Origin of the sequence: Candidatus Liberibacter solanacearum CLso-ZC1 (assembly GCF_000183665.1) — a bacterium.
Taxonomy (GTDB): Bacteria; Pseudomonadota; Alphaproteobacteria; order Rhizobiales; family Rhizobiaceae; genus Liberibacter; species Liberibacter solanacearum.
The window spans coordinates 864174-979516 of record NC_014774.1 but is presented as its reverse complement, the minus strand read 5'-3'; the positions used below and the strand labels follow the sequence as shown (position 1 = coordinate 979516).

The window sequence follows — 115343 nt, the reverse complement described above, 5'->3', positions numbered from 1 at the left end:
AGATGCGCTACCAAGCTGCGCTACACTCCGAAACCATATAAGCACATAGTTTACATGTATATTTCATATATATTATTACTAATCAAGATATAATCCTTAATTATATAAAAAAATATTTTAATTAGTTTATTATAACAAAAAATCCTTACAGACATGTAACTTATCACAATTGAACTACTAAATTATTTGGCTTAAGAAAGCTTTTGTTCTTTCATGTTGAGGATTGTTGAAAAATTCTTCCGGATTGTTTTGTTCAACAATTTGTCCCTGATCCATAAATACAATCCTATTAGCAACTTGACGAGCAAAACCCATTTCATGAGTAACACAAATCATGGTCATTCCTTCTTCCGCAAGTTCAATCATTGTATCTAAGACTTCTTTTACCATCTCAGGATCTAATGCAGAAGTAGGTTCATCAAACAACATAACTTTTGGCTTCATACATAAAGAACGTGCAATGGCAGCACGCTGGTTTTCTCCTCCAGATAATAAAAGAGATGATCTCTGTGCTTTGTCAGCAATTTTGACCTTTTCTAGGTAGTGCATTGCAAGCTCTTCTGCTTCTTTTTTAGGCATTTTTCGAACCCAAATAGGACCAAGGGTACAATTATCCAAGATACTAAGATTAGGAAAAAGGTTGAAATGTTGGAAAACCATACCAATATCACGACGAACTTCATCAATATTTCTGACATCACTGTTAAGAGGGATTCCATCAATAATTATTTCTCCTTCCTGATGTTTTTCAATATGATTAATGCAGCGAATCAGAGTTGATTTTCCTGATCCTGAAGGTCCTGCAATAATAACGCGTTCGCCACGTACTACATTGAGATTAATATCACGTAATGCATGAAAATGGCCGTACCATTTATTTAATAATTTTATTTGTATAATAATATTGTTTTTTTTTGAATCTTTTGAATTTACTGAAGAATTTTTCATTTGTACAACAATCCTTATTTTTTGCTTCCTTTATGAAGAGTTCTTTCTATAAACACCGAATATAATGAGATACTAAAGCAAAATATCCAAAATACAAATCCTACAAAGATTAATCCAGTGGTAGGAGTGACAGAAGACACCCACGATGAATCGCTGAAGTTCGCTCTTACCACTCCTAAAATATCAAACATATTGATGATAGATATCAAGGTGCTATCTTTGAATAATCCTATAAAAGTGTTCACAATCCCTGGTATAACGCGTTTAATTGTTTGTGGAATGATAATGAAACGCATTGTTTGAAAATAGTTCAATCCCAAAGAATTAGCTGCTTCAAATTGTCCTTTTGAGATGGATTGTAATCCTCCTCGAAAAACTTCTGCAATATAAGCGGATGCAAAAGCTGCTACTCCCAAAAGCGCACGTAGTAGTTTATCTACATCCCATGCATCAGGGAGAAAAAGAGGTAACATAACACTAGTCATAAAAAGCACAGTAACTAAGGGTACTCCACGAAATAATTCAACAAATGTAATACAAACAACTCGTAAAACCAAAATATTAGAGCTTCTCCCTAATGCTAACAAAATTCCTAATGGCATTGAAACAATGATTCCAAATAAGGAAATCACTAGAGTAACCAGTAATCCTCCCCATAGTGATGTCTCGACAATTGTGAGTCCAAAACCGCCGTATAAAACGAAAAAAGAAAAGATAGGAAATAAGAAGAATAACAACACGCCATTAAGAAACTTTCGGGGCAAAGAAGGCATGAGCATAGGAATTAAGAGGATGGATCCCAGCACAAAAACGAGTATAGGCCTCCATCTTTCTTCCGCAGGATAATTCCCAAATATAAACTGTGGATAGCGATCATATACAAAAGCCCAACAAGCAGCATTCCAACCATCAGGCTGTATTCCACCCTGAGATATAGTCGTACATACTCTTCTATCCGTTCCCGTCCAAACAGCATCTATAAAAAACCAGTGAGCGATATCGGGTATTAAAGATAACAATGAGGCTATTATTAACAAGGTTAGGATAGAATCTTTAATAGTATAAAAGAAACTAGTATGGATCCACGCAATAATTCCACGTTGATGTACTGGAGGTAAACAAGGTGGTAACAATTGTTTGCGTACATAAGGAAATTCTTTGAGGGGATGAATCATCTTCTCTCCTTTAAAGCAACTTTAGTGTTTAACCAGTTCATAAACAAAGAAATCATTATTGATAGGCTTAAATATATAAACATCCAAATCAAAATAATTTCAATGGCTTGACCTGTTTGATTAATAATACTCCCTCCAACAGATACTAGATCTGCGAATCCCACTGCCACAGCAAGAGAAGAGTTCTTCAAGAGGTTCAAATACTGACTGGTGAGAGGGGGGATGATGATGCGCATTGCTTGTGGTAAAATAACCAAACGCGTAGCTTTTCCAGGAGTTAATCCGAGTGCTATTGCTGCTTCCATTTGCCCACGGGAAACTGAAATAAGTCCTAATCGTATAATTTCCGCTATAAAAGAAGCTGTATAACAGGATAGGGCTATATAGAGAGACATGAACTCGGGGCCAATTGTACATCCTCCTGTAAAGTTAAATTTACCGAGAACAGGCTTGTCAAAATATAATTGAAAATTAAGAGCAAGCAATACTAGCATCGGCAAACCTAGTATTAGAAGCACAGCAACATAAAACAAAGGGAGGGTTTGGCCAGTCTTCATATGAAACTGACGGGATAATTTGGCTGAAAAGATGCTCAGTGCAATTCCTAACACAAACGAAAACAAAACAATTTTTGCGTTTATATCCATAATTAACGTAGGAAAAGAGAATCCACGATTATTCAAAAAAATCCCCAATGGTAATGAAATTGAATGCTCGGGAATTGGCAAGATAGATAGTACAGATCGATACCAGAAGAATATCACCACCAATGGCGGAATGTTGCGGAATACTTCTACGTAAACCCTACAAATCCATGAGACCAGCTTATTTGAGGATAAACGGCCTGTTCCAACTAAAACTCCTATGATAGTGGCAGGAATTATTCCTGCAAATGCTACCATGAATGTATTGGAAAATCCAACAACGATAGCCATAGCGTAAGAAGAATCGCTCGTATAAGGGATAATTCCTTGATCGATTTCAAAACCAGCGCGTTCTTTAAGAAATCCTATACCTAATGATAAATTTGATTTCACCATGTTGTGATGTACATTATTGACAAGCCACAATATTACCATCGTAACTATAGATAAAATCACAGCTTGAATTAGTATACTGCGAATACGCACGTCATACAAAAATTTCATCTCGCAGAAATTATGATTAAACATACTTTTGATATTTTTCATCATACCTACCTACTTCCTTTACGTAATAAAACAGGGCGTATTTCAAGATATTTTTTGCCAATTTTATTGTTTCTGATAAATTTATGTTTTACATAATTTGACAAAAATTCTTAATAGGCCAAGTTTAACGAATAGGTGGAGCATACATTATCCCACCTTTGGACCATAGGGCATTATATTCACGTGGAATCTTCAGCGCAGATTGAGATCCAAGATTACGATCAAATATTTCGCCATAATTTCCCATATGTTTGATGATTTGATAAGCCCAATCTTTTGAGAGTCCAAGACTTTCTCCAATATTAGCGCTTTTATCAATTCCGAGGAAACGTTTCATGTCTGGATCATTTGTAGTAAGGCGTTTTTGATCGACATTGCTTTGGGTAATACCTAATTCTTCCGCGTTGACTAATGCGTAATGAGTCCATGAAACAATATTAGACCACTCACTATCGCCTTGAAGAATAGCGGGGCCGAGAGGTGATTTGGATATTATATCTTTTAAAATAACATGTTCATTTGGGTTGTCGGTGCTTAGTCTTAAAGCGTATAAAGCTGATTTATCTCCCGTATAAACATCGCAACGATGAGAACGATAAGCCGCATCAATTTCTTCAACGCGCTCAAAGACTATTGGATGATATTTCATATTATGCGCTTTAAAATAATCTGCAAGGGTCTTTTCTGTTGTTGTGCCTGCCTGAACGCATATAGAAGCATCAGATAGTTGTAATGCTGAAGAAACTCCTGACTTTTTATACATCATAAGCCCTTGGCCATCAAAGTATGTGATCGGACGAAAAGCAAGGCCAAGCTTAGTCTCACGGAGTAATGTCCAATCTGTATTGCGGCTGAGTATATCTATTTGTTTTGATTGCAAGGAGATAAAACGTTCTTTTGCATTCAAGGGAAGATATTGAACTTTAGAGGAATCATCGAAAATTGCAGCGGACAAAGCCTTGCAAAAATCAACATCAAACCCTTTCCAATCTCCATTAGCTTGAATTTCTGAAAAGCCTGTGAGTCCAGTATTGATTCCACACTTCAAAAAACCTCTTTTTTTAATATTTTGTAGAATACTTGCATAAGTGGGAAAATTTGTAAAAGTTAGACCAATCAAGCAAAGAATACTGATAAAAAAATTTCTGTACATTAATGTATCCTTTCTTGGAAAAGTAGCCATTATATTTTGTAGTATAAATTTGAACTTGGTTCATAGGATATAATTCATTTAGAAACTTACAATTTTAAATCATTTGCGAAATTTTAGATCAAAAAAAATCTTATCGCGCATTTATTGTATTCATCAGACTAAGCAATCGGCGCATAATAGCAAGATATTTTAAATAAAAAACCGTCCATATTTGGAGAATAAAATAACATTTTTCGCCAATCACATAAAAATATCTTTATAATTTGTTTATATTTTGTTTTTTAAATTTTGATGTACAGGGGTACAGCTAATTAATATTTAATTATTTTAAAGCCATTAAAATGCATTTAAATCGAGTGTAATTTTTGGAAGTTGCATTTTTTGTAGAAAAGGTAAGTTGGAATTAAAAACATCTTCTCGTTTTTTATGAATGAAAATGCAGTATGAGCGATATCATTCAGCACTTTGATTCGGTTCGACATGCTACGGCTTTAGAAAAATAGATTGGAGATTATGTAAAATAGATTATCTGTTCTAGTGCGATTTAGATGCTTATAATATTTTTTATTCTTCAGCTCATAATATATATATTTTTTTGTAAAGTAATGATGGCATTAGAACAATTTAGGGGGTATAAGAGATATATCTCGTACTTTCACGAAAATAGGACGATTAATCGTAATTTTTGTATTATCTGATTTCATAATAGCTGTGTCACGTGCTTGACAATACTCCACTTCAAAGAGGAACAATTATATTGTTTCAGGTACTTCATATTTATATATCCAGTCTAAATTTTTGTATAAAAGTTTGGAATGTCCTAATCGAAGGCCGATATCTCTACATATGCTCGCTACATTACGCATATGGAACAATTTTTGATTTAATTTCGTACGCGCACGTATCATGTTAATTCGTGTGGTGCGTATGTATTGATAAGTGGAAATGGCTTCAGAAATTTTCTTTTCACTGAGGAGCTTTGATAAAATATAAGCGTCTTCAATGGCAAGATTGGCTCCTTGAGCTGCAAAAGGTAGCAAGGTATGCGCTGCGTCACCAATTAAAACGGTATCTTGATGATTATGCCAACGAGTACACTTGCATTCAAATAAGGGATAAATATAAGTTTTATTTGTTCGCTCAATGAGTTCTCTTATTTCTCGGTGCCAACCAGCTAAATGTTTTAAAAACCATTTTTTATGCGAGTTATGATAACTACTGTGACCTTTTTGTAAGAAAGGGATGTTTTTCAAAAGGTGTTTGTCACTGGTTATGACTATATTGATTGTATTATCTTCTCGTAGAGGATAGGCGACTAAATGGGAATTAGGGCCAAAGAATAGATTTACTGATTGAGGGTCAATAAATTCAGGTACATCATTTTGAGGGATAATACATCGTAAGACGATATTTCCTGAAAATGTTGCTGGTTGTTTGTCTACATATTGACGTATACTCGAATGAAGCCCATCAGCGCCTACTAATAGATCGGGTTTTTGACTGGTCGTCTGGGAAATTGTAGCAAAATCAGGCTGAGTAATGTGAGTTGAGAGATGTAATTTTGCTAAAGGTTGTTCCTGTAGATTAGACAAAAGTATTTTTTGCAACGTGTCTCGTTTTAAAACTCCATATGCCCCTCCCCAATTATTACGTGCATGATATCCACACGGAATGCGTCGTAATTCTGTGAGGGTAGATCCAGAATGAAAAACAAAGTCTTTTGGCTCAATCCAAAGATCTTCCAGTTGATTGAGAACGCCAATTTTTTTAAGTATGCGTGAGGCATTAGGTGAGATTTGTATCCCAAATCCTTGCCCAGATAATTGATCTTTTTTTTCAAGGATATGAGATTGTATCCCGTGATTACAGAGAGAAAGAGCAAGGGTTAATCCAGATATTCCTGCTCCGACTATTGCCACAGATGGAAGGGTGTTCAAGGCAGTGATGTCCTTTTGGGCAGGTAACATGTTTGTTTTAGAGAGGTAGAAAACATCCAGAGGGTAGTGTTTCTTCTGAATCAAGTGAAGCGTCAAAATGATAAAGAGTTGAACAATAAGGACAGTATTTTTTATTATCGCTTCCCATATTGATAAAAACATGGGGGTGATCTAAAGGGGGAGAGGCTCCCGCACACATAAATTCTTTAACGCCGATTTTAATGCTACTATGTCCTTTATCGTTTTGAAAATGAAGAATACGATGGTTAGCCATATATTTCTCCTTACTTTTTACATGATTTGGAAGCAAGATATTGTGAATATTAAGCTGAATAGGATACTACATTCTAACATTGGCGACTTTAAAGATAAAGTATGATAGTGAAGATATGTGCAAGAAAAATTTTTGAGAGATTATTGTGATGAATAAGGTTAAATTCTTCCGTTCTTGGAGGGGCTTTCAATTGGCGTTTTATGATGTGGGGGATAAAAGTGCTCCTGCTATCTTGTTGATTCATGGATTTACTTCTTCATATCAAATTAATTGGTTGTCTTCAGGTTGGGTGCAATTCTTATGTGATCAGGGATTTCGAGTGATTGCTCTTGATAATCTTGGTCATGGGAAAAGTGACAAACCATATAGTTGTGTTGATTATCGTCTTATTTTTATGGCAGCTGATGCAGTATCTCTTTTGGATCATCTCGGTATTAGTAAGGCACATATTATTGGGTATTCTATGGGTGCGCGCATAGCGTGCTCTACAGCATTGTTTTATCCAACATATGCGCGGTCTGTTGTTTTAGGTGGGGTAGGGAGTGGTTTGTATGATTTAGAGGTTATTGATTGGAATCCTATTATTGATTCCTTTTTGGTTCCCTCCATTAATGATGTACAATGTCCCTTAGGGAAAAAATTCAGAAAATTTGCTGAAATTGTTCCGGGAAATGATCTAAAAGCGCTTTCTTCGTGTCTTTCTATGACGAGAAAACTTTTTCATCGGGATGATTTAAGTCGCATTGATGTTCCAGTGTTGATTGCGGTTGGTTCTCAAGATGATATAGCCGGTTCTCCGCAAGAATTGATGTCATGTATAGTTGGAAGTCAATATTTAAATATTCGCAATAGAGATCATATGCTTGCGGTTGGGGATATGCAGTTTAAGCAGGGGGTTATGGAATTTTACACAAGGATGAAACATCGATAAATTTAAGAATACTGTGTTGTTTTTTCAAAGGTTTTTTCTTTAAATGTTATAAAATAAAACGTGCTTTTTTAAATTTCTGAATATATTGTTATTTGGTAGATATTTTTTTAGATTTTATATTTTGTAAAATTAGAACTAATGATATAATTTTAGATAAAATATTTTCTGGCATTATGGCAATCGTTCATTTTTTAAATACCTCGCTTAATTGAACTCAGTGCTATATGTATTATTTTGATATTTTTAAAGAAAACAATTGAGATGGAGGTGAAGATGAGTCCTGATGAAATCAAAAAAATAAGTGCATATCTTAAGAAGATGTTTGGTTCTGGTATTTCTGTGCAATTACGGGCAAACCAATCTGATTCAGTAGAGGTTTTGATGAATTCAGAGTTTATTGGACTCATTTATCGTAATAATGACGAAGGAGAGATATCATATCATTTTGCTATGTCTATTTTAGAAGAGGATCTTTAAATCTTATCAATAGGATAACCAAAAATATTATTTTAAAATTTTGAAAGCTTTGTTTTTTAATTGGATTTAAATAATAAAAATATTTTTTGTGAATGGTGGAAGGTTTATATATCTTTTTGATGAGGATTACGTATATCGTCGGGTAAGAGAAGGATGAGATTCGTGGTAGCAATATCGTTTGTTTTTATGGCTAAAAACCATATGAATGAAAAAGGAGTGGCTAGGACTGATAGTTGTATAAATACTAAAGAAGAGATTTCTTCTAAGGTTCGAGCGCCAAGATTATACCGAGTCTTGCTCGTTAATGATGATTATACCCCTATGGAATTTGTTATTCATGTTTTGCAGAAATTTTTTCATAAAGATCATGAAAGTTCAAAGTCCATTATGTTAAAGATTCATCATCAGGGAATAGGTGAGTGTGGTGTTTATGCATATGAAATTGCCGAGATGAAAGTGAATCAAGTAATGAACTATTCTCGACAAAACCAGCATCCCCTCCAGTGTATTATGGAACATAAGTAAGGATTAATTTTTGTCTTTTTTTTCAGAAAACCTTGAAAAAGTTTTACACCAGGCATTGGTTTTAGCCACCGAGAAAAATAACGAATATGCGACGTTAGAACATTTGTTATTGGCTCTCATTGATGATTCAGATGCAGCAGCGGTTATGCTTTCTTGTAACGTTAATCTTGCGGTGCTAAAAGACAACCTGCTGAATTACATAGACAATGACTCTTCTAATAAATTAAAAGATGATCTTCATGTAGAGTGCAGGCCTACCTCTAGTTTTCAAAGGGTTGTTCAGAGGGCTGTTATCCATGTCCAATCGACTGGAAAAAGTGTGGTAACAGGGGCCAATATTCTCGTTGCTTTTTTTGCTGAACCTGATAGTCATGCTACTTATTTTTTACAAGAACAAGATATGACACTGTATGATGCGGTTAATTTTATTTCACACGGTATAGAGAAAAAAAGAGAATTTGCGAATTTTCAAGATTCACTCAATATGGGTGGGGCAACCTCAGGAAGTGAAGGTTTTGGCACTGATTACAAATTCCAAGCCAATCCAAACCCTTTTCCTGCTTTAAATGCTTATTGTATTGATCTTACGGAAAAAGCCAAAAAAGGTAACATCGATGTTCTTATTGGTCGGCGTGAGGAAATTAATCGTACCATACAGATATTGTGTCGACGTTCAAAAAACAATCCATTATATGTTGGGGATCCTGGGGTTGGTAAAACAGCAATAGCTGAAGGATTTGCTAAGCAAATTGTAGATGGTATGGTTCCAGATTCCTTGCTAGGTACGAGAGTTTTTTCATTAGATATAGGTAATCTTATTGCTGGTACGCGTTATCGTGGTGATTTTGAAGAGCGTATCAAGAAAATGGTCAAAGAGATTGAAGCTTGTCCAGGTGCAATTCTTTATATTGATGAGATACATACGCTAGTTGGGACAGGATCTTCTTCTGGAATATCTGTGGATGCTTCGAATCTTTTAAAACCTGCTTTATCTTCTGGTGTTGTGCGTTGTATAGGTTCAACAACGTATAGTGAGTATAGACAATTTTTTGAAAAAGATAAGGCGTTAGTGCGTCGTTTCCAAAAAATTGATATTGATGAACCGTCGCCTGAAGATACAATTGAGATTATTAAAGGAATTAAGCCTTATTTTGAAGAACATCATCAGTTGAGGTATTCAAAAGAAGCGATTAAGGCGGCGGTAGATTTATCGATTCGACATTTTACTTCGCGTAAACTGCCTGATAAAGCTATTGATGTGATTGATGAAGCAGGAGCTTCTCAGATATTACAACCTGCTTCGAAAAGAAGAAAATTTCTTACTGAAAAGGATATTAAAAGAACTGTTGCATCAATGAATCGTAGTATTCACTCAACGAATATTTCGAATGATGATGATTCTATTCTGAGTAATTTAGAAGAAAATTTAGAACGAGTTGTTTATGGACAATCAGAAGCGATTAAGAAGCTTGTATGTTCTATCAAATTAGCTCGGGCAGGGCTTTCTAATCCACAAAAACCGATTGGTTGTTATGTTTTTTCTGGTCCTACGGGTGTTGGAAAAACGGAAATAAGCAAACAATTGGCAGTTTGTTTGGGAATACGGCTTTTGCGTTTTGATATGTCAGAGTATATAGAACGTCATGCTGTTGCACGTTTAATTGGGGCTCCTCCTGGATATGTAGGTTTCGATCAAGGGGGGCTTTTATCCGATTCTGTTGATCAAAATCCATATAGTCTTGTTTTATTAGATGAAATTGAAAAAGCACATCCTGATGTTGTGAATATTTTACTGCAGATTATGGATTATGGTATGTTAACTGACCAAAATGGGAGAAAGGTTAGTTTTCGAAATGTTATTTTGATTATGACTACTAATGCAGGTGCTTTAGAAGCTTCTAGGGCAAAAATAGGCTTTGGTTCGTCACGGAATGAGGATGCGGATAAGGAAGCATTAAGAAATTTTTTCTCTCCAGAATTTTTGAATCGTCTAGATTCTATTGTTCCTTTTTCTCCATTATCGCCTGAGGTTATGCGCCAAGTAGTGCGTAAGTTTATAATGCAGTTAGATGCGCAGTTGCAGGAAAAGGGAATTTCCTTTCATTTTTCGGAAGAAGTTATTAGTTGGCTCGTTAAGCATGGTTATGATGTAAAAATGGGTGCTCGACCTTTAGAGCGAATAATCAAAGAATATATTAAGATACCATTAGCTGATGAAATTCTTTTTGGAAAACTTAAAAAAGGGGGAGGGATTGTAAAGGTTTTTTTGAATCCTGATAAGAACCCCCTAGTCCCTATTTGTTTTGAAATTGAAAACTCTTCTTCAAATATTGCATTTGAAGCAGAAGAAAAAGAAGCAGAAGATATTAAAAACCAAACAGATCCTCTGACGGTTATTTAATATAATCTTATGAATAAAGATTTACCCATATTTTTTATGACATCAATCTTTTCTTAAGGATGATGTATAGCATCTTCATGTTGATGAAGATGTTTTGGTGATCGCAATTTTTGCATGCCGATAAGGTGACTGCGTAATAGTTTTGATAGATGTCAATGGGATTAGAGTTTTGTTAAGATGATAGCTATCGTCTTGTTCTGTGGAGTGTTACAAGTTTATATAACTTATTTATGAGATTCGATTTTTTAAAAAAAAAGACGGGAGAAGCGGATAACATGGCCGCTCAAGATCATCTTTTTTCCTTGCATAATTTGCGAGATATGGATCGTGATCGTTATCTTGCCTGTTTGTTATCTCCATCCCATTTGCGTATTCCATTGGCTATTCTTTATAGTTTCAATGCCGAGTTAGCACGTGTACGAGATCTGGCAAGCAATCCATTGGCGGGAGAAATTCGTTTACAGTGGTGGAAAGATATTTTTGAATCATCTAGAGATAATATTTTATCAGAAAGCAAATCTCCTTTGTCGATAAAATTAGTGTCGATTATTAATCAATATGCTCTTCCATATCAGTTCTTTTTTGATATGATTGAAGCTCGTTTTTTTGATCCTTATAATGACTCTATTTTTGATTGCAAACAATTAGAAATTTATGCTTTTAAAATTGCATCTAGTCTTATTCATCTTGCAACGATGATTTTGAGTGATAAAAAAAATTTTGATATTATTGATGTCATCAAACATGCAGGAATAGCACAATTTATTGGTGAATTAATTTTACTCTTATCCAAACATTGCAATAGAGGACAACTATACTTGCCTCTTGATATCCTTGGTGCAGTTGGTCTTGATCGTGAATCTTTTTTTTCTGGTGAAAATAATGAGAGAATATCTCTTGTCATCAAAATTTTTGCTGAATTAGGATTAGAACATCTTGTCAAAGCAAGAAAAGAGATGAATCATATTTCCCCGGATATTTTTCCTGCGTTTATCCCTGTTAGCATTACTGAGAATATTTTAAAAAAATGCTCAAAATAATGGGATAAAAATTTTAAATCATCCTCATAAAATTCATCAATTGATACGGCAGTGGTATATGCTTTCTGCTACCATTAAAAAGCGTTTTTAGATTTAATATTTGATGGGATGTTTTAGGTATTGTTTTATTTTTATTGAGAGTGGGTGATTAGGCATTATCTATACTCGGATAGAAATTGAATTTTTAAGAATAAGCACATGTTTATTTTTATTGCAAAAAAATATATGCACAGTTAAAGATCATTTTGCCTCAAATTTACGGTTTATAGGCTATATTGATTGTTTTTATAATTATAAAAATGCTATTTTGATTGCTGATTTTTTTTGGTTACAAGTTAAATTTCCCTCTATAATTGTAATATTATTTTAAATGTGATTTTATGTATAATAAAAGTTGTGTTCTTAAGATTGATTTTCTATTCTTTTAAATCGTTCTTATAAAAGGATATGGTTTGTTGTTTTCCTGTTTTATTACAAGGATTGTATGATTGATGGGTGCGGAAAATATTCCTTTAAAATCTGATGTACTTATAGTTAATAGTGAAAAAGATATTAGCAATATGATTGCTAGCATGTTGCAAGAAAGAGGATATGGCGTTCACATTTCGTGTAATTTGGATTCTGCTTTTGCAGAAATGGCGTACTATATGCCAAGATTTATTTTGTTGGATATTCAAATGGTAGGATATCTTGGAAACAGTTTAGCATTTTTAGACAAGATGAAGGAAATTTATCCGGATATTCTGGTATTGATGATATCTGATCAAGAGAATAGTGATATGTCTATTTCATCTATAAAGCGTGGAGCTTTTGATTTTATAGATAAACCTATCAAAATAAATCAATTTAATCGCATGATTGATAAAGTAATGGACAATATGCGTGTGCATAAGCCCTGTGATTTTGAAGAAATAGAAGAAGATTTAATTGGTACATCTGTGCCTATGTCACAGTTACGTCAAAGAATAGAGCGCGTATCTCCAACCAATAGTCGGGTCATGATTTTTGGTTTATCAGGTTCTGGAAAAAAGCTTGTAGCGCGTCTTATTCATAAGAAGTCGAGCAGATCTAAAGGTTCTTTTGTTTTTTTTGATGCTGCTCATATGTCTTCTGAAGTTATAGAAACTGTTTTATTTGGAATGGAAGATTCTGCGGGAAAAGTGCACAGAATTGGTTGTTTGGAAAAAGCTTATCAAGGAACAATTTATATTAATGAAGTTGTGAATATTCCTCATGACATACAAGACAAGATTCTGAGTGCAATTATTCAACAGAAGTTTAAGCGTGTTAATGGGGAAAAAAGTATTGCATTAGATGTGCGTATTATATCATCTACTTCTGTAAATCCGTATAATTATATTGTGAAGAAGTTGTTGAGAGAAGATCTTTACTATCGTTTGGCGGTAGTCCCAATTCTAGTGCCGTCGCTTGTAGAAAGAAAAGAAGATATTCCTTTGCTAGTAGAACATTTAATATATCAAATTTGTCGACGCATAGAGGTATATCCACGTCGTATTAGTGATGATGCTATGGCAATTTTGCAAAGTTACGATTGGCCAGGGAATGTTCGTGAATTAAAAAGTTATTTGGAAAAAGTTATTTTTTTTATGCGTGATAAAGATCCTAAATTAGATATCACGATTGATATGTTGGCTGGCGATATTAGCCAATTTTTACCGATAGTTCCTATAGTGCATAATCAGCAAATTATGAATTTGTCTTTGCGTGAGGCAAGAGAAGTTTTTGAAAAAAACTATTTAACAACCCAGATGAATAGATTTGGTGGCAATATTTCTCGTACTGCAGAGTTTGTGGGGATGGAGCGTTCGGCATTGCATCGTAAACTTAAATCTTTGGGATTATAAGTTATAGATATGTTATCCATTACTTGCATTGTCTTTTGCATTAGAAAACATTGGGATCATTTTTTTAAGTATGGTCTTTTGGACTTAGCACTTGTGTAAGAAATTACCACAAATGCTAAGTTAAAGAATGTTTTTTGAAATTTGTATCGGTGTATTTTAAATATTCAATATTTTTCCATCTAATTAATAATTCTATTCAATGTAGCGAAGCCTTAAGTAATCATCATTATTTTCAAGAAAGAATAGCAAGATGTTAAGAAGATGGTGTGGATTTTTCTTCAGGTGAATCAGGTGAAGAAGAAGAGGTTTCTGATTTGGATTGATCTTCAGAAGGGGTTGGATTGGTATTGCCAGGTGATAGAGGTTGGTTAGAAGAGGAAGATTGCTCAGCTTGTTTAAAATTGTAAGCAAAAGGAATTTTCTTAAAAAGGGGTAATTTATTGTCATCATTATCATTTTTATCAGATGAGGAACCGCAAGAAGTGAGTGCTATGCCGATAAGAGATAAAAGAGCGTTTTTATATTTTGAAATTTTCATACGTATAGTCCTTATAATATATATTTTATAAATTTTTTGAGAAAAAATTTTTACTATAATTGAAACATGAAAGGATATTATTTGCGAGAACCTTCATAATATCAGTTTTTTGATGGTTACTTCTGTGGTCTGTGTCTGTGTTATTGATTTATCTATCGGCCCACGAGTTTGCTTATCGCTATCGCATCATCAATTACTTTTTGAGCAGCTTCTTTAGCAGATTCTATTGCCTTGGCGGCAGCCTCTAACGCACTAATACGATGGTTAGTAGGTGGTGGTGGTAAGGGTGCTACATCAGTTGTTGAACCGCAAGAAGCCAATGTTAAGCTTATGAGTGATAATAAGATAATTTTATATTTTGAAATTTTCATAACTATGTTTCTTTCTGGCCATCTTACGATGGCCGTTGGGGGATAAACTGGGGTCATTTAACTATTTTTTTAGCAGCTGCTATTGCCTTGGCGGCAGCCTCTGCCACACTAATATGATGGTTAGTAGGTGCTAAGGGTTCATCAGTTGTTGAACCGCAAGAAGCCAATGTTAAGCTTATTAGTGATAATAAGATAATTTTATATTTTAAAATTTTCATAACTATGTTTCTTTCTGGCCATCTTACGATGGCCGTTGGGGCTAAACTGGGGTTATTTCTTCTGTATCTTCTTCTCCTGATACAATCTCTGCGAGTGTTTCGACTGTTTTATCGGCTGCTATATGGAGAAAATCTTTTGCTACATCCTTTATATCCTTTGTTTTGTCGGGAGATTTTGCAACAACAGCAGGAACAGCAGGAACAGGATTTATGTTGTTCTTCTTTGCTGTGTCAGAGGCGGATTCGCAAGAATATAATGACATGCTCATCGTGAATATTGAGGCTACTTTTGGAAATGATAATTTCACTGTATATAATTCCTTAATTTTTATTTTGGTCTTCTAATTGTAAATATTTTAGCGTTGCAATTAATGAAACTTCCCACTAATTGATGAGAGGGTTGATGAGACGGTACGTTTTATTTTTGATGTAAAACCGGTTTTTTCGGCTTTGATAGAAGTGTCTTCTGTTGAAGAGGAAGATCCTGGTGAAGAGGAATTTTCTGTGATAGAAGTGTCTTCTGTTGAAGAGGAAGATTCTGGTGAAGATAATAGTTGTAATTTTTTCGTTGCATTGTTTATTTTGTCTGCCGCGTCTTGGATTTTTTTTATCCGCTTGGTGTTTCACAGCCTCCGCGAAGTGGTTTATTAGTGACTGTGGTGGTGGTGCTGGTTCTGCTGTTGAGTTGCAAGAAGATAATGCAATGCTTAAGAGAGAAAATAGAGGAATGTAATATTTTACTGTTTTCATGGGTGCAATCCTTTTTATTTTAATACTTATAATATTTGTGTTATTAATACTTGTAATATTTGTATTGTTGCTATTTATTTTATTTTAAAATTAGTATTTATATCTAAAAAAACATAATTACTTGTTATTTCTGGATGGTAATACAGTTTATTTAATAAACAAAAAAAACAAAAAGTAAATTTCAATGTATTAAAAAGTAAAGTATATTAAATTATAATATAAATATTTTTTTAATTTATCAAATTATGAAATATTATTTATTTATTTGGTTTTTATATTACTTTTTATAAAATAAATAATAATATATACATATTTATTATTATTTATTCGGCAAAACATATGAATATATGTTGAAATATCTTGTAATGCACAATGGTATTGTATGATATTTATACAATGATTGGTTGACGATCAAAGCGTTCTTTATATTGTAAAGTTTTGATGGGTATTAAGAATATCTGTTTTTTCTTTTGCGATTGAACATAATTTTTTTAATACTGGTATTTTTTATGGCCTAATTTTTTATTTTTATAGATTTTAATTTGTAAAAATGAGAATATTGTTCAAAGGGGAGATGACTCTTCTTTGCAAATAATTCCAATATGGAGTGTTTTATGAATCGATATCATCTCTCGCCTATGACTGTTGATCATCGAGGAATTATGTTGATTATTTCTTCCCCTTCTGGGGTTGGAAAATCTACTATAGCGCGTCATATTCTCAAATCTGATCATAATTTTGAGATGTCAATAAGTGTAACAACGCGTAGTCGTCGTCCAGATGAAGTTGATGGGGAGGATTACCACTTTTTAACGCTTAATAAGTTTGAAGAATTGCAAAAGGCTCATGCCTTTATAGAATGGGCAGAAGTACATGGCAATTTTTATGGTACTTTACGTGATCCTATAGAGAGGGCTATATCTCAAGGAAGGGATATGCTTTTTGATATTGATTGGCAAGGAGCGCATCATCTTCGGAAACATATGAAATCAGATATTGTTTCGTTCTTTATCTTGCCGCCGACAATGCATGAATTGCGTTCTCGTTTGATTATGCGTGCCACAAAGAATCAGGAAGAAAAGGAAATGGTTCAATTGCGATTGAAGAATGCTTATTTGGAAATCAAACAATGGAATTATTATGATTATGTCATTGTCAATGATGATTTAGAAGATTCTTTAGGGATGGTAAAATCTGTTATTGGCGTTGAAAGAATGCGACGTAATCGTTTGATAAATAGTATCAGTGGTTTTGTCGGAAGATTATTAGAAGAAGAAGTTATGTATTGATTCTACTGAGAAAGATGTGATTTTAAATTGATTAAAAAATGGTTTTTATCATTCAGCATAGTCGTTAGATTGGGTAGGGAAGACGACAGTTTTTCTTTCGTTGATAAAGACTCGATGTTGGATATGTGCATTTACAGCATTGGATAATACTTTTGTCTCTATATTCCTTCCTATTGAAATATAATTTTTGACATTTTGTGCGTGTGTAATGTGTACGACGTCCTGTTCGATAATAGGGCCTTCATCTAGTGCGGGAGTAACGTAATGAGCTGTTGCTCCAATTATTTTGACTCCATATTCATATGCTTGTTTATAGGGATTACCTCCTTTGAAAGATGGTAAAAATGAGTGATGTATATTAATAATGCGTCCCGACATTTTTTGGCATATTTTTTCAGAAAGAATCTGCATATATCGTGCTAAAATCAATAATTTTACATTGTTTTTTTCTATTATATTGATGAGTTCTTCCTCACATTTTATTTTATTTTGTTTCGTGATAGGAATATAATAGAATGGAATTTGATAATCTGTAGCTAGTTTCTGGTGGATAGGATGATTAGATACTATGCCGGCGATATCCATAGCAAGGGTTCTGGCATTCCATTGATATAATAGATCATGGAGACAATGATCAAAGCGTGATACCAATATGAGGGTTTTCATACGTTCTTTTGCATTTCGAATAGAAATTTTCAATGAGAATTGTTGGATGATTGGTTGAAAATCTATAAGAAAATTTTTCATGCAAGTATGTTTTTTAAGGGTAAAACTTGCCCTCATAAAAAATTTTCTGGTATTTGAATCATTAAATTGAGCTAAATCTAGTATATCGCATTTCCCTGATAAATAACCAGAAAGAACAGATATGATTTCTTTATGAGAAGGAGATGTGACGGTTAAAATATGAATGGACATTAGATAAATTCAATCTTTTTAGTTTGATACAAAACGCGTTATTGAGTTATTACTCCCCAGTAAGGTTATGATTCTGATTTATAGAACAAAAAAGTAGATCTATTTTTTTTGTAATTATTGGAGTAGCGAGTATGAGCATGTGCAATCCTAACACCTAGTTTGTCAGTATAATTTATCAAATCTGGATAATAATTATTATAATGTATTATAATAATTATAGAATATTTTATATATAGAAATATTTTGATTTTAAAATATTAAATGCAATGAAATATCATTGTTGATTAGAAGATGGCTAACAGTTTTTTGATGAATATTTTTGGTTTTTTACAAATAGGAATGCGATTAATCAGTAACACTACTAATATATCTCTTAATCACTAGGATGAGTATGAAAAATTTAAAAACAATTGAGCGCATGATTAGGAACGTGCAATTATTTATAATTTCAAAATAATTTATTTTTACGTTATTCGTTGCGAAGACACCAATTAATCTCTATGACATATGATGTACTCATGAAGATACTGTTATTATTATATGTATGGATTAAAAATAATGATAGTATAAGAGAAATTGTTTCAGTGGATTCCGTCCTTTGTGTTGTCTTAAAGGATAAAAATAAATGAGAATTAATGGTATAAAATGAATTTTTATTACAGTATGATAATCCATAATGTACGTAGTGTAATAAATTTATATTTTATCTTTTATATGATAAGTTGTTTCCGAAGATATGGTTGTTGTAATAGAGTAGAAAATTTTTTTGATTCTGGGGAATTTTTTTTGTGTTAGACAAAATATTATCTGTTTCCGATAGACAAACACTATCGCGCCTTATAAAGGAGAATGTCCGTAAGCATGCAAAATGGTATTCTTTCTCTATTTTGGCGATGGTAACGGTTTCTTTTATGACATCATGTAGTGCATGGATTATGCGTGATGTTATGGATGCAATGGTTTCTAAAAATGATTTCTTTCGTATCGTTACTGTCTCTAGTACGGTGGCAGCAATATTTCTTATTAAGGGTATCGCATCTTTTGTGCAAAATTACTATTTAAGTTGTGCGGGAAACTCTATTATTGCGGAACAACAGAAAAAAATTTATCATCGCCTCCTCCAATATGGCATGGATTTTTACGACAATAATCAATCGTCGGAATTACAAGTACGGTTTATCCATGCCACGCAGGCTATAAGAAGTGTTCTCGATATCCTGATCACGTCTTTTGTTCGTGATTTATTATCACTGTTTGGATTGGTAATCGTGATGTTTATGCAAGAGTCGACGTTATCTTTATTTACATTGATTATTGGCCCTCTTTGTATTTTCGGAATTCGTATTCTTGTTAAAAAAGTGCGCCGTATTATGGAACAGGGAATGGCTGCTATTGGAAATATTATTCAGGTTCTTCAAGAGACTATTATAGGTATCCGTGTTGTAAAATCTTTTGCAATGGAAGAATCTATGAGTAAACGTATGTGTCATATGATCAAGGAAGTTGAAAATCGTTTGAATAGTGTTTCTAGAATAGAATCTGCGACGAGTCCTATCATGGAAACTATTTCGGGATTATCTATAGCAGGGATAATCCTTTTTTCTGGTTTTCTCATGTCCCATCAAGGCAGTAGCAATTCTGGTACAATTATGTCTTTTATCACAGCTTTGCTAATGGCATACGAGCCAGCGAAGCGTATTGCGCGTACTCGTATTGTTTTAGAGGGGGGGATGGTTGGAGTACGCTGTATGTTTTCTATTCTTGATCATCCTATTACCATTAAGGAAAGTCCTAACGCGATAGATTTGCCTGTGGGAGAGGGGAAGATTGTATTTCGGGATGTTTCTTTTTCATATAAGCCGGAGCATCCTGTCCTCTCGGGAATAAATCTATGTTTTCATCCAGGGAAAATGACTGCTTTGGTTGGTCCTTCAGGAAGTGGAAAATCAACGATCATTAATTTATTAATGCGTATGTATGATCCATCATCTGGATCAATTGAAATTGATGGTCATAATGTGCGTGACATAACTTTTTCTTCTTTACGAGAACGAATTTCATATGTTGGTCAAGATGTTTTCTTGTTCTCCAATACAGTGCGATATAATATTATGGTTGGGCGTTCAACGGCAACGGAAGAAGAGATGATTGAAATTTCTAAATTTGCTAACGCTCATGACTTTATCATGAATTTGCCTCAAGGATATGATACACAGGTTGGTGAAAATGGTAGCGCTCTTTCTGGTGGGCAGAAACAGCGTATAGCGATTGCACGTGCTATGTTACGGAATGGTCATATTCTTTTATTAGATGAGGCTACTAGTGCTTTGGATACGCATGCTGAAAATCTTATTCGTCAAGCTCTTGCGCGTTTAATGAAAGGGCGTACTACAATTGTTATTGCTCATAGGGTATCAACAATTACTGATGCTGATCAGATTGTTTTTATAGAGAATGGAAGAGTTTCCGAAACAGGAGATCAGAAAAATTTATTGCAGCAAAAAAGCGACGGTTTATACAAAAAGATGTATGTTTCACAAGTTATTGATAATCTCTCATAATAGAATTGTAAAAGCATTGTTCAATGAACAATAAAAGATGTTATATTTCTTCTCTACTTTTTGTAAAATTTAGGGAGAATAGGGTATAATCTTTTTATATAAAACATGCTTAGACTTGAATTATAAAAAAGATCTTTTTATGCCATTTTTTTATATATGGGCGTTTTTTTTAAAGAAAATTCTTCTTTTCTTTGTTTTAATATCATATTTCCGTATACGTCATTCATCGTTATATAGATCGGCATAAAACATCCAAATATTTCGAGTCACTACACAGCGGTGGATGGGTATCAGTGCATTAAAGCAGTTTTGTCTTCATTTCTCTCAGTGTTGTTTGTTCTAAAAGATTAAACGCATTGATAGTCGACAAGAGGTTTATAAGGTGGAAAAACTAAATCTTTACAGTCAATTTAAAGGTTAAATTGCTCTGCTATCAAATATTGTACTGGCTCAACTAAGAATTTTTTATTTTTTAAATATTGGTTTCAAATCAGAAAACCACTTTTAACTCCAATAAATACCATAAATTTTTATTCGTTATTGGATATTTCCATCATTGTAAAAATAAGTTTCTTTTCTATCTATTTTTCATAGATTTACATTACTAAGTACAACAGGTATTTTTTGGCGTTAAATTCATTGATACCTCATCTGTCAATAATTTTTTACTTACAAGTATGCAAGAGCCCGTGACGCTGCTTACTGAGAATGCATAACGTGCATTGTAAAATTCTAATTAGAGAAATTTTTTCGATGTTATTTTTATTCTTATGTCCTGTAACGTCGTTTTATTCCTATAAGGATGTCATCGTTTTTTGCGGAGTTATAAGTAAAGTTTTTTTAATTCTATTTTTTTATTTTTTGTTTTATTTTTCTGAGGATTATAAAAATGTTTAAGACGAGGTGGATATGCTAAGTTATGATTTCCTTCAGATAATATGTTGAGGTTGGGATTATAACAAGGATCATTTTTTATAATTTTTTCCCAACGTTTTGTCATATATTGGCATACTTGTTTAAATTCTATATTTAGAGCACCATACTTTCTTGTGGCCGATTTATATTGATATAAGTCTGCAAAAGGTGTAAAAATATTTCGATAACCAGCTTCTATAGCTCTTAAACAGAAATCCACATCACTAAACGCAACTGGTGTGTTTTTATCGTCAAATCCGTTGATCTCTACAAAGCATTTTTTACTTACAAGCATGCAAGCGCTCGTGACGGCGCTTACTGAATGTATAAGGTGCATTGCAAAAAACTGACAATTAGGAATAGTGTGGCATCCGGTATGATTTTTATTCTTGTTTGATGCGATTCCATCTACACCCATAATGATACCACCGTGTTGTAGGCGTTTTTTAGGTTTTTTAAAAAAAATCCTAGGAGTAAGATACCATAGACGTGCGCCAACGGCTCCAACTTTTGGTTGGGCTGCTATTTTTAGCATTTCCAATAGCCAGTGATCGTTAATGACTTGTGTGCTGTCATTAAGAAAACACAAATATTGGCCTTTGGCATGTGGTACAGCATTATTCATTATTTGTGAAAAATTAAAAGGTTGGGTTTTATCAACTATGACAGATAACCTTTGATAATCTTTCTGTATTTTTTGCAAAAAAGACAATGTATGGGAATCGGTTGAGTTATTATCAACGACAATTACTTCAAAATTGCGATAAGAGGTTTTTTGGTAAAGATTTTCCAGACATTTTTTTAGGGGAGCATACTGATTGTGAACGGGGATAATAATACTGATCAAAGGCTTAGGATTAGGAAGTTGATAGTTAGTATAGAATCCATAAATAGTAGATTTTGCTTTTGCTTTTATACCATGGCGTTTAAAATAATCATTTAAAGCACGTTTTGACGTTTCTGTTGCATAACTTTTATTATTTATTGTTTTAGCTGTACTAGAATCATGGATACGCCAGTGATAAAGAACACGTGGTATGTGTATAATTTGTGAAAGATCAATGTGTTGTAAAAATCTTAATACTAGATCATAATCTTGCGATCCTTCGAATCCTTTTCTAAATCCCCCTATTTTTCTAAAAGTTGTAGTTTTATAAACCCCTAGATGGCTAATCATATTGTGCGCATAGAAAAGATCAATATTAAAATCATATTTGAAATAAGGATCAGATCTTATTGTATTGTTTTCATTTATCTTATCTTCATCGGAATAAAGGAGCTCAGCATTTGGATTGGCATTAATGCTTTCTGCAACGTAATATAGTGCTGTTGGATGTAATATATCATCATGATCTAAAAGAGCAATCCAATCACTTGTTACTAATTGAGAAGCACTATTGGAACTAGCGGTAATATGCCCAGTTGTTGTTCGAAAAACCACTTTAATACGTGGATCCATATTCGCATATTTTTTGAGCAGCAATACATTGTCGACATTTCCAGCACAGTCCTCTGCAATGCATAATTCCCAATGAGGATAAATCTGGTTTCGAACAGATTCTATCGCCGTTTTTAACCATTCTTGTTTGACTTTATATACGGGCATAACGATAGATATAATAGGTTTTTTTTTCCATAACAGGAGGTCTGCAAGGATATTTTTTTTTGATTCGGGTGATAAATCATGAAAAGTTGCCGACCAACTGTTGTATTGTTGTTCAAAATTTTCAAAAGTGATACGTTCAGGTTTGGAGTAGCGAAAAACTTGTGATTTTATTTTGTTAAAGAGTAATTTTATATTTTTTTTATTTGGTACATTTCCACTTTTCCAGTGCTAAAATTTATATTCATCTCAATTTTTTTTTGTAATTTTTTGGTTTTATCTTCCTAATATCTTCTGAGGAAAAGTTTATAGAATGCAAATTTTATGGTTCAAAAAGTATACGGTACTAATAAAATAATGATAAAAAATTCAAGTAAATACTTTCTTTAAATGTCCGATTAATTGCATTTTTTTTATTTTATGGACAATATTATGATTGTGTTTAAATTTTTTGTTTATTCATATTATTTTTCAATTATTAACTTTTCTTATGTACCAGTCTGAGGGTATAATTTAATACATTAATATAAAAAATGGATATTTGAATTGTAATGAAAATTATTAATCCTGTACGTATTTTAAAAACGAAAATATTGGAAGATGATCGAGGTTGGTTTTCGGAAACCTATAATGATAATTGTTTTAAAAAAAATGGGTTTAAAGATGTCTTTGTGCAAGATAATCACTCATTTTCTTTGAATACTGGCACAATAAGAGGATTGCATTTTCAAAAACCTCCTCATGCTCAAGCAAAAATTGTTCGGTGTGTTTCTGGTCGAATTTTTGATGTCGCTGTGGATGTACGGAAAGATTCTCCCACTTATGGTAATTGGATTTCTTTGGAAATTTCCGCAAGTAGTGGTTTGCAAATATATATCCCTATTGGATTCGCGCATGGGTTTATGACGTTAGAGCCGAATACAGAAGTGATTTACAAAGTAACAGATTTTTATTCTTCGTCCCATGATTCTGGTGTTTTGTGGCAAGATAAAAGTATAGGTATTAGATGGCCGTTGTTGGAAAAAGTATCGCCTTCTTTATCAGATAAAGACATGAATCTTCCGTTTTTAAATCAATTAGATAGTCCATTTACTTATGATGGATTTCCTCTTCTTCCATTGGATATGGATAGGGATATGTCATGCGTATAATTGTCACTGGAGGCGCAGGTTTTATTGGATCAGCATTGTGTCGATATTTAATAAATGATCTAAAGATACAAGTTTTGGTCATAGACAAATTGACTTATGCGGGAAATTTAGATTCTCTAAAGCAAATTTCTCAAAGCGACTTGTTTTCATTTTTACAAGCAGATATTTGTGATCGGGAGAGTATTCGTTTAGCTTTAAAAGAATTCCAGCCAGATGCCATTATGAATCTTGCAGCAGAAAGTCATGTTGATCGTTCTATTATGGGATCCGATGAATTTATTGCCACTAATATTATGGGTACTTTTGTGTTGTTAGAGGAAACAAGATTATGGTGGTCATGTTTGCCTGGATATAAAAAAGATCATTTTCGTTTTTTGCAGGTCTCAACAGATGAAGTTTATGGATCTTTGGATGAAGGATTGTTTTCTGAAGACAATCCGTATTGTCCGTCTTCTCCTTATTCTGCGACCAAAGCTTCTTCCGATTATTTAGCTCTTGCATGGCAATGTACGTATGGCATTCCAATTTTATTATCTAATTGCTCTAATAATTATGGGCCATATCAGTTCCCTGAAAAATTAATACCTTTAGCTATTACGAGAATGATAAAGGGGTCGCATGTTTTTCTTTATGGAGATGGGAAAAATGTGCGTGATTGGTTGTATGTTGAAGATCATGTACGGGCATTATATTTAGTTCTTACCAAGGGAAGGATTGGGGAAAGATATAATATTGGTGGCAATAATGAAAGGGAAAACATTGATATCGTCTTTCAGATTTGTCATTTATTAGATGTATTGCATCCAAAGCCTTATCCTCATTCTGATTTGGTTCTTTTTACAAAAGATCGTCTTGGACATGATCGTCGTTATGCTATTGATTTTTCTAAGATAAAAAAAGAATTAGGATGGTATCCTCAAGAAAACAAGGATAGTGGATTAGATAAAACCGTACATTGGTATTTGGACAATAGTTGGTGGTGGCATCCTTTATACAAAGAATTAAACCTTAGTAATTTTTCTAACTTGAAAGATTAAAATGAAGTTTCTTGTAATCGGTAATAATGGGCAGGTCGCAACATCGTTATTTAATCTATCTGGAAAAAATACTGAGGTGATTAGGCTTGGGCGTCCAGATATTGATCTTTTAAAGCCAAAGGATTTTGTAAAAATTTTTTTGAGTTTTGCTCCTGATGTCATTATCAATCCTGCTGCGTATACAGCGGTTGATAAGGCGGAAGACGAACCTCATAATGCCTTTGCTATTAATACAGAAGGCGCTGGAGCTGTTGCAGCAGCAGCGGAATCAATTGGAGTTCCTTGTATTCATATATCTACAGATTATGTTTTTGACGGCTCATCCCAGACTCCTCTTTGTGAAACATCTCCAACTAATCCTCTTGGTATATATGGAAAGAGCAAATTAGCTGGAGAGGAAAAGGTAATGTCCTGTACGGACAACTATGTTATTTTACGTACAGCATGGGTTTATTCTCTTTTTGGGACAAATTTTTTTCTTTCTATGTTACGCTTATCCAAGGAATATCGTGAAATAAGTGTTGTATGTGATCAATTTGGAACGCCGACTTCAGCTTCGCAAATTGCCATTGCAGTTATTCAAATTGCACGTAACTTAGTGAATAATTCTGATAATTCGTTGAGAGGAATATTCCATATGACGGCAAATGGGGGGCCTGTTAGTTGGGCAGATTTTGCTGAATATATTTTTTTAGTGTCGACAGAACTAGGGGGAAACTCTTGTAAGGTTCGTCGAATTTCTACAAATCAATACCCAACAAAAGCACGTCGTCCAGCATATTCCTTTCTTGATTGTAGCAAATTAGAAAAGATCCATAACGTACGAATTTCTTCGTGGAAAGAAGGGGTTCGTAATATTTTTATTAAATGAAAAAATCACTATTATAACAGGTTTTCATTGGAGGAAGTATGAGGGGTATAATTCTTGCTGGCGGTTCTGGTACACGTCTTAAGCCGATGACGGATTTAATTTCTAAACAGGCGTTACCAGTTTATAATAAGCCAATGATTTATTATCCATTGAGTGTTTTAATGAATTCGGGTATCCGTGAAATCTTGATTATTTCTGCACCAAGAGATCTTCTTTTTTTTAAGAAACTTCTTGGATCGGGAGAGAAATGGGGAATGAGTTTTTCATATATAGAACAGCCTTTTCCAGGTGGTTTAGCACAGGCTTATATTTTGGGGGCAGAATTTGTTGGAGATTCTCCTTCAGTCCTTATTTTAGGTGATAATATCTTTTATGGTGCAGAGATACCTACTTTTTTTCAGAAAGCGCGTGAGCAGAAGAAGGGTGCTACGATAGTAGCTTGTCATACACAAGATCCTAATCGTTATGGTATTGTTGAAGTGGATTCTTGTAATCGAGCTATTTCGATAGAGGAAAAGCCTATAACACCGAAATCTTCCTTTGCGGTTACAGGACTTTATTTTTATGACAAAGAGGTTGTTAATATAGCCCGTAGCCTTCAACCTTCTGCTCGTGGAGAGCTGGAAATTACGGATGTTAATTGCCATTATCTTAAGGAAGGTTTGCTTTCGGTAGACTTTCTAAGTGAAAATAGCGCTTGGTTTGATGCAGGTACACCGGAATCGTTATTTGATACTTCTTTGTTTGTTAGAAATATTGAAAATCGTCTGGGATTTGGTTTTGCTTATCCCGAAGAGATTGCTTATCGCCGTAATTTTATTTCTTTAGATCAGTTTGTGCGGCTTATTGATAATTTTGGAAATTCTTCCTATGGACTTTATCTCAAAAATGTTATTGAGCACAAAAAGTATAATTAAATACTTTTTTATAAGGATTATTAATTTTATGATATTTTTCCCCATTGTATATCGTTTGATTCCGAAATCTGAATTTCGGGATTGTTCTCTATGTAATTTTCAGATGGTCTCATCGAAAAATAGAAAATTATCAATCTTTTTGCCGGTGAGTGGGTGTAGAAAAGGTTATCTTTTATTTGTTTCCCGTCGTGAGAATTGGAATTTTGATAGTAATCATCTTGTTATTCGTAAGGTTTCTTTTTTTTTAGGATTTTTTTTCTGGATACGGTCTTTATTTCTTTTTAAGCGTTATCAGACATTACGTTATGATGAGAATCGTATTATTGCATATGGTTCCAGAATAGGAAAAAAATTCTTTGCTTGTTCTAACAAGGATATGCTAGCACGAGGTGTTCCTTTCGACGGGGAAAAAATACATCGTTTTCCAAGGTTGTTGCATGGATGGGATTCTCCTTCTTCAGAAAAGATTGCGTCGGTTAAAATACAATCAAGAGTAGCGATCGTTGTTCATATTTATTATGCTGATCTTTGGGCGGAAATAGCTAACCTTTTATCAGGTCTGAATTTTTCTTTTGATTTACATATCACACTTGTTACAGAGATCGCATCCATAAAATCGGAAATTTTAAAACGTTTTCCTAATGCTCATATTTATGTAATGGAGAATTATGGTCGTGATATTCGTTCTTTCTTAAAATTGCTTGAAGGGGGAAAGTTAGATTCTTACGACTACGTATGTAAAATTCATGGAAAGAAATCAAAGAGGAACGGGCATGTTTGGTGGGATGGAGATTTGTGGAGAAGGTGGCTTTTCTTTGATCTTCTTGGAGCACCTGGTATTGCTTTAGAAATTATTAAAACTTTTGAAAAATATCCTAAAATAGGTATGATTGGTTCTCGCACATATCGTTATGATCAAAAAATTTCTTTAGGAAATAATCGAGAATTTGTTTGTGCCATTGCCAATAAAATGGGTGTTTCTTTTGAAGATACAAAGATTGATTTTTTTGGGGGGACAATGTTTTGGGTTCGTCCTCAAGCCCTAGATCCTATAAAAAATTTAGCTCTTACGCAATATTTTAAATCAAAGGTCGATATGGTAGGTTTGGATGGGTGTCTGGAGCATGCCATTGAAAGGTGTTTCTCTATCTCTGTTGAAAAGGCAAATTTTGATCTTGCTTACGTTGATTGTTTGTCAGAAGAATCAGATAATAAATCGTCACGAATCTCTAGTACAATTGCTTAACAATACGATTAATATTTTTTAAATTGTATATTTTTTATCACTTGAATTTTTGTATAACTTTTAAAGTATATACTTATAAATTACATAAAATATACTATCAATAAAAATATCTTAGTAATAATAGTAAAATTATGTGAAAATATTTTGTTTAAGTTTTTGCATTTGTTATTCTAGAACAATCTTTAGTACACGATTTATTAGGAATTTTCAATCATAAAGTAGTTGAGTAGTTTTCTATGTACACGTCTGCGAGTTTCTAATGTTTGGTCTCTTGGTATGTAAGTACAGTAGATGATGAGAAAAAAAGAATAATATTTCAAATTTAAAGATCAAATATTTTTTAGGATAGTTGCAGGATTAATTTTTTTTTATTCTTAATTGTTAATTTTTCTCCTATTCATAGAATATTTTGTTATTTTTTGTTTAAGAAGATGATTAATTCATCTTACGGGGCTTTTTTATGTCGCACGATACACCTTTTATGACGACTATTATAGGAGGATTTGTACTGGCCTTTATTTTTGGAGCCATTGCAAATCGATGCCGTTTACCGACATTAATAGGTTATCTGGTTGCTGGTATTCTTGTGGGGCCTCGTACTCCAGGCTTTGTTGCAAGTCAATCTTTAGTCCCTGCACTTGCAGAGATAGGAATCATTCTATTGATGTTTGGAGTAGGACTACATTTTTCTGTCAAAGATCTTCTTTCAGTGCGTGGTATTGCTTTTCCTGGTGCTATTATCCAGATTGTTTTAAGTACAGTGCTTGGTGCTTTAATGGGAATCGTAGTAGGATGGTCTTTGGGGGGTAGTATTGTATTTGGTCTTGCTCTTTCCATTGCGTCTACGGTTGTTCTTTTAAAAGCTCTGCAGGAAAATCGCATACTTGAGACAGATCGTGGAAAGATCGCTGTTGGATGGTTAATAGTTGAAGACCTTGTAATAGTTCTTGCGCTTGTTTTTATACCTGCCGCGGCAAGTAGTTATTCATTGGGATCTTCTGCTGCTAATCCTTTGTCTTCTTTTGTCAGCCAATGTGTAGGTTTTGATATAGGAATTCCAGGGCTAATTATTATTACTTTGTTAAAAGTTGTTGCTTTTATTGGGGTGATGTTAGTCTTTGGAAGACGGGTCATTCCTTGGATATTGCACATGATATTCTATACAGGATCTCGAGAGCTTTTTCGTCTTGGTGTGTTAGCTATAGCGCTCGGATTTGCGTATGGATCCTCGCAACTTTTCGGAGTTTCTCTATCGCTTGGCGCTTTTTTTGCAGGAATGATTTTGGCGGAGAGTGAGCTCAGCCAAAGTGCTGCACAAGAGAGCCTGCCTTTGCGTGATGCTTTTTCGGTTCTTTTCTTTATTTCAGTAGGGATGATGTTTAATCCTGATGTTTTGATCAGTAATCCTATTCTGTTAATAATGTCAGTAATCGTTGTTGTCTTTGGAAAATCTTTAATAGCATTTATGGTAGTAATTGCTTTTGGGAGATCTGTTGCAACAGCTTTGACAATTGCTGCAAGTTTGTCGCAAATTGGGGAGTTTTCTTTTATCTTAGCTGCTCTGGGAGTAGAATTAGGAATATTACCGGATCGGGCTCGAGACCTTATCGTTGCCTCTTCTATTATATCTATTATTTTAAATCCACTTATATTCATTTTAGCCGAATCTTTACAATCTATAATTATTTTTCGTTGTTCAAAACTTTTAAGAAAAACAAGTGGTTGTATGGAATCTGATGCTCATACGTGTATAGAACAAGATGTACAAGAAGAAGTTCTTATGGAATCTGTTTTAGAGCAGAAAGAGGTTGATTTACAAAAGACAGATCTTTGTGATCATGTTGTTTTGGTTGGCTATGGTCATATTGGTAAAATAATAGTGCAAAATTTGAAAGCAGCGGGTATCTCGATTCTTGTTATAGAAGATTCTGAAAAGAGAATTGAAGAATTGCGTTCATTGGAAATTGATGTGATATACGGCAATGCAACTCTTACAGAAGTTCTTTCAATGGCAAATATTGAAAAAGCTCGTTCTCTTGTTGTATCTATTTCCACTGCTTTTGAAGCGGCATATATCACGCAAGAAGCACGGAATGCTAATCCATCTGTATTGATTATTGCTCTTGCTGGTTCTGAATCTGAAATAGAACATCTGACTCGATATGGAGCAGATACTGTCGTTATGAGTGCACGGGAGATTGCTTTTGGTATGTTGGATAGATTAAATCAAGTGCATCATGAAACAGTTACTTATAATAAAGGCAGTAGCAAAGATAACATTGATTTAAAAGACCAATCTATAACAGAGGCTATTTAATCTGTAAAACATTGTGTTTTGTTATAACAACGATCTTTATTGAGTAAGGGACGTTGTTTTCTTTTTGATTGAATGAGTTGTGCATTATATTTTTTTTATTCAATAATTAAAAATTATGTGAATTGTTATTAAATATAGAAATTGCTATATCTTATGGTGATGGAAAGGTTTTTCTAAAAAAGAATAACAAACTTAATATTTTTCATAATGGGAATGTCAATGCGCAATAATCCTTGGCTTGTAAGCTTATATGCAGTGATTTGTTGTATAGGAATGCTTGTTGCATTGCCTAATTTTCTTTCACAATCTGCTTTAGATGCATTTCCTTCTTTTGTACCCAAAAATCGTATTGCTTTAGGGCTGGATTTACGAGGAGGTTCTCATTTAGTTCTTGAGGCAGATGAAGAAGATTTTATTGGTGGATTATTGCAAATGCATTTGCATGATTTACAATCTTTTTTAAAGAAAGAGGGCGTAAATATTCTTTCATTGCGTCAGATGAAAAATAAAATTTCTATTTCTTTTTCCGATTCTATATCCAAAGGAAATATCGTCGATAAAGTTAGATTTTTTTTTCGAGGGATTGCTTTTAAATTAAATTTAGATCAAAAAAATAATTTTTTGATTACGCAAAATAGCGACCAAGACATATCAATTGTATTGATTCCATATAAAATTGATCAGGCAATTGCTCGTGCAATTGAACAAAGTATGGAAATTGTGCGTCAACGGATTGACCAAATGGGTATCAGTGAGCCAACGATACAGCGTTTGGGATCGAATCGAATACTTATTCAACTTCCAGGAGAGCAAAATCCATCACGCTTGCGTCAATTATTAGGCACAACGGCTAAAATGAGTTTTCATAACGTTTTGTCAAATAATCGTAATAAAGGGTTTTCGCTTGGTGCGAGTTTTTTAAGGGATAATAATGGAAATCAATATCTTGTGGAAGATAAGATTCAAATTTCTGGAACACATTTGAATGGTGCTGTTGCTAGGTTTGACCCCAAAACAAATCAATCTGTAGTTGATATTAGTTTTGATGATATAGGGGCTCGTCTTTTTTTTGAAGTTACACGTAATAATATAGGAAGATCTTTAGCCGTAGTGCTTGATGGAAAAGTTTTAACTGCTCCGGTTATTAATCAAGCCATTCCAAATGGTAAAGCACAAATATCTGGTAATTTTACGATCGAAACAGCTGGAGTTTTAGCAGTAATGTTGCGTGCTGGTGCTTTACCTGTAAAATTAAATATTGTGGAAGAGCGAAGTGTTGGAGCAGATCTTGGCGGTGATTCTATTTATAAAGGGACATATGCTATTTTAGCGGGATTAGTTCTTATTATTCTTTTTATGATTGTTCTATATGGACGATGGGGTCTTCTTGCTAATTTTTCTATCCTTTTAAATATTATTCTTACTCTTGCTCTTTTGAGCCTTTTAGGTGCTACTTTAACTCTTCCAGGAATTGCTGGAATTGTTCTGGGTATAGGGTTGGCAGTTGATTCTAATATATTAGTAAATGAACGTATACGGGAGGAAAGTCGCAAAAATAAGAGCGTTTTTTATAGTTTAGATATGGGTTTTTCTCGTGCTTACTCTACTATAGTAGATTCTAATCTTACGGCACTGATATCGACTGTTATTTTGTTTTTTTGTGGAAGTGGACCAGTTCGTGGTTTTGCAGTGACGATGGGCTTGTCAATCGTAGTTTCAATGTTTACAGCAATTTCTATTGTTCGGGCTATGATGATTTTTATTGTAAGATACAAAAAAATTAAATCTATAAATATTAGATCGTTATTGGGATTTTCTTTGATTCCTGACCATACTACTATACGGTTTATGAAAGCCCGTTTTGTGGGTATAGGTACTTCTATCATTCTTTCCATTGCTTCTATTTCTTTATTGTTTACGCATGGATTAAATTATGGAATTGATTTTGATGGGGGAATCCAAATAGGTGTTTATGCCGATAAGCCCGTAGATTTATCTATTGTGCGTTCTAATTTGGAATCATTGCAAATAGGCGATATATCCTTTCAAAGTTTTGATGGAGATAAGAATTTTCTTGTGCGGTTAAAGTATCAGCCTGGCGGTAGTCCTGCTCAGGCTCGTGTTTTAGAGGAGGTTAAGAAAAAAATAACGGAAATAATTCCTTTTGCTAAGATACCACATACAGAGATAGTCGGTCCGAAAATTTCAAGAGAATTAATAAGAAAAGGAGTCTTGGGAGTTGTTTTATCTGCACTTGCAATGTTTATTTATATTTGGATTCGTTTTGAATGGCACTTTGCTGTAGGTGCAATTACAACTCTTGTATTAGATATAACTAAAACATTGGGATTGTTTTCATTGTTTGATCTTGAATTTAATCTAACAGCTGTTGCGGCGATTTTGACACTAATTGGTTATTCGGTTAATGATAAGATTGTAGTATACGATTGTATGCGTAAAAATATGCGGCTTTCTTCAGCTCTCTCTTTCCGAAATTTAATAGATAAGTCTATCAATGAAACTTTAGGTCGTAGTGTTTATACTTCTATGTCCGCTTTTCTTTCTGTATTACCTATGGCTATTTGGGGTGGTAGTGTTGTATCAAGCTTTGCAATTCCGATGGCATTCGGTATTTTTATAGCAGCTTCTTCATCTGTTTTTATTGCTGCACCAATATTGCTCTTTATTGGTGACTGGCGTTTCAAAAATACTACTAGATAATAAGAATATTGTGTTGAATGTTTAATATGTTCTTACGAATAAAGGAATACATTCTTCAAGAGATTGGCATTTCTTTATTTTAATTGTGATATATTTCCATCTAGGATTGTTATTTTATCTTTTAAAAACGGGAGAAAAAATTATGGTGCTGCAAGAGAGAATCGGACTCTCGACCTCTCCCTTACCAAGGGAGTGCTCTACCACTGAGCTACTGCAGCAATTCTAATATGTGCTAATATCTGAATTTATATCAGTTATAATGCTATTACTATAGTTTATTATAGGTTAAAATGAAAAAATTCTTTTGGATAAAATGTTTAATAATTTTTGTATAAAGTTCTGTTGTTTTTTTGAAAGGTATTTTTAAATGAGCAATAATAATAATAATCAAGATGGTAATGATAATGATTCTGCTAAAAGAAAAAAAGTTGATGTTCAAGAAGAGCGCAAAATACGATTAGCATATATGTTACGAAAGAATCTTCGTCGTCGTAAAGATCAGGCGCGTCTTAAAGATTAAGAAGTCTAAAAAATGATAAGATGGGATGTATTTATATCTTGTCTATGCTATAAAATTGTTTTTGAATAAGGTACCGTTTTCTTTTGAAAGGGTAGCTAAAATTTTAGAGAAAGGTTTGGGTTTTAATAACCGTGGAGCAAATGGATCGTATAAAGATTATTGGGGGAAATGAACTTAAGGGTATTATTCCAATTTCAGGCGCAAAAAACGCGTCTTTACCAGTAATGATAGCGTCGTTGTTAACAAGTGAAAAGTTAACATTGGAAAATATTCCTAATTTGGCGGATGTAAAGCTTCTTATGCGCATTTTAAGATCGCATGGAGTTGAGATATCAGTTGATGGTCAGGATCAGGATCAGGATTATTCTTCAACAATGCATTTTAGATGTCGTAATATAGTTGATCTTACCGGATCTTATGACCTTATTTCTAAAATGCGAGCAAGTTTTTGGATCATTGGACCTTTGCTAGCACGAGAAGGATATGCGCGCATATCCTTGCCAGGTGGTTGTGCAATTGGGATACGTCCCGTTGATTTGTTCGTAGATTCGTTAAAAGCTTTAGGGGTAACAATAGAGCTTGATGGTGGTTATGTAGATGCTCGTGTTTCTAATAAGGGATTGATAGGAACAGACTATACGTTTCCTAAAGTTTCTGTGGGTGCAACTCAGGTAATGATGATGGTAGCCAGTTTGTCGCATGGAGATACATCTATCAATAATGCAGCACGTGAACCAGAAGTCGTTGACCTTGCTCATTGTCTTAATTCGATGGGAGCAAAAATTTCTGGGATGGGATCTTCTACCATTACCATAGAAGGTGTGACTAGTTTATCGGGAGCGCGTCATAGGATTCTTCCCGATCGAATTGAAGCAGGTACTTATGCAATGGCTGTGGCAATGACAGGAGGGGATGTCATATTAAAAATGACAGATTCTTTTCTTTTAGAGACAGTCTTTAAGGTAATGCGTCAGACTGGTGTGGATATCAGTATTGTCGATGAGGGTATTTGTGTACGTTGGGATGGAGAAAAGTTGAGGCCTGTTGATATTACAACAGCTCCGTTTCCTGGTTTCCCGACTGATTTACAGGCGCAATTTATGGCTATGATGTGTTGTGCAGGGGGAGTTTCTCATATTACTGAAACTATTTTTGAAAATCGTTTTATGCATGTACAAGAATTAGCCCGACTTGGTGCTAAGATTTTTCTTTCTGGACAGACAGCAAGAGTTGAGGGGGTTGATGTATTGCGAGGAGCTCCTGTCATGGCAACAGATTTACGCGCTTCGGTTTCGTTAGTGATAGCAGCATTGGCTTCTCAAGGAGAAACAGAAATTTCTCGTGTTTACCATCTTGATCGAGGATTTGAATCTCTAGAAAAAAAATTGAGAAGGTGTGGAGCTTTGATAGAGCGTGTTAGTGGATAGATTGTGAACAATATTTGAAATATAAAAGATCCTTGAAAAAGAACGAGTACGGCTCGAAAGAGATATTGATTAAAAGTATAATTTAAACCCTTTAGTTTTTTTGTTATCAACATTTATTTAGATTGTTGTTCGGTCCTTTAGTAGTTTTATGGCATATGCCAGAGGCAATTCTTCATATCGATTTCTTAATAGCCTTAAATCCTTTAATCCGAGAAATTATCTCTTCCATCTTGGGATTCTGGGATAATGGATAAAATGATGCAGAAGAGAAGGAAGATAAATTTTAGAACATAACAGGCAATGAAGTCACATTTGTGATCAATTATGTATGTTTTTATTTAATTTGATTGATTGATATAGATAAAATATCAGTGAATCATTTTTCTTTTGATTTAAGATTCGGAAATTATAATGATTGATTATACGATTTTTTATATTACTCCATCTTTTTTACACTTCTTCCATGTTTTCTTGTAACATTTTTTTAACGGTAGCTACTAGTTCAGAAATAGGAATCATAGTCTGTCCTACGCGTGCTTCACGCCAAGTTTCGTTGTTTTTTATTTCATGGGAAAGTTTTTTTCCTTTGAATAAATCTTTGATTTGTAGCATTCCTTTTGATCGTTCTCCTTCTCCTTGAATGATAGCAAGAGGACAATTGCGTCGATCGGCATATTTTAATTGATTTCCAAAATTTTTAGAAGATCCTTGAAACATTTCCGTGCGTATACCCTCTGCACGTAACATTTGGGTATACATTTGATACCTGTTAAGACTATCTATGTCATGATCCATGACGGTTACGAGTACGGGACCTTTTTCTATATTTTTTGCCGAATCTTCAAGGCTTTTTAAAGCTACGATCAGGCGTGATATTCCGATAGAAAAACCAGTTGCGGGTATGTTTTGTCCTTTGAAACGTGATACAAGTCCATCGTAGCGACCTCCACCTCCAACAGATCCAAAGATTACGGTTTGTTTCTTTTTGTTTTTTACGGGAAAACGTAAAATAGCTTCGTAGACACATCCTGTATAATATTCAAGACCTCTAACAATAGTAGAAGATATCTTAATACGATTCGAATCGTAGCCGGATTTTGAAACAAGTTCACTAATTGCAATGAGTTCACGAAAGCCTGTTTCGCCAGAAGTAGAGCCTTTAACGAGTTCGTACAATTCATTCATTGATTTTTCACAATCAATGGAAAGAAAAGACATTACCGTATCGATTTTTTCAGGCGTAAGATTGGCTCCTTTTGTAAAGTCTCCTGAATCATCTGTTCGTCCTTCTCCAAGTAATAATTTGACTCCCTCCATTCCAAATTTATCGAGTTTATCGATTGCGCGTAGGACAATTAATCTTTCGTTGAGTTTATCATCGCCATTTAGCCCAATTTTTTCCAATATTCCATCAAGTATTTTACGATTATTGATTCCCACTTGATAGTCATTGCGTTTTATCCCTGCATATTCTAGGGTATCTGCCATCATCATACACATTTCAGCATCGGCTGTTTCTTTTGAAGAGCCGACATTATCTACATCACATTGTATGAATTGTCTAAATCTTCCAGGCCCGTGTTTTTCATTACGGAAAACTGGACCAATGCGATATGTACGATATGGGAAAACTATTGTATCGCAATGTTCTGCGACATGACGTGCTAAGGGGGCAGTAAGATCATAGCGCAAGCTAATCCATTGAGAATCATCATCTTGAAGAGAAAAAACACCTTGATTGGGCCTGTCTTCATCGGGAAGAAATTTTCCTAGGGCATCAGAATATTCTAATAAAGGTGTTTCTATCGGATCAAAGCCATAGCGTTCATATATATCACGAATGGCATCAAGAATTTTATTGCGTATACGAATTTCTTCTGTTGGACAATCAGCGAATCCACGAGGTAATTCTGCCCTTATTTTTGTTTTTTTCCCCATTTTTCCCTCGTATTTATTTAAAAATATATTTCTTTGTTTTATGGTATTGGAAGTGGAACTTGAACAACAATAATACTCGAAATAGTATGACAAGAACTATTTTTTCATTACAGGCTAATCATCCTAAAATATTTTTTTGACAATACACTAAAAATAACGTACTGAGCATGTGTATTTTAAAACAACTTTAAAAAGGAGATATTGTCTATAAATCTATATCTAGACAGTATAGTATATTGTACGTTATTTAATCTTTTATGTATATATTTGATATTTAAAAAGTAGATATTTTTAAAGTGGTATTGTATTTTCATTAAATAAAAATATAAAATATTTTTGGAAACAATTGATTTTCTTTTGTTCATTTAATGAGTCAACTACGGATTATAACCGCTTCCAATTGCGACATAAAGATCTACATAGCTTTTTGCCAATTGTCGTTTGGCTATAGATAGATCAACCTCTGCTTTAGCAGTTGTTTTTTCTATATCCAATAAATCAATTAAAGAATATTTTCCTTGACGGTAACTGATCGTTGATAGTGACATCGCTTGTTTATATAATTCCACTGTATTTTGTAGTGCTGTAACAACTTTTTTATCTTGATTAATAGATATTAGTGCGTCTTCCACTTCTTTAACGGCATTTAAAACTGTTTCTTGCCATGCTATATATTGTTCATGAGCAAAGGATTCTGCTCTACGGATATTAGATCTTATTTTTTGTCCATCAAAAATTGGTACGTATAGTTTTGGACCAAAAGACCAACCACTATGGTATCCAGGTGAGATATTATCGTGTGTAAGAGAGATGAAGCCATTTAGTGAAATTGCAGGATAGAGATCGGCTTTTGCTATGCCTATTTTAGCGATAGAATCAGCAATATTTTTTTCTCTATAACGAATATCTGGTCTATTTCGAATCAGGTCTGCTGGAATTCCAATATTGATTTTCATATATAAATTTGGTTGAAAAGGTTTTTTTTGCTTTTGTATATAAGCTAAAAAGTCAGTAGCTGAATGACCAAGTAACGTTGAAATATTATGGACATTAACACGAAATCCTTTTTCAAGATTCGGTATTTCGGATTCGATTGATTTGAGTTCTGCTTCTAGTTTTATAAGGGGTAATTTTGATATAGCTCCTTCAAATAGTTTGAGACGAGTTAATTTTAAATTGCGTTTGTATAAATCTAATATTTTATGGGCGATAGATATTCTTTCTTGAAAGTGACGTGCATCTATGTATGTAGATATTAACTTGGCAATAATGGTAAGTTTTGCTATTTCCGATTGGGCGTACACGCTGTCAAAATTTGCTAGAGCACTTTCCATACGACGTTTTTGTCCGAATAAGTCAATTTTCCAATCCGAATGTACCCTTCCTGTGGAATTAGTATCCGATTTAGGCATAATTTGATAGGATACTGAAGTTTGCAAAGAGGGGAAAAGATCGGCTTTAACAGCCAAGATATTTTCTTTGGCTGAATTGATGCGTTCTGTTGCTTTGAGTATCGTGAGATTTTGTTGTAAGGCAATGTTCACAAGCTTATTGAGACAAGTGTCATTGAAGGATTCCCACCATTTGAGCGTATCTACATTGATAGGGCTATTTGATTTTCCTATAGAAAATTGTGTGGGTAATCGTGGCATTTGAGGTTTGGTATATTCAGGACCAACAGCGCATCCTGCTAAAAGAACGACGAGGATAGAGAAATTTATTTTCAGAATATTCATAAATAAAAGGATCTTTTGGGACAAAAAAATATGAAGAGAGATATTGTCGTAATGTGATTAAATATACGCTATAATAAATAATATTTAGTTTCGTAGATTTGTTATATCGCAATCCAAAATAATATTTTTATGTTAGCCAACAAATAATATGTTTTCATCTTTTTTATGTTACGCATACTACCAAAGAAAATATTAAATTGGAAGACGTAGACAAGGTATGTTACGCTACTTTTCGATCAGTTTTTAATGAATGATAAATAAAAAATAATTTTTAATCATATACTTATGATTAATTACTGTTGGTTTATTAGTAGGCTATATTTGCATTTATAAACAGTAAAGCCGATCTTTGAGGGTATATGAACGTTTTTTTCTAATGGAGGCCTCGCCCAGAATCGAACTGGGGTTGAAGGATTTGCAGTCCTCTGCGTAACCATTCCGCCACGAGGCCTAAGATATAAAACAGCAATAAAAAAGTGATAGTCTACAATTGATCTTTTTGGGTATGGGTATCCTTCTGTTCACAGTAACAGTAAATATTTTCTCTCGCAAGAAAAAAACTTATTTAACGTACAATATTAAGAATCCAAAAAGCAAATTTGATTATAATGAAAGTTATAGAGTGATAATGTAGAAGAGGATAACGTAAGCATTCGGTAATAACTTCCAATCAGTAAGATACTATCAAGTAGCCTTGCATCATTATTAAATTTTTTCAATAGCGTCACCATATACAAAAAAATGTGAAGTGTTAATTTTTTATTAATAAAATTGAATATTTGTGTTTATTTTTAAAAATGTTTTTTATATAAGTAAGTTGTTAGTTGGGGTGGTTTTTTGATTCTCAATGTTTCCAGAGCGGGTAAATATTGCATAATATTGTGATATTTGCGCACAAATGAGTTGGCGGATGAAAATGAATTATTTTTTTTAAGGTTAATGTAGCTGGTAGTTAAGTTCCAAAGATAATCTGGACATTAGTCATTATAGCACTATCTGAGATTCCCCAAAAAGGATTTTGGTGCCCAAGAATTTAATTAACTGGTTTCTATAAATATTTTTAAAAGGGGAGGGGTAAAATGGCCCAATCTAATACTGTATCTGAACCTTCTATGGAAGAAATTGTGAATTCTATTCGGAGGATACTTGAAAACAATGATCAAGAATTTGGTGTTTCTAATAATGTAGAAACTCAAGTTCAAACATGTCAAGAAAATCCCCCTGAAGATAATTTTCAACGGGAAGAAAGAACATCTAATCATATTTTTTCAGAACAAAATCGTTTGAGAGAGTATAACGCTGCTTACCCGCAGAAAAAAACTATGTCGCTTTCTGATGTTGCGGCGCGTGTTCGTGCTGAGGCACGTGCTGATTCTTCTCGTGTTATTACCGATAGTGCTCCTCTTGAAAAAGATTCGATTTCGAGTCTTTCTAATAATGCGGTTGAAGAAAAATTTGTAGACGACTTCTCTTCTTCTGATTCAAATCTTAATATACAAATGAAAGAATCAATGCATTCTTCTGTTGCTGTTGATCAGCGTGAGGACAAAGATTCTGGATTGATTTCCTCTGATATTGGAAATCAAGTTTCTTCTTCATTTGATCAGCTAGCGAAGGCGTTGCAAGAATCTGACAATCGTTCTATTGATCAAATTTCTATTGAGGTATTGCGTCCTATGTTGCGTGAATGGTTGGATGATAATTTGCCAGGAATAGTAGAAAGACTTGTGCGGGAAGAAATAGAAAGAATTGCAAGAGGTCCTTCTCGTAGTTAATCTATTTTTGGTTTTTAAATTTTTATATGTATCATGTTCTCTGTTTAGAAAAATAGTGAGGGAATTCTTTTCTTTGGTCGGCTTTAGTAGATGATTGATAAAACGTATAATTTCGCTTCTGTAGAACAAAAAAGTGCGGAAAAGTGGGATTCCATTGATGCATTCCGTATGGGCGCCAATGCGAAATCAGATTCAGAATCATTTTGTATTGTTATGCCTCCGCCTAATGTAACGGGTTCATTACATATGGGGCATGCTTTTAATAGCGTTATACAAGATATCATGATTCGTTTTGAGCGTATGAGAGGAAAGAATGTCCTTTGGCAACCAGGAATGGATCATGCTGGTATTGCTACGCAGATAATGGTTGAGCGTCAGCTATCTGCCGAATCTTCTCTCACGCGAAAGGATATTGGGCGTAAAGCTTTTATTGAAAAAGTTTGGGATTGGAAAAAAAAATCAGGGAGTTCTATTCTCAGCCAGTTAAAAAAAATAGGTGCATCGTGTGATTGGTCTCGTGAAAGATTCACGATGGATCAGGGAATGTCTAAGTCAGTTATTGAGGCTTTTGTCAGTCTTTATAAAGAAGGACTAATATACAAAGATAAGAGGATTAGTAATTGGGATCCATATCTTGGAACTTCTGTTTCTGATCTTGAGGTTGTCCAGAATGAAGTTGATGGTAGTCTGTGGTATATACGTTATCCATTAATGGACGGTATTTCTTACCGTCATCCGATTGAATTTGACGATGATGCAAAGCCAGTAGAGTGGGAAGTTCGTGATTATATTGTTGTCGCTACGACTCGTCCAGAAACAATATTTGGAGATGTTGCGATCGTTGTTCATCCAGAAGATTGTCGTTACAAAGAGATTGTTGGGAAATATACTGCGTTACCTATAGTAGGTCGTCGTATCCCTATTATTTTTGATTCTTATCCTAATCCTAATTTTGGAGCTGGGGCTGTAAAGGTTACTCCTGCACATGATTTTAATGATTTTGAAATCGCAAAGCGTTATGGATTAGGTTTTATTAATATTTTAACTTCTCAAGCAAAGCTTTGTCTTTTAGAAAATGAATTTTTTTTAAAAGATCTTGTTATTTCCGACGAAACAAAAAATATTTTTAGTGAATTTGAAGGTTTAGATTGTCTTACGGCTCGTTCAAAAATAGTTGCATTGTTAGAACAAACAGGTCTTCTTGATAAAATAACACCTTATAAGCATGTGGTACCCTGTTGTGAACGTAGTGGTATTACTATTGAGCCTCGTATAACAGAACAGTGGTATCTTAATGCTGCGGTTTTAGCAAAGCCTGCTATTCGTTCAGTAAAAAATTCTCTTACATCATTTGTTCCGCAATCTTGGGATAAAAGTTATTATGAATGGTTAGAAAATATTCAACCTTGGTGTATTTCTCGACAGATTTGGTGGGGACATCAAATTCCTGTTTGGTATGGACCTGAAGGAAAATTGTTTGTTGAACACACTGAAAGCGCTGCTTTAAATTCTGCTATTGATTATTATCTTTCGCAAAATAATGATATGACTCTCATTGTTCAAAAGATGATTAAAGAAGGGAATATAGCTGATCTTTTGAAGCGTGATGAAGATGTCCTAGACACTTGGTTTTCTTCTGCCCTTTGGCCATTTGCATCGCTTGGATGGCCAGAAAAAACTATTGAATTAAAAACTTATTATCCTACGAATGTTGTGGTTACTGGGTTTGATATTTTGTTTTTCTGGATTGCACGAATGATGATGATGGGCCTGCATTTTATGAAGGATTCTGAAAATAAAGGCATTGAGCCTTTTCGGATCGTTTATATGCACGCGTTGGTTAGAGATAAATACGGACAAAAAATGTCTAAATCTAAAGGCAATGTTGTAGACCCGATTGATTTAATAAATCAATATGGTGCAGATGCTTTACGGTTTTATTTTTCTATCATGGCGGTGCAAGGACGTGATATTAAGTTAGATTTGGCACGTGTGGTTGGTTATCGCAACTTTATAACCAAATTTTGGAATGCAGTGCGCTTTGCAGAGATTAAAAATGCTAAACATAGTGTTTCTTTTGTTCCACAAAATGTAAAGTGTGTTATTAACAAATGGATCGTTGTGCGCCTTTCTACCGTTATTAATGAGGTAACGACAGGAATAGAAAATCATCGTTTTAATGATATTTCTGCTATTTTGTATCGTTTTGTGTGGCATGAATTATGTGATTGGTACGTAGAATTCATTAAATCAATTCTTAATCAAGACGATAGTGATTTGATTTCGGAAACTTTATCCTGTTTTTCGTATGTATTGTATAATGTTTGCAAGTTATTGCATCCTATTATACCTTTTGTGACAGAAGAGCTTTATGCTTATATCTCTCCCGATGGTATAGATAAAAAAGAATTTTTATGTCATGCACAGTGGCCTTCACTTGTTTTTGAGGAATCTTCTGCTGTGGAAGAGGTTGATTGGATTATTCGTTTGATTTCTGAAATACGTTCTGTACGTATAGAAATGAATGTCCCCTTAAAGGCAGTGGTACCATTAGTTTTTGTAAATGTAGATTTATCTATGCGAGAACGATTGATATCTCATCAATATATTATTAATCGCTTGTCTTCGGGAAACATTGTTTTTTCGGATTCATCTCCAGAGCGTTCAATTCAAATTGTTCTTGATGGGATGATATTCTTTTTGAAAATTGGTGATTTCGTTGATTTTTCTAAGGAAAAATCTCGACTTGAAAAATCTCTCACAAAAGTTCTAGATGAATTATCTATTGTCAAAAAGAGATTGGCTCATTCTAATTTTATAGAAAAAGCTCATCCTGATATTTTGCAGTTGGAAAAAGAAAAACTTTCTAAGATTGAAAAGAAAAAACAATCTTTGGATATTTCTCTCGCACGTATAAAAACGTTTTAGATATCATGTCTATGATAGCAGAACGTGTTCTTACTATAAAATATTCGTAGGGTAGGGCTATAGAGAATATTAACTTATATAAGTTGTACAGATGATATGTTCTCTATTAATATTTTCACATTGGGAGTTTTATCGCGAATACTGGTTATTATCCTAATAATGTTTTTATAGGCTTTTTTTTCTTTCTTGAAAAAAAATGTATAATTGTATGGTTAGGGTAAATACTAATGTGGTACCTATAATAGATTTGCATATATGATAAAACCATATAGAAACGTCTTCAATTGACTCATATTTATCGGTATAAACAATCATATAACTTGATGTATATAATGATTCTACTACGATAGGAATGAAATATATCGATAGTAATAAAGAAATTATATTTAATGATTCTTTTACTGTCATATCATAGTTTTCAGTGGCTTTTATGATTTTGCATTTCGTAAGAATGATGCACGCACAATAATAGCTTAGAATAGCTACAGGGAGAATTATAGTGAAACCACTAGAGATCAGCATATACGGATTAGCATATTCCATTAATTTTTGACTCCCCATTAATGGCATTATCCACATTACACAACTAATAATAGAGCAGAGTATGATAGTAATAAAATTATTGTTTTTCATATGATTCTTTTTCCCAATCATTACTTTTTGCGTAATTATATAATAATTAATCTAAAAAACCAAGGATTGAAGTTTCTATTCATTTGAATAGGGGAAGGAAGAGAGTTTCATTCATCACCATTTTTTCTGTTGAATTAAGCTGGATTAAAGGAGATGATGAGCAAATATTGACAATATTTTTGAGTGCTTATAACCGATAAGAATCTTATTTTTAATAAATCTCAATAGTCTTTTATCTCATTTATTGGAGAATTATAACCTCTAAAATATTTCTTGCTAGCTCTTGTATTCCTGTTCTGCAAGACGGAGTTTTACGACGAATTTTTGATAATTTTAAAATCATTGTTATTATGTGATAATTATATGATAATTATATGATAATACTGTTATTTTTTCACTTTCCTCCTCACTTTTTTGTAGTGGTCAGGAGAGATCCCTTGCACGCTAAAAGAGGATGCAACAGTCTAGAAGATTTAATACCCAGTCGCATGTATATATCTCTGTTTGAGATACAGTCTTCCACCCGTATCCCGCCATGAACGCATGAGTTGTAGTTCTATCTAAAGATAAGGGAGAGAGTTCTCTCATTTTGATTTATTATGATAGTTTTACGGAAGAGATGCTTTCATTGTAAACTATGGAAATGCTCATTATTTTTTTACTTTTATTTTAAAGACTTTACAGCATTCAAAACACTTTTTGCATGATTTTTAAGCTTTACAGGCCTCCATATTTTGGAAATTATTCCTTGTTCGTCAATGAGAAAGGTTGTTCTTACTACTCCCATATATTTTTTTCCAAACATATTTTTTTCTTTCCAAACATCATAGGCCTGCAAAATTTTTTTAGATTCATCAGAAAGAAGAGTAATAGAGAGATTATATTTTTGAAGAAATTTTGTATGACTAACGATAGAATCGGGTGATATGCCTATAACAACGGTAGATTCCTTTTCAAAATCAGATTTTAAATTACTAAAATCTATAGCTTCGGCAGTACATCCAGTGGTATCGTCTTTGGGATAAAAATAAATAACTAATTTTGATCCTTTGAGTGCGGATAAGCTTATTTCTTTTTCAGCAGTGCTAGGAAGTATGAAATCAGGAGCTTTGTCTCCCGAAGATAAAAGTATAGATGTCATTAATTTCATTCCTTCATATTATGTGTATACAGATTATAAATAGTGTTTTTGCATAGTGAAAATGTACATTTTATTTTTCATATATTTTTTGATTTTGATATGTTTTTTTCGATTAATACGCAGTGTATTCTGCGACTATAAAAGATTAATGCTCAATGCTAGCAGATCTTTTTAACTCATTCATACAACTAAAACAAGTATTGGACTTTTTTTATAGTGATTTTGATAAATTGATAGATCGTGGAGCGTTTTTAAACAAAATTTGCAAGATATAGTAGCATCAGATCTGCATACTGTTCTATATAAAACGAGATGAAAATAATGAGAATAGATATCGTTCGTTTAGGGATACAAACGATCAATAAGAAGGTTTTTACAATCAAAATCTATAAAAGTATTGTGATTATATCAACGGGCATGTGTATAAGGAGAGATTTGTCATTACTTTTTTTAAAAGAAAAGCAATACATAGGATTGTTTGTGCAATAAAGCTCGCCTGAGAAAAGATAGGTAATCATATATTTAAAAAAATAATATATTGTTTTCTTTGTTGAGTAAGGAGATAGAGCAATGTGTATTTGGGGTTTGATGTTTCGAATCATTCTCTTTTTTTGGAATCAAATAGGGAGTTTGTTACTTTTTTCTATGGGCTTAAGCTTAAGGCTTCGTTATATGATGAATAAAATATTTAAGAATAGAAGAAGATAGTACCGTAAAATCAATTACTTAAGATTATTCCGATCAAACCCTAGGGTATTGATTCTACTGATTTTTTTTATGCACTTTCACACCTTTTAGATGTTTTTTGCAAGCAAATTAACGGTAGCGGAAGCTAGTTTTTTCCTATCCGCATCTTTTCAGCCATAGTTGATTTTGACCAGCCATACATAGCCATAAGTTCGTACGAACTAGCCCCAGAATTTGCTAGTATCGTCGCTCCTGCTTTTCTTAATCCGTGTGCTTGTACACTGGTTAGGCAAATCTGCTTTTTTGCATTGGGTCTTAAACCAAAGCCCGAAAGCAAGGGCGTGAGAAAAAACTGTGCCGTGTGATGTTGTTAAAAACACTTCTCCACAACAGGGTGTAGCATTGATGCATTCTCTTAAAGCAGGGGGGCAATAGGGATATGGACATATACCCCAGTCTTTTGAGTTTCGATAGACATAACCTCGTCTTTAATATGTTGGATACCCACTCTCATAACATCGGATCTTCGCAATCCTAAAAACAACATCATTTCAAGAGCGAGGCTCGCTTTTTTTCCTATAGGATGATATTTCCTGAATTGTTCAATCTGTTCTATTGTCCATGTATGAAACCCTTTTGTTTTCCACGGTTGGCGGGAAACTCCACTAGTAGGATTTGATTTTACTAATCCTCTTGACACCGCCCATTTGAACACTACCGCCATAGTATTGAGAAAAGCATTAGCTACAACGGGTTTATCAACGAAGAATTTGTTTAATAAGAAAAGTATTACGATAGCAAATAATGGCTCAATTGGTAGTTCGTTTTACCAAAGTCGAGATTTTTATGCAACAGCCGATGTTTCCGTTATAAGAAATAAACATCTGAACCTATCAGCTTTTATCCCGTTCCAAATATTATAAAGGCTGGTAGGTTTTTTCACAAAAAGGGAAATATTCATAATATATTATTGCATACACAGTACTTATTGATTTTTTTTATAAAATATTCTATAGTTAACATCGTACTAAAAGTGGCTGGTTAGTAGCTTTTTCGTATCTTAGGATAGGAAGAGGACTGTCTTATACAGCCACGTATGGCAATCCTCTTCCTATTCTAGGGAATTAGGATTTTTTTTGTTTTGAATGCCACGTTTCAGCCAAATATTGAATATGATACGGCCCTTTTGCAGAACGTTTTGTCGCCTGCAATTGCAGGCAATCCTTTAGCATTTACTAAATACATGTATCGTTGGGGCGAAGAGGGTACACCTCTTGCGAATTGCAAAGGTCCTCGTGCATGGCAGACTGAAGTATTTCTTGAACTTGCCGAATTCATTGAGAAAAACAAAGAAGCAAAAAGACTTGGAAAACCTTTACAGGTCTTCAAGTTAGCGATTGCTTCTGCCCGTGGTATTGGAAAAACAGCTCTGGTAGCGTGGATAACGTATTGGTTTTTGTCAACAAGGATTGGCTGTACTGTAGTGATATCAGCAAACAGCGATGATCAATGTAAGACAACATCATTTGCTGAAATACGCCGTTGGCACTCCTTAGCAAAGAATGCTCATTTCTTTGAAGCCAATATAGCAGAAGCACTTCTAGCAGGTGGATGTTCTCCATGGCAAGCGGAACCGGTAGCTAAAACTCTGGTTGATATCAACACCAAAGCAGAAGAAGCCAAAAATAACCAATCTGAGAAAGACTTTTCAAGATTAAGGGCTGAATTGGGCAGAAATCTTGAGCCTACGTTTCAGAACATTGCGGCGTTGGCAAAACATTTTGATCTCGGTGATGCTCAGCTTCATGCCTTCCTTTATTCGGGCGATGATGTCGTTAAGTCCGTTAAAAAGGTTGCCAATATGGCATCGGCTTTAATGGAAGGAGCATCTTTTGCTGTCAGTAAAAAAGAGGATGTAGGAAGCCTGGGCAAGATTAGAAGCAGAATGTCTAAAATTTCTAAGAAATTAGCAGAGGGGGATGAGAAAGCAAGAGCTGAATTCAAGTCTTTGTGTGAGCAAGAAGCTCAACTCATAGCCAAATACTAAAATTAATATCCATTCTTAACCAAACCAAAAAGGAAAAAATAAAATGAAAAATGAATTAGAAATCCTATACCAAACTCAATGGACAAATTTAATTGAATCATTGTCCCCGTACAACAAAGCGACGTGTTCAGAGGCTGTTAAAATCAAAGAAGGGCTTGTTGAGGATGGCGTAGTATGCGTCAAACAGTGGTGCGGGAAAATGGAAGCCAGAGAGGGCATAGCAACAGAACACAATCCGTCTAAAAAAACTCGTCGGTATGTTCAAGGTTTTCCGAAAGTCACTTCATCTTTGGTTGACAAATCATATGATCAGACAACTATATCCGTTAACATTCTTGAGGGTTACGCCAGGTCTGCTATCAAGGGAATGAACCGGGCACAAGATCATATGATCATCAAGGGTATTTTCGATCCTAACATCGTAGACGATGGCACTGAGAGAAAAGAAAAAGAGTTCGATCCTAATATGGTTGTTGCTCTAAACCATGGAGTAGAAACTGCACCTGCTAATAGCGGGACTGTTCTTTTTCAGGACAAATTTAATCCAAAGGGGCTAACATGGGAAAAGCTCCTTAGAGCTAAAACTTTGATTGGAGAATCTGGAGGATCGGATAATATCAACGCTATCATTTCTCATATGGACTATGAGAATCTCTTGCTTGATCCTCGTATAAAAACTGTGGATTACATGAAGTCGGGTCGTGTAGAACGTGGGAATATCACGCGCATAGCGAAAATCAACATCAACATCTATGTTAGTGAAGCTATACCAGGTGGTCTCATGGCAGAGTATGAGTCTGATAAAGAGTTAAAAAAAGATCGTAAGGATAGGAAACCATATTGGACTGCAGCTAAGATGGGAGCGGGTGTCTCTCGCATGATACCTGTGTTTTCCAAAGATGCAGTAACTCTAGGAATATGGAAAGAAATTAAAAAAATTGTGAGTGTTCGTACAGACTTGCACAACATCTTACAACTTTTCTACTCTATGAAGATGGGTGCAACGCGTACCAATGAGAACCACGTAGCGAAGATACTTGTATCGGACAGCTAAAGATTGGTTGATTTGCATGTTGTATCTTTGTAATCGTTCACTGCAAACACTAGGGCTTCCCTCCATTACGGATTTGGAAGGGAAGTCCACGTCTGCCCAGGAGTTTAAGTAGGCATTCAGTGGAGTCTATCCCGCTTTGCTTCGGAAAGCCCGTTGGCATTTTGCAATTAAGAGAAAGCTACTCCAGGAACTTGATGAACCTTTAGTAGAAGATCGATACCATACGTATATCAGTCCTCATGATTGTATTTGCATCATCGATCATCCACCATCTTGGATTTTCGAAGGAAAGAAAATCTTAGCTGCGGAAACCCCGCCGTTGAAAATTAGATACATAGCAAGGCTACAGGATCTTGAGGATTGTGATTCTCTTTTTCTCGAAATCTTGGCTACTAATATGGCTTTGGAGTTGTGTGAAACTCTCTTAGGGTCTGAGAGTAGAAAACAAACTCTGCGAAAAGAGTTTGAAATGCTCATGGACAAAGCAAAAACTACGGGTGCGATTGAGATGCCTCCGCCTAAATTTATCTCTGAGCATCTTATGCAGAAGAGGTTTATTGAATATGATAAGACGAAGCTTGAGCAAACCAGGATTCAAAGTACTACTCAGCTAGATCTTGCAGATATTAAATTGGGGATTGAAGAACTTAAAGTTGATCAGCCAATCAGATTAGCAAGAATAAAAGCTCAAAAGGTCAAGAGTAGCAGTGGTGTCAAATGGATTGATGGCTTTAACTCCCTTATCCGTCCTCTCACAACCTTTTTTTTGGATTATTATTTATCCGCTACTCGTCTGGTGGAGTGTGAAAGAGGGCATCTTTGACAGAAGCCCTCTTTCGATCCTAAGCCCATTTGAACAAGATATTATCGCTTGTATCCTTCTGGTACACAGATAAAATTGTGCAGGAGAAACGGGGTTAGTTAGAAGTCACTGAGTTACCAGTTGATGTAGCTCCTTTATCTGGTGTAGATCCTCCAGCTGTTCCAGCATCTTTAGATCCTCCAGCTGTGTTATCTGCTGGTTTAGGTGTGTTAGGTGTTCCAGCTGTGTTAGCTGCTGGTTTATGTGTCAGTTGCTGGTTTAGGTGTATCAGCTGCTTTAGCTGCGGTAGCTACTTTTTTAGCTACTTCAGCTGCTTTAGCTGCCGATTCTGCTGCTTTAGGTTTCGTATTATTACAACCACCTAAGGAAACAGCTGTTGATAGCATTGCAACTGTAGAAATTAAACCTAGCTTTTTTATATTCATGTTGTTCTCCATATATACGTATCTTAATATCCATTATAATGCAAATTAATATAATATAAAAACTATATATTTAATGCAAAATTAATATAAGCTAACAACTATATATTCCGTGAGTCAATACCTTGTCGCAGCTTTTAATTTATTTAAATGCGGGAGTATTGATACGATAGAAACTGCAAAAAATTAATATATTTACTGGTAGATTGTGATAAAAAAAATCGTAAAATCAATAAGTTAAATCGTATAAAATATTTAAGAATAAAGTAATAGTAAATTTTAATTCTGCAGTATTGGGCTTTAAATCATTTATTGTCCGTTTTTTTTCAATATGTCGTAAGTAATTGTTGACGACCAATGGATACTAAAAACATCTTTTTCAGGATGAAAAGGTTCGATGATCGTTTATAATGATCATAGCTATTGTATATCTCAGAAATTTTATTTTTTGAGAGGTGTATCTTTTTGATAAAATATGAAAAATCCATCGGATAAATTTATTTTTTAAATTTTATCCTAGGATTTTTTGTATGGTGCTTTGATTAATTCCATTGTCTTACTGATGCGCAGAATCCTTAATCATCTTGATGATGTTGGCTGCTTGGTTGGTTGTTTCTTTTTGTTCTTCATGCTTAAAATGCTTAATAAAAGTCTCGGGTTCATCCCCCATCAAATTATCGGTCATGACTATGGCATTTTTTCCATCGATGATTTCCTCTTTTTGGGTAGAAATAACATCATTAAGTTGATTTTGAATGTTCGATTTTGATTGTTTTGGCAATTCGCAACTTAGACATTTGACATATATAGAAAAATCCTGTGTCCTAATAGGATGGTGTATTTCATAAACTGACTGTGCTTTTCCTACTTGAGCGCTGAACGCAAATAATATTACTGCTAACATTAAAAAATTCATATAAAAACCCTAACTATATTAAGTAACTTTTTTAAAATATATTAATATATAAACAATTTATTAAAAGTATTTTGTAATTTAAATTATAATAAAAGTATTTATTATTTTTAATACTTATCTATTCTACGTTTTTATTTTTTTTTGTAAATAGATATATTTATGATATAAATATATATTTTTTATATTGGAATATAATTTCTTAATATTGGTTATATTATTCTATTTTACGATTTTATTTCTTTTGTAAGCCTATATCTTTACGCCAGAATCCATGTTCCCAATCGATATCTTCCACCATGTTATAGGCCCGCTCGCGAGATTCGGATATTGTTTTGCCTAACGCGGTAGCGTTTAATACTCTCCCGCCATTAGCTACAAGACTGCCATCTATTATGGATGTACCTGCATGAAATAATTTTGTTTTATCTGTATCTAGAGGGATTTTTCGGATTACGGTTCCTTTAGGATAAGTCTCGGGATAACCGTTTGTTGCAACAACAACTGTTAGTGCATATTCTGCTTTCCAATCTATAGTAGTATTGTGTAAATTTCCCTGAGCGCAAGAATTTAAAATTTCTAATATATCGCTTTCCAAACGCATCATCATTGCTTGACATTCAGGATCACCAAAACGCACATTATATTCAATTAAGTAAGGCTTTTGTTTGGTAATCATAAGTCCAGCGAATAACACACCTTGAAAAGGGATTTTTTCTTGTTTCATTCCTTCGACTGTCGGTTGAATAATAGTTTTTATAATAGTGGAATACAATTCTTTTGACAATCCTAATGCTGGAGAACAAGCACCCATCCCACCGGTATTAGGTCCAATATCACCGTCGCCAACACGCTTATGATCTCTTGCTGTTGTAAAAGGAACTGCGATTTTTCCATCACAAATGGCAAAAAAACTAACCTCAAATCCTTCAAGGTATTCTTCTATCACCACAGTTGAATTTATTTGTTGAAAGCATCGATCAATGGCGACAATAGCTGCATCTAAAGTGGTGGCAACGACTACTCCTTTCCCAGCAAAAATTCCATCGGCTTTAATGACAATAGGCATTTTTTGTGTTTTTACGTATTTTTTTGCCACTATCGGATCAGCAAAATGTTGGTATTGAGCGGTAGGAATACTATATTTTGTACAAAATTTCTTTGTAAAAAATTTAGATGATTCAAGTTGAGAAGCTCTTTTAGAAGGACCAAATACTTTAAAGCCAGCAGAGTTTAATGCATCGGAGATGCCATTCACTAACGGTAATTCTGGTCCGATAATTACGAGGTCAATTTTCTTTTTTTGGCAGAACTGAATGATAGCAAGATGGTCTTCTACATCAAGAGGAATACATTTAGCATGTTGTGCGATGCCCGGATTCCCTGAAGTAGACCATAATTCTGATAGTAATGGTGATTGTGCTATCTTCCAAGCAAGGGCATGTTCTCTTCCGCCAGAACCAATGAGCAATACTTTCAAATTCTACGATTCCCTTAAAAAATATGATTGGAGAGATCAGATTATTCATTTTTTCTCTCAATTATCAAGTATTAATACTATTTATACAGTAAAACCAAAAAGGTCTATGTCATAAGTATACTGTGAATCATTGCTGAACTATATAAATAAAATTGACTATGAAACATAGGGCGGCCGAGATCTTTTGATTGGCAGTTGTTATAAATTTTATCTTGATATAAAATATGTTTTAAGCAAACGACGAAACTATGCAAATACTAAGGGATTTTTTTATGCCTGGATTATTCCTACATTATTCCTACATTATTGGTACAATCGCATCATGAATTCGGTTTTTTCTCCTTATGCGCATTTAGCACGTTTGCACATGTTAACGGGTTGGCGTCTCATGTTATTGCCTTCTCTTTGGTCTATTATTTTTGCTGCATATCCTTTAAGAAGAGCTGGATTGTTATCTTGGTCTACGATTTTTTGGTATTTGTGTTTCTATCTTATTGGCTCTATAATTGTGCGTAGTGCTGGATGTACATGGAATGATCTCGTTGATCATAACATTGATTCGCAGGTTTCTCGTACACGGTCACGACCTTTGCCAGCAGGACAATGTAGCCGTTCTCGAGCATATATTTTTGCAATTTTTCAGTTTGTAATTAGCCTTATATTGCTCATGCAATTGAATTATTTTGTTATTTGTATTGGTTTTGCTGTATTTGTTATTCTCCTTATTTATCCTTTTTCAAAGCGTTTTATTCCTTGTCCTCAAGTTGTTTTAGGCATCTGTTGTGGAGGAGGAGTTTTTATCGGATGGGGATCTCTACATGAAAGCTTTTCATGGACTGCTTTTTGGCTTTTCATAGGAACGATTTTTTGGGTTATTCATTTTGATACTGTATATGCGCATCAAGATAAGAAAGACGATGAACAGATAGGTATAAATTCGACAGCAAGATTGTTTGCTGATCACACTAAAATATGGATTTCAATTCTCTATGGTCTCTTTACCCTTTGTTTTATGATCGCCCTTTACCTTGTACAAGCGAATTTTTTTGCTTGGATTGGATTGTTAATAGCATTATTTTTTACGATCAAGCGTATTATTATTCTTGACATTTCTAGTTCAGATCAATGCTTTTTATTTTTTAAAACTGCCGATATGACGGGGATGTTTATTTTTGCTAGTTTACTTTTCTCATTGTTTTTAGATCAATTTTGATGTTTCATTTTTTCTCATAAATTGAAATATTTCTTTTTAGATATCTTTGCAATGCATGAAGGAAAAAATAAATACGATACAGAACATTAATAAAGTCATTTGATAAGGTGACTTTACCGTTGATGATTATAAATATTGATTGGGTTTATTGTAGAATATGAATGCAATTTTAAGACTAGTATCAGGGCTTTCCCTTTATCGTTTATTTTTTTCTTAAGATGTATATTCTTAAATATATCTGTAGTTTGATATTAGTAATCGTTTATATTATTCTGGAATATGTTAATGGAGCAGCATAAATAAATAAAATTTTTAAATATTAAGGCAATAGATTGAGTATTAATGCAACAAAAGAAAAGAGTGTTGTTACATCAAATACAGTGGAAACAGTAGCCTATTTAATATCATAAAGGATAAGTAAAGTAATATTGATTTTACTATATATTTAGAGATAGGATATGGGACAATGAAATTGTATTCTGTTAAAGAAATTTTCCTAACTCTTCAAGGGGAGGGGGCTCAAGTAGGGCGTGTCGCTGTTTTTTGTCGTTTTTCTGGTTGTAATTTGTGGTCAGGGCGAGAAAAAGACCGCTTGTTTGCTCAATGTCGTTTTTGTGACACAGATTTTGTAGGAACAAAAGGCACTATGGGTGGTCGTTATAGTGCTGAGCAACTAGCGGATCTCATTGCATCAGCATGGATTCCCGAAGAGAAAGAAGAGCGTTATTGTGTTTTGACAGGTGGCGAGCCTTTGTTACAAGTAGATTCTGCCTTGATTAAGGCTTTAAATAAGCGAAATTTTACAATTTCTGTTGAAACTAATGGTACAATTAAACCTCCGGAAGGTATTGATTGGATATGTGTAAGTCCTAAGGCGGGTTGTGATCTTAAAGTTAAAAATGGTCAAGAATTAAAATTAGTATTTCCGCAAGTAGATGCTCCTCCAGAAAATTATATTGATTTTGATTTCGACATATTTTCTTTACAGCCTATGGATGGTTCTTTTTTAAAAGAGAATACAAATTTAGCAATTTCTTATTGTTTTAAAAATCCGAAATGGCGTGTTAGTTTGCAGACCCATAAATTTATTGGAATCCGTTGATTTGTTCAGTAAAGATATACAACATGAGGAATATTTACTGAGATGTCATTTTTAACAAGACAAAAGATATTTCGATTAAAAATAAAATCCGAAACGCTTGAAAAGCTTGTTTTTCGTCTTGATGTAGAAAATAAAGGTAGTGTAAACACACTATACATACCAGCCAATATCTCTGGATATTATATGTTGTGGTCTTTGTCTAAAGAACAAAAAATTACAAGTGAAGATGTGTTTTTTGAAGAGGTAACAACGTTTAAAGCATGTCTTTTTTGGCTGAGGTCTTTTTTGACTTTTTCAAAGTATAGTCAATTGTCTTTTCCGAGTTGTCGCATATTTTTTTATGGTTCTAGAAAAGATAAAAAAGCTTTTTTTAGACTCAATCGTTTTATGTCTAATAGTCGCATGCCTTTCGACGGAAAAAAATTCTTATACATTAAGGAATTATTTGAGGGATGGAAAAATCTTTCATCTTTAGACAATAAAGGCAAGATCAAAATAAATTCAAAAATAGCGATAGTTGTGCATTGCTATTATCAAGATACATGGGATGAAATTTCTCATCTTTTATTAAGACTCAATTTCGATTTTGATTTATTCATTACTACAGTAAAAAAGAACAAGGATTTTGAACAAGATGTTTTAAAGAATTTTCCTTCGGCAAGATTATATGTCATGGAAAATAAAGGTAGAGATGTCCTTCCTTTCTTATGTTTATTAGAGCTTGGGGTTTTTTATGATTATGACTATCTTTGTAAGATTCACGGGAAGAAATCTGCAAGAAGAAACTATCATCCTTTTGAAGGTATTCTATGGAGACGGTGGATTTTCTTTGATCTCTTAGGATTTTCCGATATAGCTCTTCGTATTATTAATAAATTTGAACAGAATCCTAGCATTGGTATGATTGGTTCGGGGAGATTTAGACGCTATAAAAAATATTCTTTTTTCAAGAAAAGAAGCAAAGTGTATAAGCGTGTTGTCGATCTTGCTCGGAGGATAGATTTTCCTGTTGAAGAACTTGATTTAGATTTTTTTAATGGAACTATGTTTTGGGTGAGGCCAAAATGTTTAGAACCCCTCAGGAACATCCATCTTACAGGGGAGTTTGAGGAAGAATGTAACCTTGAAGATGGTGCACTTGAACACGCGGTTGAACGATTTTTCCCTTTGTCTGTGCAGCGTGCAGGATTTTCACTAGAATCAGTTGATTGTGTTGCGGAATATGATCAACTATCTCAGTAGTTTTTTTGTGAAAAACTAATTTTCCCCAGTAATTTTTATGATTATCAGATCCAACCCATTAACTCACGGCGTGTTATTTTTTCCAATAGATCTATTCCTAAATTGCTACTATTGAGGCAGGGGATATGTGTAAATTCTTGTCCACCATGCTGGATAAACATTTCTTTTACTTCATGTGCAATTTCATAATTTGTTTCAAGACAATCCGAAGAAAAACCAGGGGTAATAATAGCAATTCTTTTAATGCCACTATGTGCTAGTTGTTGAATTGTTTTATCTGTATAAGGTTGAAGCCATTCAGATACTCCAAAGCGTGATTGGAAGGTTATTTTAAAATTAGCATCTGTCCGAGATAGGGATTCTTTAAGAAGACGTGCAGTTTTATGACAGTGGCACCTATATGGATCTCCTTTTAAACAATAAGAAAGAGGCATTCCGTGGAATGAAGCTAGTAGTATTTCTGGTTCCCATTGAAGAGATTCAAGGTGTGTATTTACCGAATGAGTCAATGCGCTAATATAATCTGGATTGTCATAATAAGGAGGGACAACTCTTAAACTTGGTGTCCAGCGCATTTTCATTAGTTTTTGGAATACTTTATCTTGTGCAGTTGCAATTGTGGCCGCTGAATATTGTGGATATAAAGGAAATAAGATAATTCGGCTACATCCTTTTTTCGTGAGACTATCGATGGTTTCGTCGACAGATGGTTTGCCATATCTCATGGACCAATCAACTATTACGGAAGGTATGTTTTCTAAGCCTTTGGCTAAATTGATAGCTTGGTTGCGTGTATGAGTTCGTAATATACTTTCATTTTGTGAGGTATTCCATATTTGAGCATAGGCGTGTTTTATTTTTTGAGGGCGAATATTAAGGATTATTCCAAAGAGAATTGGCCACCATTGCCACGATGGTAATTCAATGACACGTTTATCAAGAAGGAATTCCTTTAAATAACGGCGGAGAGAGAAAAAATCATAGCCATCTGGCGTTCCAAGATTAAGTATTAAAACGCCAATTTTACCAAATTTGACTTCAGGATGATCGTGTGGGGCAGAAGAAGATATATTCATGAGTATCAATCTAAGAATCATTTTGTTTTTTTAAACGAATGCAAAGATCTTTTTAACTCTGCTTATTTCATGCAAAGCAAGATCGTAGAAAAAGTTATTGGATTTCTATAATGCATATTAAATTATATGTTTCTTGTCTATATTTCATGGAAAATTCTTGCAAAGAATTCCGTGAGAGTTCGTACTAAAACATAAAACGTTATCCGTGATATAATTTATTTGTTTTACTTATAATATATCATTGATGGAGAAGGATTGGGATTGTTGGGATCTTCGGCGGATGTCACAACAACATTATCGTTCTGTGGCTTAGTTACGGGCACTTCAGTGAGATGCGTGCGTCTCAGATAGAATTGTTTTTTGTTTTGTGTAATGCAAGTGAGTTTAGAGTATTCTACAAACTTACATTGGATTTTTTCTGAAGTACTTCGAATTAAAGAGGTAAGTTTAATGTCTATTCCTTGATTGGCTTTTTCACTATAAAAACCTGTTGCTAGAATACTACTAGATCCATCTGTAGAGATGGTTTTAAATGTACCATCTTTTTGAAATTGAGAGAGAATGCCGTTATCGTCTTCCCAATATCCTACTATAGAAGGTAACAATATCTGATTATCAACCATTGGTATGACACCGCAAGAACCAATGAAGGTGAGGGAAAAAAATGATAGTAGAAATAAAAGTCCAGAATTTTTCATTTTGGGAAGGAAACCTTTTAAGGTTAGTTACGATATTTGGTAAAAAAATCGCTATAAATGAAATAAAATACTTTTTCATATTACCAAGCTTTATCTGGGTGAGCTAACACAAATAAGAGACATATAAAAAAATACGGTTATAACTTAATAGTATATAATTTTCTGGTAAAAAGTTATTTAAGAAATATTATGAAAAATGGCGGGAAATAAAAAAAAATTTATTTGTCCGCTAATATAAGCAATATGCACTACCATAACACTAATGAGTAGAGAAGGAACAAGTACTCTGATCCACCATGAAAATTGTTTATTCATAAAAAAACAGGTTATTATTGTGGATATTATGACAAGCACATCCACAGCTATCCAAAAATTCTTAATCATTCTATTAAATGGCCCTCCTAGGAACGATCGTAGTACTAAGATAGTTAAATCTTTCTTCATAATAATGCAATAATTTTATTAAAATATCACGTCAAAAAAGTACTTAATTTCCAATAAACAACGTTTTGGATTGTGAAAAAAGTTTTAAATAGCAATTGTGAACAAAGTTTTAAATAGCAAATGACAAGATTTTTTTTTTATCAAAAAAATATTTTATTTTAGATTGATTCAGAGTATTTCGTAGTTGTTATAACAATCAATTAAAACAATGTTTACACGTTCTATTATTCTGGACTATTTATGATAGTAATTGCTTGTTATGATCAGGTATGCGTATTTTCCTAAACACTGCTATATGCTATGAGGCAATGAAGAGTCGAGTGGAAAATTTCAAAATATTGTATTGTAGAAATAGTGGAGATATGGTGAAATAGATCCATCTATAGTTTTTTGTATAAAGGAATGATGATGAGATCAGGCATTCGTCCAATTGTAGTCGGGAACTGGAAAATGCATGGGTTACGTGCATCTCTTGACAAAATTGAGAAAATTGTTGAAAGCGTAGAGAAAAATCATTGTCGTATTGATGTTGCTATATGTCCTCCAGCAACCCTTACGTATTTAGCATCGCGTCTTTGTGAAAAATCTTCAGTAATGATTGGTGCACAAGATTGCCATATAGATGAATATGGCTCTTATACTGGCGATATTTCGGCAAATATGTTGGCTGATTGTGGGGCTCGTTTTGTAATTTTAGGGCATTCTGAACGACGTATCGGACATCAAGAAAGCAGTCAAGTTGTTCAATGTAAAGTGAAATATGCTTATAATGCAGGGATCTCTCCAATAATATGTATCGGAGAAACGGATGAGGAGTATCGTTCTGGAAGAACTCTTGAAGTTTTGCAAAAGCAATTAGATTTTAGCTTGCCTCATGAGTGTGGAGATTCGATTCCTATTGTTGCTTATGAACCCATATGGGCCATTGGTACAGGAGATGTTCCTTCTGTTATAGAGCTTGAAAAAATTCATTCTTTTATGCATCATGTTTTAGTGGATCGTTTCCCTGCAAAGGGAGAAAAAATACGTATTCTATATGGAGGATCAGTAAGTGCTTCTAATGTAAAAGATTTTCTGTGTATTGAAAATATAGATGGATTATTAGTCGGAGGCGCTAGTCTTCAATATGAATCATTCTTGACAATTATTGAAACTTTTGAGCAATCATACGTTGATTCTTTTCTTTAAAAATACATTGTTATCAATGACAATGTAAATGTTTTGTTTCTTATCCTTATGAATGGAACCATTTTAATGCAGATATTTCTTATGACTGCCCATCTTATAATTGTCATTGGATTGGTATGTACGATCTTAATTCAATCTTCTGATAGCAGTGCTTTTGGTACTTCTTCTAGTTTTACGTCGGTTCGCAGTATCGCATATTCTTTAGCGCGCTTTACTTCGATTCTTGCTTTTCTTTTTTTTAGTACTTCTATCGCGTTGGGGATTACGTCTCGATATCATTCTATAAAAACAAAGGAGGATTTACGTCAATCTTTGGCTAGTGCTACTAACAATAAAATAAATTATAATTCTGGTAATAGTAATCCTAATATCGATTCTTCTGTTCCCGAAAAGAAAAAGTATCCTTCTAAAAAGAATTCTCTCCCCCTTTCTTCTCATGTAAGATAGATTAACTGACATAATTTAATAATTTTACGATTTAATTATGTGTTTTCTTTATCGTAACAGGATGAAATGATGAATATTTTAAGGAGTATCTGTGGTTAGGTATATTTTTATCACTGGTGGAGTAGTTTCTTCTCTAGGGAAAGGGGTGGCAGCAGCATCTTTAGGAGCATTGTTGCAGGCGCGTCAATATAAGGTACGGGTACGTAAGCTTGATCCTTATCTTAATACTGATCCTGGGACAATGAGTCCAATGCAACATGGTGAGGTTTTTGTAACTGATGATGGCGCTGAAGCAGATTTGGATTTGGGTCATTATGAACGCTTTATGAACATTTCTTCTGCCAAAACAGATAATATTACTACTGGGCGTATTTATAATAGTGTTATCGATAAAGAGCGTCGAGGAGATTATCTCGGTGCAACTGTACAAGTCATTCCACATGTTACCAATGAGATAAAAGAATTTATCACCAAAGGAAATGAAGACGTTGATTTTGTTATTTGTGAGATTGGTGGGACTGTTGGTGATATTGAAGCAATGCCTTTCGTGGAGGCTATTCGTCAACTTGGTAACGAATTATTATACCATGGTAGTCGACCTTTATATATGCATTTAACTCTTATGCCCTATATAAAATCATCTGGAGAGCTAAAAACAAAGCCTACACAGCGTTCAGTTAAGGAATTGCAGGCTCTTGGTGTGCATCCGGATATTTTATTGATACGTGTTGATCGTGAAATTCCTGAAATGGAGCGTCGCAAGCTTTCATTATTTTGTAATGTCCCTATGTCAGCGGTTATTCAGGCGCTTGATGTTGATGATATTTACAAAATCCCTATTACATATCATCACGAGGGCATGGATAGTGTCATTTTAGATACTTTTGGTATTAAGGACGCCCAAGCTCCTCAACTACAGAATTGGCATGTTTTTTGTGATCATATTCTATCACTGAAAAATGAGGTAAAAATTGCTATCGTTGGAAAATATACCCATCTTAAGGATGCATATAGATCTTTGATAGAAGCCCTTCGTCATGGTGGTATTAATAATCATACCAAAGTGCAGTTATTATGGATTGATGCGGGAGCTTTAGAAAAAGAAGATCCGGCCATTCATCTTCGCGAGGTTCATGGTATTCTTGTTCCTGGGGGATTTGATAAACGTGGTTCTGAAGGAAAAATTGTTGCTATAAAATTTGCGCGTGAAAATAAAATACCATTTTTGGGTATTTGTTTTGGAATGCAGATGGCAGTTGTAGAAGCTGCGCGTAATCTTGTAGGTATACATGATGCGTGTTCTACTGAATTCTCAGAACCAGGAGAGCCAGTTATTGCCCTTATGAGTGAATGGATGAAAGAGGGGCAGAAAGAAAAGCGTTTAGTATCAGATGATTTGGGAGCAACTATGAGATTAGGGGCTTATGATATTTCTTTGAAAGAAAAAAGTCTCATTTCTAAAATATATAATCTTGATTTAATTTCAGAACGCCATCGGCATCGTTATGAAGTCAATTTGAATTACAAGGAAAAATTAGAAGAGTGCGGGTTAAAATTCTCGGGTTTTTCGATAGACAATGCTTTGCCTGAAGTTGTCGAATATATCAATCATCCTTGGTTTATAGGTGTTCAGTATCATCCTGAATTGAAAAGCCGTCCTTTAAATCCTCATCCTCTTTTTATAAGCTTTGTTCAGGCTACTTTGTCATATAGCCAGCTACACAAATGTTAATTTGTTTTATTGGATTGGATAAATGTCAATTACATTGTATTACTATTTTTGGATACAATGTCATTGATCATTAGGATTAGATAGCGCTAAAGATTACTGCAAATTATCTTGTAGGTTATGGCTTATTTTTTCAATAAAACCGCTAGTAGACAACCAATCTTGTTCGGGTCCTATAAGTAAAGCTAAATCTTTGGTCATGAAACCATCTTCGACTGTTTTGATACATACATGCTCTAGTTTCTCAGCAAATTTTTTCAATTCGGCATTTTCATCTAATTTAGCTCGATGAAGCAAGCCACGTGTCCAAGAAAAAATTGAAGCAATTGAATTTGTGGAGGTTTCTTCTCCTTTTTGATGTTGGCGATAATGTCTTGTTACTGTTCCATGAGCAGCTTCAGATTCTATGGTTTTTCCATCGGCAGTAATGAGAACTGAAGTCATTAATCCAAGAGATCCAAATCCTTGGGCTACTATATCTGATTGCACATCGCCATCATAATTTTTACAAGCCCATACATAACCACCAGATAATTTTATAGATGAAGCTACCATATCATCAATGAGACGATGTGTATATGTAAGACCAAGTTCATCAAATTGATGCTTAAATTCATTGTTATATATTTCTTCAAAAATATTTTTAAATTGTCCGTCATAAGTTTTTAGAATGGTATTTTTTGTGGAAAGGTATAAGGGTAGTTGGCGCGTTAATGCGTATTGCATTGCAGCACGTGCAAAGTCTCGTATAGAATTGTCTAGATTGTACATTGCCATAGCAACACCACTGCTAGGAGAGTTAAAAACCTCTTTTTCAATAGTTTCACCATTTTCACCAACAAATTTTAAAATCAATTTTCCTTTGCCAGGAAATGTAAAATCTGTTGCTCGATACTGATCTCCAAAAGCATGGCGTCCAATGATAATTGGTTTCTTCCATCCAGGGACAAGTCGAGGAACATTTTTGCAAATAATTGGCTCTCGAAAAATAGTACCGCCAAGAATATTGCGAATGGTTCCGTTAGGGGATTTCCACATTTCTTTTAAATTGAATTCTTTGACCCGTTCTTTATCAGCAGTGATCGTTGCACATTTAACACCAACGCCACATTTTTTAATTGCACGTGCAGCATCAACTGTAACTTGATCATTTGTTAAATCTCTATTTTGGATAGAGAGGTCAAAATATTCTATTTTCAGATCAAGATAAGGATGTATGAGCTTTTCTTGAATTAGTTGCCAAATAATCCTTGTCATTTCATCGCCATCTAAACTTACAACAGGATTGATAACTTTTATTTTTTTCACGAAATTTTTCCTATAAGATAGATATCAACTATTTTCATAGTTATTGCCTGTAGGATAGCATTTAATACAGACAAAGAAAAGAAATTCATAATTTCCCAGGCGACAAAAAATTTTTTGTTCAAAAAAAAACAGCACTTAATACATATAATAGTAATAATAAGTTTTGCTATTTTGGCATGCCAATTTTGATAACAGTTCCTTCTCCTTCTTGAGAAAGAATCTCTAATTTCCCTCCATGGAGATTAGTTAAGGCGTCGGATATAGCGAGTCCAAGTCCGGATCCCCCTGTGTTTTGATCATATTGATTGTGAAGCTGTTCAAAAGGTTTTCCAACTTTTTTCAAAGCTGATTTCGGGATTCCAATGCCTGTATCAGCAACAGTTATGATCACGGAATCATTTACTCTAGAGGTTTGCACTATCATTTTTCCACCATTATTGGTGAATTTGATTGAGTTAGAGAAAATAGGGGTCAAAATTTTTTTTATAATCCGTTCATCAGCATTGCAGAATAGTTCTGGAGAAATATTTTTCTCAATCATGATATTTTTTTTTTGGGCTGAGGAAGCAATCGATTGAAGACTTTCGTTAATTATGGGTATTAAATTAGTATTTTTTTTATTGATGGCGATATGCTCTGATTCTATTTTAGACATTTCAAGAATATTATTGATAAGATTCAAAAGGTGTTTTCCACTGTCATGGATATCTTTGACATATTCGTAGTATTTAACAGATCCTAATTTCCCAAATGTTTCTCCTTTGATAATTTCAGAAAAGCCGAGGATAGCATTAAGAGGTGTCCGTAATTCATGAGACATTTTGGCAAGAAATTCAGATTTAGCCCTATTCGCCATTTCAGCACGTTCTTTCTCAGTTTGGTATTTAGCATTAGCAATCGAAAGTTCGGTTTTTTGGCGTTCAAGTATTTGCCGTGAAGTTGAAAGATCATTAATGGTGGCTTTGAGACGGCGTTCAGATTCTCTAAGTTTCTTTTGATTGCGTTTAAGCTGCGTGATGTCTGTTCCCACAGAAATGGTTCCAGCATCGGGAGTGTGCCATTCATTAATTTGAAGCCATCTTGAATCAACAAGTTTGATTTCTTTACTTATATTCTGCAAACGTTTTGGATCAGAAGTATAGTATTCAACAACAGGATTAATTTGAGCTTCGTTAATAATTGAACGTTTTGTTCCTGGTATAAGAACATGATCAGGCAATCCATAAACTTGTTGATATTTGGCATTACACATGACTAGTCGATCATTTTTATCCCATAGAACAAAGGATTCAGAAGTGCATTCTATTGCTTTTGATAATCTTTGATCTACTTCAGCATAGCGTTTTTCTAAATAATATTGTTCGGTAACATCCATGGCTATACCAATGACATTCATGCCTCCTGATAGTGTATTCATCACTTGAGCGCGTACTTTTATCCAGACATCTCTTCCTGTGGAATAGTGCACGCGAAATATTTTATCTAACTGCGTAGAGTGTCCCTTGGTTATTGATCGAGCTATGTCATATATTTCTTTGCCGTCAAAGTGGACAAGACGTGCTATTGTGCGAAATGATAGCGTTTTATGCGTAGCAGGAATACCAAGAATTTCACACATAGATTGCGATAAATGAAATTTCTTACTGGCGAGATTAAAATCCCAAATACCACATCTTCCACGAGATAAAGCTGTTTCAATACACGTGTTTGCTTCTAATAAATTGGTATCATTCTCTTCAGTACTTTTTATCTGTTTGTAATAACTACACAGGAGGAACAAAAGAATAGCAGAAATGCTTGCAAAAAATATAACTTCCAATGTTACTTCTGTGCGCCAAAAATGTAAGAGTGGTAACTTAGAATTGGCGACTAAAACCAATCCATCATTGTTTGGAAGGAGGATTGATGACACATGATATGGCTCTTGGGAAAGAAAAACTTCTGAAGTTTGAGCGGTTTTACTCATACTTGTCAAAGGATGTAATTCCGGAATAATTTCACTAATTTTTTCCCCTATATAAGGGGAATTATCTGTAGACGATGCAAATACCAGCCCATTGGATTGGGCGAGGAGGATGAAAGCTTTAGAAAATGGCTGTATTTTGAGAAGGAACTCGTTGAGTATCGACTCTGCTTTTTTTTTGGATTCTGGTTTAAATTGTACACTACTGTTTTTAAAAAGAGACTCAATAGATTCTGTGAGTAGGAGCGTTGTTTGATGTATCATTTGTTCTTGTTGTGCGTATTTTGTATTAACCTTGATGATACTAGACGCAGCAACCAATACAAGGAACACTATGCTGACCATTGGCATTATGTGCTTGATTGAAAAAAAAGAAAATGACAGACGAGATAGTATGAACGTATGTATTTTCTGTACCACTTGTTTCCAATACACAGTAAATTTCTGTCGGCTTTTTGAACAGTACAAGCCACAATTTTGTGAGAGGTTTCCCACGTTTTCCATTAGAACTTCCTCGTAAGTTAGTATGTAAATATTAAGATTGGAGGATTTTTCTATTTCCGAATCATAGTTAATGAATCAAAGCCGATTCTTCTTGTCTAGGGGGAAAAGATATTTTTTTTAAAAAATTTAAGATATTTTATATATTTTTATGAATTTGGTTGTTGTAGTTTTATGTTTTGCATGGAAAATAGATAAGAAAATGGATGGTATTGAGGAATTGTACCGACTTTTTACGAGAGAAAGCATTTTTATGGCAGTACATATGCAAAAATTACAAAATTCTACAAAAAGTCCGATTATTGTTCTTGTGGATCCACAATTAGGCGAAAACATCGGTATGGTGGCGCGTGCAATGTTGAATTTTAATATTACGCAATTACGCCTTGTGAATCCTAGAGATGGATGGCCTAATGACAAGGCGCGATCTTCTTCTGCTAATGCAGATCATGTGATAGATTCGGTACGTGTTTTTTCTAGCTTGAAAGAAGCGATTTCTGATCTTAATTTTGTTTATGCTACTACAGCTAGAAGTCGTGATAATTTTAAGTCTGTTTTTGCTCCGAAAGAAGCTGCTGTCGTCTTGAACGAAAGAATTCATTCTGGTCAAAATGTTGGTTTAATTTTTGGTTGTGAGCGTTCGGGATTAACAAATGAGGAAATTGCTTTGTCTAATGCAATTATAAGTTTTCCAGTTAATCCGAATTTTTCTTCGTTGAATATTGCACAAGCAGTGTTGGTGATGGCATGGGAATGGATGGAAAATAGTGTTGTAGTGCCAAAAAAAAATGTAAAAGAAAGTGATATTCCTGCTACAAGAGGTGAATTACTGAGTTTTTTAGATTATACCGAAAATTCTTTGGCAGAACGAGGATATTTCCGTCCTGAGGAGAGAAAAAAAAAGATGTTAGATGATTTGCGTTCAGTATTTATTCGTCTTGAATTGATGCGACAAGAGATTTTTTTGTTGCGAGGAGTTATTTCTACATTAGATCGATTTTCTAGAGAATCTCCACGTGGAAGTCTCGTTGTCCCGCAAAAAAAACAAAATAATCATAATTGAAAAATATAGTTATATTTGTGAAAAAAAATCCTAAAAATTGTATTATGATATTTGATAGTGGTATTGGTGGACTTAGCGTCTTGCAGAAAGTACGTTTTTTGATGCCCGAATATCACTTTATCTATGTCGCCGATGATTCTGGCTTCCCTTATGGAAATTGGGAAGATAACGCATTAAAAGAACGTCTTTTATTTTTGTTTGCAGATATTTTAGAAAAGTATAAGCCCGTATTATCAATAGTAGCTTGTAACACCGCTTTTACTTTAGTTAAAGATGAACTACGCTCAACTTTTCCATCTATGCTATTTTTGGGTGCAGTTCCTGCTATAAAGCAAGCAACAGTGTATACATCAACAGGTCTTGTTTCTGTTTTATCGACGCCCGCCACACTAAGACGCGCATATACGGACGATTTGATTCGTTCTTATGCATCAAAATGCCAAATAAATCTCGTTTCTTCTACAACGCTTGCTTCTATAGCAGAAGACTATACTTGTGGAAAAATAGTGAAAGAAGATGGAATTCAAAGAGAAATACAAGGGTGTTTCCTTGAAAAAGAAGGGAGACGAACAGATGTTGTGGTCCTTGCTTGTACCCATTATCCTTTTATGACACATATTTTTCGACGCTTATCTCCTTGGCCAGTTGATTGGCTAGATACTTCATATTCCATAGCGCGTCGTGCTCGCTCTCTGTTACCGGTAATTGCAATGAATGAAGTTGGATTATCCGATGATCAGGTGGTCTTTATATCAAGAAAACCAGATATCGCGATGCAACGTTTAATGCAGGGATTTGGTTTGAAGATCTAAAGTTTTAAGCAAAGACAGATCAATATATTCAGTTATTTTTTAATATTAATAATAAAGAAATCAAGTTTAATATAGCGATTTTAGCATAAAAATGCATTCATGAATAATAATGTTATATTTTAGGATTGACCTTAATAGAAATTATGCTTAGAGATAGCAGTTAAGTGAAAAAAATAGTAGGATTTACATGCTGTTTTTAATGATTAAACATATCCCATGGTCATGGTTTTATAACATGTAATTTTTTGTGACCTGTCAAATTTTGTCAAGCAAAGTTAGAGGAGGGTGCGTTTCCTAGTCGTGCTTTAAAATAGTTAGAGGCTGTGGAAACGGTAATTTGAGAGGAATATTATGAGTAAGCGTGAGTCATCGAAACATAAGATAGATCGTCGTATAAGTGAAAATTTATGGGGACGTCCGAAATCACCTGTTAATGTGCGTTCTTATGGGCCTGGTTTACATGGGCAGCGTCGTAAGTCAAAGCCTTCCTATTTTGGATTGCAGTTGCGTGCTAAGCAGAAGATGAAAAAGTATTATGGAGATGTTGGTGAAAAACAATTTCGTTCCATTTTTAAAGAGGCAGATCGCTGTAAAGGTGATACCTCCCAAAACTTGATTTCTTTTCTTGAATCTCGATTAGATACTATAGTCTATCGTGCTAAATTTGTGCCTACGGTTTTTGCTGCACGTCAGTTTGTCAATCACCGGCATGTTCTTGTTAACGGTTTTTCTGTCAATATTGGATCATATCGTTGTAAAGCGGGTGATGTCATTGAAGTAAAATCCAAATCGAAAAAGTTAACTTCTGTTTTGGGATCTGTGCAATTACCTGAACGCGATGTTCCTGAATATATCAGTGCTGATCATGAAAATATGGTTGCTACTTTTGTTAAGATTCCTACTTCTCTAAGTGAGGTTCCGTATCCCGTTATAATGGAACCTAATCTTGTTGTTGAGTTTTATTCTCGTTAACAAGAATTTTTTGTAATACTACATTTTGGGGAAATATATTTGGATTTCAAGGGAATTGTAAACAGTATTTATGAAGATATAAAACCTCATCTTGGTCAGGGTCATGTAGCTGATTATATTCCTGAATTAGCTAAGGTTGATTCTAATCATTTTGGTATATCTCTTGCTTTGGAAGATGGTAGTATATATTCAGCTGGTGATTCAGATATTTTGTTTTCAGTTCAAAGTATTTCAAAAGTTTTTCTTCTTACGATAGCTCTACAAAAACTTAATGAAGATATTTGGACACGTGTTGGTCGAGAACCTTCTGGATTTTCCTTTGACTCAATAATTCAGCTTGAACATGAACGTGGAATCCCACGTAATCCATTTGTTAATGCTGGGGCTATAGTTATGAGTGATGCAGTTCTTGAAAATAGTTCTTTGGACCATGAAATAAAAAATTTTCTGAATTTTGTACATGTTCTTTCCGATGATTCATCAATTTATATTGATCCCGTTGTTGCTAATTCAGAAATACAAACCGGTTATCGTAATTTTGCGCTTGCAAATTTTATTCGTTCCTTTGGTAATATACGGTATAACATTGATGACGTTTTGAAATTTTATTTTAATCAGTGTGCTCTCATGATGAATTGTGTGCAACTTGCGAGATCAGGTTTGTATCTTACATGTCGAGGATATAGTCCATTAACGAAAAAACAGATAATTTCTCCTCAACAATCTCGATGTATCAATGCAATAATGCTTACATGTGGTCATTATGATAATTCTGGTGATTTTGCATATCGTGTTGGATTTCCAGGGAAAAGTGGTGTTGGCGGAGGTATTCTCGCTATTGTCCCCTCAAAAGCATCTATTGCTGTTTGGTCCCCTGGTTTGAATAGTGTTGGTAATTCTTTTTTAGGTGCAAAGGCTCTTGAGCTTTTAGCTCTTCGTACAGGTTGGTCAGTATTTGATCCTATAGCAATCTAAAAAAAAATATTTTTATGCCAAAAATTGTTCTCTAGTATATTCATATATTTTTACTGTACCGTTCGACATTTATTGTTAGAAACCATATTTTCTGTCCAATAGTCTAATGATAAATTATCTGATGAATACAAAATATTGAAATATTATCCCTTTTAATACGAATAATTGAAGATTTCTTTATTATCCTTTTTTGTTGAACATTACACCTTTTTCTGCAATGAAGATGCAAATATAGCTAAGCACTGCTAATGCAAAGAATCCTATAGTAATAGGATAAGTTGTTCCATTAAATGACTGTCCTATTATTATTCCAACAAGTGTGCTGATGAGTGTATTGATAAATCCAAACACGGATGATGCCGTTCCAGCTAGATGTGAGAATGGTTCCATAGAGATACTGCTAAAATTAGAGTTGATTAACCCGAATTGAAAGGATGACAAAAAGACAAATAAAATAAAAATCCATAAATTCATAGGACTATCAGAGCTAACCTGTATTAAAAGCCATATTCCTGTAATCAAAAGAAGAAATAAAAGAGAATAATGTGATACAATGCGTATACCAAATTTGTCGACTAAATGAGAATTCATAAAAGAGGCAAGAGCTATAGCCATTCCACCTATTGCAAATGCAAGGGGAAATAAATTTCCAAAACTATAGACTTGAGTATAGACCTGTTGGGAAGAATTCACAAATCCGAGTATCGCTCCCATCATAAAACTATTAGCAATGTTATAAAAAATAGAAAGACGATTAATGAATATAAGAGAAAAACTATGTAATATCAAAGATATGTTCAAAGGACGGACATCGCGAGGATTAAGCGTTTCAGGAAAACGTATATAATACCACATCATGATGATAAAGGTGATCGCTCCCATCCAAATAAAAACCCAGATCCAATCACCTAATAATGACATTGTAGCTTGTCCTAAAGCTGGAGCAAAAATAGGCATAACCATAAAAATCATCATGGTCATAGACAAGACTTTGGCCATCTCTTTCCCATCGTAAATGTCACGAATAATTGAAATGGTGATGATGCGAGGTGCTGCACCTCCTATTCCTTGAATCAAGCGCATAGAAAGCATGCCAGAAAATGAAGTAACTGTTACCATTGCTATCGTAGAAAGAATGTATATAACTAATCCAGAGATCATTACAGCTTTTCGACCAAAACGATCTGCTAAAGGTCCGTAAAAAATTTGGGCTATTCCGTAACCTATAAGATAAAAAGATATTAAATGTTGACTGTGATTTACATTTTTTAATCCCAAAAATTGGCTAATTTGGGGCAAGCACGGAAGTATGATATCTATACCAAGAGAATTAATGCCCATTAACATTGCTATGACCAGAACAAATTCTATATGGCTAATATTATGACTTTGTAATTTAGAGGGAATACAGTTAATATCGTTATTTTGTGATTTTGAAGGCGGTTGTTGTATCACGGCATAATTCTTTCAAAATTGAGAACCGTACTAAGAGTGTTGTGATATCATATTATATTTATAAACGTCACATTCTGTACTTTACTTCTATATTATATAGAGACTTAAAATTTTATGAAATTTATTTGACACTTAAAATTTTATGAAGCTCTTTCGACTGAAACATTTCACATACTATATCACAACCACCAATAAAATCACCTTTTACATATAGTTGAGGGATGGTTGGCCACTGTGAATATTCTTTGATTCCTTGGCGCAACGTATCATCTTCAAGAATGTTTATGCCCTTATAAGATACATTAAGACTATCAAGAATTTGAGCTACTTTTCCAGAAAAACCACATTGCGGATATTCAGGAGTACCTTTCATAAATAAAACAACATCATTTTGTTTTATTACATCTTGGATTATATTTTTTACAAGATCAGTCATCGTCTATTTTATACTCCATTCTGTTGTTGTAGAATTCAATAAATTCTTCTTAAAAATATCTATTGACCTTTATTATGAGAATTTGGAATTACGGTTTTAATAGATAGGGCATGGAGGGTATCTCCCATTTTTCCTTCTAAGGCGGCATAAACCATTTTATGTTGTTGTATGCGGTTCTTACCGCGAAATTCTTCAGAAATAATTTCTGCAGCGTAATGGTTGCCATCTCCTGCTAAATCTTGGATTCTGACAACGGAATTAGGTATTCCTTTTGTAATCATTTCTTCTATTTCATGGATATTCATCGACATTCTTTACCTCTAAAGTTTAATTTTTTCTTACAATTAATTCATATACTCAGGAAACCATGATTCGTACTTTTCCTGTAATATTGGGAGAGGAATATCTAGTATATTGCGAATACACAAGGTATGTCCTGATACGACTCCTAAACAACGCATAGGAATATTTTTATTGTATGCTTGCAATATTATTGAATCCCTAATCTCTGGAGGGATGCAAATTACATAGCGCCCTTGATCTTCTCCAAAGAGAAAAGGCGTTGGATCTTTTTCTTCGGGCAAAATAATATCCATTCCTTTTCCAGAAGATAATGCCATTTCTGCTAGGGTAATGATGAGGCCTCCCGTAGAAATATCATGACAAGCCGTAATGTGTTTGTCATTTATCATAGAAAGAATAAAATCTCCATGACATTTTTCAAGATGGCAATCAACTTTTGGAGGGGGGCCTATATCAGCAGATGCACATTCGAGACTATAAATTGAACAGTCAAGATGACAACCATCATTTCCAACCATCAAGATAAGATTACCTTCACAGGCGCTTCCAATGCGTGTCATGGTTGACCAGTCAGGGATAATTCCAACTCCAGCGATGGTAGGGGTGGGGAATATAGACTGCCCATTTGTTTCATTATAAAAAGATACATTTCCTGATACAATCGGAAAATCTAATATTTGACAAGCTTCACGTATTCCTTTGATAGAATGCACAAATTGTCCCATTGTTTCTTCTTTTTCAGGGTTACCAAAGTTAAGATTATCGGTTATAGCCAATGGTTTCGCTCCAGTTGCTATGATATTTCGCCAACATTCAGCAACCGCCTGTTTTGCTCCTTCAAAGGGATCTGCTTTAACATAGCGTGGTGTTACATCAGAAGAAAAAGCAAGTGCTTTGGTTTTATGCCCTTCTACACGAATAACGCCTGCATCCCCGCCTGGCAGTTGTATAGAATTACCTTGAATAATGGTATCATATTGTTCATATACCCATCTTCTTGATGATAGATTGGGAGAAGATAAAAGCTTAAGAAGTATACAAGCGTAGCCTTCATGGGAACGAAGGAGTTCGGGGTTAGAAGAAGGAAGAATCACAGGTTTGCACCATGCTCTATCATATTCTGGTGCTTTATCGCTCAAATCTTTGATGGGAAGATTAGCGACTTCTTCACCACGATGTATAACGCGAAAGCGCATATCATCTGTTGTTATGCCAATGATTGAAAAATGCAGTCCCCATTTATTGAAAATATCTTGAGCTTTTTTTTGATTTTCTGGATTGAGAATCATGAGCATGCGTTCTTGACTTTCCGAAAGCATCATTTCATAAGCAGTCATTCCTTCTTCGCTTGGCACTTGATCAAGATTGAGTTGAATGCCAAGATCTCCTTGATTCCCCATTTCTACTGCTGAACACGTTAATCCTGCTGCTCCCATATCTTGGATAGCAATGACTGCATTAGTTTGCATTAATTCCATACATGCTTCTAGCAAACATTTGCCTGTAAATGGATCACCTACTTGAACGGTAGGGCGTTTTTCTAAAGTATTTTCTCCAAATTCTTCTGAAGCCATTGAGGCACCACCAATGCCATCTCGACCAGTTTTAGCTCCTAAATAAACAATAGGAAGCCCGACACCTTTTGCTTTTGAAGAAAAAATAGCATCAGTTTTAGCAAGTCCAGCGGCAAAAGCATTGACGATAATATTGTCATTATAACAGGGAAGAAATTCAACTTCTCCTCCCACTGTCGGAACGCCAAAAGAATTACTATAGCCGGCAATACCTGCTACTACTCCTGAAAGCAAGTGTTTGGTTTTAGGATGATTTACAGAACCAAATCGCAATGAATTCATTACAGCAACAGGTCGTGCACCCATTGTAAAGATATCGCGCAAAATACCGCCTACACCTGTCGCAGCTCCTTGATATGGTTCGATATAAGACGGGTGATTATGGCTTTCCATTTTGAATACAACGCAATCACCATCTCCAATATCAACAACGCCAGCATTTTCTCCGGGCCCTTGAATAATATGTTTTCCAGTGGTGGGTAAAGTTTTAAGCCATTTTTTCGAAGATTTATATGAACAGTGTTCATTCCACATTGCTGATATAATGCCGATTTCTGTCAAGGTTGGTTGGCGTTGAATAATTTTTAATATTTGATCATACTCATTATGTGTAAGACCATGCATAGCACAAATTTCAATGGTAGAAAGTGATTTAGACATAAATTATTGCGTACTCTAGATCGAAAATTCAAAGAATTTAAATTACGGAGATAAGGGGTGACGATAACTTATATTTTATAAAATTTAAACACTGATAAAACATGCATAAATTATAATATATTAATTCTTATTTATATAAGAAAGTATTCCATGCATAGATAATAGACGTAAAATTTATTTATAGTATGTATTTTACACACAAAAATTTTATTGTAAAATGACAACAAGAAGGATTAAAAATTTCCCTCTTATTTTTATGAGAATGTTTCTATATGTCGTCAAAGTTGATTTATTCTCAATTTTCTGACAAAATAGTATCTATTCCAACGAAAACACTTATTATTTTTTTTTCACTTAATTAAGAAGAGATGTGAAGAGAGCACGGCCATCTATTCCTCCATGGATTTCTTCTATCATGTTTTCAGGATGTGGCATCATGCCTAATACATTGCCTTGTCGATTAGTAATGCCAGCGATATCATGCAGTGATCCATTGGGATTTCTTCCAGATGCATAGCGAAATACAACTTGGTTATTGCTTTCTATTTCAGCTAATCCTTGGGAATCGATAAAATAATTACCATCGTGATGAGCAATAGGAAATTTGACAATTTGATTCATCTTATAAGATTGGGTAAAAGCTGTATTGGCATTGACAACTTCTATTAAAACCTGTTTGCAAATGAATTTTAATGAAGTATTGCGCATGAGAATGCCTGGAAGTAAGTTGAGTTCTACAAGGATTTGAAATCCATTGCATATTCCGAGAATTTTCACTCCTTGTTGTGCTCTTTTTTTGACGACTTGCATCACAGGAGTGCGTGCTGCAATTGCACCACAACGAAGATAATCTCCATAAGAAAAACCACCAGGAATAATAATGAGATCAACATCTGGTATGTTGGTATCAGATTGCCATACTAAAATAGGAAATTTTCCAGTTATTTTTTTAACGGCCATAATCATATCTCTATCGCGATTCAGACCTGGAATCTGCACTATAGCAATTTTCATGGATACTTCCAAATAGTTTTGATAATATATTTTTGCAATTTAAAAAACATGTTATTTTTAGATAGAATATTTTTGGACACTAATGTCGTAGTCTTCAATAACTGGATTGGCAAGAAGATTTTGACAGATAGATTCTATTTCTTTTTTTGCAATATCAGGGTTAGTTTCATCCATTTCTATATCAAAAACTTTTCCTTGGCGAATTTGACTGATATTATGAAAACCAATATTAGAAAGGGCGGTTTTTAATGCTTTTCCTTGAGGATCAAGAACGTCTTTTTTAAGCTTAACGATGACGTTGGCTTTTATCACAGATATATTCTCCTTTTATTTTCTACTTAAAATAGAGGTTATTTTGAGCGCTGGTTCATTTTTTTTGAATATTCCTAAACGACGAGCTACTTCAGAATAGCCCTCTAGTAATTGATCACTACTACGACTAAAGCGTTTTTTGTCACATTGTTCTTGCTTTTCAACATCCCATAATCGACAGCAATCAGGGGAAATCTCATCTGAAAGAACAATACGGATGATATCTCCATCAAGAAGACGTCCACACTTAATGCTAAAATCTACAAGCTGAATGTTTATTCCAAGAAATAGACCTGTGATGAAATCGTTTATTCGGAGGCTTAAAGCTGTTATTTCCTCAATCTCAGATGGATTGACCCAGTTAAAAGCCGTTACATGCTCTTCAGACACTAATGTCTTTTGAATAGAATCGGTTTGATAATAAAATTCGACAATAGACCGTGGAAGCGATAACCCTTCTTCGATACCAAGTCTTTTGGCTAAAGAGCCCGCAGCAGTATTCCGCACCACTATCCGAAGAGGAATTATTTCCACATCTCTGACTAATTGTTCTCGCATGTTCAATCTGCGAATAAAGTAATTTGGAATGTTCATTTTATTTAGTTGAGCAAACATGTACTCAGATATTCTATTATTTAACACGCCTTTTCCATTGAGTGTTCTACAATCTTCTCCATCTTTTGACAGATTATCATCTTTAAAAAATTGGATAAGAGTCCCTGGTTCAGGGCCTTCATATACAATTTTATTTTTTTCTTCATAAATGGGATTTCGTTGTCTCATAAATCCTCTCTTTACCATTAACATAGCCGTTTTTATCGAAACTAAAATCAAAAGTTTTTGTCAGTTACTCAAAGCTAAAATTATCGGTAAGATATTTTATCTTAAATATATTTAAAAACACGTTTGAAGATGGTATCTACATGCTTAGTATGATACTTATAATCAAATTTATCACGTATTTCTTCTTCAGATAATATCTTTCTTATGTCAATATCTGCAAGCAATTCATCAAGAAAAACAGTTCCATTTTTCCAAACTTTCATTGCATTGCGTTGGACAAGTTGATAAGCATCTTCTCTTGATACTCCAGCTTGTGTTAATGCCAGAAGAATACGTTGAGAATGAATCAATCCTCTCAACTTTTCTAGATTATTTATCATGTTATCGGGATAAACAATCAATTCTTCCATGACATTTGTTAAACGATTGAGTGCAAAATCAAGGTGTATTGTTGCATCAGGACCTATAGCGCGTTCGACGGAAGAATGTGATATATCTCTTTCATGCCATAGCGCTACATTTTCCATGGATGGGATGACGTGTGATCGTATTAACCGAGATAATCCTGTTAAATTTTCAGTTAGAATAGGATTGCGTTTATGGGGCATAGATGAGGATCCTTTTTGACCAGGATGGAAAAACTCCTCTACCTCGAGAATCTCAGTACGTTGAAGATGCCTTATTTCTATAGCTAATCTCTCAATAGAAGAGGCTATCACCCCAAGCACAGAAAAATACATTGCATGTCGATCACGAGGGATAATCTGTGAAGATATTGGATCTGCTTTCAGATTCATAGCTTTTGCAACATGCTGTTCGACGTAAGGGTCTATATTTGAAAAAGTTCCAATAGAGCCAGAAATAGCACAGATGGCTATTTCTTCGCGGGCGTTAAGCAATCGTTGTCGAGCACGTGAAAATTCTGCATAAGCCATGGCTAATTTGAGACCAAAAGTTGTAGGCTCAGCATGTATTCCATGCGATCGTCCTATGGTTATCGTATCTTTATGTTCAAAAGCACGTTTTTTTAAGCTTTCTAGCAATTGATCAATATCTTCCAATAGAATATCAGTAGATCGCATAAGCTGGATACTAAAGCATGTATCCAGTACGTCAGATGAAGTCATTCCTTGATGAATAAAACGTGCGTCAGGTCCAATTATTTCTGCAAGATGTGTTAAAAAGGCGATAACATCATGTTTTATAATCGATTCAAGCTTATCAATACGCTCAACGTTAAAAACTGCATTTTTCCCTTTTTTCCAAATATTTTGGGCCGCTTCTTTTGGAATAATGCCAATCTCAGCTAATGCATCGCAGGCATGCGCTTCTATTTCAAACCATATTCTATATTTTGTTTCAGGAGACCATATAGCGGTCATTTTAGTTCTAGAGTAACGAGGAATCATATCTTAACCGACTTTAAATTAGGACCAAATCATTTGCAGAGTGTAAAAAAAAGAAAGTTTAATTGCGAAACGTACAAAAATACAATAATTTGGTGAATGGACGAACAATTATACCAACGATACCAGAAACCATAATAACATATAAAATGTTAGAAGTATCAAGTTTATTTTTTTATGATTATGATAAACAAATAGAAAAAAATCTATTTTTATAGGATTAAAACGCAAATTTCTTCATTTATCAATTTTTAATGCTGATTTTTTTAGCTCATTTAAACGTTGTTTATAAGACTCCTTTTCTTTTTTATTAAAAATAGCTGATCCAGCTACAAAAAGATTGGCTCCTTCTTGTGCTAAAGATCTGATGTTTCCTGATTTTATTCCACCATCAACTTCAAGAGCAATAGGGCGTTTACCGATCAATTCTCTAGCTTGTCTTATTTTAGGTACTGTAAAATTAATGAGTTGTTGTCCACCAAATCCGGGATTAACCGTCATTATGAGAATCATATCAATTTCATCTATAACATTTTCTAGTACAGAAACGGGAGTTTCAGGATTGAGCGCTATACCAGATTTTTTTCCCATTGCACGGATGGTGCGTAATGATTGACGTATATGAGGGGAAAATTCCGCATGTAAGGTTATGATATCACATCCGGCATCTGCAAAAACTTTTATATGAGAATCAACAGATGAAATCATTAAATGACAGTCAAATATAGCATCACTATAAGATCTCAGTGATTTAATAACATCTGCTCCAAAAGAAATATTAGGAACGAAGTGCCCATCCATGACATCAAAATGAATCTGTTTAGCACCTGCTTTGGTTATATCAGAAACTTCTTCGCCGAGGCGAGAAAAGTCTGCGGCTAGAATAGATGGAACTATTTGGATTGATAAGGGCACTATGAAAACATTGCTTCAATGAGATTCCAAAGAAAAAAAACAGTTCCCACTGTAATATAAAAAGACATTATGTGACAATAGCTTTTCCATTTTTTATCGTGACAAACTTTTATGTACTTTGGATCATATTGTTGCATTATACGTTTTTTTCTAAACATTGTTCTTCTCAAAATTAGGTAAGATTATTTATTCTAGAATCTCAGGATAACTAATAAAAATAACATTCTGATTTATTGCTTTATATAATAACTAATGATCTTAGCAAGATATTTTATAATATTCCTTACTAATTAACAGCATTTTTTCCTATTTAAATTCATATTCTATTTAGACTTATCGCGTGTATAAAATAAAATAATTATATGATAACAAGGATAAATATAGGATATAGAGCGTTCATTATCTGCTATAATATAAAAAATATTATTGGTCATAATTATTTGATCATGTGTAGAGTATTGTTTAAATTTCTTTCACAGAGGATTGCAGGAAAAGGATATTTTCAATAATTTTCTTGTTTGTTGTGCGAATCAATAAAAGAATATGATTATGATGTTTTCGATTATTTTCAATTCTGCGTTCTAAATAAGAAATGAGCTATTGAATGAATCAGTGTGATATGTCTCATGAGAGAGATGTCTTGGAATATGAAGTCGTTATTGTTGGTGCTGGACCAGCAGGATTAGCAGCTGCTATACGTTGCAAACAAATTAATCCTCGGTTGTCAGTTGTTGTTCTGGAAAAGTCTGCAGAGGTTGGGGATCATATTATTTCGGGTGCGATTATTGATCCCATCGGAATAGATCGTTTATTACCAGGTTGGCGTGAAGAATCTCCATTTCACACCCTTGTAGAAAAAGATATTTACTGGTTTTTAAATTCGAAAAAATCAATTCAGATTCCACATTTTTGTATGCCAGATTTTATGAGTAACAAGGGAAATTATATTGTTTCTTTAGGGCAGGTTTGTCGTTGGTTGAAGGATAAGGCAGAGGCACTTGGTATAGAAATTTATTGTGGTTTTGTGGCTACTGGAATTTATTATGGAAAAAATGGAGAGGCTCTTGGTGTTTTTACAGGTGAAAAGGGTAGAAATAGTGATGGGACGTTAGGAAAAAACTATATTCCTCCCATCTTATTGTTAAGTAAATACATGTTAATAGGAGAAGGGGCCTGTGGATCACTCACTCGGCAATTGATAGAACGGTATTCTTTGGCAGATGGACGTCAACCCCAAAAGTTTGGTCTTGGTATTAAGGAATTATGGAAAATTAAGCCTCAATATCATACGAAAGGTCTGGTTCTTCATAGTTTTGGTTGGCCACTGGATATGGGTGCTTCTGGAGGAGGATTTATTTATCACTTTGATAAAAATCTAGTGTCTATAGGTTTTGTTTTACATCTTGATTATAGCAATCCTTGGCTTTCAGCTTATGAAGAGTTTCAGCGTTTTAAGACACATCCTGCTATTAGAACAATATTTGAGGAAGGAGAACGGCTTGAATATGGAGCGCGTGTTATCAGTGAAGGAGGATGGCAGTCGGTTCCTAAACTTTCTTTTCCAGGAGGGAGTTTAATAGGGTGTTCAGCAGGTTTTGTTAATCTTGTCCGTATTAAAGGATCACATAATGCGATTCTTTCTGGAATCCTTGCCGCAGAAAAGATCGTCGAACGGTTATCTCAAGGATACAAACATGATGATCCTGTAGATATTGAATATAGTTGGCGTCAAACGGATATCGGTAAGGATTTATGGATTGTAAGAAATATCAAGCCTTTATTATCACGTTTTGGTTTATTAATAGGATTATGTCTGGGATTGATAGATATCTGGATTCAAAAAATTATAGGTTTTTCTTTTTTAGGTACATTAAAACATCATAAAACAGATTATTCTTCTTTAAAACCTGCTATTAAATATAAGAAAATCGATTATCCTAAACCCGATGGAAAATTGACTTTTGATATTATGTCCTCTCTTTTTCTATCTAAAATAAACTATGCAAAAGAGCAGCCAACCCACCTTTCTATAAAAGATAAAAATTTACAAAAAAAATCAGAATTTGATGTATATGCTGGACCTTCAATGCGATATTGTCCAGCTGGTGTATACGAATGGTACCAGCAGGATGGTAAAAATACTTATATTATACATGCACAAAATTGTATTCATTGTAAGACATGTGTTGTGAAGGATCCTAATCAAAACATTGAATGGAATCCTCCTCAAGGTGGTGATGGTCCGTATTATTTAGATATGTAAATTGCTACATCTGACTATTTTATGGCGTGAATTATTTTATTTTTTTCAAGAAATAATTGACAAATTGATTTTTTTTAAAATACAGTTCTTTCTATGCAGTTTGTTCATATATCATTTTCACGTCTTCCACATGCACATGGAATTCCTCTTCCAGAATATAAGACAGAGGGATCTTCAGGTATGGATTTGTTTGCTGCTTTAGCAGAGGATAAACCTGTTGAGTTGTTACCAGGAATGCGTTCCTTGATTCCTGGAGGATATGTTGTTGCATTACCCCCAGGCTATGAAGGGCAGATAAGATCTCGTTCTGGGCTTGCACTTGATCATGGTATTTCCTGTCTTAATTCTCCAGGAACTATTGATAGTGATTATCGTGGTGAGATCAAGATATTGCTGATTAATCTTGGTCAGGAAAATTTCTTGATCACAAGGGGTATGCGTATTGCACAATTGGTCATAGCAAATTCTGTCTGCGTTCGCGCTAATCTTGTTTCAGAAATTCCTATAGAAAAAAGTGAAAGGGGTAATAAAGGATTTGGTTCGACTGGACTTTATTAATTTTTATTATCCATTCTCAATCTTTATGTAAAAAAAATAGATGATTATTAATTTGATATCGAAAATTGGCTCGATTTTCGATAAGCAATTGCTTCAGCAATATGAATTTTTTTAATTTTTCTGATGAATCAAGATCTGCAATTGTTCGAGCTATTTTGAGTATTTTGTGATATCCACGTGCCGAAAAGAGCATTTTTTCGGCATATTGATTGAGCAGAACAGTACTTTCTAAATCAAGAACTGCTATTTTTTCTATCAATGCAGGAGAACAAACTGCATTATGTGTGAGTAAAGATCCTATTCCTTCTAGCCTATCTTTTTGTTTTTCCTTGCTAGAAGAACTCGAGAAGCTATTATTTCACTTGGTTCTGATTTAGTAGAGGAAAAAAGATCAGCTGCCGGGACAGCTGGTACTGCTATGCGTATATCGATTCGATCCATTAAAGGACCAGAAATGCGTGATTGATACTCAATCGCACAACGTGGACCACGAATACATACATTTTCATCTCTACTAGACATACCGCATCGACAAGGATTCATGGCAGCTATTAATTGAATACGTGCAGGATAGCTTATTTTGCGATTAGCTCTGGAAATAATACATTCACCAGTTTCAAGCGGTTGGCGTAGAGAATTAAGCGTATGAGGGGAAAATTCAGGAAGTTCGTCTAAAAATAATATCCCATTATGCGCTAGGGAAGCTTCACCCGGCAATACTTGTGTTCCACCTCCTATCAATGCTGCCGTAGTGACAGAATGATGAGGAGTGCGAAAAGGTCGATCTTGTATAAAAGATGATTCATCGGAGGATTTTCTAGATAACGAGTAAATCATAGATACTTCAAGGGATTCTTTTAATGACAAAGGAGGGAGTATTGATGGTAAACAAGAAGCGAGCATTGATTTGCCTGCTCCTGGTGGACCAATCATCAGTAAATTATGTCCTCCAGCTGCTGCTATTTCGAGAGCACGTTTAATAGTTTTTTGACCTTTTATGTCTGAAAAATTTGCAAGATTAGTACGATTTTTATATTCAGATTTGAATGGTCGAGATAATTGTTGTTTGTTATTCAAGTGATTTGTTAATTCTAAAATATTAGAAGGAGCTATAATATTTAAGCTATCGGATGCCCATGCAGCTTCAGATCCACATACTTTGGGACATATTAAATCTTTATTTAAATTTTTAGCACAGATAGCAGCAGGAAGTGCGCCATTAATTGCAGCCAATGATCCATCAAGATTGATTTCTCCCACTGCTAGATAACGACATAGCGACTCTCTATTAATTGCCTGGATAGATGCCATTAACGCAAGAATAATAGGAAGATCATAATGAGAACCTTCTTTAGGTAAATCGGCTGGCGCAAGATTAATGGTAACTCGTTTAGCAGGAAGGGCAAGACCGCATGAATAAAGCGCAGATTGAATTCTTTCGCGGCTTTCTATCACCGCTTTATCTGGCAATCCAACTATTTGTATTCCAACTCTACCAGGAGATACCATAACTTGGACTTCAACAGGGATTCCTTTTATACCTTGAAAGGCAATCGTAGAAATTCTTGAAATCATACTTAAAACTTAAAAATATATTTTAATACAAAAAAAAGAAATTATTTATATACCTAATAGTATATTGTTTAAAAATTATATCGTAAAATATGATTATGAATTATATATTTTATATAAAGTCAATTAAATTATTTTTTTAAATATTTTCGAAAAGAGAGAATAAACAACATCCCTCAGTCTATGAGAAGCATTCATAATCGTACAAATAATATTAAAATTCAATGACATAAAGTCATTAATAGACCATCATAATCTATTTACAAGGCTCGCTCAGAAGCATGAACGAGCATCGTGTAAACTTTTCTATAATGCGACATGATATCTTGCTGCATAACACTTTACAAAGTTCGTCCAGAAGCATGAACGAGCATCGTGTAAACTTTTCCATAATTCGACATGATATGTTCCTGCGTAACACTATTAGAATCAGAACTTGAATGAACACTTTCAGAAAGCATTTCTTCAAAATTAGTAATATAAGAATCAACATCACTTCTGAATTCTAGATTATTTACGTACTTTTCTTGAATATTGCGAAATAATTTCTGTCCTCTTAGAGTATATAACTGTTGGCTAAATAGATCATCTTCTCCCTGTGTATAACGTTTCCATAAGTCAACGAAGGCATCACAATCAATAAATTGGGAAATATCTGAAACAAGGGAATCGATAGAATATAATAAATTCCCATCTTTAGATGAGGAAATTTTACCTTTATTAAGGGTAGCAGAATGGACAATATCGTTAAACCATTTTTTGATTGACTTATTTTTAGTGATTTCTTTGTTTGATTCAGGTTTGTCTAATTGGGGTGGATTACTGTTATCAGAACTCAATTTTTTGTCATAAAAAGTCGGGTTACTTTGCACGGAATCAGTCACTAATTTTTGGAAATCTCTTAGTGTATTGATCTGTTCTTCTATGGCATTGCGTATGGTATCAGCACTTTCTTTTGCTTCTTGAGCCAATGATATAGAATCACGTTTTAAAACATTACGAGAATCGTTCAATTCTTCGGTTATTTTATGAGAGGTCAAGGAAATTTCTTCACTTGTTTTCGATAATTTCTCAGTAAACGTATTCACTTTATTATTTAGAGAATCTAAAAATTCCTTCATAGATTGATCTGATTTTTTCTCAAGAGTAGAGAAAGCATTCTCAACATTAGGAATAGAAGAATGTATCTTCTGAGCTATATGATTTGATAAATTGCGAGATTTCTCTTCTATTTCGCCAAAACTTTTATCAATGGTTTTGACAGTTTTGTTTCCGATATTAGTCAAATCATGATCAATAAGTTTTATAGTATCACGACTGCGCATCTCTATGTTTGATAAGGTCCCTTCGATATCCAAGAAAGATGCTTGGAGACCATGAGTCATACTTTTAACAACCTTGTCTGAAAGAAAATTAGTTTGTTCAACAACCTTCTTAATATCCACTAAGAGAGATATAACAAACTTTTGCGCTTCAGAAGACTTGGAAATCAATTTATTGGTCAAGCTTGCTAAATTATTTGCCCCTTTATCTAGAGCCAAGCCTGTTTCAGATTGTGTTTTTACAAGCAAATCATGCGATTTTAAGAGAATTTGAGAATTTTTATCGAATTTATTGACGATTTCAGACATACGGAACAAAACATCTTTAGATATTTCGTTGAGGTCTTTAATTTTATTATCAAATAATTTCGATGATTCAGAAAGAACTGTGCTAATTTGTCCTGTTGTGTCGATGATGCGATTAGTAGTTTGAAATAAAGATTTGTCCACTTTGTTAAGAGAATTCGTAGCTGCATTAAGGATTGTTGTTACATCTAAACTACTATCAGAAATTCTATGGGTGATTTTTTCAACATCATTAATGAGCAATTCTTCGAGTTTTTTAAGTGCATTTGCCGCGTCATATATTTGTTTATCTATGATATTTGCAACAGCATCTCCTTCTTTATGAAAGGCATCAGAAATAGAATTTGAAATCTCAACTGAACGCTGCGAAAGGAGACTATCTAAAATAGTAGAGCGTTCATCAAAAGATAATTGCATAGAATTATTGTTTTTATCCAAGAGAGATTTCCACTCTTCCATATTGGATTCAAAGGATTTTACATATTCCTTAAATTTATTGAGCATAGTCGATTCATGCACATTTAATGCATTATCTACATTAGAAACAATCTCTTTGACCTCACTGATTCGTTTCTCTATTACAGAACGAGCTTCATTGGTATGAGATAAAACAACTTGATCGACTTCATGGAAAACTTCAGAAAGATTATTATTGAAGTGATTCAATGTAGAACGGAATTTTCCTTCTTTTTCTTCTAAAAGCTGACCTGTTTCAACAAATTTTTTCGTAATATTATCGATTTCTCCGCTAATACGAGAAGTATTGTCTATGATCTGATCCGTGACAACATCATTGTTTTGTAGTAGTTGCTGTGAAATTTCCTGTGTTCTTTGAGATATTCTTTGTTCTGAAACTTCCATTATTTTGGATATTTCATTCATAAAGATAGCAATCTTTTCTCCAAAGAACTCTCTGCATTTTTGGACTTTTTCGTTTACGGAATCCATAGATGCTTCTAATTGACCAGAAACATCGATTGTGGATTGAGACATGTTGCCAACAACTGAAACCAATTTTTGGGTTAGATCATTAATATTTTCTGACAAATCCTTGAAGGAGGAAGAAGAATCATTCACCGTCTGTGATAGAGAAACTTCTCTTTCTTTCAAGTTGTTTTGTAAATTAATTGTCTCTTTAGACACTGCTGTAGATAAAGAAGAAGCACTATTATCAAGAACTTGGATAAGTTCATCCGACTTTTCTTTTAGTAATCTATCAAATTTCTGATGAGAACATAATAAGGTACTGTTCACTGAATCATTGCCGTAATTCAACAATGCCTCAATGCGAGCAGAATTTTCATCAAGGATCTTCTTAATGAACTGTGATGCAGATTCGATTGAACCATCCATTTTACTTTCGTTTCCTGCAAGAACGTCTTGTAAAATATTTATGTGATCGGAAAGTTTCTTGTCCAAAATTTGATGGTTATCATTATAAGCTAGGCAAATGCTATCCATACGCTCTTTAAATGCTTGGGCAACGTTCGTATCAGCATCAGAAATCTTCTTCAATATTATCTGAGAATGATTGTCTAAAGTAACACCAATATTACCTTGGATTTTAGTAAGAGAATTAGCCATATCCATTGCTTTAGCATAGGCTATTTCTGTCATATTTTTAATATCTTGAGAAAGGCTCCCAATTATGAGTTGAGATTTACTTACAAGATTATGTTCAAATTTTGATTGATTCTCTGATAAAGTATCTACAAAATTCTCATTACGCTTAGCAAAAGTATTGTTTAACAACTCTTGAGCTTCTTCAAGAGAAAATAGAATTTTATTCGCATTGCTTATAAGGTCATTTCCCAATCCTTGACATCTTTGTTCTAATTCCGTTGATATGGCTTTAACATCGTCAATAGAGTGGCTAATTGTATTGCTGACTGTTGACAATTCTAATCCAATATTTTCACTACCATTGCTTAAAACTTCTTCCATACGTTTTGTATTGGTGGAAAGCATACTTTTAATATTTTCAGCAGAGCTTTCTAACATATTATTGACATGACTACTCTTATTGCTGAACGTATCGGTTAGAGATGCAAGATGTTGTTTGAGAATTTTTTCTAATTTATTATTGTTATTACTGTAGGAAAAGACGATCTGTTCAGAGCTTTCAGTAAAGCGGTTTACTAATTGAGATTCAGCAATTGTTATTTTATTTACGACGTCACTAGCGTGTTTTTTAAGACTATTATCAAGACTTTTTTGGTTTTCTGATAATGCAGCCGCCAAAACCATTGTTTTGTCATAAATAGTATCTGTCAATTTCTTTATATTATTGGAAATAGAATCAATAATTGATTGAGGACGACCGGCAAGGGCTTCTTCAAACTGCAATTGTGCTCGTATGAGAGAATTTGAAAACGATTTCTCCCGCTCAGAAATAACATTGCTCACTTTTTGATATGAAGAGTCAAAGGAAGTGCAGAGTTCTTCTGATTTCTTTCCAAGATCGGTATCAATCTTCTGACGCCTTTCATCCAGAACACCTTTGAGATTGTCTATACTATTTGTTAAAATATTTTCTAGTTTTTCTGCATTTGCCTCAGTTAAATGAGTGATATTATTTTGCTTAGTAGAAAGAGTACCTTCAAGAATCAAGGTCTTTTTGTCTAAATTAGAATCAATTGTTTTGATATTGGATATAAAGAGATCTTCCATATTGGTATGTGAGTTTTCAAAACATCCATTGAGCTTATTGATATTGTCTTTTAAGGTTGTTTCAAACTCATTAAAGTTTCTTTCGAAAAAATGACCAAATTCAGCAATTCTCTTGTTAAATGTTTCGGCAGTATCTGTGAGGAATTTGTTAATTGTATTTTCTATAATACTGGTGCGATTATCTACTTCAGATAGTGTGTTATCTGTAGTGGATTGAAGATTATTACGAAAAAGTTCTTCTTTTTCCTGAAAAGAGACCCGTAAGTTTTGGATCATATCATTTAATGTACTAGTAATAGAACTTTGTTTTTCCGAAAAGAACTTGGACATTTCACATATGTGTGATGTGAAAGATTCTGTAAATTGGTGTGATTGTTCTTTTAGTGTAAGACTAATCTTATCCGTATTATTTCCTAGCATTGACGCATGTATGCTCAAATGATTAGCTAAACTACGACCTGAATTATCAAGCGCATTAGAAAGAGTTTCAATACGATTATCAAAGTCTTCAGTAATGATCATAGATGATGAATCAAGTACCTCTAATAGTTGATCTATTTTCGAAGAGATGGTTTCCGCTGATTCTTGCACGACTCGATTTGTTTTGTCGGTCAATTTTGCTATGCGCATATCAACAATGGATTGAAATGAATCTGTTGCCCTTGATAGATGAATAGAAATTTCCTCACTTGTGAGCGAAAGCTCTTCTTTTAATGCTTCATGAACCTCAGCAATAGATGTACGCAATTGCATTCCATGATCAACTATAGCCTCACGTTCCTCCCTGAGTTTATGCGTGATATTATGCGCACGTACTTCGTTTTTATTATAATTATCTTCAAGTACGTCTATTTCAGAACGAACGATTTTTTCTAAATCGCTTGCGCGCGATACAGCTCGCTCTATTTCCTCCGTTATTGTCATGATTTCTCTACGTACGGCGCTACTAATAGACAAAATCTTCTCCGAGGAATATTCCTCTGGATCTACAAGGCGTAACGCAATTTTAGCTATTGATTGAGAAGCATCATGCATATCTCGGGCACGAGATATCATTATAAAAAACGAAAAAACAACAAAATAGGGATAAAAGTTATTGCTGAAAAAAAGATTATTGCTTCTGTTCGTATAGCAAAATCGTAAAACGAGGGCATAGATGAATTCGCATAGGATTTGACAATAAATCCTAATTCACATGCAAACCATACCAAAGAGGATATAAAAGCATTACGAAGCGCTATGCTCAGGGAATTTTTGCCAATATTTTGTAGTATATGCGTAATCCCTCCACTACTTAAATCATTCGCAGGCGATAATCCAGATGATAGGTATTTGTTAGAAATTCTTTTAAAAGTTTTTTCGGCATTAGTATTTTTCATATCTTCCGATCCAGATGTGGATTGAATATCCTTGTCAGGAAGGTGATTATTTTTTTGATTACGGTCGTATGTATCTTTAGCTTGATAATTTTTTTTATCTTTATCTGGTTTTAGCATAGACAATTCTTCGTGTTCTTTAAGTGATTTTCTATAAGCTGTTTTACTCTGTTTCTTATTGTTCATATACACACCCTTAGATTGCTAGACCCCCAGATCATTTAAAGAATATTTACTATAAACCTTTGAATTTTATCGGAAAAACCTAATTAAATGCGATGAAAACATTTTCAAAAAATCAATAGATTAAAAATAACTTAATGATTTTTTAACTAAAATCATGTTGTAATGTAGCTTTACGACATATTTTATCCTTTTTGAGGACGCATGAGCAAAGCCTTATCTTAAAGAATTAAATTGAAAAAATATTTTTCACATTTACTTAGCAACGATTATACGATCACTATTCACATCTTATCGATTCGTAATGGTTAAGTATACCACAATACTATGTTATACACAGATGCTATTCATTGGCACAAAACACAGATATAATTGTAACTGGTAATATAATGAGCCTAGTATTAGGATCAATAGAGTAAAAAATGAAATTTAATGTAGAAAAATATCCTGAATTCATATGGAAGCTTGCCCATGGTAAAAGTATGAGTGTTGGGCCTGTGGCTCGTATTATGGCTATTGTTAATGTTACACCAGATTCTTTTTCCGATGGCGCAAATTATTTTCTGCCTAAAAAAGCCGTTGCCCATGCCATTAGTTCTTTGAAAGAAGGGGCAGATATTATTGATATTGGGGGTGAGTCTACGCGCCCTGGATTCATTCCAATTACTGCCAAACAAGAACAAGAACGTATTTTGCCTGTTATAGAAGAATTAGCTGATCGAACTGATGCTATTATTTCTGTAGACACCTATCACCCGGAAACAGCAAAATTATCTATTAGGGCAGGAGCACACATCATCAATGATGTATGTGGATTGCAACAGGGTAAAAATATGGCCAAAATAATTGCACAATATGGAGCAGGTGTTTGTATTATGCACACTGGGCGTGGTCGCAAAAAGCTTTCGGATGTTTTTGAAGATCAATACTATTTCCTTGAAAAATCACTAAAAATAGCTCATGATGAAGGTATTTCTCGTGATGCCATCGTTATAGATCCAGGATTTGGATTCGCAAAAGAAATCCAAGAAAATTTTTCTCTGATGGCAAATGTATCAAAGCTTAGAAAATTTAATTTGCCGATATTAGTGGGCATTTCTCGCAAGCGATTTTTAGGGAAAATGGAGCAGAAAGATAGATCTTCCGATGCAACTACAGCTGCGGCAAATTGCTTCTTGAGAATCGAGGGAGCTGCGATTTTTAGGGTGCATAATGTTAGCATAAACAGAGATTCTTTGCGTATGATGGATACAATTATAAAAACCAAAAACATTTCTTCAAAAGAACGAGAGTAATGAATCAGACGTATACAATATATTTGAAAAATTGTGCTTTTTTTGCTTATCATGGAGTATATAAAGAAGAAAAAGCGCAAGGACAAAGATTTTTTGTGGACATAGAAATAGAAATTCCACAAAACACTGCTTTGGAAAATGATCTTTTGGAAAAAACAGTTGATTATAGTACTGTATTTTTCATAGCAGAGAAAATAATTATGAATACCAAAAGAAATCTTATCGAAGCTCTTGCCGCAGATATTGCAAAGGCATTGCATGAACAATTTGGAGAAATTGTGAGAATCGTTGTGGCTGTTCGCAAACCCAGTGCGTTAATTCAAGGAATACTGGATTATGTGGAAACCAGAGTCGAATATAAATATTAAGATCAATCCTGATGATTTTATTGCTATTGGAATAGGTAGCAATATTGGAGATAAAAAAAAATATATTTCTCATGCATTAAATCTCATTCATCAACATAACAATTGTGAGATCATTGCTGTATCACGTTTATATAAGACCGTTCCTTGGGGAAACATAGATCAGGATTTCTTTTTAAACGCCGTAGCACTCGTCAGAACAAAAATATCCCCCGATTCTTTATTGGATATTCTTCTTTCGATTGAAAATAATTTAAAAAGACAGAGAAATGAAAAATGGGGCGCGCGCACAATTGATCTTGATATCCTCTTGGCAGGGAAATATTCTTCTTCCACAGAACGTTTAACAATACCGCATCCATATATTGTCCAAAGAGCTTTTGTCCTTGTTCCATTAGCAGATGTTGCTCCTCATATGGTAATACATGGTTTTTCTGTAATAGATTGGATTAAAAAAATCGATGTTAGTGGAGTGCAAGTTATCAATGAGGGATACTATTGGTGGTGTGATTTATAATGTTAAAAATAAAATAGCCCATACATAATAAAGAAAAAATTACCTCTTTATCTATTGCATCATCAGCAGAGGATAGAGCCTAGTTGGTGGTTTTTTCCTTTTTAGCTGTAAAATTTAGTGCTAATTTTTGTATTGAATAGATGGTTTTGTTTTATTGGGATTGTGATTTGAGATGTTGTTGATTTTTTTTTTAATTTCTTCATACCATGATAACGACTAATCAATCCTAGGCCAACTGTTAGAATCACATCAACTATAACCGTATAGTTACTCCAACCCTCAGTTGGTTCTTCTTTTTCGTATCCTTGAAAATATAAAGTTCCATTCGTGGTTAATTGTTCTGTTGTTCTGGTAGCAATCTGTTGTCCTGCGCCATTAATGATTTTTTTCAATGATACGTCTCCCCTATGGATATAGGGAATAGCAAAACTAAGCATGTAAAAACCACCAGATAACAAACCGAGTGTTTGAGATGTAGATTCATCAATCCCAAGATGTTTCATATTCTCGGAAGTTTGATGACCATATGTCGCACTAATGGTCAATAGACCTACTAGGGAGGCTACAAAAGGATTGGCGGAAAAAGAGGAGCCTATAATATTTCCTATACCATAGATTACAGCTCCTTCTACGATACTGTGAGCGGTGCTTCCCCAAAAACCTAATTTTTTTTGATCTGGATCATATTGCAAAGGATCGCTGATTTTTAAGGGATTATCGTGGAACAGTCGATAAAATTTTTCTATACCCGAAAAAGGAGCTGAGCAAACACTAATCACAAGATTGTGAGCACATTGAGGAATATGAGAATCAAGGAAGTTTTTTATTACAGGGATGTCTGATTTTGTTTTTGAAGATAGGATCTTACAATCTGAAAATATGAAATATCCCATAGATAGAAAAAAAATACATACCCCTAACTTCCGATAATGCATATTCTCTTTGTCTCCCAAACTCAACACCTAAGATCCAGCTATCAATATTATGCTCTCTATCATTTCCACGACAAGGAATTCTATGTAAAAATTTGAACAGGCCTCATTTCTATAGGAATAATGTTCTATAATCAATACCTAGAGAAAATATTTTTAGTATTACTCTTGTCTTTTACAGTATAAAATATGCAACTATAATGAATTCTTTAGGTTAATATCGATTAGATTTTACTTCTTATGAATCTATTTTTTTCGTCGTCAATGAAGAGAAATATATAAACTCAGAGCATATGAAAGGGGATTGTTATTATCCATAAAAACATTCAATTCTTTGATTTTTGCAATATCAAAAATGATTTCTTTTGATTGCTTGGATACACTGGTTACAACATTTTAGCTGGCGTTGTAGTACGCATTAAAGGCTTTGTTGGCTTTTTATGCTCATTCGATATTTTTATTCGTCCCTACATAGCTTAAACGTATAGAAGAAAGAAACAAAACAGCACTTGCGGGAGTAGATTTTCTGTGTTCAAGTCCTAAGCGAATGTGTTTTGCAGTTATCTTTTTGTATTCGAAATCTCCTGAGTTTTTAATGATATTAGAAAAGTCTTGATCAATTCTTTTCCTAGTTTTTAATGCCAAACTAGCCCAATGACCGCTTTTACGATATTGCTCTATCAACCATCTCATCGTTTGAGGCTCTTTAATGACAGGCTTAATAGAGGATTGCTCTATTGGAATTCCTGACAAAGCGGACAAATAAGCGGGCATGAAACTCGGATCACTAGGAATAGGTAGACGGGTTCTATCGTCTTTGCCTTTCCTAAAATAGTATATGATCTTTCCGTGCCTTGTTTTTTCTCGCACCACAAAAGGTAATTTAGTATTTCTGCTCATTTAAACCCTAAAAGGATCAAGTCCGTCATCTTCTACTTTTTCTTTTTCAACTTTGGTTCTAAACGGATCAAACCTGTATAGTGTTCCATTCCTTTCTATCTCGATGCGGATTTTGGTGTCTTTTGATATATTAGCGACATTTCTAATGTCAATGCTCCCCTTAGCACTCATGCTTTTCGTACCTCTTCTATTATTATTTTCACTTTTCTGACAGATTTGTCCAAATCGTCATTGCACACGAACCATTCTTTGTATTCTAAGACATCTATTTCATCGTCCTCGCTGGATTCAGATCCTCTTTTCTTGAGATTCTCTAAGCGCTCTTCTTCTGATGCGGGATAGATGGCTATAGGAGTTACTTTGATATCTGGTTGATCTTTGAAATAGGCTTTAAAAGCCTCATAACCCTCAGGTGTTAGAATGACTAAAAGGTCTTTTCCTTGGTCAATATGAGATACGATAACATGCCTCAGATAACCGTACTTATTACCCTTGTAGGTTACGAACCATTGTTATAGCCTGATATTTTCTTCTTCGTCAGCGATTGTCCTTTTCTTTTTCTTCAAAGGCTCAAAGCGATAGATTGTTCCATCCCGTTCAATCTCAATACGAATATTTGTTTCTTGAGCAATCCGTGCTGTATCACGGATACTGATACGTCCTTTATGGGGATGTGGTTTTTGTTCAATGTTAGTCATGTTTTGTCTCCTTTCTTAATTTTCCCTCCTTAACAATTTTTCTAATTCGACATATTTGTTGACAAGCAATACCTAGATGATCATTGGTAATTTTGAAGACATAAGCTCTCTTCATTCCGAAGATGTCATCGTCTTGGGTTAGAGCTTTCCAGTTACTCCGTTGATGTCGTCTTCGTTTGAGTTCAGTTATTGACGGGGGAGGTTATGAATAGGGATGTTATCTTGTTGCCATTGGTTGGAATGTTTTATGGGCTATAAAACGGTAATCAATCCCTTGTTGTTCGCTAACCCTAGGTTTCTGGTACACCGACAAAATCGTTCAGAAGAAGCGGGGTTAAGACTATCCCTTGTTTCTGAATATTTTATATAACTGCATGTACAAAGTGGATAGAAATGTAGTTTCTAAAAACAGTACAGGCAAGTTGGTGAATAATGCAAATGGATTTTCACAAGGGATTGATCTGTATAAAGCGTATGCTGTCTTGCCAGTATGAGGTATAATCCATATCAGAAAAAGACAAAAAAGTAATATAAAAATCGGTTCTTTTGCTTTATTCCAATGTTCCTGAATATACTGTTTAAACTTAGGATGGGTAAGAATTCTATAGCTACAATAGCTACTTAACAAACAAAAAGGAATAAGTAACATTCCGAAAAAAATGTAGTCATCATAATTATTTATCAAATTATATCTGTACCTTCTGCTACTTTGTGTATACGTCAGAGGTATAATCCAAGCAATAATCCAAGTAATAAAACTGATTATAATATAATCGATTTTCGACACCAGTTTTTGCATTATACGTATAACCTTTTTATCTATAGTTTATATGATTTTTTTACCTATACATTTTGTCATCTTATACAAGACTATATTCGGGTTTCTCTGGTGGATCGTATCTATAAAAGCCAGCGTCCATTGCCCGACCTAATGCTTCTTGTTCCCTCTTAAATTCAGCATGACTCACAAAGAAGCTCATTTGTTGTCCTCCTTTCTTTCCTTAAGTTCTTCATCACTGTCAATCATTTCGTATCCTCCTTAAATGCAAGTACACCTATAGATTGCGTGAGTCAATACAATTCCACAGCTTTTAATTGATTTAAATGCGGGGTTATTGATACGATAAAAACTGCAAAAAAATTCATATATTTACTGGTAGATATAAGTATACACTAATTTATAGTGTTCTCACACCTTGTTTTTGGTGTGAAAGAACACGGCAAAAACAGAATTTTATCAATGGCTTACGAATTTAGACATATAAAATGGCAAAGGATATTAATGGGATCATGTCCGCGAGGGATCACGTCATGTTAAGGTCAGATCCCCGTTTAACCAGCCGTGATTTATGTATACGGGAAAATTAGAAGATGGGGTAGTCGCTCGTTTTCTTGGTATGAATATATACCATAGCTATTCCTGGTGGGAGTAAACAAGAAAAGAAGGAAGTGAAGAGTGCAGCAGGGGTAGTGACGAAAGAAAACTACTGGACTCCTTGCTAAAATAGGGGTCAACCTCAAGAAAAAAGTTCTTCTCTTTGATAGAAGTGCTGTCGTTCTTGCCATTTGGCAGGATATTAAAACCAGAGTATCGCTTCGTGGGGATAGAAACAACAACGGGAAACTTTTCTTGTCCATGATGCTAGGAGCAACGAGGGTTGATGAGAGTCGAGTCGCTCAAATTCTCGTAGGGTAAGAGGTAAGAAGATGAGGGAACAAGCTGTTGTTCTTAATCTTTGTAATCGCGCTTTGTAGAAGCTGAGGTTATCCTCAATATCTTCGTTGAAGGATACTTCAAAATCATCTAAGGAATGCAACCTCGTTTGGAGGAGCGTCTATCGATCGCTTCTTCGCCAATATAGGTGGAGATTTGCCATCAAACGAGGTTCATGACCTGCTTTAGGGGATGATGAAATTGAGGAAAAAAACGTCTTATTTATTCTTTTTTTTCAAAAGAATAACAAGCAAAAAAAAAAATTTTATCCAATAACTTATCTTACATTTATTCCTTTATTATTCTTCGAGCAGGGTGTTTATTCTCACGTATACACGTAATGCGTATAACGCTATAATTGCGATATAACAATAAGGACGACCCATTAAAGGACGAACCATGAAGAGGTTTGAAGACTATTAGTTTCCTTCGCTTCTTCTTATTCGAGCTTTAAAAACAAAAGAAGGGCGGAAGATGCAGTGTGGGTGGATGCATTTCAGCAGGAGTAAACCTCCCGAGAAAATGCTGAGCGGATGAAGATGACGGCAGAGGAAAAAGTTCGTAGGATGGAATGACAATAAAAGTATCAACTATCGGATATGTATTGTATTTTCAATTTATAGTGCTCTGAAATAGTGTAAGGATTGCGCAAATTATGATCTTGGTGGATAGTGATGGACAATGTTATTGTGATCAGTGATGAGATAGGATTCATCGTCTATTTTTTTGATATTATGGCTGTCAATTTTCACCTTTCCGTATCCTCCAGGAATATCAAGAATGTAAAAAGGCTGGCATATGCCTGAAATGTTTTCTTTTAAACTAGCAACGATTTTTTGTCCTTCTTCGATAGTAAGACGAAAATGGCTTGTTCCAGGAGCAAGATCTGGATGATGTAAATAATAGGGTTTAATACGTGATTCTACGAAAATCCGCATCAGATCTGCAAGAATTTTGGGATCATCATTAATGCCTTTCAGCAACACTGACTGGCTTAAAAGGATGATGCCTGCATCTGCTAGTTTAGAAATAGCAGAAAGAGATTCTTGAGAAAATTCACGTGGATGATTAGCATGTATAGCAATATATATAGGTTTTCCAGATTCTTTTAGACATTGAATGAATTCAGGGCTAATCCGTTGAGGATCAACAATAGGAACGCGACTGTGAAAACGTAATATTTTGACGTGTTTTATCTCCATTAACATTTTTAAAACTGTTTTCAAACGATTGAGGGATAAAATTAAAGGATCCCCTCCGGTAAAAATAACTTCCCAAATTTTCGGATGATTTTGAATATAGGAAAGAGCCGCATCGATATCTTGGGGAGATAAGATTGTGCCTTTTTGTGAACCAACCATCTCTCTACGAAAACAAAATCGACAGTATACAGGGCATATATGTAATAATTTAAGCAATACCCTATCTGGATAACGATGTACGATTCCTTTTAAAGGGCTATGATTACTATCTCCAATTGGATCTTCTCGTTCTTCTGGCAAGATATTCATCTCTTCTTTCTGAGGAATAAATTGACGAGCAATGGGATCATTGGGATTATGAGGATCTATGAGATTGGCCATAAAAGGTGTCAACGCAATAGAATAATGATTTGAAATCTCTTTTATAGTGTTAATCTGTTCTTGCTCAATGAGCTTTGCTTTGTATAATTGTTGCGCTGAAGTTAATTTTTGATCGTGAGAGTTCATCGCATTTCTTTCTTTCAGATGTGGACAAAAGGGGTCCAAATTATTTCATTCAGATTAGTTGCGCCTGTTGCTAGCATGACAAGACGATCAAAACCCATCGCTATCCCAGAGGATGATGGCATCTCTTTTAAACAAGCGAGAAAATCTTCATCTATTGGATAGGTTTCGTTGTATATTTTTTTCTTTTCATTCATTTCTTTTTCAAAACGATGCCGTTGCTCAATAGGATCTATAAGTTCATCAAAAGCATTGCATAATTCAATATTACAAGCATAAAGTTCAAAACGTTGTGTAAAACGTGGATCATCAGAACAAACTTTAGCTAATGCAGATTCTGGAAGAGGATAACGATCAAGAATAGTGCAGCGATTGACACCAAGATGGGGTTCTATTTTTTCTACAAGGATTCGAGAGAAAATATCACTCCACGTATCATCATTAGCGACACGTATTCCTGATTTTTGTGCCTGTAAAGCTAAAAGATTACGATTTGGTGGACTAGAATGATCAAGTGTAGAACAAAGATCAATATGTGCATATCGTAGAAAAGCGTCGGAGACCGTGATATATTCTGCTTCACTAAAAGGATTGCATGTAATACCTTGAAAAGAAAAAACTGATTTTTTTGCTTTTTCTGCTGCACATCGTATAATTTCCATACAATCTTGCATTAATTGTTCATACGATTCATGTGCACGATACCATTCTAACATTGTGAATTCTGGTTGATGGAGAGAATCTTGTTCTCCATTTCTCCAGACATGTGCAAAACAAAAAATTTTCTCCTCTCCTGCAGCAAGAAGTTTTTTACAAGAAAACTCTGGAGAAGTTTGCAGATACATAATCTTTCGGGTATGATCTTTCGTGATCAATTCTGTAGAAAAAGCTTGTATATGTGTTTCATTTCCTGGAGAAACTTGAAGAGACATAGAATCTATTTCAACAAAGTTATTATTGAAAAAATATTCTCTCAAAGAGGTTTGGATCATATTGCGTTTGATCAGAAAGGGACGGCGGTGATGATGAAAATCACGATTCCACCAAGATTTAGATTTGGAAGCAATACTGTGCATGAATATTTTCTTATTTTCAAAAAAACAACAATTAATCTTTACATCATGATATGAGAACATTTATTTTCAAGACAAACAGGTGAATTCAATTGATTATATAGTTGAAATCATACAATTAAATAGTTCTTTTTTCTACGGTTAATATAAGGAATAAATTCAATATGGTGAAAGTTATCGCTTCTGCTGTGCGTAAAGGTAATGTTCTTGATGTCAATGGTAGGCTTTATGTTGTCCTTGTTGCAAAAAATTTCTATCCAGGTAAAGGAACTCCTATTACACAGGTGGAAATGCGTCGTATTTCTGACGGTGTAAAAGTCTCTGAGCGTTGGCGTACAACGGAACAAGTAGAACGTGCTTTTGTTGAAGATCAGCGCTTTCAGTTCTTGTATGCAGATCACGAAGGTTATCATTTCATGAATCCTGAAAATTATGATCAAGTGACTGTTTCTATCGATGTTGTGGGTGATCAAAAAGTATATTTTCAAGAAGGAATGGAAGTGAAACTTTTAATCCATGAAGGAGTTGCGTTATCTGTTGAAGTGCCGCGTCATGTAATATTTAAAGTCGTTGATACAGAACCCTCTGCTAAAGGGCAAACGGTTACGACATCTTATAAGCCCGCAATCCTTTCAAATGATATTCGCACAACAGTGCCTCCGCATATTAACATTGGAGATGAAATTGTTATTCTTACAGAAGACAATTCATATGTTGAGCGTGTAAAAAAATAAAACAAATTGAGATATATCATTTTCAATAGAAGAAATGATTTTATTGATCTAAAGATTGATAGCAATGAAAATCATTATCCATTGTTATCTTTAACTTCTTCTTGCAACATTTCAAGTTCAAGCCATTTTTCTTCTTTTTCTTTGATTTCGTGATAAAGATTTTTGAGCTCATGAGAAAGCTTAGAAAATTTCTTTGCATCCTTTAAAAACAAGTTTTGATCATTGAATTGTTGTTCTTTCTCAGTAATTTTAAGGTGTATTTTTTTTATTTCTTGAGGCAATTTTTCGAGAAGCAATTTTTGACCATAAGAAAGACTTTTTTTCTTTTTATCTTTCTTAGTAGTTGATGGTATCGCCGATTCGGTGGGAGGATTTTTCTTTTGAGGAATATTATTGTTCTGTTTTTGTTGTAAAAGCATGTCAGAGTATCCTCCAGCATATTTTATCCAACATCCATTATGATTATCAACATTTTGCATAGAAAGTGTTGAATTTACAGTACGATCTAGAAAATCTCGATCGTGACTGACAATGAGTATTGTTCCTTGGAAACGAGTAATAGTTTGTTCTAAAAAATCTAACGTTTCAAAATCAAGATCGTTTGTTGGTTCGTCCATGACTAAAAAGTTGAATGGTTGAGCCAAAACACGTGCTAAAATAGCACGCATTTTTTCTCCTCCGGAGAGATCTTTGATGAGAGAATGTGCTTGATCTGGATGAAAAAGGAAATCTTTGATATAGCCCACAACATGACGAGATTCTCCTTGTACCAGTAAGCTATCTCCATAACCTCCTGTTAGATAAGAAGAAAGAGACTCGTTCGGATTGATATCTTCGCGTTTTTGATCAATGATCGCAATTTTGAGATTTGTTCCTAAAGTAATTGAGCCGGAATCGGGCTGTATCTTTCCGGTTAATAATTTCAGGAGCGTTGTTTTCCCTGCACCATTAGGACCAACAATGCCGATACGTTCACCACAATGTATTCGAAGAGAAAAATTTTTAACAATGAAATTATCATTATATTTTTTGGTAATTTTATCGGCTTCTATAACCAGTTTGCCTGAAGATTGAGTCGATTGAAGATGTGCTTGAATTGTACCATGAAAAGAGCTTTTTTGTTCCTGTAATTGTGTTCGTATGTCTTGTAATTCTTTGACCCGACGGACATTGCGTTTCCGTCTAGCTGTTACTCCATATCGTAACCATTCTTCTTCTGCTTCATTTTTTTTCTTTAAATTATGATAATGTGCTTGTTCTTGTTGTAGAATGCTCTTTTTCCAAGGTTCAAAAAAGGAAAATCCTTTGTTTAGATGATGCAAACAACCGCGATCTAACCATATTGTTGCTGTTGACAAGGTTTTAAGAAAAAAACGATCGTGAGAGACAAAAATAAGAGAAGAATTGATATTAAGTAATTCTTGTTCCATCCAATGGATGGTGCGAGAATCTAAATGATTGGTAGGTTCATCTAAAATCAAAATATCAGGACGCAGAATCAACATCTTGATCAAGGCGACACAACGTGCTTGTCCAACAGAGAGATGGGAAATTTTATCTTTTTCTGTTAAATTGAATTTTTTTAGAAAGGAATTCAAGCTGTAAGAGAATTCTGTACTATCTTTGTTACAGTTGATGAAGTCAGAAATCGTCGAAAAATGAGAAAAATCTGGGTTTTGCTCAAGATATCCTAATGTATGAGGAGAATTGAGAAACACTGTTCCTGATTGTGGTTCTATTATTCCAGCTGCGATTTTAAGTAAAGTTGATTTTCCAGATCCATTACATCCTACAAGGCAAATACGTTCTCTTGGTTTAACTGACAACGAGATATCTTGTAGTAAATTTATTCCTCCTATAGTCGCATTAATATGATCAAGTCTTAAAATAGGTAAGTTCATGAGATTAAAACCTTTGTAAATCATAGGGACGAGAAATTATAATAGCTGATCCGTGATCGAGAACAATGGTTAGCTTATCCTTTGCCACATTAGAGCAAGTACGAGAAGAACCAAGAGACATTGAATAATTGGAGAGGGTGTATTTTGCTCCCGTAATAGTAAGATTTTTGATATCTGAAAGGGCAACGATAGAAAATATACTATTTTTAGGAAAATCAAAAGAGTGTTTCCCTGGAATCAGAACAAAACACTCTTCAATGCCAGAGGTCAGGGCAACATTGATATTTTGTTTTTTACAATATATTGCAAGTGTGATATGTTGCAATGCATAATCAAAGCGTTGACCAGAAATAGCTCCGACTAAAATGATATTCTTTGCTCCTAACTCTAAAGCTTTATGAATAGCAATTTCACCATCGGACATATCTTTATTAGGAAGATAAGAAATACGTTTAATCGATGACCATTGTTGCAGTAACGTGTGATCGGTAGAGTCAAAATCTCCTATCCATAATTCTGGCACTACTTTTAACTTATCCGCATGAGCTATGCCTCCATCACTGGCAATAATTCTACAATCTTTGATAATACGTAGGAGACGATCTGTTATTTGCAGATCACCGTTGAGTAGAACAGCAAAATCAATAGGATTATTGGTATGAGATAATACCTTTATACAGCTAGATATATTTTTTATCATCTGAAATTATATTATACAATATTTGATTTGTTTGGGAAAGCATAAACAACAGTAAAAAAATATTGTAACTTTCTAATGAATGTTAGTGAATTTAGTAATATTTGGTGTATCATCATACATCTTATATTCTTTATTTTGTTAAATTATTTATAGAAATAAGGACTAATATTTTTTAGAGTAAAAGTGATCCGTGCAATACTGAAGGGAAGAATAACAATGTTTTTAAGGATTCTAAAAAATTTCTTTATTTTTGGAAGGCGATTTTTTGTTTTATTGATAATTACTGGTACGCCATTTGCTTATGCTGATTCTATAAATTCTAATCCCGTTTTGCGCAATGAATTTATCAGGTGGCTCGTATATTATCACTCTCCTGATTCAAATAGAAAAATTTGTTATACCGTTACTGTTCCTACTTCTGCTCAACCAGAAACAGGTGTCAAACATGGAATTAATTTCTTTATGATTGGGCTCAAGAAAGAAACGAAAGATTCGTATATTTCAGAATTAGTAATGGACTATCCTTTAGATGAAAATACAATGGTTTCCATTGAGGTGATAGGAAAAAATTCTAGTGGACAAATATTCACCATGCATCCTCATAACAATAGAGCTACCTTTCAAAAAGAATCTGATAATGAAATTCTTATTAAGGAAATGAAATTAGGGAAAGAAGTAATCGTATCTGCAAAATCTAAACGTGGAACGAACACACGCTATGTTTATTCTTTAAGTGGTTTGTCAGATGCTTTAGCAGATCTTCCTAAATGTCAGTAAATCGTTCTATTTTTGTTATCGTTAAGGTTCTTTTCCTTGGCAAGTATTGTTTCTTAAATTTCAGTAGGGATAATTTATGAATATCGTAAAAAAAGAATCCTTGATTGGAATGACCCGAGAAGAGATTGAAGAATCTCTGCTTAAAATAGGTGTTCCGCCAATACAAGTGAGAATGCGTACCTCTCAGATTTGGAAGTGGATTTATGTTCGAGGTGTGCGTGATTTTCATTTTATGTCTGATATTTCAAAGGAAATACGTTGTCTTTTAGATCAGCATTTCGCTATTGTTTATCCAGAAATTGTTGATGAAAAAATTTCTTGTGATGGAACACGTAAGTGGCTATTACGTTTTCCTGCACGTTGTATCGGTGATCCTGTTGATATTGAAACGGTCTATATTCCTGAAAAATCGCGTGGTACCTTGTGTGTTTCTAGTCAAGTTGGTTGTTCTTTAACCTGTTCCTTTTGTTATACAGGAACCCAGCAACTCGTACGAAACCTCACAGTAGAAGAAATACTTTTACAGATTCTTTTGGTGCGTAGTCTTCTCGGAGATTTTCCTGGCTGTGAAGATATGACAGAAATGGTGGTTCCATTAGTAGGTCGTAAGGTCTCTAATATTGTAATGATGGGTATGGGAGAACCTCTTTGTAATTTTGATAATGTAAAAAAAGCTTTATTAATTGCTAGTGATAGCATGGGATTATCTTTTTCAAAACGTCGTATCACGCTTTCTACTTCTGGATTTGTTCCCAATATTGCGCGCGTCGGAGAAGAGATAGGGGTAATGCTGGCTATTTCTTTGCATGCAGTTAAGAATGATCTTCGAAATATTCTTGTTCCTATTAATAAAAAATATCCTCTTGAAATGCTGATGGATGCATGTCGTAATTATCCGGGTTTGTCTAATTCAAGGCGTATCACTTTTGAGTATGTTATGCTTAAGGGCATTAATGATAGCCCTAGAGATGCGATTGAACTTATCAAACTGCTTAAGGGTATTCCTGCAAAAATAAATCTTATACCATTTAATCCTTGGCCAGGATGTGATTATCTTTGTTCTGATCAAAAAGATATCGAGATATTTTCTGAATATGTTAAGAAATCAGGGTATTCATCACCTATTCGTACACCACGAGGGCTTGATATTTTTGCAGCATGTGGTCAATTGAAATCTCTTTCTAAAAGAGTTCCTCGGATATCAAGCAAACAAGCTCAGATAACAGAGTCCGTTCCATTACAATAATATTGATTTTTAAATATTTTTCTTCTTTTGCTCTGGGATATGGAAAAAATAAAAATTATCTCAACATCAGCATTATTTAACAGTTATTTTTTTAAGCGCTGTACAGGGAAAAGAATCACATCTCGAATAGAAGGAGCATTGGTCAATAACATGATCAGGCGATCAATGCCTAGCCCTAATCCGCTTGCTGGAGGCATGCCATAAGTCATTGCATCAAGAAAATCTTCATCAAGAATTATTTTTTCTCCACGTTTATGGGATTGTTTGAGTTGTTTTTCCATACGTATACGTTGTTCGATGGGATCATTGAGTTCGGAAAAAGCATTACATATTTCCCATCCGTTACAATAGGTTTCAAACCGTTCTACAAGGCGGCTCTCTCCTACAACTTCTTTTGCAAAAGGAGAAATATCTTTGGGAAAATCTGTAATATGCATTGGATTTAAAATATTTTTTTCAATTTTTTCTTCGAAAAGGTTCATCATGACTTCGCCCCATATGGCGTCTTCTTCAACTTCAATTCCAATGCTTTGTGCTGCAACACGTGCTTCTTGGTCGCTTTTTAAAAGCATAAAATCAATTCCTGTTGCTTCCTTAACTAATTGAGGCATAGACTTGCACGCAAATGGTTTTTTGAAAGAAATGACTTTTTTTCCAAAAGGAATATCTGTTTTTCCGTAAAGACTTATAACAAGATTATGAAAAAGATCTTCAACTAGTTTCATCATATCTCGATAATCAGTATAAGCCCAATAGGCTTCTATCATTGTAAATTCTGGATTATGTCTAGAAGATATTCCTTCATTACGAAAGTTACGATTTAATTCGAATACTTGATCGGTAAGTCCTGATACTAGGACGCGTTTGAGATATAGTTCAGGCGCAATACGTAGATACATATCAGCCTTAAGGATATTATGATGTGTTATAAATGGATCAGCAGTAGCCCCTCCGTAAATGGGTTGTAATATAGGGGTTTCCACCTCCATAAATCCATTATTTTCCATAAAATGGCGTATTTGGGAAATAATACGGCTTCTTTGTTGGAAACGTAATTTAGAATCAGGATTACTGATAATATCTAGATACCGTTTGCGATAGCGGGTTTCTATATCAGAAAGCCCATAGTATGTTTCTGGTATTGAGTTTAATGCTTTGGTTAGCATCGTAATTGTTTGTGAGTTAACTGTAAGCTCGCCACGTTTAGTGCGACGCACTTGTCCTGTTACTCCTATAATGTCACCCAGATCAATCATAGGCAATAAATTCTGTGAATCTTGATCAGTTGTGTTTTTATGGGTAAAGATCTGGATCTTACCACTTGCATCATGAAGATCCATGAACATTCCAGAATTACGAGAAGAATAAACCCGTCCAGCAATGGTGACGATATCTTCAGATTTTTCATCGTCTTGAAGATGAGAATATTTTTCACTTAATTCAGCATTTGTTAAATCGCGATGAAAATGGGCAGGATAAACTTCTTCTAAAGATTGTCGAAGAATATTCAATTTTTGAGATCGAACTTCAATGGAATGAGAAGACAAAGATTCAGGGAGAGTGCTGTTATTCATTCTTCTTTCTTATAATTCTAAATTAGAGAAAAAACGAGCTGTATTGCATGTTTTAGGCGAGAGTAAACGACAGAACGTCCTAAAATTTCAATGCTGTCAAAAAGCGGCAAAGAATATTTAGAACCCGTTATAGAGAGGAAAAGTGGTTTGACGATAACTTTGAGAGATTTTTCTAAACTTTGAGCAACATTGCGTAACGCTGTCTCAATATTTTCTCTTGTCCAGATTTGAATACCCTCAAATTCTTCTTGTGTCTTTTTCAAGATAGTTACAATTTCTTCAGGCGTGAGAGAAATATTTTTAAAAGATTCCTTTGTTAAATAAAGATCGGATTTAAATAAAAAATCTACCATTGAAGGAAGGGAGGCAAAAGTCGAAATGCGAGATTGTGCAAGTGTCAATGCTTTTGTCAGGCGATCTTCTTCTTTTGTCCATTGTGATACACGAGATATAAAGTCAGTTGTAGAAAGTTGTTCTCGAATCCAACGACCATTCAACCAATCTAATTTTTGTCTATCAAAAACCGCTCCTGCTTTTGATAAATTAAGAAGATTAAAGTGATGGATTAACTGTTGCATATTCATCAATTCATCTTCTTCTTCATTTTTTTGTATAAAGAGCAGAGCAAGAAAATTGATAAGGGCTTCTGGCAAGTATCCCATTGCTGAATAATATGAAATCGAAGTGGGATTTTTTCGTTTGGATAATTTAGATTTATCAGGATTTTTTATAAGTGGCAAATGGATAAATTCAGGAAGAGGAAAATTTAAATATTGATAGAGAAGGATGTGTTTGGGTACAGAAGAAAGCCACTCTTCTCCTCGTGCGACGTGTGTTATTTTCATGAGATGATCATCTACAACATTGGCTAAGTGATATGTTGGCATGCCATCTGATTTTAACAAAACTTGCATATCAACAGCATTCCAAGGAATTTCCACGTGACCATAGACTTTGTCTTGAAATGTACAACACCCCTGATCAGGGATTTTAAGACGCACAACATGAGGTTTTTTTTCTTGAGATAGACGCTCTATTTCTTGAGAGGAAAGCCTGAGACAGTGACCATCATATTTTGAGGGAATGTTTTTTTTGCGTTGGGAAAAACGCATTTCTTTTAGTCTTTCTTCGGAGCAAAAACAGCGAAATGCGAGTTTTTTATCTAAAAGATTCTGTACATAAGGCTGGTAAATATCTTTACGCTCTGACTGTCGATATGGTCCATATGACCCCCCTATATCAGGACCTTCATCCCAATGAAGACCACACCATTTGAGAGATTTAATAACTGCATTTTCGGATTCTAATGTTGAACGTTTACTATCAGTATCTTCAATACGGAGGATAAATTTCCCTCCTGTACTTTTGGCAATCAGATAATTAAAAAGAGCTGTATAAGCAGTTCCAATATGGGGTTCCCCAGTAGGAGAGGGAGCAATGCGCACGCGCAAATCAGAATTAGCAGTCATGGTTATCTTTCAAACAACAAATCTCAATTTAAAACAGGATCTTCATTCAATGTAGGTTAGTATGATCCTTTCAGTCAAGAGTTCAAAACAAAAGATGAGATAATTTATAATAAGTAGGATAAAAGGTATATTTATTGCGTATTTGCCCATGAGATTAGAGGAAGTTTTGCCCCAAAATGCAAATTTTTAAATATGCTCTAACTTTTTTTAAAAAGTGGTAGTAAGACAGAATAGGGGTAGGATGGCTATTATGTTTTAAGTCCACGGTCGTATTCAAGGTTATTTGTCTGTTAAAAAATATTGTTATGCATTGTGCCTAATGGAAGATGTTTTTAAATATCTTGTTTTAAAATGAGTTTGGTAAATCGTTCTATCCCTTACTTTTGGCTTGATTGGGATTTATTTATGGAAGAAAATAAGTGTTATTTATAAATTGATATGAAAGTCTATAATTAGAGAATTCCATCTTAATATAGTGAAAATATTTTTTCAGTGAAAAAATCGAATTCATTTATTTCTTGATAATTTTATTATTTGAAGATATTTAATTGTAATTATGGAATAGGTAGTTAAGATTAATACGCGTATTTCTGAATTGTTTATTAGTTCTATTTCTTGTACTGTTAGGAGATCTTTTTTATGCTATTTACAAAAGCTTATGCACAGTCGGATGCTCCATCTATTAATTCTGTAACTTCGCCTTTAGAAATGGCTTTTCTCTTCTTTGTTTTGGCAGTAGTATGGTATTTTCTTCTTATTCGCCCACAGCGTCAACAATTTAAGAAACGTTCTGAAATGTTACATAATTTGCGTAGGGGCGATTCTATCGTTACAGCAGCAGGAATAATAGGAAAAATTACCAAAGTGATTGATGATTCAGAGGTTGAAGTCGAAATATCTGAAGGTGTGCGTGTTCATGTTTTGCGATCATATATATCGGAAGTTCTCTCAAAGCCTGAACCTGTTATGATCAAGTAAAAGATATTATTCTTAATTCCAGTAAAAGTTCTTACGCATAGTTATGCTATGTATGCTATTGAATCATTGATAGAGATGATCGTGATATTAGTCAGATTATTTTGAATCATGAGATGTTTTTATTTGATCATTATCAACAATCTTCATATATTTTTTGAGTAATATTTTTCCTCTTATGAGTTGTTATTCTCTATAATTTCAGTGAGTTATAATGGTATCAATTGCCCAGCATAAATGGTTTTGTGATCCTGATCTAATACATATTCTTTCTTTACTTAACCAGGGAAAAGATAAATCCTGTATTGTAGGGGGGGCTGTTAGAAATAGTTTGATGAATCTTAGTGTTCAAGATATTGATATTGCAACGACAATTCTCCCTGAAGTTATTATGAAAATTTTTTCTCAGACATCTTACAAGGTTATTCCAACTGGCATTTCTTATGGAACTGTCACAATAATAAAGAATAAAAAATCTTTTGATATCACAACTCTGAGAAGTGATCTTATTACGGATGGGCGCCATGCAAAAGTTGTCTTTACGCATGATTGGAAGGCTGATTCTCTCAGAAGAGATTTTACGATTAATGCTTTGTATGCAGATCAGGCGGGTAGGGTTATTGATTATGTTGGAGGTTTGAATGATCTTAAGAATCGTACAATAAAGTTCATTGGAAACGCTCATCATAGAATTTTAGAAGACTATCTTCGTATTCTTCGCTTCTTTCGTTTTTTTGCGCATTATGGACAGCATGATATTGATCCTGATGGATTAGCAGCCAGCATACAAGCTAAAGCAGGTTTGAAAATATTATCTTCTGAACGGATATGGTTAGAAATAAAAAAAATATTAGAAGCAAAAAATCCGCTTCATGCCATTATGTATATGCACAATGGAGGAATATTCAAAGAAATATTTCTTAACGTACAAGATTCTTCTATTGATCAATTATCACAAGTGATTGAGGGGGAAAAAGTATTTGGATGGGAAATTGATCCTTTATTGCGTTTTATCGTTCTTATCCCTTTAAGAGAAAAGCAATCTATCATATCCATAGCCAAAAAATTAAGTTTGCCCCGTGAGATTAAATATTTTTTACTTGCATGTATAGGCTTTAATATCGAGAGGGAAAAAATTTCAATACAAGAAATGAAGAGATTTTTTTATCTCTATGGTAGAGAAATCGTAGTAATCAAATTAAAGATTTTTCTCTCCCTCAATTATAAAAATCTTGATCGGGAAGAAATATGTCATATTCGTCAAATCATTTTAGATATTGAGCACTGGATTAAACCCCTCTTTCCATTAAGAGGAGATGACGTTTTGAAATATGGGATTCCTCCAGGAAAAAAAATAGGAAATATTTTATCTTACTGTGAAAAAGAATGGATAAAATCTTCTTTTAAATTATCTTACGAAGATTTACTTCATCTCTTGCAAAAAGTTATAAAATTCTCAAGAAATAGAAAAGTATCTTAATATCAATAGATTATATTAATAATAAGACTACATTACGACTACTAATAATCAATAGGTTACGAACCTTTATCTTATTATCTTAGACCAAAAACAGCTATCATCTTTTCTTTCTCTCTATTGACGATGAAGGTTTCTTTCCCTGTTGGAGTAATCTCAAGAAGCTTTATTACGATTTCAGGAAGCTCAACGGTTACAATTGTCCATACTTTCTGAGTTTGAATAGAAAAGACGTTGCCTTTAAAATGTTGGCGACTCACTCTACAAACATCAGAGCATCTAAGCCCAGTATACAAACATAATTCAAAAGCCAAGCGGGGTAAAGTTCCTTCTTTCCAATAGTTACGGAACAATAGAATATCTTCTCGTGTCCATGGTATCAACCCGTTAGGCTTATAGGATGGTTTTTCTATTCCATTCTTTTAACTAACTCCCTAAACAATTGATTTTCTTTTCAACTGGTGATATTATTTACAAAGCGTTAAAGTATTAAGCGGTTATGAGATATGATCTGATTTTTAACTGTTCAAATAGGGGTCAAATGGTCATCACCCCAGAAACACGCCATTATTGGAAAACGGTAGGAATCCGTATAAGAGATATACGCAAAAATAAGGGTATTAGCACCAAAGAGATGGCTATAGTGTCAGAAACTATGAGAAGTGCTATAAGTCAATTTGAAAGGGGCATATGCTCTACCAGCATCAACTACGCCTTGTTTCTGCGTAATGAATTTAAAGTTGGTTTTGATTGGATATATGACGGGGAGCATGTCGATAGACTGTACAGGGATGTTGTAAAAAAGAGAGAATTTAACTCTGTAGAGATAGGCAACCGTATTAAGTCTATTCGTAAAGATAAAGGCATGACATTAAAAGAATTCGGAAATTTGATAGGATTGTCATACGCTGGTTTAGACAATATAGAAAACGGTCATAGAAAACCACGCATAGAAACAGCCATTAAAATTAAATACGCAACACAAAAATCGTTGGATTGGATCTATTTCGGTGATGAAATCATTGTGCCTAAAAGTATAGAGCGGTCTCAATCATCTAAAAATTAAATATTATACATAACAACCATCATCATAAACGGCACTAGATTTAATGTCTCAGTGTTGTGTTCTCTATCAAATCACAATCGCTAATGGTGTCCCGTTAATTTCGATAATAATCGATGTATCCATTTGTTTCAACTAATTTCTTGGAAAAGAATTTTCGTATATCTTTTGTCTCAAGAGGAGTTCCGTAACCTGATTATTCATAGGCGTCTTTCCATGGCGCTTCTGTATGGGTCATATTTCGTAATTTCCATGTGGAAAACTGCCCATAAAATTCAAAAACATCGTCTAATATATTTCTATCCTTTTGGTCAATTTCCCCAAACTCTTCGGAGGACAAGCTTTCCGTTTCTGGAATAGGTGATGATCCATGTTTTTTTTGAACTCCTCATATAGCTCTGGAATGACTGGTCCTATTGTAGATACTGCTTAATTTTTTAAATTATATTTATTGAGCCAAAAGAGAGATATTGCCCTTTAAATCATCCAACTCATGCCGAGAAGTAAAACATTGATTTGCGTAAATTTCCGATCTCGGTATCCAATCTGAAAGAATGTAGTCATTATTCGGATACAAGCTATTCCATGCTGAGTTTAACTTTTCTTCTATATTTTTAACCCTGAAAAAGAGAGTGAGGTTAAAGGCCAACTTCAACTTTTCAAAAGTAGTTCAATTGTTCTTGTTTTTCATATTCTTCTTGCGTATGGACTCGTGTATTCCCTTGAGAAAGCAGGTTCTATGTCTCTGACAAAATCTTCAAAAATAAATTCCTTTTGTCTTGCTAGGGGATATAAGTAGTCTAGTTTAATTAGGTTTATTTCTTGAGCAGTGCTTGAGTATACTTTTTCTAACTCATTGTATTTGAAAATTGTTTTCCATTTTACGAGGAAGAAAGCGACAGCAAGCACTATACCAATTAATGGTGTAAAAAGCAGAGCTACAAAAGGAAGTGAAGTCATCAAGATAAATAAAAGAATATCGAATATTATTCTTTTTTTCTTATTTTGGGATGACTTTTTAAGGTACCAATAACATTGATCGTCAACGCGTTCCACCATGTAGAATTTAAGCCTATCGTATATTCCCATATCTTTAAGCTTTTGTGCATTGTCGAAGAATTCTTGTTCCCCCTCATTGTTAATTTTATACACATCGTCGAGCGCAATAAGGCCATGATCCTTAGAAATTAAGATCAGTTCGCGGATGAAATGATCTTTGGCCTTATCAAGATCTTTATAAGGAGGTGCTCCCATGCAATACAGCCAAGAAATAGCTTTAACGGATTCTTCTTTAGTCTTATTTTCGTACCATTCATGCTCAAGTTTGTTTTTCTTTTTAAATAAGTATGGCAAGGCTAGTGCTCCTATCAAGGACAATGCAAAGAGAAGAAGTCTTGACCAAAAAGATTGGCAAAAATACGATAGATAGGCTAAAGTAGGAATAGCTACCAGCAATAAACACTCACACAGTACTATGCTTTTAAATTTCTTTCGAGCTTTAGCTGATTTTTTCTTATACTCGTGATACCGTTTAGGAAATACCATTTTATTATTTTGACTTATTTTTTCCCTTTCCCCCTTGTTCTTCGCAGTATCTTTTGAAGCATTCAGTTTAGGGAGAGGACTTTTTTTTCTGTCGTCATTAGCGCTGTTTCCCATCACCATGTTTCCTATACGTAATTTATTATTAATAGCGTAGTCAAATGATATCTCGCATAAAATATTGGTACACGTTTTATACTTTTATATAATTCTATTGCTTTTGTGCAATTTATTTTACCCAAATTTTTGATAATACTAGTGCTAATTTTCTTGTTTAGTCTTTCAGTCCATTGATCAATAAAATCGACTAATTATTTAGTTATAGCGGAGAGACAATTAAGGTGAAATTAAAACCTACACTAAAATGCACGATTCAATTATTCGGAGTGATTTGTTGTAGTAATCAAAATCACATAGCTTGGTAATGAATCAATTTGCATTAAGAAAGAAAGATACAATACGTTCATTGTACCTGTCGCATGATTATCTTCTCGTTCTTTCCAATAGAGTCAAATTCATTAACAAAAGAACTGACAGACGTGTGCGAATATATTCAAAAAATTTTGGATGAGATTGCTTCTGGTCAATCTCTTACTGACATTTTAGCTGAGCATGAGAGGATAAAAGAGAGATGAAGTCTAACGACAAAGAAAACAAAGGATAGGACGTTTCTTTTGAAAAAGAGACTAGAACGAGAGGGGCAGAGGCTAAGGTTAGAGATATAGTAATAAAAGTCCATTGCAGGATAAATCTATCGTATTAATGAAGATTTATTGTATGAATTAAAAAATCGCTCACTGATTTAGAAGATATTTTTTTAGTTTTGCATGTATTGATGTGACACTAAAAGATGAAAAATGGTTTTTTTGAAGAAAAATTAAGAAAAATGAACGCTTCATTAACCTTGATGTATTTAATACTACATTAGTTGTTGGGAAGATGGTTTAATTTTCGGCTTATGGTAAACAAAGAAGAAATAAAAAATAAACACGTAGTTGTTCTGATGGGAGGCATTTCTTCAGAAAGAGACGTCAGTCTTCTTTCAGGAAGAGTTTGTGCTGCCGCTTTGGAGGATTGGGGCTTTAAAGTAACCTCGATTGATGTTGATCGTTCGATAGGTCTCATTCTGTCACATTTGAAACCAGATATTGCTTTTAATGCTTTGCATGGAGGTTTTGGAGAAGATGGGTTGATCCAATCTATATTAGAGTTTTTGGAAATTCCTTATACGCATTCTGGTATATTAGCGTCTGCTTTATCTATGGATAAGATGCGTGCTAAGAAAATTGTCAGTAGTTCTGGTGTATCGGTTTGTCCTTCGGTTCTTGTTAATCGCATCACGATGGATTCTCAGCACGTTATGTCGCCACCTTATATCATTAAGCCTTTGAAAGGAGGGTCTTCTTTAGGAGTTATAGTGGTAACAGAAGGTGAATCCGTTCCTTTGGATGTATTACAATCTTCATCATGGATTCATGGAGATCAGTTGCTTGTTGAACAATATATTAATGGTATTGAGTTGAGCTGTGGAATTATGGGAGAGCAAGCGCTTTCTGTTACTGAAATTGTTTCACAGAAATCAGACTTCTACACTTATGATTCAAAGTATTCATCTTCCGTATCTTCACATGTTTTGCCAGCAAATATTCCATGGAGTATCCTTCAGGAAGTGCGAAGAATCTCTGTTGTGGCACATCAAGCTATTGGTTGTCGTGGAATTAGTAGATCAGATTTTATCTTTGATCCTGTTTCAAAAGAAATTTTTTGGTTAGAAATTAATACTCAACCGGGTATGACAAATGTTTCTATTTTTCCAGAAATGGCTGCGTATGCGGGATATTCTTTTCGAGATCTTCTATTGTGGATGTTAGAGGATGCTTCATGTTCGCGCTGAATCATAGAGATTTCTTAGTCATTAATCGGAAATTTGGCTTTGCTGTTGGTGTGTCATTATCTTTGTGTTTTATTTCAATGGATTGGGGAGGCATGAGAAATTTTCTGATTTTTTGTTCCTTTTTGGGCAAGATATTTCCTCCTTATTTTGGGTTGATGATCACTATTCTTTTCTTCGCGACAGTTGGGGTATATGGCGTATTCATTGGAGGGCATACCCATTCAGTCGTTGATATGTTCAATTCTTTCTTTGGTTTTTCGATCGATAAAATTAGAATTATTGGTAATGTTGAAACGTCGGAAGGAGATGTTATTCGTCTTTTAGAACTCGATAAATCTGAATCAGTGCTTTCCTTTGATGGGGTAAAAATTCAAAAGAATTTATTGGCTTTGCCATGGATTGCCCATGCTGAGATTCATAGGCTTTATCCTGATACAATTGAAATTCGTCTGATAGAACGTGATCCTTATGCAATATGGCAAGATAATAACAATCTTTCTCTAATCGATAAAAATGGAAATGTAATTGTGGCGGTAAAGAATACAAAATTTATGCATTTGCCTATATTGATTGGAAAAAATGCCAACAAAGAGATTAAGTCCTTTGAAAAATTATTAGCTTTTTCAGGTATTGCTCAGTTTGTTAAGGCATATAATTGGGTTTCAGAAAGGCGATGGAATTTGCATCTCCACAATGGTATAACTATAAAACTTCCAGAAGAAGGGTTGAATATAGCGTTGTCTCATCTTCTTGAATTACAGGATAAATATAAAATTCTGGATAGAGATATTTCCGTCATTGATATGAGATTGCCTGATCGTATGGCTATTCGTTTGACGACAGGTTCATTCATAGATCGTCAAGAAATTATTGAAAGACGTAATCAAGAATTGAGCAGGAGCGGACAATGAGTATTTTTACAATTCCTTTCGATTCTCAATATATTAGTGGTCTATCATCTCATCGCACATATATTATTTCAGTATTAGATATTGGCTCTACAAAAACTGTATGTATGATAGGCAAGCTTTTCCCTAAAAAGGCAACGGATCTTTTACCAGGAACAACCCATCAAATTGAAATTATTGGCATTGGATGTCAGCAATCACAGGGTGTTAAAATGGGTTCGATCGTTGATCTTGATGCTGTCGAACGAGTTGTACGTCAAGTTGTTGACTCTGCAGAACAGATGGCAGGATGCATAGTTGATAGTCTTTTGGTTAATGTTTCTTCTGGACATTTGGAATCTAGCCGACATTATGTTGAAATGAAAATAGGATGGAGAGAAGTTAAAAAATCAGACATTCATACTCTTATAAAATATTCTAAACGCTATTCATGTGGGCAAAATCGTACCTTACTACATTCTATGGTGAGTGATTATTCTTTGGATGGAAAATCAGGTATCAAATCTCCTATATCGATGTTTGGTGAAAAAGTAGGTGTGGATATGCATATGGTATCGGTAGAAAAGTCTGCGCTTAGAAACCTAGAGGTGGCTATTAATCGATCTCATCTTTCCGTTGCCAAGATGGTTGCATCGCCTTATGCCAGTGGTTTGGCTGTTCTTGTAGATGATGAATTTGATTTAGGTTGTATCGTTATTGATATGGGGGGTGGAACGACGAAGATAGCAGTTTTTAACGAAGGAAAATTAGTTTATACTGATATGATTGCTATCGGAGGATCTCACGTTACCAATGATTTAGCACGAGGATTATCTATATCTCGGGAGAATGCTGAGCGTCTTAAGGTTATGCATGCTAGTGTGATTCCTAGTTTGGCAGATGAACATGATATTTTATCTATTCCTGCTATTGTTGATGATGATCAGAATAATCCCGTTCAAGCTTCGAGAGCAATGATTTCTCGGATTGTGCGGGCGCGTATTGAAGAAATCTTTGAATTAATAAGCGGGCGTATTCACAAATCTGGTTTTGGTTCTTTGGCAGGCAAACGTATCGTCTTGACAGGGGGGGCTAGCCAATTAATTGGCTTACAAGAGATGATTAGGCAAATGGTGCGTTCTAATGTGCGAATAGGAAAGCCTATGGGCATTGCAGGATTGCCATTTTCAGCTAGGGGAG

At 34.3% G+C, this 115343-nt stretch carries 95 protein-coding genes, 3 tRNA genes and 2 pseudogenes (2 of these 100 cut by a window edge); 49 read left to right on the top strand and 51 right to left on the bottom strand.

All coding sequences use genetic code 11. The features are described from left to right. From CKC_RS04440 to CKC_RS04410, 7 genes are all read right to left on the bottom strand, one after another. A tRNA-Pro gene (locus tag CKC_RS04440) sits at positions 1-30 on the bottom strand; it reaches 47 nt to the left of the window's first position. Between the two features lie 147 nt (positions 31-177). Next, positions 178-948: an amino acid ABC transporter ATP-binding protein gene (locus CKC_RS04435; RefSeq protein ID WP_013462333.1), complete on the bottom strand. Its 771-nt coding sequence runs from the start codon at positions 946-948 to the stop codon at positions 178-180. Between the two features lie 14 nt (positions 949-962). Beyond that, a complete protein-coding gene (locus tag CKC_RS04430; RefSeq protein ID WP_013462332.1) occupies positions 963-2123 on the bottom strand; it encodes an amino acid ABC transporter permease in 1161 nt (386 codons plus the stop codon). After that, positions 2120-3316 carry an amino acid ABC transporter permease gene (locus tag CKC_RS04425; protein WP_013462331.1) on the bottom strand — a complete coding sequence of 399 codons (1197 nt, stop codon included), beginning with the start codon at positions 3314-3316 and terminating at the stop codon, positions 2120-2122. Before CKC_RS04425 ends, CKC_RS04430 begins: the two co-directional genes overlap by 4 nt. 121 nt (positions 3317-3437) lie before the next feature. Continuing rightward, positions 3438-4466, bottom strand: coding sequence for an amino acid ABC transporter substrate-binding protein (locus tag CKC_RS04420; protein ID WP_013462330.1), 1029 nt, complete (start codon positions 4464-4466; stop codon positions 3438-3440). Between the two features lie 752 nt (positions 4467-5218). After that, a complete protein-coding gene (locus CKC_RS04415; protein ID WP_244391947.1) occupies positions 5219-6487 on the bottom strand; it encodes an FAD-dependent monooxygenase in 1269 nt (422 codons plus the stop codon). Next, positions 6441-6677 (bottom strand): zinc-finger domain-containing protein, encoded by a 237-nt coding sequence (locus CKC_RS04410; RefSeq protein WP_013462328.1) that lies wholly within the window; start codon positions 6675-6677, stop codon positions 6441-6443. Before CKC_RS04410 ends, CKC_RS04415 begins: the two co-directional genes overlap by 47 nt. A gap of 148 nt (positions 6678-6825) precedes the next feature. Between CKC_RS04410 and CKC_RS04405 the strand changes: the two genes are divergently transcribed. The 6 genes from CKC_RS04405 to CKC_RS04380 all read left to right on the top strand — a co-directional run bounded on the left by CKC_RS04405 (position 6826) and on the right by CKC_RS04380 (position 13916). After that, the gene (locus CKC_RS04405; protein ID WP_044054125.1) at positions 6826-7608 is read left to right on the top strand and encodes an alpha/beta fold hydrolase; all 783 of its coding nucleotides are present in this window, start codon (positions 6826-6828) and stop codon (positions 7606-7608) included. A 273-nt stretch (positions 7609-7881) separates the two neighbouring features. Then, positions 7882-8085, top strand: a complete 204-nt coding sequence (locus tag CKC_RS04400) for a DUF3126 family protein (protein ID WP_013462326.1) — start codon at positions 7882-7884, stop codon at positions 8083-8085. A 162-nt stretch (positions 8086-8247) separates the two neighbouring features. Further along, the gene (gene clpS / locus CKC_RS04395) at positions 8248-8610 is read left to right on the top strand and encodes an ATP-dependent Clp protease adapter ClpS (RefSeq protein ID WP_013462325.1); all 363 of its coding nucleotides are present in this window, start codon (positions 8248-8250) and stop codon (positions 8608-8610) included. 10 nt (positions 8611-8620) lie between these two features. After that, entirely contained in the window at positions 8621-11011 is a 2391-nt protein-coding gene (gene clpA, locus CKC_RS04390) for an ATP-dependent Clp protease ATP-binding subunit ClpA (RefSeq protein ID WP_013462324.1), read from the top strand. Between the two features lie 275 nt (positions 11012-11286). After that, positions 11287-12051, top strand: a complete 765-nt coding sequence (locus CKC_RS04385) for a phytoene/squalene synthase family protein (RefSeq protein ID WP_013462323.1) — start codon at positions 11287-11289, stop codon at positions 12049-12051. Between the two features lie 491 nt (positions 12052-12542). After that, positions 12543-13916: a sigma-54-dependent transcriptional regulator gene (locus tag CKC_RS04380; protein ID WP_013462322.1), complete on the top strand. Its 1374-nt coding sequence runs from the start codon at positions 12543-12545 to the stop codon at positions 13914-13916. 253 nt (positions 13917-14169) lie between these two features. Here CKC_RS04380 and CKC_RS04375 read toward each other — a convergent pair whose 3' ends face one another. The 4 genes from CKC_RS04375 to CKC_RS04365 all read right to left on the bottom strand — a co-directional run bounded on the left by CKC_RS04375 (position 14170) and on the right by CKC_RS04365 (position 15351). Continuing rightward, complete coding sequence (locus CKC_RS04375; RefSeq protein WP_013462321.1) at positions 14170-14454, bottom strand: hypothetical protein; 285 nt, start codon at positions 14452-14454, stop codon at positions 14170-14172. Positions 14455-14606: 152 nt separating this feature from the next. Then, positions 14607-14882, bottom strand: a complete 276-nt coding sequence (locus CKC_RS04370) for a hypothetical protein (protein WP_013462320.1) — start codon at positions 14880-14882, stop codon at positions 14607-14609. Continuing rightward, positions 14879-15043: a hypothetical protein gene (locus CKC_RS06160; RefSeq protein ID WP_013462319.1), complete on the bottom strand. Its 165-nt coding sequence runs from the start codon at positions 15041-15043 to the stop codon at positions 14879-14881. The genes CKC_RS04370 and CKC_RS06160 overlap by 4 nt, the downstream gene beginning before the upstream one ends. A 41-nt stretch (positions 15044-15084) precedes the next feature. Further along, on the bottom strand, positions 15085-15351 hold the full coding sequence (locus CKC_RS04365) for a hypothetical protein (protein ID WP_013462318.1): 267 nt from the start codon (positions 15349-15351) through the stop codon (positions 15085-15087). 233 nt (positions 15352-15584) lie between these two features. Between CKC_RS04365 and CKC_RS06155 the strand changes: the two genes are divergently transcribed. Further along, positions 15585-15776 carry a hypothetical protein gene (locus CKC_RS06155; RefSeq protein ID WP_158304003.1) on the top strand — a complete coding sequence of 64 codons (192 nt, stop codon included), beginning with the start codon at positions 15585-15587 and terminating at the stop codon, positions 15774-15776. Positions 15777-16407: 631 nt separating this feature from the next. Next, positions 16408-17082 (top strand): guanylate kinase, encoded by a 675-nt coding sequence (gene gmk / locus CKC_RS04355; protein ID WP_013462316.1) that lies wholly within the window; start codon positions 16408-16410, stop codon positions 17080-17082. 48 nt (positions 17083-17130) lie between these two features. Here gmk and purU read toward each other — a convergent pair whose 3' ends face one another. Then, complete coding sequence (gene purU, locus CKC_RS04350; RefSeq protein WP_013462315.1) at positions 17131-18000, bottom strand: formyltetrahydrofolate deformylase; 870 nt, start codon at positions 17998-18000, stop codon at positions 17131-17133. A 788-nt stretch (positions 18001-18788) separates the two neighbouring features. Between purU and CKC_RS04345 the strand changes: the two genes are divergently transcribed. Continuing rightward, positions 18789-20561, top strand: a complete 1773-nt coding sequence (locus tag CKC_RS04345) for an ABC transporter ATP-binding protein (protein ID WP_013462314.1) — start codon at positions 18789-18791, stop codon at positions 20559-20561. Between the two features lie 823 nt (positions 20562-21384). On the opposite strand, the gene CKC_RS04340 is transcribed toward CKC_RS04345, so the two are convergent. Continuing rightward, positions 21385-23082: a glycosyltransferase family 2 protein gene (locus CKC_RS04340; protein ID WP_013462313.1), complete on the bottom strand. Its 1698-nt coding sequence runs from the start codon at positions 23080-23082 to the stop codon at positions 21385-21387. A 548-nt stretch (positions 23083-23630) separates the two neighbouring features. Here CKC_RS04340 and rfbC point away from each other — a divergent pair. From rfbC to secD, 7 genes are all read left to right on the top strand, one after another. Next, entirely contained in the window at positions 23631-24230 is a 600-nt protein-coding gene (rfbC, locus tag CKC_RS04335) for a dTDP-4-dehydrorhamnose 3,5-epimerase (protein WP_013462312.1), read from the top strand. Further along, positions 24221-25267, top strand: coding sequence for a dTDP-glucose 4,6-dehydratase (gene rfbB / locus CKC_RS04330; protein ID WP_013462311.1), 1047 nt, complete (start codon positions 24221-24223; stop codon positions 25265-25267). Before rfbC ends, rfbB begins: the two co-directional genes overlap by 10 nt. Position 25268: 1 nt before the next feature. Beyond that, the gene (rfbD, locus tag CKC_RS04325; RefSeq protein WP_013462310.1) at positions 25269-26138 is read left to right on the top strand and encodes a dTDP-4-dehydrorhamnose reductase; all 870 of its coding nucleotides are present in this window, start codon (positions 25269-25271) and stop codon (positions 26136-26138) included. Between the two features lie 38 nt (positions 26139-26176). Next, positions 26177-27055: a glucose-1-phosphate thymidylyltransferase RfbA gene (gene rfbA, locus CKC_RS04320; RefSeq protein ID WP_013462309.1), complete on the top strand. Its 879-nt coding sequence runs from the start codon at positions 26177-26179 to the stop codon at positions 27053-27055. A 28-nt stretch (positions 27056-27083) separates the two neighbouring features. Continuing rightward, positions 27084-28301, top strand: a complete 1218-nt coding sequence (locus CKC_RS04315) for a rhamnan synthesis F family protein (protein WP_013462308.1) — start codon at positions 27084-27086, stop codon at positions 28299-28301. Between the two features lie 460 nt (positions 28302-28761). Then, positions 28762-30618: a cation:proton antiporter domain-containing protein gene (locus CKC_RS04310; protein ID WP_013462307.1), complete on the top strand. Its 1857-nt coding sequence runs from the start codon at positions 28762-28764 to the stop codon at positions 30616-30618. A 219-nt stretch (positions 30619-30837) separates the two neighbouring features. Continuing rightward, positions 30838-33339 carry a protein translocase subunit SecD gene (gene secD / locus CKC_RS04305; RefSeq protein WP_013462306.1) on the top strand — a complete coding sequence of 834 codons (2502 nt, stop codon included), beginning with the start codon at positions 30838-30840 and terminating at the stop codon, positions 33337-33339. Between the two features lie 143 nt (positions 33340-33482). Here secD and CKC_RS04300 read toward each other — a convergent pair. Further along, positions 33483-33557: transfer RNA gene (locus tag CKC_RS04300), tRNA-Thr, on the bottom strand. A gap of 149 nt (positions 33558-33706) precedes the next feature. On the opposite strand from CKC_RS04300, the gene CKC_RS06220 reads away from it, so the two are divergent. Further along, the gene (locus CKC_RS06220; protein WP_013462305.1) at positions 33707-33859 is read left to right on the top strand and encodes a hypothetical protein; all 153 of its coding nucleotides are present in this window, start codon (positions 33707-33709) and stop codon (positions 33857-33859) included. Between the two features lie 140 nt (positions 33860-33999). Continuing rightward, on the top strand, positions 34000-35286 hold the full coding sequence (gene murA, locus CKC_RS04295; protein ID WP_013462303.1) for a UDP-N-acetylglucosamine 1-carboxyvinyltransferase: 1287 nt from the start codon (positions 34000-34002) through the stop codon (positions 35284-35286). A gap of 450 nt (positions 35287-35736) precedes the next feature. On the opposite strand, the gene hisS is transcribed toward murA, so the two are convergent. The 3 genes from hisS to CKC_RS04280 all read right to left on the bottom strand — a co-directional run bounded on the left by hisS (position 35737) and on the right by CKC_RS04280 (position 39411). Beyond that, positions 35737-37224 (bottom strand): histidine--tRNA ligase, encoded by a 1488-nt coding sequence (gene hisS / locus CKC_RS04290; protein WP_013462302.1) that lies wholly within the window; start codon positions 37222-37224, stop codon positions 35737-35739. A 377-nt stretch (positions 37225-37601) separates the two neighbouring features. Then, positions 37602-38960 (bottom strand): efflux transporter outer membrane subunit, encoded by a 1359-nt coding sequence (locus CKC_RS04285; RefSeq protein WP_013462301.1) that lies wholly within the window; start codon positions 38958-38960, stop codon positions 37602-37604. A gap of 377 nt (positions 38961-39337) precedes the next feature. Further along, positions 39338-39411 (bottom strand) — tRNA-Cys (locus CKC_RS04280). A gap of 628 nt (positions 39412-40039) precedes the next feature. On the opposite strand from CKC_RS04280, the gene CKC_RS04275 reads away from it, so the two are divergent. Together CKC_RS04275 and CKC_RS04270 are read left to right on the top strand one after the other, a co-directional pair. Beyond that, on the top strand, positions 40040-40735 hold the full coding sequence (locus CKC_RS04275; protein WP_013462300.1) for a PopZ family protein: 696 nt from the start codon (positions 40040-40042) through the stop codon (positions 40733-40735). A 90-nt stretch (positions 40736-40825) separates the two neighbouring features. After that, positions 40826-43663 (top strand): valine--tRNA ligase, encoded by a 2838-nt coding sequence (locus CKC_RS04270; RefSeq protein WP_013462299.1) that lies wholly within the window; start codon positions 40826-40828, stop codon positions 43661-43663. A gap of 1297 nt (positions 43664-44960) precedes the next feature. Here CKC_RS04270 and bcp read toward each other — a convergent pair. Both bcp and CKC_RS05850 read right to left on the bottom strand, forming a co-directional pair. Further along, complete coding sequence (gene bcp, locus CKC_RS04260; protein WP_013462297.1) at positions 44961-45437, bottom strand: thioredoxin-dependent thiol peroxidase; 477 nt, start codon at positions 45435-45437, stop codon at positions 44961-44963. Positions 45438-46539: 1102 nt separating this feature from the next. Then, on the bottom strand, positions 46540-46848 hold the full coding sequence (locus tag CKC_RS05850) for a site-specific integrase (RefSeq protein WP_013462294.1): 309 nt from the start codon (positions 46846-46848) through the stop codon (positions 46540-46542). On the opposite strand from CKC_RS05850, the gene CKC_RS06475 reads away from it, so the two are divergent. The 4 genes and pseudogenes from CKC_RS06475 to CKC_RS04240 all read left to right on the top strand — a co-directional run. Next, positions 46832-47047 carry a restriction endonuclease subunit S gene (locus CKC_RS06475; protein ID WP_080550996.1) on the top strand — a complete coding sequence of 72 codons (216 nt, stop codon included), beginning with the start codon at positions 46832-46834 and terminating at the stop codon, positions 47045-47047. The two genes, CKC_RS05850 and CKC_RS06475, sit on opposite strands and share 17 nt — an antisense overlap. 218 nt (positions 47048-47265) lie before the next feature. Then, entirely contained in the window at positions 47266-48171 is a 906-nt protein-coding gene (locus CKC_RS04250) for a hypothetical protein (RefSeq protein ID WP_013462293.1), read from the top strand. Between the two features lie 43 nt (positions 48172-48214). After that, positions 48215-49225, top strand: a complete 1011-nt coding sequence (locus tag CKC_RS04245; RefSeq protein ID WP_013462292.1) for a phage capsid protein — start codon at positions 48215-48217, stop codon at positions 49223-49225. A 526-nt stretch (positions 49226-49751) separates the two neighbouring features. Then, positions 49752-50146 (top strand): annotated as a pseudogene (locus tag CKC_RS04240) (hypothetical protein); the annotation flags it as partial. A 141-nt stretch (positions 50147-50287) separates the two neighbouring features. Here the strand turns inward: CKC_RS04240 and CKC_RS04235 are convergent. The 3 genes from CKC_RS04235 to purD all read right to left on the bottom strand — a co-directional run bounded on the left by CKC_RS04235 (position 50288) and on the right by purD (position 52863). Next, positions 50288-50473, bottom strand: a complete 186-nt coding sequence (locus CKC_RS04235) for a small effector proten (protein WP_013462290.1) — start codon at positions 50471-50473, stop codon at positions 50288-50290. A gap of 553 nt (positions 50474-51026) precedes the next feature. Beyond that, positions 51027-51386 (bottom strand): HPE1 family effector, encoded by a 360-nt coding sequence (locus tag CKC_RS04230; protein WP_013462289.1) that lies wholly within the window; start codon positions 51384-51386, stop codon positions 51027-51029. A gap of 232 nt (positions 51387-51618) precedes the next feature. After that, entirely contained in the window at positions 51619-52863 is a 1245-nt protein-coding gene (gene purD / locus CKC_RS04225) for a phosphoribosylamine--glycine ligase (protein ID WP_013462288.1), read from the bottom strand. Positions 52864-53185: 322 nt separating this feature from the next. Here purD and ubiA point away from each other — a divergent pair, with 322 nt between their 5' ends. The 3 genes from ubiA (at position 53186) to CKC_RS04210 (ending at position 56420) form a co-directional block, all read left to right on the top strand. Continuing rightward, positions 53186-54076 (top strand): 4-hydroxybenzoate octaprenyltransferase, encoded by an 891-nt coding sequence (ubiA, locus tag CKC_RS04220; protein ID WP_013462287.1) that lies wholly within the window; start codon positions 53186-53188, stop codon positions 54074-54076. A gap of 466 nt (positions 54077-54542) precedes the next feature. After that, the gene (queE, locus tag CKC_RS04215; protein WP_013462286.1) at positions 54543-55178 is read left to right on the top strand and encodes a 7-carboxy-7-deazaguanine synthase; all 636 of its coding nucleotides are present in this window, start codon (positions 54543-54545) and stop codon (positions 55176-55178) included. Positions 55179-55220: 42 nt separating this feature from the next. Continuing rightward, positions 55221-56420, top strand: a complete 1200-nt coding sequence (locus CKC_RS04210; protein WP_013462285.1) for a rhamnan synthesis F family protein — start codon at positions 55221-55223, stop codon at positions 56418-56420. Between the two features lie 44 nt (positions 56421-56464). Here the strand turns inward: CKC_RS04210 and hemH are convergent, their stop codons facing one another. Continuing rightward, positions 56465-57496 (bottom strand): ferrochelatase, encoded by a 1032-nt coding sequence (hemH, locus tag CKC_RS04205; protein WP_013462284.1) that lies wholly within the window; start codon positions 57494-57496, stop codon positions 56465-56467. Positions 57497-57720: 224 nt separating this feature from the next. Then, a complete protein-coding gene (locus CKC_RS04200; protein ID WP_013462283.1) occupies positions 57721-58194 on the bottom strand; it encodes a hypothetical protein in 474 nt (157 codons plus the stop codon). Positions 58195-59046: 852 nt separating this feature from the next. Between CKC_RS04200 and tpiA the strand changes: the two genes are divergently transcribed. The 3 genes from tpiA to CKC_RS04180 all read left to right on the top strand — a co-directional run bounded on the left by tpiA (position 59047) and on the right by CKC_RS04180 (position 62005). Continuing rightward, positions 59047-59826 (top strand): triose-phosphate isomerase, encoded by a 780-nt coding sequence (gene tpiA / locus CKC_RS04190; RefSeq protein ID WP_013462281.1) that lies wholly within the window; start codon positions 59047-59049, stop codon positions 59824-59826. A 66-nt stretch (positions 59827-59892) separates the two neighbouring features. Beyond that, on the top strand, positions 59893-60273 hold the full coding sequence (secG, locus tag CKC_RS05845; protein WP_013462280.1) for a preprotein translocase subunit SecG: 381 nt from the start codon (positions 59893-59895) through the stop codon (positions 60271-60273). A gap of 91 nt (positions 60274-60364) precedes the next feature. Continuing rightward, positions 60365-62005, top strand: coding sequence for a CTP synthase (locus CKC_RS04180; RefSeq protein ID WP_013462279.1), 1641 nt, complete (start codon positions 60365-60367; stop codon positions 62003-62005). A 93-nt stretch (positions 62006-62098) separates the two neighbouring features. Here the strand turns inward: CKC_RS04180 and CKC_RS04175 are convergent, their stop codons facing one another. Beyond that, entirely contained in the window at positions 62099-63310 is a 1212-nt protein-coding gene (locus CKC_RS04175; RefSeq protein WP_013462278.1) for an NADP-dependent isocitrate dehydrogenase, read from the bottom strand. 166 nt (positions 63311-63476) lie between these two features. Continuing rightward, complete coding sequence (locus CKC_RS04170; protein WP_044054122.1) at positions 63477-65777, bottom strand: PAS domain-containing sensor histidine kinase; 2301 nt, start codon at positions 65775-65777, stop codon at positions 63477-63479. A gap of 250 nt (positions 65778-66027) precedes the next feature. Between CKC_RS04170 and CKC_RS04165 the strand changes: the two genes are divergently transcribed. The 4 genes from CKC_RS04165 to CKC_RS04150 all read left to right on the top strand — a co-directional run bounded on the left by CKC_RS04165 (position 66028) and on the right by CKC_RS04150 (position 69596). Beyond that, complete coding sequence (locus CKC_RS04165) at positions 66028-66837, top strand: RNA methyltransferase (protein WP_044054367.1); 810 nt, start codon at positions 66028-66030, stop codon at positions 66835-66837. A 17-nt stretch (positions 66838-66854) separates the two neighbouring features. Beyond that, positions 66855-67649 (top strand): glutamate racemase, encoded by a 795-nt coding sequence (murI, locus tag CKC_RS04160; RefSeq protein ID WP_407059599.1) that lies wholly within the window; start codon positions 66855-66857, stop codon positions 67647-67649. Positions 67650-68000: 351 nt separating this feature from the next. Beyond that, entirely contained in the window at positions 68001-68621 is a 621-nt protein-coding gene (gene rpsD, locus CKC_RS04155; protein WP_013462274.1) for a 30S ribosomal protein S4, read from the top strand. 39 nt (positions 68622-68660) lie between these two features. After that, positions 68661-69596 carry a glutaminase gene (locus tag CKC_RS04150; protein WP_013462273.1) on the top strand — a complete coding sequence of 312 codons (936 nt, stop codon included), beginning with the start codon at positions 68661-68663 and terminating at the stop codon, positions 69594-69596. A gap of 180 nt (positions 69597-69776) precedes the next feature. Here CKC_RS04150 and CKC_RS04145 read toward each other — a convergent pair whose 3' ends face one another. The 9 genes from CKC_RS04145 to rpe form a co-directional block, all read right to left on the bottom strand. Continuing rightward, on the bottom strand, positions 69777-71051 hold the full coding sequence (locus tag CKC_RS04145) for a multidrug effflux MFS transporter (protein ID WP_013462272.1): 1275 nt from the start codon (positions 71049-71051) through the stop codon (positions 69777-69779). A gap of 121 nt (positions 71052-71172) precedes the next feature. Further along, on the bottom strand, positions 71173-71487 hold the full coding sequence (gene grxD, locus CKC_RS04140) for a Grx4 family monothiol glutaredoxin (protein ID WP_013462271.1): 315 nt from the start codon (positions 71485-71487) through the stop codon (positions 71173-71175). Between the two features lie 59 nt (positions 71488-71546). Then, complete coding sequence (locus CKC_RS04135; protein ID WP_034443098.1) at positions 71547-71798, bottom strand: BolA/IbaG family iron-sulfur metabolism protein; 252 nt, start codon at positions 71796-71798, stop codon at positions 71547-71549. Positions 71799-71831: 33 nt separating this feature from the next. Continuing rightward, positions 71832-74024 (bottom strand): phosphoribosylformylglycinamidine synthase subunit PurL, encoded by a 2193-nt coding sequence (purL, locus tag CKC_RS04130; protein ID WP_013462269.1) that lies wholly within the window; start codon positions 74022-74024, stop codon positions 71832-71834. Positions 74025-74378: 354 nt separating this feature from the next. Beyond that, positions 74379-75038 (bottom strand): phosphoribosylformylglycinamidine synthase subunit PurQ, encoded by a 660-nt coding sequence (purQ, locus tag CKC_RS04125; protein ID WP_013462268.1) that lies wholly within the window; start codon positions 75036-75038, stop codon positions 74379-74381. Positions 75039-75095: 57 nt separating this feature from the next. Further along, complete coding sequence (gene purS, locus CKC_RS04120) at positions 75096-75350, bottom strand: phosphoribosylformylglycinamidine synthase subunit PurS (protein WP_013462267.1); 255 nt, start codon at positions 75348-75350, stop codon at positions 75096-75098. A 15-nt stretch (positions 75351-75365) separates the two neighbouring features. Beyond that, on the bottom strand, positions 75366-76133 hold the full coding sequence (locus CKC_RS04115; RefSeq protein WP_013462266.1) for a phosphoribosylaminoimidazolesuccinocarboxamide synthase: 768 nt from the start codon (positions 76131-76133) through the stop codon (positions 75366-75368). A gap of 101 nt (positions 76134-76234) precedes the next feature. Continuing rightward, a complete protein-coding gene (gene purB, locus CKC_RS04110) occupies positions 76235-77542 on the bottom strand; it encodes an adenylosuccinate lyase (protein WP_013462265.1) in 1308 nt (435 codons plus the stop codon). 234 nt (positions 77543-77776) lie between these two features. Beyond that, positions 77777-78454, bottom strand: coding sequence for a ribulose-phosphate 3-epimerase (rpe, locus tag CKC_RS04105; protein ID WP_013462264.1), 678 nt, complete (start codon positions 78452-78454; stop codon positions 77777-77779). Positions 78455-79058: 604 nt separating this feature from the next. Here rpe and CKC_RS04100 point away from each other — a divergent pair. Next, entirely contained in the window at positions 79059-80717 is a 1659-nt protein-coding gene (locus CKC_RS04100; protein WP_013462262.1) for an electron transfer flavoprotein-ubiquinone oxidoreductase, read from the top strand. A gap of 93 nt (positions 80718-80810) precedes the next feature. Then, complete coding sequence (gene dut / locus CKC_RS04095; protein ID WP_013462261.1) at positions 80811-81275, top strand: dUTP diphosphatase; 465 nt, start codon at positions 80811-80813, stop codon at positions 81273-81275. A 47-nt stretch (positions 81276-81322) separates the two neighbouring features. Here dut and CKC_RS04085 read toward each other — a convergent pair. From CKC_RS04085 to CKC_RS06335, 3 genes and pseudogenes are all read right to left on the bottom strand, one after another. Next, positions 81323-82850: pseudogene (locus CKC_RS04085) on the bottom strand (YifB family Mg chelatase-like AAA ATPase). Positions 82851-83188: 338 nt separating this feature from the next. Continuing rightward, complete coding sequence (locus CKC_RS04080) at positions 83189-88201, bottom strand: apolipoprotein A-IV repeat region-like domain-containing protein (RefSeq protein ID WP_013462258.1); 5013 nt, start codon at positions 88199-88201, stop codon at positions 83189-83191. Beyond that, positions 88201-88707: a hypothetical protein gene (locus CKC_RS06335; protein ID WP_013462257.1), complete on the bottom strand. Its 507-nt coding sequence runs from the start codon at positions 88705-88707 to the stop codon at positions 88201-88203. Before CKC_RS06335 ends, CKC_RS04080 begins: the two co-directional genes overlap by 1 nt. Before the next feature lie 419 nt (positions 88708-89126). Here CKC_RS06335 and folP point away from each other — a divergent pair, with 419 nt between their 5' ends. From folP to folK, 3 genes are read left to right on the top strand one after another with little or no spacing between them, the layout of a single operon-like run. Beyond that, complete coding sequence (gene folP, locus CKC_RS04075) at positions 89127-89999, top strand: dihydropteroate synthase (protein ID WP_013462256.1); 873 nt, start codon at positions 89127-89129, stop codon at positions 89997-89999. Continuing rightward, the gene (gene folB / locus CKC_RS04070; protein ID WP_013462255.1) at positions 89999-90367 is read left to right on the top strand and encodes a dihydroneopterin aldolase; all 369 of its coding nucleotides are present in this window, start codon (positions 89999-90001) and stop codon (positions 90365-90367) included. The genes folP and folB overlap by 1 nt, the downstream gene beginning before the upstream one ends. Next, positions 90336-90881 carry a 2-amino-4-hydroxy-6-hydroxymethyldihydropteridine diphosphokinase gene (gene folK / locus CKC_RS04065; RefSeq protein ID WP_013462254.1) on the top strand — a complete coding sequence of 182 codons (546 nt, stop codon included), beginning with the start codon at positions 90336-90338 and terminating at the stop codon, positions 90879-90881. Before folB ends, folK begins: the two co-directional genes overlap by 32 nt. 101 nt (positions 90882-90982) lie before the next feature. On the opposite strand, the gene CKC_RS04060 is transcribed toward folK, so the two are convergent. The 4 genes from CKC_RS04060 to CKC_RS04050 form a co-directional block, all read right to left on the bottom strand. Continuing rightward, positions 90983-91816 carry a hypothetical protein gene (locus tag CKC_RS04060; protein WP_158304002.1) on the bottom strand — a complete coding sequence of 278 codons (834 nt, stop codon included), beginning with the start codon at positions 91814-91816 and terminating at the stop codon, positions 90983-90985. 441 nt (positions 91817-92257) lie between these two features. Next, complete coding sequence (locus CKC_RS04055; RefSeq protein WP_013462252.1) at positions 92258-92713, bottom strand: hypothetical protein; 456 nt, start codon at positions 92711-92713, stop codon at positions 92258-92260. Next, positions 92714-92884 carry a hypothetical protein gene (locus CKC_RS06215; protein WP_013462251.1) on the bottom strand — a complete coding sequence of 57 codons (171 nt, stop codon included), beginning with the start codon at positions 92882-92884 and terminating at the stop codon, positions 92714-92716. Between the two features lie 341 nt (positions 92885-93225). Beyond that, a complete protein-coding gene (locus CKC_RS04050; protein ID WP_013462250.1) occupies positions 93226-93411 on the bottom strand; it encodes a hypothetical protein in 186 nt (61 codons plus the stop codon). Between the two features lie 1504 nt (positions 93412-94915). Here CKC_RS04050 and CKC_RS06470 point away from each other — a divergent pair. Then, the gene (locus CKC_RS06470; RefSeq protein ID WP_407059608.1) at positions 94916-95107 is read left to right on the top strand and encodes a phage capsid protein; all 192 of its coding nucleotides are present in this window, start codon (positions 94916-94918) and stop codon (positions 95105-95107) included. A 671-nt stretch (positions 95108-95778) separates the two neighbouring features. Here CKC_RS06470 and CKC_RS04040 read toward each other — a convergent pair. Both CKC_RS04040 and epmA read right to left on the bottom strand, forming a co-directional pair. Beyond that, complete coding sequence (locus tag CKC_RS04040; RefSeq protein ID WP_013462247.1) at positions 95779-96834, bottom strand: lysine-2,3-aminomutase-like protein; 1056 nt, start codon at positions 96832-96834, stop codon at positions 95779-95781. 14 nt (positions 96835-96848) lie between these two features. Next, positions 96849-97907 (bottom strand): EF-P lysine aminoacylase EpmA, encoded by a 1059-nt coding sequence (epmA, locus tag CKC_RS04035; protein WP_013462246.1) that lies wholly within the window; start codon positions 97905-97907, stop codon positions 96849-96851. A gap of 161 nt (positions 97908-98068) precedes the next feature. Here epmA and efp point away from each other — a divergent pair, with 161 nt between their 5' ends. After that, on the top strand, positions 98069-98638 hold the full coding sequence (gene efp, locus CKC_RS04030; RefSeq protein ID WP_013462245.1) for an elongation factor P: 570 nt from the start codon (positions 98069-98071) through the stop codon (positions 98636-98638). Positions 98639-98712: 74 nt separating this feature from the next. Here efp and CKC_RS04025 read toward each other — a convergent pair whose 3' ends face one another. Both CKC_RS04025 and CKC_RS04020 read right to left on the bottom strand, forming a co-directional pair. Then, a complete protein-coding gene (locus CKC_RS04025) occupies positions 98713-100539 on the bottom strand; it encodes an ABC-F family ATP-binding cassette domain-containing protein (protein ID WP_013462244.1) in 1827 nt (608 codons plus the stop codon). A 4-nt stretch (positions 100540-100543) separates the two neighbouring features. After that, positions 100544-101239 carry a thiamine diphosphokinase gene (locus tag CKC_RS04020; RefSeq protein ID WP_013462243.1) on the bottom strand — a complete coding sequence of 232 codons (696 nt, stop codon included), beginning with the start codon at positions 101237-101239 and terminating at the stop codon, positions 100544-100546. A 216-nt stretch (positions 101240-101455) separates the two neighbouring features. Here CKC_RS04020 and CKC_RS04015 point away from each other — a divergent pair, with 216 nt between their 5' ends. Both CKC_RS04015 and rlmN read left to right on the top strand, forming a co-directional pair. Beyond that, positions 101456-102016, top strand: a complete 561-nt coding sequence (locus tag CKC_RS04015) for a hypothetical protein (RefSeq protein WP_013462242.1) — start codon at positions 101456-101458, stop codon at positions 102014-102016. Positions 102017-102092: 76 nt separating this feature from the next. Beyond that, positions 102093-103262: a 23S rRNA (adenine(2503)-C(2))-methyltransferase RlmN gene (gene rlmN, locus CKC_RS04010; protein WP_013462241.1), complete on the top strand. Its 1170-nt coding sequence runs from the start codon at positions 102093-102095 to the stop codon at positions 103260-103262. A gap of 83 nt (positions 103263-103345) precedes the next feature. Here rlmN and lysS read toward each other — a convergent pair whose 3' ends face one another. Continuing rightward, complete coding sequence (gene lysS / locus CKC_RS04005; RefSeq protein ID WP_013462240.1) at positions 103346-104836, bottom strand: lysine--tRNA ligase; 1491 nt, start codon at positions 104834-104836, stop codon at positions 103346-103348. A 17-nt stretch (positions 104837-104853) separates the two neighbouring features. Further along, on the bottom strand, positions 104854-106305 hold the full coding sequence (gltX, locus tag CKC_RS04000) for a glutamate--tRNA ligase (protein ID WP_013462239.1): 1452 nt from the start codon (positions 106303-106305) through the stop codon (positions 104854-104856). Between the two features lie 639 nt (positions 106306-106944). On the opposite strand from gltX, the gene yajC reads away from it, so the two are divergent. Next, positions 106945-107283: a preprotein translocase subunit YajC gene (yajC, locus tag CKC_RS03995; protein WP_013462238.1), complete on the top strand. Its 339-nt coding sequence runs from the start codon at positions 106945-106947 to the stop codon at positions 107281-107283. 211 nt (positions 107284-107494) lie between these two features. Beyond that, the gene (locus CKC_RS03990) at positions 107495-108760 is read left to right on the top strand and encodes a CCA tRNA nucleotidyltransferase (protein ID WP_013462237.1); all 1266 of its coding nucleotides are present in this window, start codon (positions 107495-107497) and stop codon (positions 108758-108760) included. Positions 108761-108834: 74 nt separating this feature from the next. On the opposite strand, the gene CKC_RS03985 is transcribed toward CKC_RS03990, so the two are convergent. Beyond that, positions 108835-109110, bottom strand: a complete 276-nt coding sequence (locus CKC_RS03985; protein ID WP_143827776.1) for a site-specific integrase — start codon at positions 109108-109110, stop codon at positions 108835-108837. A 188-nt stretch (positions 109111-109298) separates the two neighbouring features. On the opposite strand from CKC_RS03985, the gene CKC_RS03980 reads away from it, so the two are divergent. Further along, positions 109299-109823, top strand: a complete 525-nt coding sequence (locus CKC_RS03980; RefSeq protein ID WP_013462235.1) for a helix-turn-helix domain-containing protein — start codon at positions 109299-109301, stop codon at positions 109821-109823. A gap of 193 nt (positions 109824-110016) precedes the next feature. On the opposite strand, the gene CKC_RS06465 is transcribed toward CKC_RS03980, so the two are convergent. Both CKC_RS06465 and CKC_RS03970 read right to left on the bottom strand, forming a co-directional pair. Further along, positions 110017-110160 carry a type II toxin-antitoxin system antitoxin SocA domain-containing protein gene (locus CKC_RS06465; RefSeq protein WP_013462234.1) on the bottom strand — a complete coding sequence of 48 codons (144 nt, stop codon included), beginning with the start codon at positions 110158-110160 and terminating at the stop codon, positions 110017-110019. A gap of 347 nt (positions 110161-110507) precedes the next feature. After that, positions 110508-111485: a DUF4231 domain-containing protein gene (locus CKC_RS03970; RefSeq protein ID WP_080550994.1), complete on the bottom strand. Its 978-nt coding sequence runs from the start codon at positions 111483-111485 to the stop codon at positions 110508-110510. Positions 111486-112338: 853 nt separating this feature from the next. Here CKC_RS03970 and CKC_RS03965 point away from each other — a divergent pair. The 3 genes in view from CKC_RS03965 to ftsA are tightly spaced (each overlapping or abutting the next) and all read left to right on the top strand, a layout consistent with a single transcriptional unit that may run on beyond the window. Then, positions 112339-113256 (top strand): D-alanine--D-alanine ligase, encoded by a 918-nt coding sequence (locus CKC_RS03965; RefSeq protein WP_143827800.1) that lies wholly within the window; start codon positions 112339-112341, stop codon positions 113254-113256. Continuing rightward, positions 113244-114167 carry a cell division protein FtsQ/DivIB gene (locus CKC_RS03960; protein WP_013462230.1) on the top strand — a complete coding sequence of 308 codons (924 nt, stop codon included), beginning with the start codon at positions 113244-113246 and terminating at the stop codon, positions 114165-114167. Before CKC_RS03965 ends, CKC_RS03960 begins: the two co-directional genes overlap by 13 nt. Beyond that, positions 114164-115343 carry the 5' portion of a cell division protein FtsA gene (gene ftsA, locus CKC_RS03955; protein ID WP_013462229.1) on the top strand. The gene runs 119 nt beyond the window's last position, so only the first 1180 of its 1299 coding nucleotides appear in the window; the start codon lies at positions 114164-114166; its stop codon lies off the right edge, out of view. The genes CKC_RS03960 and ftsA overlap by 4 nt, the downstream gene beginning before the upstream one ends.

Bases quoted from the DNA above. Each gene is read 5' to 3' on its own strand.
- CKC_RS04435 (WP_013462333.1), bottom strand. From the start codon at position 948: ATGAAAAATTCTTCAGTAAATTCAAAAGATTCAAAAAAAAACAATATT.
- CKC_RS04430 (WP_013462332.1), bottom strand. From the start codon at position 2,123: ATGATTCATCCCCTCAAAGAATTTCCTTATGTACGCAAACAATTGTTA.
- CKC_RS04425 (WP_013462331.1), bottom strand. From the start codon at position 3,316: ATGATGAAAAATATCAAAAGTATGTTTAATCATAATTTCTGCGAGATG.
- CKC_RS04420 (WP_013462330.1), bottom strand. From the start codon at position 4,466: ATGTACAGAAATTTTTTTATCAGTATTCTTTGCTTGATTGGTCTAACT.
- CKC_RS04410 (WP_013462328.1), bottom strand. From the start codon at position 6,677: ATGGCTAACCATCGTATTCTTCATTTTCAAAACGATAAAGGACATAGT.
- CKC_RS04405 (WP_044054125.1), top strand. From the start codon at position 6,826: ATGAATAAGGTTAAATTCTTCCGTTCTTGGAGGGGCTTTCAATTGGCG.
- CKC_RS04400 (WP_013462326.1), top strand. From the start codon at position 7,882: ATGAGTCCTGATGAAATCAAAAAAATAAGTGCATATCTTAAGAAGATG.
- CKC_RS04385 (WP_013462323.1), top strand. From the start codon at position 11,287: ATGGCCGCTCAAGATCATCTTTTTTCCTTGCATAATTTGCGAGATATG.
- CKC_RS04380 (WP_013462322.1), top strand. From the start codon at position 12,543: ATGGGTGCGGAAAATATTCCTTTAAAATCTGATGTACTTATAGTTAAT.
- CKC_RS04375 (WP_013462321.1), bottom strand. From the start codon at position 14,454: ATGAAAATTTCAAAATATAAAAACGCTCTTTTATCTCTTATCGGCATA.
- CKC_RS04370 (WP_013462320.1), bottom strand. From the start codon at position 14,882: ATGACCCCAGTTTATCCCCCAACGGCCATCGTAAGATGGCCAGAAAGA.
- CKC_RS06160 (WP_013462319.1), bottom strand. From the start codon at position 15,043: ATGAAAATTTTAAAATATAAAATTATCTTATTATCACTAATAAGCTTA.
- gmk (WP_013462316.1), top strand. From the start codon at position 16,408: ATGAATCGATATCATCTCTCGCCTATGACTGTTGATCATCGAGGAATT.
- purU (WP_013462315.1), bottom strand. From the start codon at position 18,000: ATGTCCATTCATATTTTAACCGTCACATCTCCTTCTCATAAAGAAATC.
- CKC_RS04340 (WP_013462313.1), bottom strand. From the start codon at position 23,082: ATGCCCGTATATAAAGTCAAACAAGAATGGTTAAAAACGGCGATAGAA.
- rfbC (WP_013462312.1), top strand. From the start codon at position 23,631: ATGAAAATTATTAATCCTGTACGTATTTTAAAAACGAAAATATTGGAA.
- rfbB (WP_013462311.1), top strand. From the start codon at position 24,221: ATGCGTATAATTGTCACTGGAGGCGCAGGTTTTATTGGATCAGCATTG.
- rfbD (WP_013462310.1), top strand. From the start codon at position 25,269: ATGAAGTTTCTTGTAATCGGTAATAATGGGCAGGTCGCAACATCGTTA.
- rfbA (WP_013462309.1), top strand. From the start codon at position 26,177: ATGAGGGGTATAATTCTTGCTGGCGGTTCTGGTACACGTCTTAAGCCG.
- CKC_RS04315 (WP_013462308.1), top strand. From the start codon at position 27,084: ATGATATTTTTCCCCATTGTATATCGTTTGATTCCGAAATCTGAATTT.
- CKC_RS04310 (WP_013462307.1), top strand. From the start codon at position 28,762: ATGTCGCACGATACACCTTTTATGACGACTATTATAGGAGGATTTGTA.
- secD (WP_013462306.1), top strand. From the start codon at position 30,838: ATGCGCAATAATCCTTGGCTTGTAAGCTTATATGCAGTGATTTGTTGT.
- CKC_RS06220 (WP_013462305.1), top strand. From the start codon at position 33,707: ATGAGCAATAATAATAATAATCAAGATGGTAATGATAATGATTCTGCT.
- murA (WP_013462303.1), top strand. From the start codon at position 34,000: ATGGATCGTATAAAGATTATTGGGGGAAATGAACTTAAGGGTATTATT.
- hisS (WP_013462302.1), bottom strand. From the start codon at position 37,224: ATGGGGAAAAAAACAAAAATAAGGGCAGAATTACCTCGTGGATTCGCT.
- CKC_RS04285 (WP_013462301.1), bottom strand. From the start codon at position 38,960: ATGAATATTCTGAAAATAAATTTCTCTATCCTCGTCGTTCTTTTAGCA.
- CKC_RS04275 (WP_013462300.1), top strand. From the start codon at position 40,040: ATGGCCCAATCTAATACTGTATCTGAACCTTCTATGGAAGAAATTGTG.
- CKC_RS04270 (WP_013462299.1), top strand. From the start codon at position 40,826: ATGATTGATAAAACGTATAATTTCGCTTCTGTAGAACAAAAAAGTGCG.
- bcp (WP_013462297.1), bottom strand. From the start codon at position 45,437: ATGACATCTATACTTTTATCTTCGGGAGACAAAGCTCCTGATTTCATA.
- CKC_RS05850 (WP_013462294.1), bottom strand. From the start codon at position 46,848: ATGGCGGTAGTGTTCAAATGGGCGGTGTCAAGAGGATTAGTAAAATCA.
- CKC_RS04245 (WP_013462292.1), top strand. From the start codon at position 48,215: ATGAAAAATGAATTAGAAATCCTATACCAAACTCAATGGACAAATTTA.
- CKC_RS04235 (WP_013462290.1), bottom strand. From the start codon at position 50,473: ATGAATATAAAAAAGCTAGGTTTAATTTCTACAGTTGCAATGCTATCA.
- CKC_RS04230 (WP_013462289.1), bottom strand. From the start codon at position 51,386: ATGAATTTTTTAATGTTAGCAGTAATATTATTTGCGTTCAGCGCTCAA.
- ubiA (WP_013462287.1), top strand. From the start codon at position 53,186: ATGAATTCGGTTTTTTCTCCTTATGCGCATTTAGCACGTTTGCACATG.
- queE (WP_013462286.1), top strand. From the start codon at position 54,543: ATGAAATTGTATTCTGTTAAAGAAATTTTCCTAACTCTTCAAGGGGAG.
- CKC_RS04210 (WP_013462285.1), top strand. From the start codon at position 55,221: ATGTCATTTTTAACAAGACAAAAGATATTTCGATTAAAAATAAAATCC.
- hemH (WP_013462284.1), bottom strand. From the start codon at position 57,496: ATGAATATATCTTCTTCTGCCCCACACGATCATCCTGAAGTCAAATTT.
- CKC_RS04200 (WP_013462283.1), bottom strand. From the start codon at position 58,194: ATGAAAAATTCTGGACTTTTATTTCTACTATCATTTTTTTCCCTCACC.
- tpiA (WP_013462281.1), top strand. From the start codon at position 59,047: ATGAGATCAGGCATTCGTCCAATTGTAGTCGGGAACTGGAAAATGCAT.
- secG (WP_013462280.1), top strand. From the start codon at position 59,893: ATGCAGATATTTCTTATGACTGCCCATCTTATAATTGTCATTGGATTG.
- CKC_RS04170 (WP_044054122.1), bottom strand. From the start codon at position 65,777: ATGGAAAACGTGGGAAACCTCTCACAAAATTGTGGCTTGTACTGTTCA.
- CKC_RS04165 (WP_044054367.1), top strand. From the start codon at position 66,028: ATGGCAGTACATATGCAAAAATTACAAAATTCTACAAAAAGTCCGATT.
- rpsD (WP_013462274.1), top strand. From the start codon at position 68,001: ATGAGTAAGCGTGAGTCATCGAAACATAAGATAGATCGTCGTATAAGT.
- grxD (WP_013462271.1), bottom strand. From the start codon at position 71,487: ATGACTGATCTTGTAAAAAATATAATCCAAGATGTAATAAAACAAAAT.
- CKC_RS04135 (WP_034443098.1), bottom strand. From the start codon at position 71,798: ATGTCGATGAATATCCATGAAATAGAAGAAATGATTACAAAAGGAATA.
- purL (WP_013462269.1), bottom strand. From the start codon at position 74,024: ATGTCTAAATCACTTTCTACCATTGAAATTTGTGCTATGCATGGTCTT.
- purQ (WP_013462268.1), bottom strand. From the start codon at position 75,038: ATGAAAATTGCTATAGTGCAGATTCCAGGTCTGAATCGCGATAGAGAT.
- CKC_RS04115 (WP_013462266.1), bottom strand. From the start codon at position 76,133: ATGAGACAACGAAATCCCATTTATGAAGAAAAAAATAAAATTGTATAT.
- purB (WP_013462265.1), bottom strand. From the start codon at position 77,542: ATGATTCCTCGTTACTCTAGAACTAAAATGACCGCTATATGGTCTCCT.
- CKC_RS04100 (WP_013462262.1), top strand. From the start codon at position 79,059: ATGAATCAGTGTGATATGTCTCATGAGAGAGATGTCTTGGAATATGAA.
- dut (WP_013462261.1), top strand. From the start codon at position 80,811: ATGCAGTTTGTTCATATATCATTTTCACGTCTTCCACATGCACATGGA.
- CKC_RS04080 (WP_013462258.1), bottom strand. From the start codon at position 88,201: ATGATATCTCGTGCCCGAGATATGCATGATGCTTCTCAATCAATAGCT.
- CKC_RS06335 (WP_013462257.1), bottom strand. From the start codon at position 88,707: ATGAACAATAAGAAACAGAGTAAAACAGCTTATAGAAAATCACTTAAA.
- folP (WP_013462256.1), top strand. From the start codon at position 89,127: ATGAAATTTAATGTAGAAAAATATCCTGAATTCATATGGAAGCTTGCC.
- folB (WP_013462255.1), top strand. From the start codon at position 89,999: ATGAATCAGACGTATACAATATATTTGAAAAATTGTGCTTTTTTTGCT.
- folK (WP_013462254.1), top strand. From the start codon at position 90,336: ATGTGGAAACCAGAGTCGAATATAAATATTAAGATCAATCCTGATGAT.
- CKC_RS04060 (WP_158304002.1), bottom strand. From the start codon at position 91,816: ATGCATTATCGGAAGTTAGGGGTATGTATTTTTTTTCTATCTATGGGA.
- CKC_RS04055 (WP_013462252.1), bottom strand. From the start codon at position 92,713: ATGAGCAGAAATACTAAATTACCTTTTGTGGTGCGAGAAAAAACAAGG.
- CKC_RS06215 (WP_013462251.1), bottom strand. From the start codon at position 92,884: ATGAGTGCTAAGGGGAGCATTGACATTAGAAATGTCGCTAATATATCA.
- CKC_RS04050 (WP_013462250.1), bottom strand. From the start codon at position 93,411: ATGACTAACATTGAACAAAAACCACATCCCCATAAAGGACGTATCAGT.
- CKC_RS04040 (WP_013462247.1), bottom strand. From the start codon at position 96,834: ATGAACTCTCACGATCAAAAATTAACTTCAGCGCAACAATTATACAAA.
- epmA (WP_013462246.1), bottom strand. From the start codon at position 97,907: ATGCACAGTATTGCTTCCAAATCTAAATCTTGGTGGAATCGTGATTTT.
- efp (WP_013462245.1), top strand. From the start codon at position 98,069: ATGGTGAAAGTTATCGCTTCTGCTGTGCGTAAAGGTAATGTTCTTGAT.
- CKC_RS04025 (WP_013462244.1), bottom strand. From the start codon at position 100,539: ATGAACTTACCTATTTTAAGACTTGATCATATTAATGCGACTATAGGA.
- CKC_RS04020 (WP_013462243.1), bottom strand. From the start codon at position 101,239: ATGATAAAAAATATATCTAGCTGTATAAAGGTATTATCTCATACCAAT.
- CKC_RS04015 (WP_013462242.1), top strand. From the start codon at position 101,456: ATGTTTTTAAGGATTCTAAAAAATTTCTTTATTTTTGGAAGGCGATTT.
- rlmN (WP_013462241.1), top strand. From the start codon at position 102,093: ATGAATATCGTAAAAAAAGAATCCTTGATTGGAATGACCCGAGAAGAG.
- lysS (WP_013462240.1), bottom strand. From the start codon at position 104,836: ATGAATAACAGCACTCTCCCTGAATCTTTGTCTTCTCATTCCATTGAA.
- gltX (WP_013462239.1), bottom strand. From the start codon at position 106,305: ATGACTGCTAATTCTGATTTGCGCGTGCGCATTGCTCCCTCTCCTACT.
- yajC (WP_013462238.1), top strand. From the start codon at position 106,945: ATGCTATTTACAAAAGCTTATGCACAGTCGGATGCTCCATCTATTAAT.
- CKC_RS03990 (WP_013462237.1), top strand. From the start codon at position 107,495: ATGGTATCAATTGCCCAGCATAAATGGTTTTGTGATCCTGATCTAATA.
- CKC_RS03980 (WP_013462235.1), top strand. From the start codon at position 109,299: ATGGTCATCACCCCAGAAACACGCCATTATTGGAAAACGGTAGGAATC.
- CKC_RS03970 (WP_080550994.1), bottom strand. From the start codon at position 111,485: ATGGTGATGGGAAACAGCGCTAATGACGACAGAAAAAAAAGTCCTCTC.
- CKC_RS03960 (WP_013462230.1), top strand. From the start codon at position 113,244: ATGTTCGCGCTGAATCATAGAGATTTCTTAGTCATTAATCGGAAATTT.